The sequence below is a fragment of the Lunatimonas sp. genome (assembly GCF_020832325.1).
In the GTDB taxonomy this organism is placed as follows: domain Bacteria; phylum Bacteroidota; class Bacteroidia; order Cytophagales; family Cyclobacteriaceae; genus Lunatimonas.
In genome coordinates this window covers 57,672-173,014 of record NZ_JAFIEU010000045.1, presented here as the reverse complement: position 1 = coordinate 173,014, position 115,343 = coordinate 57,672, and the positions used below count along the sequence as shown (strand labels likewise).

Genomic DNA, 115,343 nt, shown 5'->3' with positions numbered 1-115,343 from the left:
GAGATGTTCTTATTAAGGGGGTCTCGGTGACCAATCATCCAAAGGTAGTCAGCCGCATGGTGGGGTATTTGCCTGAGCATAATCCGCTTTATTTGGATATGTTTGTCCCTGAATTTTTGAGGTTTGTGGCGGGGCTTTATGCCGTCGAAAAGAAGAACGTAGAGACTCGGGTACGTCATGTGATGGATCGGTGTGGTTTGCTACCAGAAAAAACCAAAAAAATAGGCCAATTATCTAAAGGCTATCGACAACGTGTGGGACTGGCAAAGGCGCTGGTTCATGATCCGGATATCATCATTCTCGACGAACCGACAACCGGTTTGGATCCAAACCAACTGGTTGAGATTAGAGGGTTGATTCGGGAAATCAGCGAGGAAAAAACCTTGGTGCTAAGTACACATATCATGCAGGAAGTGGAAGCCATCTGTGAAAAGGTCGTGATTATTCATAAAGGAAAAGTTGTGGCGCAGGATCTGCTACAAAATCTGACTGCCACGGATAAAGCAGATGGGCTGGTGTTGGAGACGGAGGAATTATTGGACCGGAGTTGGTTTCAGTATTTGCCTATACGGGAGGCAAGGGAATTGTCACCCAACCGCTTTTTGTTGCTGTCTTCATCGGGTGCTCAAGATTTGAGAAAGCAGGTTTTGGGCATGGTTGGAGAGCGGGGCCTTTCGTTGGTAGAAATTAAGCAGCAGTCCCGAAGTCTTGAAACCGTATTTCACCAACTAACCCAAACGCAATGAACAGTCTTTTTTGGAGGGAGATCAATGCCTTTTTCAATAACTTGAGCGGCTATATCGTGTTGGTCCTCTTTCTAGTGTCCATTGGGTTGATAGTTTGGGTATTTCCGGGAACCAGCGTGCTGGAGTATGGGTATGCGGATTTGGAATCCCTGTTTTCCTACACACCTTTGGTCATGGTTTTTTTGATTCCAGCCATTACCATGCGGCTGGTAGCCGAGGAGAAAAAGAGCGGAACCTGGGAAATTCTCCTGACCACTCCGCTGCCCAGCTACCAGATTGTACTTGCGAAATACCTGGCTTCCTTGGTACTCATTCTGCTGGCCTTACTGCCCACCCTGGTATACTATTACAGTGTATACCAACTGGGTGAACCTGTAGGGAATATCGATTCGGCCGCATTTTTTGGGTCTTACATCGGCTTGCTGTTGGTCAGTGCCTCCTTTGCTGCAGTTGGAATGTTTACATCGGCCCTCACCGATAATCAGATTATTGCCTTTGTGATCGGAGTTTTCCTTAGTTTTTTGCTCTACGTAGGGATTGCTTCGCTAGCGTCACTAGGCTCCGGTGATTGGGCGCTGTTTTGGGAGGAGGTTTCTCTGAGCTACCATTACGAAAGTATGAGTAGAGGGGTGATTGTCTCACAGAATGTCTATTATTTCCTTGGCCTGATTATCTCTCTTCTAGCGTTGACTTGGGGAGTGGTTGAAAGAAGATGATGCAAAAGATGAATGTTGTCGTTCGTGTATTACTGATAGTTGTAGGTTCATGGGTTTTGGCCTATGGGTTGGGGGAGACTGTACGGTTCCGTTGGGACTTGACGGAGGAGAAGCGTTTCTCTGTGAGTGCGGCTACACAGGATGTGCTTTCCGGGCTGGATGAACCTCTTGAGGTGGAGATATTGCTTACCGGAGAGTTGCCTGGTGGCATGCGACGCTTTCAGAAGGCGATTGAGGAAACGGTCAAAACCTTTAATGCGTTTAGTTCTGCACCCATTCGTTTTTTTTACCAGAATCCACTGGATTTACCAGCAGACATTCAGCAGGAATACATCTTGGTCCTGGCGGAGTATGGAATCACCCCAACCAACCTATTTGCCTCCCAGCAGGGAGGGCAAACATCCAGGTTGATTTTCCCAGGCATTGTGGTGCGAAACGAGGATTTTGAAGTGGGTACTTTGTTGCTGAAGGGAGAGCGGGGCATGTCTCCCGACGAAATTCTGAACCATTCGATCGAAAACCTTGAATTTGAGATAGGTCAGGCGATTAAGCGCTTGGTAGCCAACTATCAGCGGTCGGTAGGGTTGGTGATGGGACATGGAGAGATGGTGCTTGATGAGGGATACGGATTGGTGGAGGCCCTAAACGATGATTTTGAAGTGTATAAAGTGCCCTTGGAACAAGCTGGAAAAGTAGAGGACCTATTGGATTTTGAGGCACTGATCATCGCAGGACCCCGGGAGCCATTTGATGAGCGGGAAAAGTTCTTGTTGGATCAATACCTCATGTATGGTGGGAATTTGCTGTTTTTTATCGACCAAATGGCGGTCAACCTAGAAGATGCTGGAGGGGACGGTACCGTGGCCATGCCGTTTGACTCCGGACTGGATGATTTGTTGTTTCGATATGGAATACGTATCAATCGGGACCTGATACAGGACCTTAACTTTGGTTATCATCCGGTCGTGGCGGGTGATTTTGGCGACCAATCCCAAATTGTACCGCTACCTTGGCCATTTTATGTCATGGCGGGCCGTATGGCCAATCACCCCATCACCAAGGGGCTGGATCAGGTTCAGTTTCGATTTGTAAGCAGCCTGGATACGGTCAAGGCAGAAGGTGTGCAGAAAATCCCCTTGATTTTTTCCTCGGAGTATACCCGCCGCCTTCAGCCCCCTGTCCGAGTGGCCTTTGAAGATATGGTTCAGGAACCCGATGTAGAAGCATTCGGGCAATCTAGGCTGCCGCTTGCATACCTTTTGGAGGGATCGTTTACTTCCTACTTTAAAAACCGCCTATTGCCCGATGGATTTGAGCAGGAGGATTTTCGAGAAACAGGTGATGCGGGCAGGGTGTTGGTGGTTGGCGACGGCGGTTTTGTTAAGAGTATGTTGAATCCGATTACAGGGGAGCCACTTGCTCTAGGGGAGGATCCGTTTGGCGAGACGGCATTGGCAAACCGTGCCTTTTTGCAACATGCCCTGCAATACCTTTCAGAGCCAGAGGGAATTATCGCCTCCCGTACCAAGCAATATCAGATTCGGCCGTTAAATCGGATTAAATCCCGAAGTCAGCAGACATTCTGGCAGTTGATCAATGTGGCGTTTCCAGTTGCCTTGGTTGCCGCTGTCGGGTCTATCCGGTATTTTCTGCGAAAGCAACGCTACGAAAAGTTGTAAATTGGTAAGGCAAGTCTTGGTTTTTGCAAAAAAACTTTCGAAGGAATCGCTCCATAGGCAAGGCCCTTAATGATTTTATTTCTAAATTTACCCTGTTGTATGTCGAGGTAAAAAAAACACCAGTACCGTACTGGAAAAATCACAACGATTACTTTATTTTGCCAGCCAGAAATCAACGATTTTGCCCAGTTCTAACTGGTCAGCAATGACCAACAAATATAAATCAAGTCCAAATGAAATTTATTGTTTCTTCTTCTTCGCTTTTAAAGCATCTGTCTTCTATCAATGGTGTGGTGACCACGAATCCGGTAGTGCCCATTTTGGAGAATTTTCTTTTTGAAATCAAGGATAGCAAACTCACCGTAACAGCTTCTGATTTGCAGACATCCATGATCACGGATATAGAAGTAGAAGCCAAGGAAGACGGAAATATTGCGGTTCCCGCAAAGATTTTGATCGAGACGCTGAAGAATCTGCCAGAGCAGCCTGTGACATTCAGTATCGATAAAGAAACCTACAGCATCGAAATTAGCTCGGACAATGGCCGATATAAATTGGCAGGCGAAAACGCGACGGATTTCCCAAAGATCCCGGTTGTGAGTAATGCGACTACGGTGGATATGTCCACCGAAGTATTGAGCAGCGCTATCAACAATACTATCTTTGCCACGAGTGGAGATGAACTTAGGCCTGCCATGACAGGGGTTTTTGTAAACCTTAGTGACACGAACACAACTTTTGTAGCCACAGATGGTCACCGCTTAATTCGGTATAGAAGGGTGGATATTGTTTCTTCAGAGGCAGCGAGTATCATCATACCACGGAAGGCCCTCAACTTGCTAAAGGCTACGCTTCCCTCTGATAATGTGCCCGTAAGTGTAGAATTTAACAGTTCCAACGCATACTTTAAGTTTAACAATATCAAAATGATCTGTAGGCTTATCGACGAGCGTTTCCCCGATTATGAGAACGTTATTCCCTTGGACAACAACAACGACATGACCATTGATCGCTTGGAGTTTTTGGGTTCGCTTCGCCGCATTGCCATCTATGCCAATAAGACTACCCATCAAGTGAGGCTCAAACTGACGGGTAGTGAGCTTCAGATTTCTGCGGAAGATCTGGACTTTTCCAACGAGGCGAATGAACGCTTAAGCTGCGTACACGAGGGAGAGGATATCGAGATCGGGTTTAATGCTAAGTTTTTGGTGGAAATGCTGAACAATATCAATTCCAGGGAAATTACCCTGAAGTTCAGTGCGCCAAATCGTGCAGGACTGATCACCCCATCGGATATGAAAGACAACGAAGACATCCTGATGCTCGTGATGCCGGTTATGCTGAGCAATTACGTATAAAACCTATTTCGCCCGGCTGCCAGCCGATATCCCATTTTTCCTCCTCCAGGCGCTTGTTTGGGGGAGGTTTTTGTTTTGGTCATTTTTAAATTAAAAAATTAGGCGTATCTTGCTGTATGCGATTCCTATGGTTATCTATTTTTCTGACAATAGCGTGCGCCAAGCCTAGCGACCGGGAGCGTGTGGCAGAATTGCCTGTGGAATTGATGTTGGTTCCGGTAGATAGCATGGAAATTCCGTTTATAGGCAAGCCAGTTGTCCATGATATATATCCCGGAGCACGACGCATTCTATTTATGGACCATAGGGAATTTGGTGAGGAAATTTTTGTGGCCGATTTTGAGGGTAATATCTTGCATTCCTATACCAAGTTTGGAGATGTACCAGACAGATATGGGGCACTGATGGCACCGTTAACCTTCATGGACAACCATCATTTTTTAGCGTATGGATTTGTAGGTTTCAATACCTATGAGCTGTCGGGAAAGCTTGTTAGTTCGGTGAAGGAAGAGAAAATGGAGCCCCACGCTTTTGCACAACGGACTTTTGGTAGAAGTTTTGCCAAACATGGTAACCGCTTGTTATATTTCGACCAGGGGTCACGAACTAGGGAAAACGAGGGACCTACAAGCTACGAAGCAGTGCACTTACTTAAGTGGCTTGATCCATCAACTGGTAAAAAGGAGATTTTTGCCAACTTTCCAACGGGGAGCTTGTTCAAAAACGGCAAATACTTTCCGTCGGGATCTTGGTGGCCAGCTTTCTGTATTTCAGACGGATTCATTTATGTTGCCTACGGGATTGAGCCTGTGGTTTACCTATACGATGCAGATCCACCTCATGAGCTGATTTCTCAGTTTAAACCCTCGCTAAAGGACTATCATTACTTCCAAGGAAGTGAAAATGCCGAGGTAGGAACCGATATTGGACTGTTTTTATTGGGCGGAAAAATTGAAAGTATCGTCCGTTTTAACGAATTTCTCCTGATCTCGTATTTCCCGGGATATAGTCCTGCGGACGTAAGCGCGTTTCAGGAGAATATGGGTGTTGAGGAGCGCATTGTACTGAGAGAGCGCATGGACGAAAAATATAAACGACGCCTATGGATAGGTGACCTGGAGGGTAACACTTTGGGTGATTTTGTCCCCGAGGTTTTTCAAGCCAATAATATAGGTGTTCGTGAGGGGGAATTGTTTGCCATTGGAGCGGAAAATCCAGCTAGAGAGGAAGATTTATTCCGTATATACCGGCTAGATATCTCAGAGTCAACATTTCGGGATACTGAATAGTAAGCTTAGGCTCCTAGAGAAGTACGATATCATCCCTCCTGAATTTTTGAAATTTGGGTTGCTTTTCCTAGTTTCGGATCAAACTCACAGCTGATTATAACAACGTGCCCATGCCAACCGATATTCGTCTGATGACTGCCGCAGACCTAGACGCCGCCATGGAACTCAAAGATGCAGAGGGCTGGAACCAAACCCGGGATGATTGGGATCTATTTCTTCGTATGGCTCCTGCCAGTTGCTTGGTAGCCGTGGAGGATGACAAAGTGGTTGGGACCGTCGTGGGTATCAACTATGCAAATCGGGTTGCATGGATAGGCATGATGCTGGTGAACCGCTCCTATAGAGGTCAGGGTATTAGTAAAATGCTGATGAAAGCAGTGATCCAATCGCTCAACAGGGTAGCCTCAATTAAATTGGATGCCACACCGGCGGGGTTTCCTGTATACCGACAGCTTGGATTTGAAGAGGAATATACGCTTCTGAGAATGGTAGCTACTTCGCCTGAAGCGCCAGACGATTGGAAGGAGGGAGTCAGTATGCAGCGGGTGAAGAAACTGGATGTATCGCATATGAGCGACATTTACGACTTAGATAGGGAGGTATTTGGGGCAGACCGCACCGAGGTATTGTTGCACAACCTCCGAAGCTTGCCAGCACTGGCCTGCGGATTTGTGGACGCCGGCAAAGTCAGCGGCTACTTATTGGCCAGAAAAGGGACCCGTTATGTGCATCTCGGGCCTTTGGTTGCCAATGACGATGCCATTGCCAAGTTATTGCTTGCGCACTCCATGGAGAAATACAGGGACGTATCCTGGGTGATCGACGTTCCCAAGATAAAACAGGGCTGGGTCTCTTGGCTCGAATCTTGTGGGTTTCATGTGCAGCGGGAACTGTTTCGTATGTACCTAAAGGGGAAGGATCATCCGGGAGATACATCCCGTTTATTTGCCATCTGTGGGCCGGAATTGGGATAAGAATCAGATCAGTTTTTAAAAAAAAAATAGTTGTTTTGATCAGAATATACAAATTTATCTTTTGCTTTTTAGTGATTGTAATGGCCGCGGGTGAGACAGCGTATACCCAGATTTTAAACATAGAACGCCTACGCATGGAAAAGGATACGGCTAGGTATTTTCAGTTTAAAACGACCTTTGGCCTCAATGTATTTAACCGAAGTGCGGGGGTGGATGATCCTGTGAATCTCTTTGGATATAATCTGGACGTAAATGCCATCTATTTTCCCAAAGACCACGCCTATGTGTTTGTCTCAAACTTTGACTACCTCAGGATCAACGATGCGGACTTTTTAAATTTTGGCTTTGTGCATGGTCGGGTCAACTTTCTAAGGGAGAGAATGGTCAACTACGAGGTATATGGACAATATTCCTTCGATAATTTCAGGGGGCTTGATCCACGTCTGTTGGTAGGTGGATCGCTGCGGGTCAATATGGTAAAGAGTGACCGAGTCACGTTTACAGTAGCATTTGGGGGATTGCAAGAATGGGAGACTTGGCAGCATCCCTACAGGGAGGAAATTGTGGAGGTTAGCTTAGTGAAGAGTTCAAATTATTTTTCGTTACGGGCAACTTTAAACGAGTATGTGGACGTGAATCTTGTCAATTATTACCAAGTGGGTTACGATCGTTCCATCTCGGATTTTCGGCAGCGAATAAATAGCTCCACGATTATCAACACCAAGATTACCGACCGGTTTTCGCTCACCAATTCCTTTGACATTAGCTACGAAAACCGTCCGATTGTTCCGGTCACGAATGTTATTTTCGCCTTCAAAACCGGCTTGTCGCTGGATTTTTAATCCTCAAAGAATCAAAAGGGTAGGGCTCTTGGATGTTTAAATTCCAAAGGGCTAGTCGGTAGATTTCGATTAATTTTATAACTTGCGGTGATGGAAAATTTTGTAGTCTCTGCAAGGAAATACAGGCCTTCTGATTTTAAGAGTGTAGTGGGACAGCAACATATCACCACCACGCTGAAAAACGCCATTAAGAATGACCATTTGGCCCAGGCATTTCTATTCTGCGGACCAAGGGGGGTGGGTAAGACTACCTGTGCGCGTATCCTTGCCAAAACCATCAACTGCGAGAACCGAACCGCAGATTTTGAGGCCTGCGACCAATGCGATTCTTGCCTTTCCTTTAAAGCAAACAGCTCATTCAATGTACACGAGCTGGACGCAGCCTCAAACAATTCCGTAGACGATATTCGTAACCTGGTAGATCAGGTTCGCTATGCGCCCCAAAAGGGACGCTTTAAGGTGTATATTATCGATGAGGTTCACATGCTTTCCAATCAGGCATTTAATGCTTTTTTGAAGACTCTGGAGGAGCCTCCGAAGTATGCGATCTTTATATTGGCAACCACCGAAAAGCATAAAATTATTCCAACTATCCTTTCCCGCTGTCAGATTTTTGACTTCAATAGGATACAAATAAGTGATATTACAGAGCATCTTAAGTACATTGCAGAAAAAGAAGGTATCACGTACGAGGAGGAAGCGCTTCGGCTTATTGCTACCAAAGCCGATGGCGCGCTAAGAGACGCGCTTTCTATCTTTGACCTGATCGTTACTTTTTCGGATGGCAATAAACTCACCTATCAAGAGACGATCAACAACCTCCATATACTTGACTACGAGTATTATTTCAAGGTGACGGATGCGTTGTTGGACGAGAGTATCTCATCCTCCCTGTTGATCTTTGATGAAATTCTCAAAAAGGGTTTCGATGCACATAATTTTTTGGTTGGATTGTCGGAGCATTTTCGCGAGCTGATGGTTTGTAAGGATCCATCCACACTACATTTGTTGCAGGTGTCGGAGGGTGCAAAGCAGCGATACAAGGAGCAATCCGAAAAAACCTCTTTGTCATTCTTGCTCACTGCATTGAATATGGCAAATCAGGCGGACCTTTCCTATAAGAGTAGTAAGAATCAACGCCTTCACGTCGAGTTGCTTCTGATGAAATTGGCCAACCTTCCCAGTACCATATCTCTTGCGGCCCTGGCACAGGAAGAGTCAAAAAAAAAAGCTTAGCACCTGAGCTGAAACCGGCCTCTGCTACTACCCATCCTGTTTCGGGTTCGGCAGAGGCTCCCGTGGTAAAAAAGACGCTTTCCATTCCGTCCAACCTTCGACAAGCAACAAACCAGGTAAAGGAAAGACCCATTCCGGCTGTCGTACCACCCAAGGAGGATGTGAAAAAAGAACAGGAGGATGCTAGTCAAGTCGGTGCTCCTTTGGAAAAAGAATCGGTGACGGCCGTATTAGATGAAATCATCATTGATTACAAAGCGGCTCACAAGAATATGGAGGTAGCTGTGTTGAGGCAGCCATTCGAGATTCGGGAGGACGCCATTCACTTTTTGCTCGCAGGGGAGCTGCAAAGGGATATCTTTTTGAAATGTAAGCCGGAGTTGACGGGCTTGTTTCGGAAAAAACTGCTCCATGCCCGCGTGGATGTTACCTGCGAAATACAGGAAGAAGCACCCAATCAATCCAAAAATCTATACACTTCCAGTGACAAGTTAAGGTACCTGTTGGAAAAGTCTCCGGCACTTAAAGAGCTGAAAACCAGATTCGATTTAGAGACTGATTTTTAAGAAAAAATCGGAGTTTGACACTAAAAATCAATTCCTACCCCGAAATTAATCAGGTTTTGAAGTTGTATAGCCCGCTTTGAAGTACCGTCATCCTGTTGGATAAACACACGTTCGTCGTAGATCAATACTGTTTCAATGCGGGTGGTGATGTAGCGATTTACCTTCATGGTGACGATGGAGTTGAAATTCACCACCATGTTTCCCAACCGCTCGTAATTGGAGAAGAGGTTGAGATCTGCTTTCCATCGGATGTTTTCCATTACCTGTGTATCGATGGAGGAGGCGAGGGAAATACCTGCTTCGGCACGTACATTCTCGCCCGGTATCACCCCAAAGGCGCCCGCACGGCTCAGCGAATCGTCCATTACTACCGTAAAACGCCCCGTGAAGGGAGATATGATCGCAGAGAACTTGTTATTATTTTTGTACTCCTTCTGGTAGTTTAGACCTGTGGATGACTGAATATACCCGGGACTGAGCAAATCGGAAATTCGGGAACGGGCATCCTGCTCGGCACCGGCAGGTCTGAAGTACCGAAAGCCCCGCAACAGTTGCGTGCGGGCATCAATCTGGGTGGACAGATACATGCTCTTCGAAATTTCCCGGCCATATTTGCTGATGAAAATAAAGTTGTCGTTTGTCTTTCTGGTAGGAAAAGCCCTTCCTGTCTGTCGGTTTAGTCCGTAGTTCACCGTTAGCCTGGTATCCCAGATTTTGTCGTCCTTTTTGTAATTTGCAAATAACAATAGGCCGGTATTTAGCGCCGATGAACTGGCACCACCGGCGGACCAGTTGCTCAGTGCCACCTGTTGTATACTCAGGTTAAAGTTTCCACCTTTTTTCCAGTAGATTTCCTTTACAACCGGAGCAAAAATCAGGGAGTCGCCCAACATGATGAGGGTGTCTCCACTGATGATGACGGTGTCTGCCCTGCTTAGATTTCCCACGTCTTGGCCTTGGAGCTGACCTACCCGACCGCACAGCGACAAAAATAGGGCTATATAAAAAACGAACTTCATGCGGTATTTGTGATGCTGGTAGACAAAACGATTACTTTCGAATGACGATCTTTTGTCCCACTTTTAGGATGTTGTCTTCGCCAATTTGATTCCATTGCCGCAATTGGTCTACACTCACCTGGTGTTTACGCGAAATAGCGTACAGTGTATCTCCCGGTTCTACCACGTGTTCGATCACCTGTTGAGCGGCAGACGCAGCGGGAGCAGAGGGCGTTGGAGTACCCGAAGACTGCCATGGTACCGTCTGAATGGACGTGCCGGACGGTGTGGTTCTGGTAGCAGTGCCAGAATCTGCGGTATGAGTACTGGCTTGCGTCGGAGGAGCAATCCGTCGGGTAGGTGATACAATCTGAATCTCTTCACCTCTTTTGCGGTAGTCTTGCAGCTTCAGAACCATACCCGGTTTTAAATCACTGTCTTTGTATATCCGGTTCTTTGCCTTGAGGGAGTGTACCCTTATTCCGTGTAGTTGAGAAATCTTCCACAGGGTCTCTCCAGGCTGCACCACGTGTTCCTCTGCTTCTGCTTTCCCTTTTTTTCGTTTGGTGTAATAATATTGGCCTGCCACAACGGGATCAGACTTTCCAAGGTCATTGAGCCTTCGCAGTTTGCGCTCTTTCATGTCCACCTGGCTAGCAAGCTTTTCCACTGGACCACTATTTGCGGCCAAAACTGCTTTGATGCCGTTTACGCTGACCTGTCCTTTCTGTGTGGCTTTAGAGGTGTTTCCAGTGACCTTTGGGTATGCTGAAGCATTGCTGCTTTGCGCAAGTTCCTGTCCGGTACCGGCCGGGGGAAGATCCGTTTGAATAGCAGGCCTGACAGGTACGATGCCTTTTTGAATGTAGGTGACCACATAGGTTTTGTCTCCGGGAATGTTTCCGGTAGCCGCCCATTTGTTGTATTCTTTGAGGTGATTTTCACTTACGCCAAGTTGTTTGGCCAATTGGGCGAGCGTAGTCGGTCCTTTTACCGGATATTCGTGCAGGTAATCCCCGTTACTGACCAACTTGCCGGTCTGTCCTTCAAAGGCGATTTTATGGGCTAGGTATTTTTTGAGGTACCAATGGGAGTTTCGATCAATATCCATGGTACGCTTACCCTTGTATTGATCGCCAAAGTACCCCCTTGCGCCTCCCAGTCCCATCTGATAGGATACCAAGGCAGTAGCCCAGTTGTTGAGGTGACCTTGATGTTTTTTAAGGTAGAGTGCTGCTCCTCGTGTAGAGGAAACGATGTTTTTGCGTTCATCCACCTGATTGTCCACGCGCATAAAAACTTCCTCAGCGGTTCCTTTTTTAAATTGCCAGAACCCTACGGCGTTGGATGTGGATACGGCATCCGAAATCAGGCTGCTTTCCTGTATCACCAGGTATTTCATATCATCGGGTACTCCTTGTTCTCTCAAGACGCGCTCCACAATCGGCATGTAAAGATTTACCCTATCCAGTTTAATCTGAAAGTAATTTGGGTTTCGGTAAAGCGCATTTACATCTGCTTGAATCTCCCTTTTTGCCTGCTCGTTTAGGCGCAAGGTCATATCTGCAAAGTAAATCACGGAAGGAACCTCCGGCACCTGGGCCCAAGCGAGACTGGACCCTAAAAAAACAAGGAGGACATACAGGATTCTCAATTTTCTCATGCCTATGCAATTATCTTTTTCTAGCCATCATGATACCGTCTCGAATGGGTAAAATAACGTTTTCCACCCGGGGATCATGTTGCACTTTTTGGTTAAATTCCAAAATAGCGGCAGTGTCTTTGTCCAGCTTCTTACGCTTGGATTCCAAGACCTTACCTGACCATAAAATATTGTCGGCGAATATCATTCCGCCGGGATTTAGCCGGTCGATTACCAAATCGTAGTAACGGCTATAATTTATCTTATCTGCGTCGATAAATACCATATCAAAGTTACCGGAAATTTCCGGAATTAAATCAAGGGCATTCCCGATACGGTAATCGATTTTCTCATTTAGACCGGATTCCAGAAAAAATCCCCGTACCATTTCTTCCAGTTCTGCGTTGATATCCAACGTAATCAGCTTAGCGCCCGCTTCCAATCCCTTGGCCATGCATATGGCAGCATATCCGGTAAAAGTACCTATTTCCAGTACGCACTTTGGTCTTAACATTTTCACCTGCAGTTCCAAGAATTTCCCTTGAACCGGACCCGAAAGCATCCTAGGCTTCAATACCTTTAGGTTGGTTTGCCGGGTGATGTGAGTCAAGGTAGCATCTTCCTTTTCGGTATGGTCCAAGCAGTACTGAAATAGTGCGTCATCAATCATAGCGCATTATGCTTTTGGGAGGTAGGTAAGGAAACTAAACTGGTCCTCATCGTACACCTCTTGTGCTAAATCCTGCAACTCCTCCGCTGTGGCAGATTTAATTACCGCAAAGATATTTTCCAAGGGTTCTATGTAGCCTTTGTCCAAAAGAGTCTTGCCATAGACCAGCATGAGGCCCGGGTAGTTTTCCTCTGCCATGGCCATTTGCCCGATGGTCTGTTCCTTGGCCATATGGAGTTGCAACGTGCCCAGTTTTCTCTCTCGGATACGTGTTAGCTCGCGCATGACAATTTTACGGGCCTTGGCTGCAGCTGGTTCTTCGGTACCGTAAAAAATCCCAATAAAGCCCGCGTCTGTATAGGCTTGGTAGACGGATTCTATGCTGTAAGCCAGCCCGTGTTTTTCCCTCAAGGCCATGTTTAGCCTGGAATTCATGCTGGGACCGCCTAGAATATTATTGAGCAAGAATAGCTTGTACCGATTGGGATCTTGTATCCCTAGGGTAGGTTTTCCCAAAGCGCAGTGCGCCTGAGTGATCTCTTTGTAGGTGGTCGTGATTTTTGGAATGTACCCATTTACCGGCATCCTTCGATAATGACTGTGCTTAACGGGGATGGCAGTAAGAAAGGGCGTAACCGTTGCAAGCACTTTTTTGAAGCTGATATTGCCCACCACGGAAAAGATGATTTTGGAGGTATCCAACCTGTTTTGGATGAAATCCAGGAAATGTTGCTGCGTGAACTGCCTCACCGAATCTTCGGTGCCGAGAATATTGTTGCCTAGGCTGTGTCCAGGAAAGAGGATTTCGTCAAAGTCGTCCTGAATGGAATCGTCTGGCGAATCCCGATACATAGCCATTTCTTCCAATATCACCTGCCGTTCTTTTTCAATTTGTTTCGGCGGGAAGATGCTGTTAAAGGTGATATCACAAAGTAGTTCTCCAGCCTTGCCGAAATGCTCTTTTAGTACGCTGGCATAGAAGCAGAGTTTTTCTTTGGTGGTGTAAGCGTTGAGTTCCCCGCCCAGTGAATCCAGACGATTGATGATGTGAAAAGCTTTCCGCTTATGGGTTCCTTTGAAAGCCATGTGCTCCCAAAAATGTGCTAACCCTATTTGATCTTCCTCCTCATCCCTGCTTCCGATATCTAAAATAAATCCGCAATGCACCATCCTGGTATGGGTAACCTCTTGGTGAACAATCCGGATTCCGTTTGCTAATTCCCTGATTTGATACGACATTCCAAACTGATTCACTTCCAGAATGCAAAAATAGCAGCATTATTCGGTAATACCTGTGTGGAATCTCAGGAATGCGATAATTTCCTTTTTGGCGGCAATCCGGAGGTTTGTCTGTACAGTCTGATCCATGGGTTTGTATTGCGATCAACTGTAGGAATTGGGTAAAATTGTCTATTTTTGGGTGTAACTAAACCAGAGAGTGGGGCTCTAAGGTCCTTCTGATTATTATGCGCTATCAAACCCTAGATAAAAGTCTATACATCCGAAACCGAGCGAAGTTGATTAGTAGGCTTCCAAAGCATGCACTTGCCATTTTTCACGCCAACGACATCTTGCCTACCAATGCCGATGGGACTATGCGGTTCCGCCAAAACAACGACCTCTTCTACCTTACTGGAGTAGATCAAGAGGAGACAATCCTCGTGTTGTGTCCTGATTTTCCAAAGAAAGAGTATAGGGAGATGCTTTTCGTTCGTAAAACGGATGAACACATTGCTGTGTGGGAGGGCCACAAATTAACCAAAGAGGAGGCCGCTGAGTGCTCCGGGATCGGGCAGGTGGAATGGACCGACAGCTTTGAGGGGATATTGACTATGCTGATGGCACTGAGTGACGAGGTGTTTTTAAACACAAACGAGCACCTACGGGCCAGCGTGAAGGTGGAAACCCGGGATGCCCGTTTCATCAACTATTGTAAAGAGCGGTACCCCCTGCATACCTATCGGCGCGTAGCTCCTTTTATGCATCAGCTCAGGGCGGTGAAGGAGCCTGAGGAAATCGCTCAATTGCAGCGAGCCTGTGATATTACGGATGCTGGATTTCGCCGTATACTGAAGTTTGCTAAGCCGGGCGTAATGGAGTATGAGTTGGAGGCCGAGTTTTTACACGAGTTTGTAAGACGGGGTAGCAAAGGGTTTGCTTATGAACCCATCATTGCTTCAGGGCCCAATGCCTGTGTGCTTCACTACATAGACAACGATCAGGAGTGCCGGGACGGCGAACTGATTTTACTTGATGTAGGTGCGGAATATGGTAATTACAACGCAGACATGACGCGTACTATCCCGGTCAACGGCAAGTTTACCAAGCGTCAGCGAGAAGTGTATGATGCGGTATTACGAGTACAGCGAACGGCCTTCGGCATGCTAAGGCCTGGTGTGATCATACAGGACTACCATCAGGAAATTGGGTTGGTCATGCAGGCAGAGTTGATCAGCTTGGGATTGATTACGGCTCAAGATATCGAAGGCCAAGATCCTCAATGGCCGGCGTATAAAAAGTACTTTATGCATGGGACTTCCCATCATCTGGGGTTAGATGTTCACGACGTGGGTACGATGTATGAGCCTATCCAAGAGGGAATGGTTTTCACGGTGGAGCCGGGTATATATATTCCGGAGGAGGGCTTTGGTATTCGATTGGAAAACAATATTGTCATCCAGCGAGACGGCTATTTGGACCTGATGAAAAATATTCCCATCGAAGCAGAGGAAATTGAAGACTTGATGCAGGGAGGTAGTTGATCTATCCACTTCTCAGGTGGGTAGAGGGCCAAGCAGTCTACGGGAGGTACTTGATCTGCAAATCGATGAGCTCTTCAGTACTTAGCCATGCCCCCATTTCTGCCAAGTAGTTACTTGCGTAGGCATCTTGACCAATCCTGCGGCTAAACTTGACGAGCTCTAGCCACAGTAAGGGATCACGGTTGAAGCGCGTGGCGGTATGTAGCAGGTTATAGGCGTCGATCGGGTCCTCGGTATTCCTTACCTCACCCAATACTAGCGGCGTCCAGTAGGCATTGGCAACCCGACTTTTCGTTTTGTAGGGGAAAAACGGGTTCAATTTCTCATCTGGGAGGGGGTGATCGTGTTGAAAGAAGGCTAGCAGTGAGTGAACTTTTGCCAAATTTTCTGATTCTGAATAGGCGGATTCCAAGATGTCTCTGATTTCCTGAAAATCTGAATCCTCAAACCAATGGGATTTTCTAAGGAGTAGTTCGATCGCGTAAAATGCTTTGAGTGGGGTGGCTTGTATCTTTTCCAAAGGTTGCCATACGGATTTTTTCGTTCCAGCCAACAGGTCTGCGAGGCCTTTTGCCAGAGTGACCGTATCATTTTCCATTAACTTGCCTGCTTCGTCCCACTTCATCCAATTTGGAAAGGGAATGGCGTAATTTTCTGCCAATCGAATAGCTGCTTCCTGTTGGCCCCCAAAATACAGCAATGGAAGCATGTCCTGTTCGATCTTGGAAAAGCCGTTGATTTCAGCCGCAGTGATTACCTCGGCGGCTTTAGGCAAATCCATCTGTCCGGCGAGTACCTTTGCCTGCATGGACAGATAAAAGCCGGCACTTCCGGAGTAGTTTCTTGCGAGACTGCCCAACGTGGCGATTAAGTCGTTTAGCTGCCCTTCCCGGTAGTTTCGGATTACCTGTGTTTCCAGTAGCTCGGCGGCTAGCGACGGAGAGACCTCGTGGGCCAGTAGCGCATCCAGCAAATCTAAGTCGTTGTACAGTTCACTATGCGCTACATTACTCCATTGATTTCTGAGCGTGGCGCGGTTGATCAGCGAAGGTACACGAATGGAATCGGTAGGAAGTTCGAAGGGAGCTATTTCAGCGACCAGATTGTAGTTAGCCAACCGATTTATCTGCCCAGGAAGGTTGGGCGTTAGGTCCTGATCCTCCCAGTCCAATCCATGTATTGCATACAATGCCTGCAGGTTGGCGTCTCTGACTGGCGATTGGTCGTTCATGCTTTTTAATAGCTCCCGTGCTTCAATGGGTTGCTGGAGTTTGCTTTTCAGTATGGCCAGATTGTTTAGGAGGTACGGGTTTCCAGGGAAATATTTAAGCCCCTCCTGTAGGTAAAAGAGTGCTTCTGAACTTTTGGATGCATTGTGTAGGCGTGAGGTAAGCAATACGATGTTGTTTACTGTGGGCCTCTCGTCAAAGCTCCGCATAAGCACCTGCGTAGCCGGAGTAGGTTGCCGCTCCTCAAAATAGTAATGTGCCACAGCGTTGAGGTTTTTTGGATTATTGCGATAGCGGTCAAAACTGTATTCGTAAAGTATCGCGGCTTCTTGTTTCTTTCCTATAGTCTGATAGTAGTCTGCGGAGAGGTTTGTAGAGGCGGATCCTACCTGTACCGCTACGATGCCGTCGGAATAGATCGCCAACACCACTACACTAAGCAGGGCACCCATCCGCATGTGAAAATACGGAAAGAAGGGAGGTCGATACATGATTTTTTCGATGGCACTTCCCGTATTCATTATGCCGAGGAAATTGGCGATTAGGTAAAGGAAAAACAGGATTCCAAACCCCAGCTGCGCATATAATAGAATGTGCTGAAGAAAATCCGCCATGGGCGCATTCACTGTGAGATCGGCTTTTAGCCACACCAAGCTACTGATAGCAAACCCAATCAGGTACACTCCTTTGCCAATCAAGGGAAGGGTATAGGGTTGTGGGATCTGTCGGATCTTTCGGGTGGTCTCCCAAAACCCCAATGCTCCGGCAAGTATAAATACCCAAAAAACTGATGGCAGGGGAAAAGAAGCGCGTAATTCTCCCGTCAATTGCATATACAATAGTGCCACAAAGACGATGTAGGCAATAGATAACACCAGAAAGTGCCAGATGATTTTTATTCCTATACCTTGGTTGAGTTTGGCAAGTAGCACGTAGATGGAACTGACTACCGAGTGTCCGATATACACTAGAAAAATTGCCGAAATTACCATAGCGGTCAGGCTAATGTTTTCCGCCAAGAGCAAGGTAGGTGCAGGTACAGGGGAAAAATAAATCAGGGTAAACCAAGTAATTAGCGCCACAGGCAGGATGATCGGTGTCCGGGTTTCCAGTCCAGCATAAGGGAAAAACGTGTGAATTAGAATGGCAGGAAGCAACAGTCCACCGAGAGCAATCAATAAGCCGGAATTTTGACCGAGGGCAGTCAGACCTAGGTCATTGACCCCCGAGACAACCAGCAGAAATATAGCGGCAGCCATGCTCGCAATAAACGGATACCTGTTGAAACCGCTGATCAAGACAATTCCCAAGGAGAAAAGAATCCATACCAGGAGTCCCATTAATTGACTTTGTAGGGGGAAATCCATCGGTGGCACGGACTCAAATACCTGGTAAAGAAGGTAATTTTGCGTTTCCAGCGTCAGTTGCCCAAATCCCAAAGAAATGTAGCCCAGGGGGATATTTACCATTTCACCGGTCATTCCCGGAATAAGGGGAAGGGCTCCTTTGGGGAAAAACAGATGCAGTGCGATCAATCCCACGCAGCCGATTACCGCTATAGAAGCTGGCAGGAATACAAACAGGTATGAAAAAATTCGTTTCAGAATGGTGGACTTCATTACTCCAGTACCTTCGGAACCCTGAAGTAATCCGAGTCGCGCTGTGGTGCGTTCTTTAGCCCTTGTTCATGATCCAAGTGAGATCCGATGACATCTTCTCGCAGGACGTTTTCCTCTGATGACATGGTGGTTATGGGGGCCACGTTACTGGTATCTACCTCGTTGAGCTTTTCCACCCAGTCCAGAATTTGGGTCATATCGGCGGTCATTTTTTCGGCACTTTCTTCGTCAAATTCAAGTCTGGCAAGGTGGGCTATTTTCCGTAATGTACCTACGTCTATCTTCATTTGTTGTTTGTTTATGACGGATACGTCTGCGGTTTGCCAGGCAGGCGGTATCCCGTATTTTTTATAAGCTTTTCTCTACGTGGCGACTGCGTCAGGCACGCATTGTTGGGGTTACTATATTAAGCGGACAGTGCCTATATTCAGCTGTTCTCCACCCCTACCGATGAGAGTTCACCGATGCCCGCATTGTCTTTCAGGAGCTGCTCTTGGATGGTTTGGTAACAGCGATCTTTCAACACATTGAGCATTTTTGCGTCTGCACCCACCACGGGTATCGGAGGATGAATCACTACTTTGGCGGTTTTATGCCGTAGTAAAAACTTCCCGTCGTCGGGCAAAATTAAGTGATTATAGGATAATGTGATAGGAATTAGGGGAATTTGTTTGTCCAAAGCGATTTTAAACGCCCCGTCTTTAAACCGGGACAAAAGAGGGGGGTGGGGGCTGTTGATTCCGCCCTCTGGAAAGATGACGATACTGGCACCTTCATCGATTACTTCTTTCGCTTTGGCAATGGACGCTCCACGGCTTTTTAGGCTGTTTCGGTCCACCGCAATATGCAGGTTCTTAAACATATAGCCGAAGAGAGGTACGTTACCAAGCGATGCCTTTCCCACAAAAACCAAGTCAAAGGGTATGAGTCCTAACGCCGGTATATCGAGGTAGGAAAAATGGTTGGAGACAATTACGTATTGGTGGTTTGCTTTCAGGTGGTGCAAATTTTCAAATTTGACACGTATCAGCAGACAACTGAAGAATACCTTGGACCAAAGTCGGTTTAGTTTTCTACCGTATTTACGCAAACGGGGTACTTCGATCGTCAGCACAAAAATTGGCAGTAAGATCAAGAAGGTACCGAAAAACACGATTGTACCGTAGATCGAATATATTCTCTGCAGTAGAGGCATGGGCTATAAAAAGATTACTGATTCTCCCGTTTTTAGGATTAATTTACGAATCTCCACCGGTAGGGTTGGATCTATCACGCTTCCGGGTCGACCTTTTTCACCCGCAAGGAAGTACCCTCGGAGCTGATGATTTTGATAGGGTCTCCTTTATCTATAAACTCTCCGCGTGAATATGCATCGTAAATTTCATCGTCAATGCGTACCTTTCCACTGGGAAGCAGCCTGGTGTGTGCCACTCCTTCCCTGCCTACCAGGTCATTTGAATACATCGTCGACGTGTATCCGTCAGTACGCTGTTGAGTAGTGGCTAGGGATATGCTGCTGAAAGCTTTCCACTCATTTACCTTTGGCATGAGGGTGAATAGTAATACGGTAGCAATGATAGCGGCAAGCAGCACTGTCAACAATGCGGTGAAAAGCTTGCCGGATGCTACGAAAGTAAAGTCGAACAGATCATTGGGCAGCATGCCCAAGGTGAGGCCTGTTAGGATTCCCAGGATTCCCAGTATCCCGAATACACCAAACCCCGGCAGGACAAATATTTCAATCAATAAGAATACTACCCCGACGATAAAAACGGCAATTTCCCAATTGGCGGCAAGTCCTGTCAGGTAGTAGGGGATGAAATAAAGGATGATTGCAATCACACTGGCCAACAGCGGAAAGCCAATACCAGGGGTTTGCAGCTCAAAGTAGATCCCAGCAAATATGATCAAGATCAAAAAGCCACTGACCACCGGGTTTAGAAACAGAGCAATTATATCCTCGATCGAAGAGGGTTCGTAATACACGATTTCGCGGTTTTCCCATCCTATGTGGTCTAATAGATCCGGGATGGAGGATACCTGCGCTTCACAAAAGTTATTGGCAATAGCCTCCGAAACCGTGAAGGTGATTACTTCGCCGGCTTTGGATATACCTTCAATTTCCAGTTTTTCGTCCACCATTCCTTCTGCTATTCGTGGATCCCGGCCCCGTGCTTCAGCCGTGCTGCGCATCATAGAACGCATGTAGGATTGGTATTTGTCTGGAGCAGCCTCACCGGACCCTCCCATTACCACCGTGGCAGCACCGATGCTGGCCCCCGGAGCCATATAGATGCTATCGCAGGCGATCGAGATCAAAGCACCTGCTGAAGCAGCATCCTTGTCAATAAACGAATAAACGGGGATGGTTGATTCCAAGATCATGGTCCGGATGTCATCCGCGTCATTCACAGCACCACCATAGGTGTCCATATGGATGATGATCAGATCAGCTTCCTGATTTTTTGCTTCTTCCATCGCCAGTCGCACTTTTCGGTTGCTTCTGGGGTCTATGTCACTTTTTAGCTCAAAGACAAAAACTTTTTTGGTATCCCTTTCGTCGTCATTCTCGTTAGCATAAGCAAGGTAGGTTGCCATGAGGCCAAAAATGAACGCTATCAGTAGGGAGAGGTGTATTTTCATTGGTGTCGGTATTTGAGGTTCAATATACAGATAAAATCCCTTAATGGCCTAATTGGGTTCCTGTCCGGTTGCAATTGAAAAAATAAAGTTGAAATTTGCACAAGGATAATAGTAGGCATGCGAAAAACCAACGTGTTGACATGAAAAGGTATTTAGTAGTTACCGTGTTTTGGATTTTATCGGTTTCGTCCTGGGCAGGCGAGCGGGTCCTTTTAGACTCTATTGGGGTAGAAAAGATTGGAGAGAAGACCTTCATCGTGCATCAGGTGGCGCCGCAGGAAACCATTTTCGGTATATCCCGTCGGTACAATACGCCTGTGAGTGAGATTGTTCAAAATAACGAAGCTTTAAAGGATGGGCTAAAGATTGGTCAGCGAATCCTCGTCCCGTACATTCAAAAGGAGGAAATACCTGAGGGAGCGATCCTCTACAGTGTTCAGCCAGGAGAAACACTTTTTGCAATTTCCAGAAAGCACCAGGTAGGTGTGCAGCAAATTCAGGAATGGAATAACCTACAGGGTACCGATTTAAGTGTTGGGCAGTCTCTTATAATCAAAAATGTGGCTTTGCCCGAGCCCAAACCGGTTCAGCAAATTCAGGAAACCGTAGCCGTAGTTGATCAAAAGGTAGCCGTGGCGGAATCTACAGGCAGAGAACGGAGCCGGGCAGAGCCCAAACCGAAACCTGAAGCAGCTGAAAAGGCCTCGTCCACAGTAGAAAGGGCAACTGGAGGGTCAGAGCGATCTGCTACTGCGGCTACCTCAACACCTGCACCCAGTTTGGCTACATCGTCTATAGGTGGATGGAAATCCCATACCGTTGCCCAAGGTGAGACACTCTTCTCAATCGCCCAAACCTACCAAGCCAAAGTAGAGGACCTGATTACATGGAATGCCCTCTCCTCGAATAACTTGTCTATCGGACAGACTCTGAAGGTTGGGAGAGAAACCGGGGCAAGTATACCTGTAACCCGGTATCCGACTCCAGAATCCAGTGAATCCAATGCCACAACAAGTGCAGCTGCTGCATCGGTAAGGCCTACTGAAACAGCAGTCCCAACTACCAACAACACAGATTCTTCTACGGCCTATAAAAACATCAAGGAAACTGGTCAGGCAGAGGTCATAGAAGGTACTGGAAACCATAAGAAATACCTCGTTCTGCACAGGGATGCACCCGTCGGTACGATCATGAGAATTCGAAATGAGGAAAACGACGTGACCATTTTCGCAAGGGTAGTGGGTACACTTCCCAATACAGGAGATAACTCCCGTCTCATCGTGAAAGTTTCCAAGGCGGCGTTTGATCAACTGAGAGCGGTGAACCCTCGCTTTCCCGTGGAGATTTCTTATTGATAGTGGAGGATAGATGTGTTTCATGGAATGGTAATAGTCGTTAAAAAAACGGCCTTTTTTGGTTATTTACTGATTATCAATTATTTTTGAGTATTGAATACCTACTAATGAACAAATTTCAGTTACTGTTCCATAACGTCTTCAAGTTTATATGGAACGCCCTCTTTATCATCTCCTACCCTGTTTTAGCTACCTTTGGTGTTTTGTTTATCACAGTTACCATGGTTTTTTCTTGGGTGTCACGCCAATTGAGCAAGTTGAGTAATTCTCAGGTAAAGGAGGTGGATAGCAGTGAATGGGAAAGGATTTCCGATGATTCAGATCTTTTGGAAGGTAGGCTGTATAAGCAGATTATTTTCGGACCCAATTGCTACCATTTTCGTCGCCGGGACGGGATTCCCTCTGTGATCGAAGATTTTATTTTTGGGAAGAAAGTTAAGGTCTTGGAAGAGGGGTTGATTGTAGAAAAGTGGAACACCACGGATATTAAAGAAATCCCAGACTTTGACATTTGTCTATACAAGCCAGATGACGATAAATTGACCAAGCTTACAAACGTCAAGTGTTTTGATTGGCACTTGGCCTCCAAGCAGGATGATTTCTTGTATTTCAAATGGTTTGACGGAATACAAGGCGGAGAGGTAAAAGTCTCCATCACTGGATGATTGGGGATCGGTTACGCGACTTTTTGGATGCCAAAGAGCGGGAATTTAACCGCCCGGATTTTATTCCCTTGGACCCCATATCCGTACCTCACCGATACCATAAGAAGCAAGATATTGAGATAGCGGGTTTTTTTGCGGCCACGCTCGCTTGGGGTCAGCGCAAGACGATCGTGCAAAAAAGTCTTGATCTTCTGGAGCGTATGGATAACAGTCCCCATGAGTTCATGCTGCACCATCAAGAACGCGATTTGATTGCTTTTTTGTCTTTCAAGCACCGCACTTTCAATGACGTGGATACCTTGTATTTTATTGCATTTCTATCCCATGTGTATCGAAATCATGAGAGCCTAGAGGAGGCCTTTACCATGGCGTGGTCGGAAGAAGTAGATGTGATGGAAAGGCTTCTGACCGATTTTCATCAGTACTTTTTCAGTTTGGAATCCGCACCTACTAGAACAAGAAAGCATGTGGCTACCCCGCTCCGTAAATCCGCCTGTAAGCGGATGAATATGTTTCTTCGGTGGATGGTCCGGCAGGATGCCAAAGGGGTTGATTTTGGAATTTGGCAAAAAATAAAACCCTACCAGCTTGTATGTCCCTGTGATCTGCACGTCGATCGAGTGGCGCGCAAATTGGGATTGATTACCCGAAAACAAACAGATTGGCTGACAGCAATGGAACTGACAGCCAACCTACGTTTATTGGATGAAAATGATCCGGTAAAGTATGATTTTGCGCTTTTCGGTCTTGGAATTATTGAGAAATTTTAGGACTGAAGCCGTCTTGTTAAGGTTTCCAGCTTCCCGGATCGAGTCGCCACTGTTGTAATGTAGCGAGATCTTCCTCCGATACGTAAGCATCCCTTACAGCCTGTGGCAGCATATGTTCGTAGTCGCTGAGGCAGATTAGCTTCACTTTCGCCTGTTCAAAATTCGCCTTTGCCACCTCAAATCCATAGGTGAAAATACTGATCATTCCTAGCACGTCAAATCCGGCACCGCGAAGGTCTTCCACGGCTTTGAGCGAACTGCCACCAGTAGAAACCAGGTCCTCGATGACCACCACCTTTTGTTCGGGAGTGATTTTACCCTCAATCATGTTTTCCATTCCGTGCCCTTTGGGCTTTGAGCGTACGTATAGGAACGGAAGCTGCATCGCGTCTGCGACAAGGGCCCCCTGTGGAATTCCTGCAGTGGCTACGCCTGCAATGGCTTCGACGGTTCCGAAGTGTTTATGGATGGCTTCGGCTATCTGCTCTTTTATGTAGGTGCGGATGGGCGGATAGGAAAGGGCAAGGCGGTTGTCGCAGTAAATAGGCGATTTCCAGCCTGATGCCCAGGTAAATGGGTCTTGTGGCTTGAGCCGAATAGCTTTGATTTCCAACAAATGTTGGGCGATTTTCGTAGCGGTGTTCTCATTTTGAATTTCCATGGGATAAAATTATGGGATAAATTTTTATGCAAGGTTGTAGGGGGTAAAAAAAAAGTGCATTTTTGAAAAAACTTGCTTGGGCAATGAAGATTTTTATCAACGACAAGCCTCTGGAGCTTTGTTCCCCTTCCGAACTGCCATCCAACCGTACCTTTGAGGTAGTCTACGACAACCCCGAAGATTTGCCGCATTTTACGGGATTGTATGATGATGTATTGATTGTGAATCCCTCTAGGGAGATCATCGTAAAGCTATTGTATTTACTTAGGACGCGCAAGCTGAAGAAGTTGGACAGTATCACCGTGGTAAGCGGGATCAAGGAGGAGATGCAGCGATTTGTCAAAAGCAGATTTTATATCGTAAAGGCTGCCGGCGGTGTCGTTACCAAGGAAGACAAGGTACTCTTCATTTATCGATTGGGGAAGTGGGATTTTCCAAAAGGAAAGTTCGAAAAAAAGGAAACACCTGAAGCCTGCGCTGTGCGGGAGGTGGAAGAGGAGTGTGGCTTGAAAGTAAAATTGAAGGCACCTATCTGCAAGACTTGGCACACGTACACCCAAAACCGCAAAAATATCCTCAAAAAAACGTATTGGTATGCCATGGAGTGCGTAAAAGATTCAGATATGCAGCCCCAACTGGAAGAAGGCATTGAGGAGTTACGTTGGATGAACCACCAAGAAGCAAAAATTGCCTTGGTGAACTCTTACCCGTCTATGCGGTATTTGTACAAGCGTTTTTTAAAATCTGCCCCCACAGTGCCTCAAATTTCATAGGGGAGAAACTCCCGAACGTCGCCACCATATCGGTGTACCTCCCGAATGATTGTAGAGGAGATGGCGGCGAATTGAGGTGAAGTGATCAAGAACACGGTTTCTAAGTCTTCGTTTAGGTACCTGTTCATCTGGCTGATGGTGTTTTCGTATTCGAAGTCCGTGGTATTGCGAAGACCTCGTAGCAAGTAATTTGCATCGTGTTTTTTGGCCAAAGAGGACGTGAGTTCGTTGTATAACATCACTGTTACATTGGGGGTACTTTGATACAAAGATTCGATTTTTTCGATCATCAGCTCAATGTCGAAATACCGGTTTTTTTTCGTGGTATTGTGACCTATGGAGATGATGATTTCGTCGAAAAGGTTCAGTCCACGCAGTACGATATCGTGATGTCCTTTGGTAAAGGGGTCAAAGGAACCGGGAAATAAGGCAATTTTTTTCATAATCGGAGGTTAGAGCATCCAATAAGCCTCTAGCAGGCCGGCCTTTTGAAAGTTTTCCGCACCTGCTCGGAAGGAAAGCTTTTCGATGGGTGCAAGTTGTTCAATGTGCTTAAAAAATGGTATGAGTTGGTCGATTGAGCTGAAAACGTGGATCAGATCCCCGACCACTGAAAGGTGCAAACTTCGCTGATCGAATCCCAGTTGTTTGACCACGGCGAAGAGGAATTTCATCAGGTCATTTTCAGTATGGATTTCAAAATAGTTAAACAAAACCAGTTCGCTATCCTTGAACGCTCCTACATAAAGTGCCCCCGGGCCGGGCAGAAGAAAGATGTGCTCCTCATGGGAGGACGCAAAGGTGTCCAATAAATAGGACAGGTGGAATGCCGCTCCTGAAGATACTTCTAAGTCCGGAAGTGCTGAGTCCAGGAAAGAAAGCAGCTCTTTTTCTGCACACCCAACTACCTGTAGCGTATTGGAGTGTATACCCAGGTGAAAAACTTCTGTAGTGGCAGTCTGTACTTCGGTGTGGAAGTTCAGGTAGACTTCGCACTGTGTTGGGTCAAATACCGGCTGGGGTACCAAAACAAACTGGGCGTTGTGGATAAATAGCCTTCCGAACGTGTTGGCAGAATGGATAAGCGGATCTTCCTCAAAGATCATTGACAAGTCACTGAACTCTTGAAACGAGTAGAGATTTACCGCGCAGACTTCACCAGTATCATCCTGCGCTAAGACGATCAAAGACGTTCTATACAAGAAAAGCGATAAACTGGATACCTCGTCTGTATCCAATTTATCGCCATGAAATTTACTTAGGATATATGTTCCTTTGCTATCCAACGTTTATTCCCAGTTACCTGAGGTAGAGGCATCTACTCTGGAACCAACGCGAAGAGCCTTCTCGTTGTTGTTTTTCCTTCTATTAGGATTGATAGGAGCCGGGTCACGAATCTCAAATACGGAAATTTCCCTACCACTACGCTCAATTTTGTCTGTGAAGAACTCAAACTGCTTACCACCAGATCCAGGCACTACGTTCATAGTTTCCAAATTGAACTCAGGATACTTGCGTTCGTTGAACAAGGAGTCTATTACGTTTACAGATCCCAAGGTATCAAATTCCACAGTGGTTTCTTCCTTGCCGTAATCAAGAAGTTTGGTCGTTTCTGTTCGCTGTATGATGAAAATCTCTCCGTCCACAATAAACTCGCGTAGGTCTTCCCAACTTCCCGCATATTCACCTTTGTTGGCTCTGTACGCAATCTGTGCGTCTCGGAGCATTTGTAGCTTTTCGATGATTCTGGCTTCTGTTCGTGCTAGTCTTTTCTCTTCTTCTACTACTTCGTCTACTCCTAGGTATAATTTATAGCCTAGGCCCAATGCTCCTAGAAGAAAGACGACGGATAAAATTCTGGTCAGATTCATTTTTGGTTGATTTTAACGTCAGTTAATGTGTTTTGAAGAATTGAAGGTTTTTATTAGGATGCTAGTTTATGCATTTATTTCCAAAATTAAAATATCCTTTCCATATTCTTACATCATCGGTCGATTTTATTCCCCAAAACATGGCGTGTTTTTCTTCTTGTCGGATATTTTGGATTTCCTCTACACCCAGGAACCGTATATCGGTGATTAGTTGATTTGGCGTGTCGAGTTCAGGATCTTCCCCGATTTCCAATCTCCCGCCGATAGCTTCCACTGCAAAATAGAGTTCGATAGCATGCAGCGGGGGTTCGAGAAACTCGTGTACGAACAAGTAGTCATTCACCTGAATATGTAGGCCGGTTTCTTCCTTAAATTCCCGTATCAGGTTTTCCGGCGCACTGCTTCCGTATTTCATCCCGCCTCCGGGAACGTTCCAAAAGAAGCGCCCTTCCCCCATACGGTGTTTGATCATTAGGATTTTTTCTCCTTGCAGTAGGATGCCATTTACTCTCGTTCGCAGACGATTGCCAAACTTCTCCTCGATTTCTTTTTTTATGTTAGGCATATTCCCCTTAGATTCGTGTCTTTCCTGTAAAGATAACTGCCTTGATGAAGCCTTCGGTTCCTATTCGGAAAAAATTTCCGCACCAGCCTACTAGTGGACAAGAGCGCTTTTTTAGTCGCATGGATACTTTTTTGGCGCCGGATGTTTCCCCCATGTCAACATTTATATTACGGGGCTATGCAGGGACCGGAAAAACTTCGGTAGTGGCGGCCCTTGTAAAGGCGTTACCTTCCCTCAACCTGCGTGCCCTCATGTTGGCACCAACAGGTAGGGCAGCGAAGGTGATGAGTGGCTATGCTGGTAAAACCGGTTTTACCATTCACAAGATTATCTACAGACCTAAGGACTCCGATAGGAGCTCGGGGATCGGCTTTGATCTGCAAAAGAACTACTATCAGCACACGGTTTTTATCGTGGACGAAGCGTCTATGCTTGCCGATGAGAGTGGGGGCTCAGGCAGTTTGCTGAGGGATTTGATCAGCTTTGTGTTTCAACATACCTCGAACAGGCTGCTGCTTATAGGGGACGGGGCCCAACTACCGCCTATTGGCAGTGAAAGCAGCCCGGCACTGGATAAGCTTTACCTGGCACGACACTTTAGGTTACAGGTAGAGGAGGTGGAGTTCACAGAGGTCACAAGGCAGCAACTGGATTCGGGAATACTGTACAATGCCACCAGGCTTCGGAGTGAGCTTTCCAAGAAGGAGCCTACTATTGGGTTTTACTCGAAGTCCTTTAAAGATTTTTATCGGATGAATGGAGATCGGTTGGAAGAAGGCCTTCGGTATGCGTACGACACCTACGGGGTAGATAATACCATCATCGTGACTCGGTCCAACAAGACCGCTGTCCAATACAATCAGTATATCCGCCGGGTGATTCATTTTTACGAAGACGAAATTAGTGCGGGGGATCGGTTAATGATTGTTAAAAATAACTACACCTATATGGCCGATTCGGAAAGGATCAGCTTTTTGGCCAACGGTGATTTTGTGGAAATTTTAAAAATTCGTTCCTTTGAAGAGCTATATGGCTTAAGGTTTGCTACGGTGGAGCTTAGGCTGATAGACTATCCGGAGGAACCGTACTTCGAGGCGAAGATAGTCTTAGATACGCTTTACACTGCGTCGCCTGCCTTGTCGCAGGAGGACTATAACAGGCTTTACCACGAGGTGTTGGCGGATTACCAAGATGTGGCCAGTAAGAAGGAGCTACGGGAATCTTTGAAAAAGGACCCCTACCTCAATGCGCTACAGGTGAAGTTTGCCTATGCGTTGACCTGCCATAAATCCCAAGGTGGGCAGTGGGATGCGGTGTTTGTTGACCAGGGATATCTAACGGACGAGCAGCTAGATCGGCAGTACATTCGGTGGCTCTACACGGCGATGACCCGGGCAAAAGAAGTATTGTTTATGGTGAACTTTCACGGGAAATTTTACCTTAAAGAGTTAAAAGAATGAGTATGGAATCCGATAGGTAGTTAAAAGCAGTCGGGAAGAGGAAGAGAAGTAGTGAAAGTCGCGAAAAATGCGTAACTAAAAAAGATTCAATTTGACTTCAGTAAACTAAAAAATAGACAAATGAGAAAGTTAGTGTATTTGTTGGTATTTGGAATGTTGGCTTCGTTTGCTGCCCAAGCGCAGGAGCGCTCTGCAGCGTCTCCGGTTATTACCTTCGAGGAATCGTCCATCGATTTTGGAAACATCACACAGGGTGACAAGGTGCAACATGTTTTCAAGTTCGAGAACACCGGTAAAACTCCCCTAGTGATTTCCAACGTGGCAGCAACGTGTGGGTGTACCGTTCCGGCATGGCCCAAAGAGCCTATAGCGCCAGGGCAGGGAGGGGAGATCAAGGTTTCTTTCAACTCAGCAGGGAAGATGGGAAAGCAGAACTCTGTAGTAAGGATTTATTCCAATGCCTCGGAACCCATTGAAAAGGTTTCCTTGATATCCAATGTGCTACCAAAAGGCACTAGGTGATTATCCAAAAGGCACTTAGGAAAAAGGCCATCTCACATCGAGACGGCCTTTTTCATTATTTTCCAAAGGTTTTTTTTACGGCACTGTACAACAAATCGGCCCACTTGGCATACATCTCCCCGCTGGGGTGTAGCTGGTCAATTGTTAGGTTTTCGGGAAGGTGCCCTTCTAGCTGATAGCCGGATGAGATGTCCACGTAGGGACAGTTTAGGAAATCTGCTACTCGGTGGTTTGTTTCATTAAAAAGCCGGATTTCCTCGGTAATCTGTTTGGACGGTCGTCGGTCGTTTTTGGCAAAGGGTGTTACTCCCCAATTCGGGATGGAGAGTACAAACACTCGGTTGGAGTTTCCATCCACTAGGTGAATGGCCTGCCTCAGTAGCTCCCCAAATTCCAAGCGGTATTCTTCTAGGGGAAGTCCCCGGTATTGGTTATTTACCCCTACCAAAACTGATACCAAGTCAAAAACCTGTTGATGTATCTGTTCTGCCTCCATTGCCTCCAGTAGTTCCTTGCTGGTCCAACCGGTTTTTGCAATAATTTTAGGGCTAGAGACGAGAATCCCGTTTTCTTGCAATTTTTGGGCCATTTGGTTTGGAAACCGTTCCCGTTCGGTGACCCCTTCGCCGATGGTGTAGGAGTCACCCAGCGCCAAATAACGAATGGTATTCATGGAGATTTATAGGTTAATCAAGATCGAAATACTGGTTCCAATAAGTTGAAAACGCCCTTATCCGCGTTCATGCTTACCCGGGCGCCCATTGGCAAAATGAACTGCTTCGGCACATGCCCTATCATTGCGCCACGGTATGCGGGGATATCTAATGGTAGAATGTAGTCATCGAAGATCTGGTCTAAGTTCAGGTTTCCATATCCGGTAGAGGGATCACAGTCTGTACACTGTCCAAATATAAATCCCCGAATCTGATCCAGTGCCCCCATTAATTTTAGCGTACTCATCATCCGGTCTACGCGATAGGGTTCCTCTCCGATATCTTCCAAAAAGAGAATCTTATTCTTAAAGTCCGCCAAATAAGGAGAGCCGGCGAGGGCGGTCAGAACGGTGAGATTGCCTCCAAAGAGGATTCCCTCGGCTTCCCCCCCACAGATGGTTTGGGTTCTGTTTTGCTTGATCACCAAGTCATCTACTTCTACGAGTTCGTTTTCATAGGTCACGAGCTCTCTGTCAAAAAACACCTTCTCAAACTGCCTGACGTTAAAACTATTCCAGCTTCCAGTTCCGTTTGGGCCGTGAAAGGTGATCAGACCGGTTTTTGCGTAGATGGCATGATGTAGTGCGGTGATGTCGCTGTATCCCAATACAGGTTTGGGGTTTTTCCGAATCGTTTCGTAATCAATTAACGGTAAGATACGAGCCGCCCCGGATCCTCCCCGGATACAGATGACGGCTTTTACTTCCGGGTCGGCAAACATCGCGTTGAGGTCCGCGGCTCTCTCGGCATCTGTTCCGGCTAAATGACCTCTGCGATTGAAAAGGTTTGCGCCTTCTTTGACCTGAAATCCAAGCCCTTCTAAGGCTTCCTTCGCAAAGGTGATCAGCATTTTTTCCGAGGTGGCAGCGGAAGGGCTTATCAGACCTACGAGATCCCCCTTGTTCAGTGAGTTGGGCAGTAGTGGGGTGGATGCCGGTGCTTTAGACTGATAGGCTCTCATACCCATAAAAGGGAGTGTCGCCCCAGTCAGCACCAGGCTTTTCAGGAAATTTCTTTTGTTCATGGCGGTGGTTTTCAACGTTTGGTTGAAGTTAAAAATTATCCCGGATATACAGCAATACTTTCTCTATTTCCCTTCGGACAATGGTGGCTTTATACGGGTAATTGTTGTTCATCAGCGCGAACGCATACAGTTTGTTGTTTCGGGTCCTTATAAAACCAGCCAGGCTATGGTTGTTACTGATGGTACCAGTCTTGGCTATCACATAGGGTGTAGGTGCATAGTAGTTGTTTTTCAGGGTGCCGGTACGACCGCCCACCGGAAACAACTGGTAGATTTCTTCATCGGGAATTATCCGATAGATTTTTTCCAATACGGCAATCAGTGAACGAGGCGTAATCAAGTTGTGGCGGGACAATCCGGATCCATCAACCCACTGAGGCTTATCGGGCAGGTCGAAAAGGTAGGTTTTCTGGATATATTCAATTGTTTTCTCCGTATTCAATTCCTTAAATACCTCGTCGGATACCTGAAGAAGCAATTGTTCTGCGATGAAATTGTCGCTCTCCAGCATCATTTCCTTGTATAAGGTGCGAGTGGGTACCCCCCGGAAAATAAAATGCTCTGTGGGGAGGGGGTCTTTAGAGGGATGGACTGTTTTGCGCCACTCGAGACTTGCCAGCGTGACAAACGTTTTTTGCGAAGTGATAAAGGGTACCTGTGCCCGCATGCCGTTGTAGGTTTTTGGATTGAAGAAAAAATCATTTGAATGCCATTCCCTGGTTACGTTACGAACATTTTTATCACTCTGGTAGATGGAAAATATGGATGGCGTCAACGTCGGGCGATTGTTCACGTTTACGGCGGTCACCAGATTTCCGAATAAAGGAAGAGGTGATTTTTCTGCTGAATAGGCGTAGTTATAGTCGTCCCATTGCCAGCCGTATCCAAAAGCCTCGTCTTTCCAGTTATGATCTGAAAAGTAGACTTCTTGGTATTTGGAGAGGAAGGAGTCGATTTTTGGTTTGGGGATGCCAGCGGCTGGATAGTACAGTGAGGGATCACCGGTACCCCAGATCAATACATCCTGACCTTTGGGCATGTATCGAAGCAGGGTAGTGCTATCCCCTAAGACCAAAAGGGAAGAAAAAAAGGTCAGTAATTTCGTGGTGGAGGCAGGGATAAAATAAAGATGGCTGTTTTTTTCAAACGCTACGGTTTGGCTGTCCAAATCGTAAAGCATAAACCCGGTCAAGTGATTGTCGAAGAAGGTGTTTTTGCCGATCAGCCCATCCAGACCCACAAGCCTTTCCCGTGGGGATTGTGCAAATACGGAACAGAATAGAAAAATGAGGCTAGCTGAAAAAAGCGCTTTCGCTTTGATTCCCATACGAATGAAACTGTTTAGTAAAGGTGTAGATTAACCGTTTAACTTGGATGCCCCGCGGGCCATCCATCCCCATCCCATAAGGAAGGCTAACCCTCCTAACGGAGTAATGGCCCCGAGCCAGGTGACTCCGGTAAGGGATAGTACGTAAAGTGAGCCGGAAAAAACAATGATTCCAACTAAAAAAAGTCTTGCTGCCCACTTCCAGTCGCTTCGTCCAGGATATTGATGGGAGAGTATCGCACAGCCCAGGATAGCCAACCCATGGTAAAACTGGTATTTCACTGCGGTTTCAAAGGTTTCAGTGCGACCGGTGCTTTCCAGTATGTCGGCTAGACCATGTGCACCGAAGGCGCCTATACCCACGCTCATAGCTCCCAGGGTTGCTGCGAGTTGAATCATCGTTTTTGTTTGCATGTCTCAGTGATAATTTCGTTCTCCAAAGATTGCACTTCCAATGCGTACCATGGTACTGCCTTCCTGCTGTGCAATGAGGTAATCTCCGCTCATGCCCATGCTTAATTCTTTTAAGGAGACATTTTCTGGAAGGCTTTCTTTGCTCAGATCATCCCTGAGGGTTCGCAGCCCAGCAAACTCTGATCGGATGATTTCCTCATTGTCTGTCAGGGTTGCCATACCCATTAGTCCTTCGATTTTTATGTTTTCCAGCTTCGGCAGGTCCGGACCCAATAATATTTCCTTCAGTTCATTCATATCCAGTCCAAATTTGGTCTCTTCCCGTGCGATATGTACTTGTAGCAGGCAGGAGATAACCCGCTGATTTTTTTGAGCTTCCTTGTTTATTTGCGTCAGCAGTTTTAAGGAGTCGACCCCATGGATTAGGTGGACAAAGGGAGCAATATACTTTACCTTGTTTCGCTGCAGGTGGCCGATCATATGCCAGCGTATATCATCGGGTAGCTGAGGGGCCTTGTCAGCCATTTCCTGCACCTTGTTTTCACCAAAGTCCCGTATGCCTGCATCGTAGGCTTCCTGTATGGCATTCACCGGTTTGGTCTTACTAACGGCTACCAATAGACAATGTTTGGACACAAATGATTGTTTCAGGTGACTTAGATTTTCCCTTATACTCATGAATAGCGGCTTCTTTTGTGTGTAAACGCAACGGCGATTTTTACCTTGATGCAAAGATATAAGTATATCCAAACTGATTCCTAAAGTTCGTCTATTTGATTACGACCGGCAGGAGGGCATAGTTACTGTCCAGTTTTCGTAGGGGGAGGTTCCGCCCGTTTTCTTTATAAACGAATCGACGATTTGATGGTGAGAATTTATATCTGTATTTCCGTTCATCAAAAAAATGAATGACAAAAAACATGAAAAAAAATCAAATTTAGCCTTTCATTTTACCTTAAATAATTCTAACTTTCAACGATAATCAAGATAAGTCTGTGTGTTAATTGTTGGTATGTAGAATAATATTTGGAAATAAGTTATTTGTTCTTGGAGGAGTGTTTTTAATTTATCCAAATGATTCAATAGTCAGTTTATTCTATTGTTCCGTTAGTGTAAAAGTTGACCAAATGTTCCGCAGGTGCGGATTCACATAGGGTAGTAGTAAAAAATTTAATCCAAAATGATCCATTATGAAAAAACGCTTACTCCTGATTTGCCTGGGCGTACTGATCTCCTTTGGAGCAGTGCTTCAGGCACAAACCGTAACCGGTAGGGTAACAGATCAGTCTGATAACAGCCCGTTGCCCGGTGTGTCGGTATTAATTAAAGGAACTTCGACGGGTACCGCCACGGATGTGGATGGTAGGTACAGTCTGAGTGTTCCTGGTGGAGAGACCGTCCTGGTATTCTCTTATTTGGGTTTTCAGACCGTAGAGCAAACGGTCGGTAACCGTACTACCATTAACTTGGTGATGCAGGAAGATGCTTCAGAGCTTTCCGAAGTGGTAGTTACTGCTTTAGGTATCGAGCGAAATGTGAAAGCCCTTCAATATTCGATTACCCAAGTGGGCGGTGAGGAGTTTACCCAAGCGAGGGAAAACAACTTGGCCAATCAATTGGCTGGTCGTGTCGCGGGTGTGAACGTGACCAACGTGGCGTCTGGTCCGGCAGGTTCTTCCCGGGTTATTATACGTGGAAACACGTCCTTGCAGGGGAATAACCAGCCGCTCTACGTCATTGACGGCGTGCCGATGGATAATACGAATTTTGGGCAAGCAACCCTTTGGGGAGGTGCAGATGGCGGTGACGGTATGACCAGTGTAAACCCAGATGATATTGAGTCCATGTCGGTACTAAAAGGTGCCAGTGCGGCAGCACTCTACGGATCCCGTGCGGCTAATGGCGTTATTTTGATTACCACCAAAAAGGGTACTTCCCGCAAGGGCATTGGTATTGAATTCAACTCCAATGCGGTTTTTGAGCGGATCAATGATCAAACTGACCTTCAGACGACGTTTGGTTCAGGGCGGTTTCAAGGTGATCAGCAGACTGGAGCTTCCGTCCGGCCAACCACAGTTAGGCAAGCGTATGACTGGGGGACTCAAGCATGGGGCGAACGATTGGGTTCCGGTAACGCCATGTATTTTGATGGCATTGAGAGACCGTATGTTCATGCGGGCGACAACTGGAAAAGATTTTACGAGACGGGTCAGGCCTTTACTAATAGCTTGTCGCTTGCCGGAGGTAGCGATACCCAAACTTTCCGGTTTAATGTTACTGACCTTCGTAGTAATTCAGTTGTGCCAAATGCCGGTTTTGACCGCATCAACATGACGCTTAGTACTTCGGGTAAATTTGGAAAAAGGCTGACATTTGATGCGAAGGTGATGTATTCCAATGAAAACACGAGAAACAGACCTCGGCTTTCCGACTCTCCTGGCAACGCATTTCAATCCATTTTTGCACTTCCGCCGAATGTAAATGTAGAGTGGGGTAAAGGTAATCCGAATCGTTTGGGTACAATCGCACCAGGAACCGACCCTGCTTTATTGAACGTATGGGGGTTTGCCGAGCAGGAAGAATACCTCATGACCAACAATCCATGGGGACAAAATCCGTATTTCTCTACTCATCAGCTATCCGTGAATGACAAACGGGATAGAATCATCACATCTGGATCCATGAGGTACAATATCACCGATCACTTATACATTTCTGGCCGAGCAGGTATGGACTGGTTTGTACGAAGGTTTTCCAGCCTGACACCTCAGGGAACCGGATACGATCGCGGTGGAAATATTTCCGAAGGTAACCGAACAGTGAGTGAGATAAACTTGGAATCTATACTCGGATACAGCCGCGAGTTCGGGAAGTTTGGCGTAAATGCCTTCGTAGGTTCTAACTGGATGCGAAGAAAGGACGAGACTATCTCTGCCAACGGGCAGCGATTTAATGTTCCGTTTTTTCATGCCATAAATAACGCAGTTGTTCGAAATTACGGTTATGGTTTTTCCGAATGGGGAATCAACTCCGTATTCGGGTCAGCAGAGTTTAGTTATAACGGTTTCTTGTTTATCACCGCAACCGCGCGACAGGACTGGTTTTCCACACTTAATCCGGCTTCCAACAGCGTGCTATACCCATCGATCGGTGGCTCTTTTGTGTTCTCCGATGCGCTGACTGAATTACCTAATTGGCTGAGTTTTGGAAAGATCCGTACCTCCTGGGCAAGGGTGGGTAACTCCACCGTAGGCCCTTATCAGACGTTGAATGTGTACTCTTTGCTAGGTGCACCAGCCGTGAACTTTGCGGGTCAGAACGTTCCCATGGCTTCGTTTGCAACTGCCCAAGGAAACGCAGGCACGATCCCTAACCCCTTCCTGGTACCGCTTCTTTCCACAGAAACGGAAATTGGATTTGATGTTCGTTTTCTCCGAAATCGTTTGGGCCTAGACTTTACCTATTACAGTCAGATGAGTACCGAAGACCAGTTGAATGCGCAGATATCGCGTACCTCAGGCTTTGGATCCACCTTGGTGAATCTGGGTCAAATGAGAAACAGAGGTGTAGAGCTGTTACTAACTGGTACTCCGATACAGAATTCCAAGTTGACTTGGGATGTTTCCCTAAACATTGCCAGAAACAGAAACCGGGTTTTATCACTGATCGAAGGCACGGAGATTCTGAATGTGGAGGAACCACGCACCCGTACTGTATTTGTCCAGCATCGGGTGGATCAACCTTTCGGCGTGCTTGCCGGATGGGTACAAAAGAGAACACCAGATGGGCAGCCGATTTTTGAACCTAACGGGGCACCCGTTCAGTCAGACCAAATGGAGGTTATAGGTAATGGGATTGCAGATTTTACGGGCGGGTTGAATAATAGTATCACGTTTAAGGGCTTTAATCTTTCGGCTTTGGTCGACTTTCGAATCGGTGGTGATATTTACTCGGGTACCAATGTGCGACTAACCCAATGGGGCCTGCATAAGCAAACCTTAGCAGGTCGTGTAGGGGAGGATCCATTGACCGTAACAGGTGTTGTTCAGGAAGGTACTAATGCTGCCGGTGAACCTGTCTACGTTCCTTTCAGTAAAACACTTACTCCTGGAGAGGCTGTCAATTACTGGCAGCGAACAGGGGACCGCGTTCAGGATTTCTTTATCTACGATGGATCTTTTGCTAAACTTAGGCAGATAACTTTCGGGTATAATTTCCCTAGAAGGATTACCGAAAAAACACCGTTCAATTCACTGGGACTTTCCTTCGTAGGACGAAATCTCTCCATTCTTTGGAAGAACATTGACAATGTGGACCCAGAGTCGGCTTATTCTTCCGGCAATGGCCAAGGCTTGGATTACTTCGGTATGCCGCAGGCCAGAACCTATGGATTTAACTTAAGAGCTACCTTCTAATTCAAACGTAAAAGATTATGAAACTAATCAATAGATTTTTCGGGTATGTTCTGTTGGCATCTATGCCTTTGGTTGGATGCGATACGCAAAACCTACACGATCTGAATATTAACCCACAAGCGGTTACTCAAATAGACTTGAACTTTATTTTCACAGCTGCTGAATTGGGCACTGCTTCTGGAGGTTCTGCGGGGGATAACCGGTACATCGACTGGAGGACCAATATCGGCATGGGGGCCTATCTCATTCAACAGCTGGCCAATGCAGGCGGTGGTATAGCTCCTGGTGACAAGTATACAGAGAATTTCGAATCAAGCAACGCTCCGTTTGAATTCTTCTATGGAGACGCTTTAAAGAACCTATCTGAAGTGCTGAGGCAAACCGGTCCTGGCGGATACGACGAGGGAAATAAAGTCAATATGCGCAATGCTGCACGGATTTTACGGGTGTTTAACTTTCATAGACTGACAGATTTTTACGGAAATATTCCGTATTTCGAGGCGCTTCAGGGAATGGACGGTGTTTTCTTTCCGAAGTATGACAAGCAATCAGATATTTATCCTGCATTGTTGAAAGAACTTGAGGAAGCCTCCGCTGCATTAAGTACCTCTAATCCCAATGAGGGTTTTTCCAATGCGGACATCATCTTTAATGGGGACATTGCCAAGTGGAAGAAATTTGGCTATTCTTTGATGCTGCGCCTTGCGATGAGGGCCTCCAATGTGGCGCCTCAATTGGCCGCAGAGTATGTGACCAAAGCTGTAGCAGGGGGAGTGATGATGACCAACTCGGACAATGCGTGGGTGCCGATGTCGGAGGGTCCTAGCGTTTGGATAAACCAAAATGGGATTTCCAGAGCATTCTATCCCGGCGATGGTGGACAGCCAAGCTTCTTGAGCAAAACACTTGTGGATTGGTTGAAAGCAGGTGCTACCACAGCAGATCAAGTAGATCCCAGGTTGATGATTTTGAGTGGCGGCATTGCTCAGTGGTCAGCCAATGCATGGACTCCTACCAATACCAATCCGCTGGAGCAAAAAGGCATGCCAAATGGTTTTGATGCTGCCGGTCTCGATGAATTAGAGGGACGTGACGTGGATCAGACCGCTACCTACTCCCGCATTAATTTTTTGATGCTTCAAAGAGACGATCCGTATATGTTGATGAATGCTGCTGAATCCCATTTCTTAATGGCGGAGGCCCTGGAACGAGGAATTGGCTCGGGTATTCCCGGTACTGCGAGAGGACATTATGAAGCAGGTGTTAAAGAGGCGATGCAGATGTATACACCGTTTGACGAATCCTTGGTAGTTACCGATGCCCAAGTGGCAACGTATTTGCAACGTCACCCCTATGGTGTCGCAAAACCGGCCTTGGAAATGATCGGAGAACAGCTTTGGGTCAGCAAATTTTTTAACTGGTGGGAAGCTTGGTCTGACTGGAGAAGAACTGGCTATCCCGTACTTACCCCTACTAATCACCCGGCAAGTGTGACAGATGGAGTGATTATGCGTAAGCTTCGATACCCAGCCTATGAAGTGGCTGCTAATGCCAACTTCCAACAGGGCGCGACATTACCCGACCTATTTACCACACGTGTGTGGTGGGATGGAGGAAATTGATTTATTAATTGACCTAATAATACTAAAAGCCCCGGGTTTCTCGGGGCTTTTTTAATGAACACATTTAGAGATTTGGCCGGAATATTCCGTCACCCTTTTTCCCCATGTATGATCCCCATACAGGCTTATGTCTGATCCTTATGGGAAGGTCTATTCGCTTCATCCGCATACCCAAAAAGGAAAGTAAGTCCGAATGACTGAAGTACTGACAGTGTACCAGATCCAAAAAACCATCTCCATCCATGTCACCCAACCAGGGTGTGGAAAAGATGTTTTTCATACCCTCGGTCTGGTCTAGGGTGAAGGTTTCCTGTGTGTTAAAATCAATACCGATTAACCGGTTTGTAATAGCAAAGGCGCTCTGATCGCCGATAAAGCGATTGCAGTCAAATTCATTTACACTGAGAATGACTTCTTCACGCCCGTCCCTGTTTAGGTCAATGGCTACCGGTGAGGAGAATCCGGTGCACCCTATCGACGATTTGTACGAAATGTCACCATTTTTACCATCCAACATTATCTGTATGGACCCGGTGTTTTCCGGCCAAATGCCTTCGCTCACAAAGGTGAAGAAGTCAGGCACATCGTCATCTGTAAAGTAACCTACTGCAAAGCTATTGCTACACTCGGTATGGGAAATGTGTTGTGTCCAGATCGTTTCTCGGCTTTTGCCGTCTATCGCAAATACACGGCTTCCATGTGAAATAGCGATGATATCCATAAAGCCATCTTGGTTTACGTCGGCGATTGCAGGTGGCGCGATAAACCCGTGTCCTGTATCAGTAGCAATTCGTTCAGCGTTAGAAAGATTATTTTCCATCAGGTCAGATAGGGACACTAAGAACAGCGATCCGTCCAAGGTTTCCCCGCCGGTTCCAAACACGACAGTCGGATTGGACTCCCATGGCTGTTGAAATGCCAGGGGAGTCATGTAAGATTCCTGCCCGTCCGGTACGGTATCTGCCGCCAAGACTTCTCCGGTCTTGGAATCAAGCACCATAATCACCGCTGGGAAGCGGTTCTCAGTCATGTAGGGTAATGCTTCGTAGTTGCCGCCATTAGAAAGGAGTAATTCCGGGTATCCATTGCCATTTTGATCGGCGATTTGCACCGAATGGTTGAAATTAAAACGGGCATATCGAAGAATCGGGTGGTTAATGTCGGTATTTTCGTATTTCCAGATCAGCTTGCCTGTCTTTCCATCAATGGCCCGAAACTGGCAGGATCTACCTCCGATAAAAACGTCGGGAATACCATCGTCGGTAATGTCATAAAACGTGGCAGAACCATAGATCTGATCTGCCGCGGCATGCGACCATATCAGGGAACCGTCTTGCCCATTGATAGCCAATACCCCTTGCTCGGTTTCTTGGAATTCGTTTCTGCCTGCTCCAATCACAATATCTAATACACCATCTTGGGTTAGATCTACCGCCCGTGGGGATGACTGGGACCCGATGAGATGGAAATTGGCCTCCCAGAGCAGTTCACTTTGTTTTTTGCTCTGGCAGGAAATCCCAATCAACGTACAAAGAAATACGGTTAGTATTCTGATCCAGGATTGGGGATGGATGGTGTAGCTCATTGGTTTTGACATGTCAATTTGAATTGGCGAAATGGAGCACCTGGGAGTAAACGGCACGATGAAGTTACTTTTTTTAGAACTATTTTACGAAATAAATCGGTTTATTTATGGTGGGTGTTTTTGGATTTTTCCTACACGTGATTTTTAGTCGTACAGACGGGTATTTCGGTTGCGATATAGGCATTATTCCCTTAGATTTACTACGGACAGGGTTGCCATGAATAGAAAAAAGCTGGTTGGAAGTGGGGTTTTTGACGATTACAAAGGGAAAAAGCCCATAACCATGCTTCCAGATAGGAATGTAGTAGGGTAAGTAACACGCTGTTTATTAAATTGAAAGAAATCTATGAGAGTGGATAAATTACGTTGGCTGATTGGATGCATGGGGTGCTTTTTATCACTCCTTGCAAGCGGTCAGCAGCTATTTGAAAGTCAAGCGCCTCGAAGGACCGGCGTTCGATTTCAGAACAATCTGACCGAGGATAGAAAGACCAACATACTTACTTATGAGTATATGTACAATGGGGGCGGCGTGGCTGTGGGAGATGTCAACAACGACGGGTTGGATGATATTTACTTCACCGGAAACATGGTTCCCAACAAGCTGTATTTGAATCAGGGGAATTTTAAGTTTAAGGATATCACCAAAGATGCCGGCGTGGAAGGCAAGAGTGCGTGGACCACAGGAGTCACCATGGTGGATGTAAATGGAGATGGATGGTTGGATATCTACGTGTGCTATTCCGGAAAGGGAGATCCTGAGCTTCGTAGAAACCAATTATTTATCAATCAAGGAGATGGAACATTTAAAGACGAAGCCAAATCCTTTGGGTTAGACGATGTAGGCAATAGTATTCAGGCGTTGTTTTTTGACTATGACCTAGACGGAGATTTGGACATGTATCTTCTAAATCACAATACGGGAGTAATTAATGAAATAGAGTTCGATGCGAAGCGGCGTGACCGGAACCGATTTGCAGGGGATAAGTTGTTTAGAAACGATGGGGGCCGTTTTGTAGATGTCAGTCAAGAGGCCGGAATCAAGGGTAATTCCATGGGTTTTGGTCTAGGTATCGCAGTATCTGACATCACTGGAAATGGGTACCCGGATTTATATGTATCCAACGATTATCAAGAGCCAGATTACCTGTACGTAAACAACGGAGACGGAACGTTCACCGAAAGTTTGACCCTTTACCTACAGCACATTTCCTATTTTTCAATGGGATCTGATATCAGTGACATCAACAACGACGGGCTTCCGGATATTTTTACATTGGACATGCTCCCAGAGGAAAATAAGCGGCAGAAGTTATTATATGGTCCGGAAAATTACGAGCAGTATGCACTAATGGTGATGAAGGATTTTTACCACCAAAATATGCGAAATATGTTGCACCTGAATCAAGGAGGTGGTTTTTTTGCCGAAATAGGCCAATTAGCGGGCATTTCCAATACAGATTGGAGTTGGGCATCCTTGTTTGCAGACTTCGATAACGATGGCTGGAAAGATCTCTTTGTGTCAAACGGTTATTACCGGGACTATACCAATCGGGACTTTTTGAAGTACAAAGGCGATTATTATTTTGCCCAAGCTAGGGCCAAGGAACCTGCGGACACCCTACACCTGGTAACCTCAATGACTTCTACGCCTGTTTCAAATTACCTTTTTAGAAATAACGGCGATCTCACCTTTGAGAACAGGACAAAAGCTTGGGGACTTCAAGAGCCGGGGTTTTCGAATGGCGCTGCTTTTGCGGACCTAGATAACGACGGGGCCTTGGATCTGGTGGTCAATCACCTGAACGGCACAGCGGGAATCTATCGAAACCGGAACCAGGAAGTCGGACTACATAAAAATTTTCTACAATTACACCTGGAGGGAGTGGGTGGCAATCGTTTTGGTTTGGGATCCAAAATTTTTGTTTACGCGGGTGGACAAATGCAATTTTACGAGCAGCAACTTACCAGAGGATTCCAGTCTTCGGTAACCCCAAGGGTTCATTTCGGTTTGGGGGATCGCGATCGGGTGGACTCGGTGAAAGTTGTCTGGCCTAGCGGCAAGATTCAGTGGTTGCGCGATGTGCAAGCAGGGCAAGTGATATCTGTGCGGGAGAACGATGCAGCGACCTATTTGGCGGAGGACAAGACCCGTGAAGATCCGGTATTTACGCCCATTGTGCCACCGTTAAGTTATGAACACGTCGAGCCCGGGTACAACGATTTTAAGCGGCAGCCGCTACTCAACTATATGTTGTCACCGGTGGGTCCGGTTATCTCGGTGGGTGATGTAAATCGGAACGGTTTTAACGATGTCTACGTAGGAGGTGTGCAGAATACACCCGGGAGGTTGTTCTTTCAGGTTTCTACAGGGCAGTTCATCCAGTCCCAAGGCTTGGATTTGTCTGCCGACGTAGGTTCTTCGGATGCTGATGCGGTTTTTTTTGATGCCAATGGAGACGGCTGGCAGGACCTTTACGTGGTTTCTGGAGGGTACCACGATTATGAACCGGACGATCCGCGACTTCAGGATCGTTTGTATATTAATCAGGGAGGGGGCAACTACCAAAAAGCAGAGGGAGCTTTGCCGGCAATGACCACAAGTGGAAGCTGTGTGAGACCGGTGGATTTAGATGGTGACGGCCATATGGATCTCTTTGTAGGTGGAAGAGTTATTCCGGGTGAGTTCCCGGTTGCGCCCCGTTCGTATTTGTTAAAAAATGATGGGAATGGAAGGTTTCAGGATGTGACCGAAACGTATAACAAAGAGCTTGCTACGATCGGGATGGTAACTGACGCCCAATGGATCGATCTCAACGGGGATGGTTTCGAGGATTTGGTAGTGGTGGGAGAGTTTATGCCTATTCAGGTTTTTATTAATGAGCGAGGAGAAAGGCTAGAGTTAGCTACAGACCAATTTTTTGACGAGCCCATCAACGGGCTTTGGTCCAGTCTTCGGGTCGGTGATTTTGACAACGACGGAGATTTAGATCTGATAGTTGGCAACTTTGGCTTGAATTCCCAGCTAAAGGCCAGCAAGCAGGAACCGGTAAGGCTTGTTTTTGATGACTTCGATAAAAACGGTTCTATTGATCCTATTTTAACGACCTATATTCATGGGACTGCTTATCCGTTCTTGAGTAGGGATGAGCTTTTGGACCAAATGTATGGGCTTAGGAGTAAGTTTACCGATTACGAGTCGTTTTCTACAGCGAAATTATCCGATATTTTCTCTAAGGAGCAGCTGGCAAATGCCCAAACGTTGGAGGTGATCGAGTTACGTAGCATGTACTTGGAAAACCGAGAGGGGCGCTTTGTTTCCCGTCCGCTGCCACAAGAGGCACAGTTTGCTCCGGTCCATGCTATTCAAGTATTGGATTTTAACGGCGACGGTAACTTGGACCTGCTACTGGGAGGGAACCAAAATTCTATTAGGTTAAGGTACGGAGTGATTGATGCAAACTTTGGACAGCTTTTTCAAGGAGATGGCAGGGGAAATTTTCAATTCGTAGCTCAAGAAAAGGCCGGCCTGGGTTTTTTTGGAGATGTAAAATCTCTACAATTCATTAAGTTAGGCAAGCTGGATGTGCTGTTGGTTGGGATAAACAATCAAGCAGTGGAAGCATATTTGTTAAACAAACCTTGATTTCCATGAAAAAGCACTAATTTCAAGATAGAATAAGATAAACCTAGAAACATACCGCAAACTTTATGAACACACGAAAAATTTTGTTGGAGGAAAGCGAAATTCCTGAAAACTGGTACAATATCATAGCGGACATGCCGAATAAGCCGCTTCCGCCCTTACATCCGGGAACCTTGCAGCCCATTGGTCCAGATGCGTTGGCACCGCTGTTTCCAGAGGCGCTTATCAAGCAAGAGGTGACTGCCGATAAATGGGTGGCCATTCCCGACGAAGTCCGCCAAATGTACAGTATTTGGCGACCTACCCCATTGTACCGAGCCTATGGCTTGGAAAAAGCCTTGGATACACCGGCAAAAATTTATTACAAATACGAAGGTGTAAGCCCGTCGGGGTCTCACAAACCGAATACTGCGATTCCGCAGGCATATTACAATAAGCAGGAAGGCATCAAGCGGATTACTACAGAGACTGGTGCCGGTCAATGGGGAAGTGCCTTGAGTTTTGCCTGTCAGCATTTCGGGATCAAATGTGAGGTGTACATGGTCAAGCTGTCCTATCAAGATAAGCCGTACCGAAAAATGATGATGAACACCTGGGGCGCAGATGTATATCCTTCTCCTTCAGACCGAACCCAGGCCGGCAGAAATATCTTGGCAGCAAATCCAGATTCACCCGGTTCATTGGGGATAGCTATTTCGGAAGCTGTAGAGATGGCCGCTACCCGGGATGATACGAAATACGCATTGGGGTCGGTGCTGAATCATGTGAAGCTTCATCAGACCATCATTGGGCTGGAAGCCATCAAGCAGATGGAGAAGGCTGGGGATATGCCCGATATCGTCATTGCGCCGTTTGGTGGGGGCTCTAATTTTGCCGGGTTAGCCTTTCCATTCTTGCGATTAAACATGGAGGAAGGTAAAAATATTCGGTGCATCGCCAGTGAACCCGCTTCCTGTCCAAAGTTGACGCGAGGTGTTTTCCGCTATGATTTTGGAGACACCGCAGGAATGACGCCGTTGTTGCCCATGTATACGCTGGGTCATGATTTTATTCCTGCCCCTATTCATGCGGGAGGGCTCCGTTATCACGGTGCTGGTGTCATAGTCAGTCAATTGCTTAAGGATAAGCTAATTGAGGCAAAGGCCCATGATAATCTGGAGATTTTTGAAGCGGGGGTGCAATTTGCCCGTGCCGAGGGTATCATTCCAGCTCCAGAGGCCAACCACGGAATTGCTACCGCGATTGCCGAAGCTAAAAAGTGCCGGGAGGAAGGGACTTCCAAGACCATCCTGTTTAACCTGTGTGGGCATGGTAATTTTGATATGAAAGCATACGATGACTACTTTGCCGGGAAAATAAAGCAGCACGAGCTGACCCAAGCGGAGATTGATACGTCGATTGCCCGATTAAACACCCCATTGATTCCGGCTTAAAGCTGTTTCAGCCTTGGACTGATAAAAGGGTCCAAGGCTTTTTTCTATCACAGATGAACAGAAGAGATTTTCTAACAAGCGTTTCAATAATGGGTGCAGGCATGACGGCTGTATCCGGTATTCCGGCTTGGTCAAAGGTTATTGAGAACAGGATTCCTATCGTTGATACACACCTGCATTTGTGGGACAGGTCTGCAATGGATTATCCTTGGTTAAGCGGGGTGTTGGATCGTGATTTTTTTCCAAAGGATTTCCAAGAAGCCTCGAAGTCACTGCCGGTTTCCAAAATGGTGTTTGTAGAATGTGGACGCCGTCCGGAGCAATACCTCACAGAGGTGGACTGGGTAATTTCCCAGGCAAAGCAGGATCCTCGGATTCGAGGAATGGTTGCGTATTTTCCACTTGAAAGAGGTTTGGAGGCTGAAAAGGAGATGGAGCAGCTGGTTAGTCGGGGCATTGTAAAAGGTATCCGCAGAGGCGTCTCTGAGGAATTGCTAGAGAGTACGGATTTTTTGCAGGGAGTGAAATTAATGGGTATCCATGGCCTTAGCTACGACTTGAATATCACTCCCCCGCTGATGGGGCCAGCCTTGGATTTCGTCCGTCGGTTTCCACAACTCACTTTTGTGCTCAATCACATCGCAAACCCGGATATAAAGGGTGGGGCACAGTTTGACCACTGGAAGCGCTATATGTCTCACTTTGGGAAATTGGATCACGTAGTATGTAAGGTATCGGGGTTGATTACGAAAGCTGACCCTCAGAGTTGGACCTCAGAGGATCTTAAGCCGTATATGGAGCAGGTGTTTGCTGCATTTGATGCTGAAAGATTGGTTTTTGGTGGAGATTGGCCGGTCGTGCTTCGTGCAGGGTCCTATATGCAGTGGGCGGAGGTGTTTTTTGAGTATACCGATCAATTAAGCGATGAAGAAAAAGCAGATATATTTCACCGCAATGCTGAGAGGATCTACCGAATTTGAGGTAGCTAGGATTCTCTAATTTTAGAAAAATGCCTTATATTCGAGCGTAAGGTAAGAGCAATGTAGAAGGAATGGCCTAAGATAAAAAAATACACCAATGAAAAGCCCCCAAAAGAACAACAAACAACCCTCTGAAAGACGCGATTTTATTAAAAAGGCGGCAGTTGCTGCTACTGGATTTTACATTGTACCTCGATTTGTACTTGGAGGCAGTGGATATACTGCGCCCAGTGACAAGGTGAACATCGGTATCATCGGTGCAGGGGGCAAGGGTCGCCAAAATGCGGAGGACCTGATGAAGTTGGACGATGTTCAGCTTACAGCCATCGCTGACCCGGGAAATTACTGGGATTTGGCAGATTTTTACTACCGTTCTATCGCGGGCAGGGGGCCTGTGAAAAGGCGAATAGAGCAATTTTACGAAGACAAGACGACAAATTACCACGTGGCCGAGTACCTGGATTTTCGACGCATGTTGGAGCGGGAGTCTGGATTAGACGCCGTATGTTGTTCCACTCCTGACAATACCCACGCATACATCACCTACCTGTCTATGAAAGCCAATAAACATGTGTATTGTGAAAAGCCCCTAACCCACAATATTTGGGAGGCACGTATGATCAAAAAGCTAACCGAGGAGACTGGCTTGGCTACACAAATGGGCAATGTGGGGCACAGCACCGATGGCATTCGAGAGACCGTGGAGTTTATTCGGGCAGGGGTGATCGGAGAGGTACGGGATGTACACGCTTGGGTGCCGGCTACCCGCTGGATTCCCGAAGTTAAGGGGATGCCAACCACCAGTACCCGCAAGCCTGATGGTTTCGATTGGGACCTCTGGCTAGGACCTACCCCGCATAAGGCATTTCACCATTGGTATTCACCGGTGACATGGAGGGATTTCTGGGACTTTGGATGTGGAGCGTTGGGGGATTTTGGTTGCCACGACATGGACGCCGCTACCTGGGCACTGGAATTGGGTTACCCCGAAACCGTGGAGGTGTTTCCGGCTGGCTTCAGCAACGAAGATATTACGCCCTATGGGGAGATAGGTTATTATTCCTTTGGAGCCAAAGGCAAGAGGTCACCTGTGAAGCTTACGTGGTATTCCGGTGGTGTGCGACCGCCATTGCACCCGGCACTGCCGGCGGGCTATCAGTGGACCTCTAGGGGCACTCTCTTTATCGGAGATAAGGGAATCATTGTAAACGAGGGAGGCAACCGGGCGCCAAAAGTTTTCCCGGAGACGTTGGCCAAGTCAATAAAGGTTCCAGCTCAAACCATCCCTCGTTCGAACGGCCACTTCAGAGATTGGGTAGATGCCATCAAGGGTGGTCCGAAGGCCAGTGCCAATTTCGAATACGGAGCGCATTTGACTGAAATAACGCTATTGGGAGTCCTTTCCCTTCGTATGAAAGGAGAAAAAATCTACTGGGATGCGGAAAACCTAAAAGCAAAGGGTCTTCCCGATGCCGATAAATATATCCAAGAACCAGTACGCTCAGGTTGGGAAATGGGATCCTAACGTACTACTCCCTTATCTCTTCCAGAAGGCTTTGTTCATTTCGGCGATATGGCTGATAGAGATGCTTTGCGGACATTCCACTTCGCAGGCCCCTGTGTTGGAGCATGCGCCGAATCCCAGTTCGTCCATTTTTTCAACCATCCTGTTGGTCCTCTCCCGGTGTTCGGGTTGCCCTTGGGGGAGTTTGCCCAAATGCACGATTTTTGCGGCAGTAAATAAGGCTGCGGACGCGTTTTTACAACTGGCCACACATGCACCGCAACCTATGCATGCAGCTGCATCAAATGCTTCCTCTACTGTTTCGCTAGGTATCAGCATGCTGTTTGCTTCTGGAGCCTGTCCGGTACGAACCGAGATATAGCCTCCCGCTTGTATGATTTTGTCAAATGCCGACCGATCCACGCGGAGGTCTTTTTTTATAGGGAAACTGCTGGCCCTAAACGGTTCGACAAAGATGGTGTCACCGTGTTTGAATGAACGCATGTGAAGTGTGCAGGTGGTTGTATTGGATAGTGGTCCATGCGCCCTTCCGTTTATGACAAAACCACAATGTCCGCATATACCCTCCCGGCAATCGTGATCAAAAGCCACCGGATCCTCACCCTTAATAATCAGTGCTTCATTCAGTTGATCCAGCATTTCTAGAAATGAAGTATCCGGAGAAATTTCGTAAACCAAATAGTCCACAAAGCGCCCCGATGCTTCGGGGGACTCTTGTCTCCATATTTTCAATAGAAAATCCATTATTTATAACTTCTTTCGGTAGGTTTCACAAATTCAAAATGCAGAGGCTCTTTTAATAAGATGGAATCCACACCTGCATGTTGCCAACAGGATATGAAACTGTAATCAGCATCGTTCCGCATAGCTTCTCCTTCCGATGTTTGGAACTCTTCTCGGAAGTGTGCACCGCAGGATTCATCCCTCGTGAGCGCATCCTTACACATTTGAATCCCTATTTCGAAATAGTCGGCTACCCGTCCTGCTTTTTCCAGTTCGTCGTTCATTCTGCCCGGTGTCCCCGGAATTTTCACCTCCCTATAGAAAGACTCTTTCAATTCGGTAATTTTGGAAATGGCATCCCGGAGTCCTTCTGCGGTCCGACTCAACCCACATCGGTCGTATAGTATTTTACCGAGTTGTCGGTGAAAATGGTCAACCGTTTTATTTCCGTTTACAGCACAAAGTTGTTCCAGATGGGTGGAAACCTCATTGGCTGCATCTTGGAATGCGGGATGTGAAATGTCCGTTCTAGCGGTACGGTCTAATCCTGCCAAGTAGTTTGGTAGAGTATAGGGTAGGATGTAGTATCCGTCTACGCATGCCTGCAAAAGTGAATTGGCCCCCAGTCTATTTGCTCCGTGGTCTGAAAAATTGGCTTCTCCGATGGCATAAAGCCCAGGGATGCTCGTGCTGAGTTCGTAGTCCACCCATAGTCCGCCCATAGAAAAATGAGCAGCAGGAGAGATGAGCATGGGTTCTGTATAGGCATTTACACCGGTAATTTTTTCGTACATGTCAAAGAGGTTACCGTATTTTTTTCGGATGGCCTCTATGCCCTGTTGTTTGATGGCGTCCTTGAAATCGAGGTATACAGCATTTTTCATAGGGCCTACTCCGTGGCCTGCATCGATCTGCTCCTTAGCGGCCCGCGATGAGATATCTCTAGGAGCCAAGTTACCAAACGAGGGGTATTTTCGTTCCAAATAATAGTCCCGTTCTTCTTCTGGGATATCGATTGCTTTCCGTTTGTCATTTTTGCCTTTGGGAACCCAAATTCTACCATCATTTCGCAGCGATTCGGACATGAGTGTGAGCTTGGATTGGTGATCTCCCGACTGGGGTAAGCAGGTGGGGTGTATCTGGGTCCAACTGGGGCACGCGGTAAGAGCTCCTTTTTTATGTGCCCGCCAGATTGCAGATCCGTTACAACCCATGGCTAGGGTGGACAGGTAAAAAATCTTGCCAAATCCGCCGGTAGCCAGAACGACCGCATCTGCTGCATGTTGGGTGACTTGACCGGTGTCCATGTTTCTCGCAATAATGCCTTTAGCGATTCCCTCTATGACAACCAAATCCAGCATTTCGTGACGGGTATGGCTAGTTACTTTTCCCAAAGACACCTGACGCATAAGTGCTTGATAGGCGCCCAACAAAAGCTGCTGGCCTGTTTGCCCGCGGGCATAAAAGGTCCTGTTAACCTGCACGCCTCCAAAGGAGCGGTTGTTCAGATATCCTCCGTATTCACGCGCAAAAGGCACACCCTGTGCAACGGCTTGGTCGATAAGATGGGCAGAGCATTCGGCTAAACGGTACACATTGGCTTCTCTTGATCGAAAATCACCACCCTTCAGGGTGTCATAAAACATGCGGTATACACTGTCTCCGTCGTTTTGATAGTTTTTTGCAGCATTGACGCCACCTTGGGCAGCCACGGAGTGGGCACGCCTTGGTGAGTCATGGAAACAGAAAGTGGTCACCTTGAACCCCATCTCTGCTAGGGAAGCTGCTGCGGAAGACCCGGCTAACCCGGTGCCTACCACAATGACATGGTATTTAGAGCGGTTGTTTGGGCTTACCAGCTTGGCGCTTTGTTTGAAATTGGACCATTTTTTGTCCAAGGGGCCTGCGGGTATTTTTGCGTCTGGAACCTGACTTATGAGCATCGGAAATTTATATTACTAGAAGGCCTAATGAGTTAAGGAACTTTTTCTGCCATAGGTTAATTATTTACTGAAATAAATACGTCGTTCATCCAGTGTAACGTAAGTATAGGGAAAAAGGCGCATTGTTTCAACCCATACCTAATAAAATTGGCGCCAATCGGGTTGAATTGTGTACAGGAGACCAAGCAGCGTAAACCGTCACCTGACGGGCGTAAAAAACAATCAATAAGGATTTGGCAGACATCAATAAATATTTGGCAGACATCAATAAATATTTGGAAATCGCCGGAAATGCCTATTATGGCTATGCCGATTACCTTCTCAGCGAGATCATGTACCCCTCTTGGAAAAATTACTTTTGGTGGCTCGTGGGGTTGTCGTTGTTGGTTTGGTTGGCCGAGATAATTTTTCCATGGCGACAGGGACAGGCCCGAATCCGAAAGGATTTCTGGCTGGATGTGTTTTACATGTTTTTTAATTTCTTTCTTTTTTCGCTCATTGTCTACAATGCGGTTTCCAATGTGGCAGTCGAGGCATTTAATGATTTGTTGGCCTGGTTTGGTGTGGAAAATTTGGTTGCTATCGAAATTGGAAGCTGGCCCAGATGGGCACAGATGATGGTGTTATTCGTGGTAGCCGATTTTATTCAGTGGAATGTGCACCGCATGCTGCACAGAATTCCGGCCTTATGGGAATACCACAAGTTGCATCATTCGGTGGAAGAGATGGGATTTGCGGCCCACCTTCGATTCCATTGGATGGAAACCATTATCTATAAGAGTGTTCAATATATTCCCTTGGCGATGATCGGCTTTGGACTGGACGATTTTTTTCTGGTGTATTTATTTACCATCGCCATCGGACATCTAAATCATGCCAATCTAAAAATTACGTATGGGCCTCTGAAGTATATCCTTAATACGCCTACCATGCATATCTGGCATCACGCAAAGCATCTGCCAGAGGGAAAATTTGGCGTGAATTATGGCCTTACCCTAAGTGTGTGGGATTATCTGTTTGGGACAGCCTATATTCCGAAGGAGGGAAGGGATGAGCCATTGGGGTTTGAAGGAATGGAATCCTACCCTAAAAATTTTTGGAGACAGATAAGTTACCCTTTTTCTGGCAGAAAAAAGGATTAGTCCATTCTCGTCACTCAGAGGTGTTTTTTATTGGCTGCGGTATGTGATAAAAATTACTTTTTTTGGCTAGTGCACCCGCTACTTTTGTGCTATCAATAAAACAAAAAAGCTATGTTTAGTTTATTCGGAAGCAGAACAAAAAAGTATCAAGATATAGGAGCGGAAGCGTTTAAGAAAGGAATGTCTTCACCAAACGCAGTGCTGATCGATGTGAGAAGTCCTGGAGAGTTTGCCGCAGAGAAAATTAAGGGAGCGAGAAATATCGATTTGTTTTCGCCCTCCTTTCAGCAGCAGGTGGCCAACCTGCCAAAGGACAAGGAATACTACCTATACTGTAGGAGTGGAAACCGCAGTGGTCAGGCATGCGGCGTGATGGCAAATATGGGATTCGAGAAATTATACAACCTCGAGGGAGGAATTATCAGCTGGCCTTACTAATTTATCTCTGTCAGGATTTGGCTATGTGATATAAGTCATTTAAAAATTTACTGACAACTCCTAACATTGAAAAAGAATTTTAACATTTAATCATTAACCCCTTACGTGATAACCATGAGGATAGAGCAGATTTATACCGGATGTTTGGCCCAAGGTGCCTACTATATTGAATCAAACGGAGAAGCCGCAATTGTTGATCCTTTGCGTGAAGTACAACCCTACATTGACAGGGCTAAGCAGGATGGAGCGAAAATAAAATACATTTTTGAGACCCACTTTCACGCCGATTTCGTATCAGGGCACAAAGATTTGGCAGCCAAGACCGGTGCACAGATTGTGTTTGGTCCTACCTCCATGCCCCTAGGCTTTGACGCAGTCGTAGGCGAAGATGGGCAAGAATTTGAAGTAGGAAACATAAAGGTCAGGCTAATTCATACACCAGGTCATACGATGGAAAGCTCTGTGTTTCTGTTGATTGATGAGGAAGGTAAGGAACAAGCATTGTTTACCGGGGATACCTTGTTTATCGGAGATGTGGGTAGACCGGATTTGGCGCAGAAAGTAATTGCTGATCTGACACAGGATAAGTTAGCCGGACATCTATACGAATCACTCAGAAATAAGATCATGCCACTTTCAGATCACCTGATCGTATACCCGGCACATGGTGCGGGTAGTGCTTGTGGTAAAAATATGAGTAAGGAAACGACCGATACCCTGGGCAATCAAAAGAAGACCAACTACGCGCTTCAGGAGATGACCAAAGAGGAATTTATTAAGGAGGTAACAACAGGCCTTACCCCTCCACCAGCCTATTTTCCTCAAAATGTCATGATGAATATCCAAGGCTATGACAGCATCGATGAGGTATTGGATAGGGGGCAGCGTGCATTGACTCCCAGAGAGTTTGAAGCTGCGGCCAACGAAACCGGCGCGGTAATACTAGATACCAGAAAGCCGGAGGATTTTGCGGCTGCATTTATACCAAATTCTATTAATATAGGGATCGACGGAAATTTTGCTCCTTGGGTGGGCACTCTCATTCCAGATGTTCGTCAGGAAATTTTGGTGGTAGCGGAAGCAGGAAAGGAAGAGGAAGTAATCACCAGGCTAGCCCGGGTGGGTTATGACCATGCATTAGGATTTCTAAAAGGAGGGATTACTGCTTGGCAGTCAGATGGATTTGAAGTGGATACGATTCATACTGTTACCGTGGAAGAACTAGCCGGTTTGATGTCCCAAGGAGAGGTAGCACTATTGGATGTCCGAAAAAATAGTGAGCACCTTAGTGAACACGTGATTGGCGCAGAAAATATACCATTGGATTATATCAATCAGCACATGTCAGAAGTGAAGCAAGACAAAACGTACTATGTACACTGTGCAGGTGGGTACCGTTCGATGATCTTTAACTCTATTTTGAGGGCCAGGGGCTATGATAATCTGGTGGATGTTCAAGGTGGATTTGACGCCCTGAAGGCATCCGGTAAGTTCAACGTGAGCGACTACGTTTGTCCCACCACGCTATTGTGATTTAGGTTAGGTTGATTGGTGTTGTTAAAGGTGGCAGAACTAGGTTTTCTGCCACTTTTGCTATAAACGCCGATGGGTTGTGACGAAAGTCACTGTTAGAGACTAAGATCATGTATAACTTTGAAATTGGCTGGCGTTTCGTTATTTGGATTTGGATTGGGTTATTGCCAGTAGGCCTGATCGCACAAGAGCAACATCCGGAAATTGACAGTACCCTGGTGGATTCCTCGACTTCGCTGGCGGACAAGATTAGATCCGGTGAGGTGGAGTTTCACCTTCGATCCTTTTACATGGGTACGACCAACCGGGGTGAACTGCTGGACTACCATTCTCTTGCGATAGGTGCGGGGATTGGGTATTTCAGTCCGTCCTTCAGAGGTTTTCATGTAGGGTTTAGCGGTTTCTTTGTGTTTCAGGTCTTTGAACACAATCTTCGTATTCCGGATCCGACCACTGGAAATGTGAATCGCTACGAGATTTTGCTTTACGATATGAACGATTTCGAAAACAGTCGGGATCTAGATCGTTTGGAACACCTGTACTTATCCTATAAACGGAGTGGATTTCAGGCGGTGCTTGGTAGGCAGAAATTTAACACCCCCTTTCTAAACGAGCAGGATAATCGGATGCGTCCCAATATTTTCAGTGGGCTTAAGTTGGCTTATGAGAATACACATTGGCAGACTACGTTAGCCTGGTTTAATCAGGTAACCATGCGAGGAACGGTTGATTGGTACTCGGTTGAGGAGTCATTTGGAGTATATCCTTTTGGACGGAATGTGTTTGGGACCAGTTCTGGATACAAAGGAAACGTGCGTAGCCGGGGCATTGGTGTAGGTGGTTTTGTCTACCGAGGTGATCATGGCGAAACGTTCCAATATTGGTCCTACCTGGCGGAAAATGTCTTTCAGATGCAGTTTGCCCAACTCGAAAAGCGAACAGATATTGGACGCATGAACCTACTGCTGGGGTTGCAGGGGTTTTACCAGTCAGCGCTCAATGATGGTGGTAATATGGATTCAGCGAAGGCCTATATCATGAAGGGAGAAAGTTCTATGGGCTACGGCGCAAAGGTCGGTTTTAGACAAAGGGCCCATGAAGTTTCGATGAACCTCCTTTCTATTTCAAATCAGGGACGGTTTCTATTCCCAAGGGAGTGGGGCAGGGAGGTTTTTTTCGCCAGCCTACCCCGAGAACGGTTTGAAGGAAACGGTGGAATTCGCGCAATTGCGCTGAAATACGATTACCAGTTTAATACATACACAAAAGGGCTTGTCGGTGTCAGCACCGTAAAGCACCCAGATATCAATGAATTCACGCTCAATAAATACGGGGTGCCTTCCTATTACCATTTTGTGGGGTCATTAGATCACTCCTTTGATGGATATTTGGATGGACTGAAGTTGAAAATGTTGGTCGTCAATAAAACCGCGAAAAAACCAGGGGAAATCCCCGATTCAAATCGCATAAATAGAGTTGATTTATGGAATTTCAATCTGGTATTAGATTATAAATTTTAAATCAAAAAAACAAAACAAGTAAATAACGTAATAATGGAACAATTTATTGATTGGATTAGTCAGCCTTGGCCTTGGTATGTAGCCGGGCCGTTAATTGGACTTACTGTACCCGTATTGTTGATCATAGGCAACAAGTCGTTCGGTATATCCTCTTCGCTGAGGCACGTATGTGCCGCCTGTATGCCTGCAAACATTCCTTTCTTTACCTATAATTGGAAAAAGGAAATGTGGAACCTAATGTTCGTTTTGGGTGTCTTGATTGGCGGATTTATTGCAGGTGCATTGCTTTCTAACCCAGAGACGATCGTGATAGCGGAAAGTACCCAACAAGATTTAGCTCAATTAGGCATCACAGACTTTAGATCTCTGTTACCCGCAGACATCTTCTCTTGGTCCAACCTATTTACGCTGAAAGGCTTGTTCTTCTTCGTTATCGGTGGATTCTTGGTGGGTTTTGGTACCCGCTATGCAGGAGGATGTACGTCAGGTCACGCGATTATGGGTATCAGCAGCTTGCAGTGGCCTTCGCTGGTAGCGACTATCTTCTTCATGTTGGGAGGATTTGTCATGACCCACCTCCTGCTGCCTCACATCATGGCATTTGCAGGTTTTTAATTCAGTTTTCTAGTCAACTTACAACTAGAACCAGCTCAAACCTGATATATGTTGCGCTTTCCGCATTGGATGGATGTGTCATTCAACGAGCTTTGAACCGGAATACAAATAGTGCACGCTATTCAGACCATTGGGACGGGTTCTTACCCTAACGAATACCTATTCAGATGAACGTAAAAGAAAAAGATAATAGTAGAGTGAGTGCTCCAGTAGAATGTGAGGCACCAAACATGCAGCATCAAACATCCAAAGATGGACTTTTGAAGTACTTGATAGTAGGAGTCATCTTCGGAATCGTTTTTGTCAAAGCAGAGATCGTTTCCTGGTTTCGCATTCAGGAGATGTTCCGATTGCAGTCCTTGTTTATGTACCTGGTGATCGGGTCAGCAATTGCAGTAGGAATGATTTCCATTCAACTGATCAAGAAGTTCAAGATCAAATCCCTAGCCGGAGAACCAATAAAGATTGCAAACAAAGAATTTAGAAAGGGCCAAATTATCGGCGGGTTTATCTTTGGTCTGGGCTGGGCCATCACTGGGGCTTGTCCAGGTCCTTTGTTTGCGCAGATTGGAAGCGGGTTTACCGTTATATTCATCACTCTCTTGAGTGCTATTGCGGGTACTTGGGTATATGGTCGCTTTGCCGACAAATTACCAAATTGAGAATTGTTGAGTTTTGTAGTGATCGAAAAAAGGCTAGCCCTAGTTGGGTTAGCCTTTTTTAGTTTTTGGTGAGTAGGTTGCTACAGCTAGGATTAGTGTCATCCAGCAGAATTGCCTACTCCATATCGTCTACGAGTTCTCTCAGATCCACCGGAACCACCCTAGACACTCCTGCCTCTATCATGGTGATACCATAAATGATATCTGTGCTGGCCATGGTTCGCTTATTGTGGGTCACAATAATAAATTGGGACTCATTCGAGAATTTCTGAATGATTTGATTGAACTTGTCTATGTTTGCATCATCTAGGGGTGCATCTACCTCGTCAAAAATGCAAAACGGAGCTGGTTTCAGCAGGTAAATTGAAAACAATAGGGAGGTAGCGGTGAGGGTTTTCTCTCCTCCAGATAATTGATTGATAGAGAGGGGCCTTTTTCCTTTTGGTTTGGCGATGATTTCTATTGCACTTTCCAATGGATTTTCCGGGTCGAGGAGTTTGAGGTCGCAATCGTCTTCAGCTGTGAAAAGAGATCGGAATACCTTGACAAAATTTTCCTTGATTTTCCCGAAGGCTTCCAGAAACGTTTCCCTCGCTACTTCATCGATTTCTTGAATGGTTTCCAGCAGGGAGTTTTTCGCCTTGACCAAGTCATCCCGCTGCTCGGTAATGAAAGAATGCCGTTCTTTGATTTCGTCATACGCTTCCATCGCCATCGGGTTGATTGGACCGATTTTTTCGAGCCGTTCTTTGGCTTTTTTTACTTCCTCTCGAATCGTATCTTCTGTTTTTTCACGGTATTCGGGATCCACCTCGGGGTCTTCCTCCATCAGTTTCTCGAGATCCAGTTCAAATTCAATGCTTAGCCTTTCCTTCAGTCCGTTAAGTTTTAGCTTCACGTCGTTTAAAGCCTGCTGTAACTCCATGATTACCGTGTCAATGCTGGCTAGCTGCCGTTGACTGTCCCGTATACTTTTGTCTATGTCGTCAATTAGCGCCCGATGGGCATAGTATTCTTTTTCAGCCTCGTTTACCCCCACCTCTATCCGATCCTTTTCTCCATAAAGTTCTATCAGTTCATCGTCCTGTAGCTCGTTGTTGTCAATAAGGTTACGTACCTCTTGGTCGATATGTGCCAGCTCCTGTTGTCCCTTTTCTATGCGCTCACTACTGCTTTCGTAGGTGCTCTGTTTGAATGTAATCTCCTGCTCCAGGGCATTGGATTTATTCATGTGCTGGTGGAAGAGGATGTTTTCTTCGTTGTATAATTGAGAGTGGCGGGTTAATTCTTCGGATGCTTCCTGAGCTGCATCGTTAACGTCCAAAAGCTCGGTTTCCCATTCCGAAAAGGCGTTTCGTTCTTCATTTAACTCCGGCGATAGTTGCGCAAGCTCGTCTCCTAGGGTTTCGATTCGTGCGAGGATATCCTCCCGTTTCGTAGCATTTGAAGAAAGTAGGTCACCTAGTTGCTCTTTTTTGGTTTTGACAGAGATGTACTCTTGGTTGATTTCGTTGATCTCCTGCTGCAGTGATTCAATTTGGTGTTTGAAACTAATTTCCTTTAGCTTGAGAAGTTCTGAAATCTTTTGATCTAGGTTTGACCGTATGCCGGAAATCTTTCGGTTTAGGTCTTTGATATCTTTTTCCAGTTTTTCCAGGTTTTTGGCTCGGCCAATGCGTTTGCCTTCAAACAGCCCTACCGAACCGCCGGAAAGGCTGAACGTTCGCTTGATGTATTTTGCGTTTTCAGAAATGAAGACCGCGTCTTCTTCGTTAGGTATATCCTGGATGCCCCCTCTGACGATGTATACATCGTCGAGTATAAACGAAATCAATCGAGCATATTTTTCGTCGTATTCGATGATTTCCGTGGCAGGGAGTGTATTGGGGTAGATCTTGCTGTGAGAGGGTTTGAATCGGTTAAGCTGCTCCAATACGAAGAAGTTGGCCTTTCCTTTGGCCGCATCGCTTAATAGGTTAATGGCTGTTACCGCTTCTTGGTAGGTGTCTACCACATAGTAGTTCATGTAATTTTCCAGGTAGTTTTCGATCGTGACCCGGTATTTTTCTTCCGTAGTAAGTATATCAGAAAGCAGTGGAATATGCTTGCCCCAGTTGGAGTTCTTTTTTAAAAATTTGATTGCTTCTGGAAAGCCCTCGAGGTTTTCTACCAGGGACTTTGTGAGGTTAAATTCGTTTTGTTTAGCATCGAGCTTTCGGCTTAGCTGGGTGAGTTCATCTTTGATGATTTCGACGGTGTGATTGGCCTCTTCGAGTTTTTGCAGATGCTCTTCCTCTTGGTTTTTTAGTTTTACCAGTTTGGACATCTTCTCATCCAAATTGTCTTTGATCTCTAAGAGCCGATCCGCGAATTCGGACAGGGTTTCTTCCTGATTGCTATCGTCAGAGGTGGTTTTTTCCAGTTCCTGCTTTAGGGTTGAAAGCTGTATTTGCTTGATTTCCTGAGACTTTGAAAGCTGATAGATGCGATCTTTTTTGATTGATACCTGGCTATTGAGTTGCTTTTGGCGTTCTTGTACCACGTTTAGCTGCCGCCTTTTTTCCTCGTAGACCTCCCGTAGAGCAGTGACCTGAACTTCTTTTTCGGCAAGTAATTTTTCTGCTACCGCTTTTTCCTGCTCCAGGGAGCGTATCGAAAAGGCAGCTCGATCGTTACTTTTTTTGTCTTGGGTGATTTGTTCACGAAGTGACTGTGCTCTGTTTTCCAAAAACCGTAAACGTTCGTTTTTTATTTTTTTATCGCTCTCAAACTGACGGATTTTGTTCACCTGTTCGTTCAGTGCTTTTTGCCGGGAGGATAGCATTTTCTCCCGTTGGATCAATGCGGCTTTTTGGCTTTCCAAATAGGCTTCTTTCTCGGCAAGTTGCGTCTGTAGGCTTAGTTTTTGGTCGTTTTCAGTCTGTATTTGTCGGTGTAGATCAAAGAGATTTTCACGTTGTTGGACCACTCCTTTTTTTGACAGGGCGATACTTGCCTGTTTGTATTCTTTTTTGATTTCAAAATACCTTGCGGTTTGACGCGCCTGCTTTTCCAGGGATTTCAGGTTTTTCTCGATTTCATAGAGCAAGTCTTCCACCCGGGCCAGATCTGCATCGGTACCCTCCAGTTTCCGAAGAGTTTCTTTCTTTCGTGTTTTGAACTTCGAGATCCCAGCCGCCTCTTCAAATAGCTCCCTTCTAGAGTTGTTTTTGTCATTTAATAGCTCATCGATCATTTTCAGTTCAATGATAGCGTAGCTATTTGAATTAATACCGGTATCCATGAAGAGATTCGTGATATCCTTCAGCCGGCAGGTGATCCCATTGAGTAGGTATTCGCTTTCCCCTGATCTGTAATACCGGCGGGTGATGGTCACTTGAGTGTATTCGGTGGGGAGTAGGTTTTTGGTGTTGTCAAAAGTAAGGGAAACCTCGGCCATATTCAGAGGCTTCCGGGTTTTCGTGCCGTTGAAGATCACGTTTTCCATTTTATCCGAGCGCAGCATGCGGGTTTTTTGTTCGCCAAGGACCCAGCGGATCGCATCCACCACGTTGGATTTGCCGCAACCGTTTGGACCCACGATCCCCGTAATGCCCTTGTCGAAGTGAATTACGACCCGGTCACCGAAGCTTTTGAATCCCCGGACCTCTAGTTTTGAAAGCTGCATGGAAAAAACGATTGATCAAGACAAAAATAAGCAGATAAGGGAGATTAACAATACGCTGAGATAGGTTCCCTGAGTCGTCGACATCAAAGTGGCGATCAGGTCCGGAAAATGTGGGATAGTCTAACAGGTTCTGCTAAATGACAGGATGGAAATTTGACTTGAAGTAGGTTTGCTTTTTTTTGGGGAAATATTTTCAGCTTTTTCACGAGTATCCGTAGGGGAAATTTATAGGAGAGACCTGGATATAGTTGGTTTTGAGATGATTTTTGTCATGGTTTGACGAAATAGTGTCGTTAATAGACACAAAATTACTTTTTATACGTTATATTTAGTATATAGAATAAGAAATCAATCGGTGGTGTTATAAATTCTAGAAATAATGAGACAATATGAGAATCAACATATGGTATGGGTAAACAAGGCGATACCGAGTATCCCTGTGAAAACCCACTTCGGAAACACGTTTTTGAATAAGTTATTCACTAACCAGTGGTTACTGATCTACAGCAACCCCTACGATTTGATTCCGAAGAATGCAGACGAGAGAAAGGATCTCGAGGATTTTCTGACAAGTTTGCGTAAAATGAACTGTCAGTTGGTGGGATTTAGCAGCAGGTCCTTTAAAGAGCATTTGGAGTGCACGAATTGGATCAATTCCTTTCTGTCAGACGAGGATTTGTTCCCTGTCTTTTATCAAAGTGAAAATCTAATGGCTACATTGGAAAATGGTGAAGGAAAGAAAGGAGATAGTAAAGTCTTGAACCCGATTTATTTGGTGGATGGTGCAGGAGTGGCGAAAATCCGATTCGAAAGCCGAGTAATGGATTCGGAACATTTCAGAAGTATCCTTGGAAAAGTTGGAGAGCTGGTCCTTAACGGCCAGCTTTCCAACTTACGGAAATTTGATAGCTAGGAAAAATAATTTCCCTGCTACCCTCGATTGAAAATCTGACGTGTCAGACGCTATGCCATATGTAGAATCAAAAGGCCCTAAATCCATTCAAACTTGGATTTAGGGCCTTTTGGGATTTCAGAGCGAGATGATCCAGTAACCCAGCAGCTTTAAATGGCGGGCCTCAACTTTTCGTAACAATGAGGTTGTCGTCAAATAGAGAAAGTACTTCTTTCAAGGTGTTGATAGCAAGTGGTTTTTCGATAAAACCAATCACTTCTTTGAAGCTTTTAGATCTATCTTTGTCTTGTTTTGCTGTAGAAGATGTTACTATGATTACCAAAGCTTTATCTTTGAAAGGCTTTGATCCGAGTGCAGCTAAAAAGTCCCAACCGTTCATAACAGGCATATTGATATCTAGCAGCACTAGGCATTTATCATATGCACTATGAAGGGATTCCAGCTTTTCAAGCGCTTCCTTGCCATTTTCTGCAGTATGAAACATGCCAGGTATTTGCAATTCCTGTGCAGTTCTCATAATGTAGTGCAAGGCTAGTTTGTCGTCGTCGACAATCAATGTCGTTAGGCTATTTTTCATGATAAAGTTGGGGTTGGTGATTTGAATTCTGTCTCCTGACAAACCTATATCAGATTACAGGTTGCTTCTAGTGCAAAGTAAGTGTAAAATATCAAAAAAGAATATTTCTATGGTTTATTTTTTCTTAAAACAAAATCTAATTTGAATTTTTTTGTTAAAAAAATTAAACAAAAAATAGTAAATAATTGATTTTTCAGCTTTTGTAGTTACTCATGTGTCATTCGTATTGAAATATAAGCCGTTTGTTTTTCTAATGGTCAGGTTATCAAGGAGGTGATAAGTAGCTCAGTTCAATGGATTGTGCGTTTAATATACCAAAAAATGAATTTAATTGATTTTTGCCTTTTATTCTGGAATAAAAGATTCTGGAATAAGTCTAATTTATTGGGCTTCAATTTTTTTTAGATAACACCCCCGTTTCTGTTACAGGTAACTCATTGTTATAAGCAATTTTTCTTCGATTATAGACTCCTATTTGCTGTATAAAATTTTATTTTGCGAATGACTGAAAATATGGTTTACTTCGGCTATTATAGCTGGATAAATATGGTTTCCAGTCTTTTTTTGGCTAGCAGAAAATTTCTTATCCCCTAAAATTAAAGTGAAATGTGGAATAGTAGCAAACGTTCGGAGAATACAAATAATGGGATGGTTATCACCTCTTTTTTTGCCGAAGGATTTAAGATGATCGGTGATCTGGAGTCCACTTGCGACATCCGGGTTGAAGGAGTCATCGAAGGCAATATTTCAACTACGAAAAAGATAGTGGTGGGTAAAACGGGTCAGGTGATTGGTAATGTAAAGGCAGCGAACCTGTGCATACTGGGAGAGTTTGTCGGAGATGCTTTTGTAGGTGAACTGGCGAAAATCGAATCCTCCGGCTGCGTCACCGGTAATCTTCAGTCCGTCAGCTTCCACATAGAGCCAGGTGCGTCCGTGGAAGCCACCTTGAAAAAGATTTCTTCTGAGCGATGGGAAGACATTAGCCTTGAGCACCTTCCCTATGAAGTGGATAAACGTAGCAACAGTAATCTACATCTGTCGGTTGGCTGAAGGGTTACATGAGACCATTATGCCACCTTCCTGCGGGTAGGTGGTTTTTTTGTCAAAAGTTTTTTTACACCATCCTTGCGAATCCGCTTTGCTTTTAATTCAGCGGTTCCTTTCAATTATTCCCACTTTTGATTAATTTCATGCCTATGGATTCAGGTACTATATTTTATATCATCGCGGTTGTTATATATTTCATCTATTCGGCGCTACAGCAGAAGAAAGGTCAGCCCAAGGATGGAGAAGTACCGGGAGAAAGCCAAGATACTCCCCGTGATATTCCCAAGAATGGGACGTTTGAAGATTTATTACGAGAGATCCGAAGGGAACAGGGAGAAAGAGAAGAAGAATTGGTGATTACCAGTAGGCCGGCTACGACAGAAACCCACGAGCCAATAGGTAGAAATCCCAAAGTGGACAGGGAAGAGGTGGTTACTTCGTCTACAGCCAGTAGAATGGCCGATGCCTACGGAAAATATCAAAGTAAGCAGCCCCTAGTTAAGTTAGATGATCAAGTGGATATTCATGACGATAAGAAAATATTGGGCAAAGTGGAATCTGTTACTGTTAAGAACAACAAAAATCCATATGCTCAACTTTTGAAAAGTCCCAACACGCTACGGGATGCTGTGGTAGTCTCTGAGATCTTAAATCGCAGGCATTTTTAATACTCAAGTCGAGGTAATGTCTAATCGGTGGGTTGAATCAACAGGGTTGTTGTCTCGACTTAGTCAATCAAGAAGTTATTAAAAAACGTATTTTTGAGCAGAAGCCAAACGAAGAAAAAAGCCATCCCCCACATAAGATATACCCGGTAAAAGTCTATCGTTTCCTTATATCGGGACTCGGTGATTTCCGCTTTTTCCAATTCATCGATTTCGTCAAAAATACCCTCCAGCGCATCTCCATCTGCGGCTCGGTAGAATTTTCCTTTTCCAATTCGGGCAATGTCCCGAAGGGTGGTTTCGTTCAGGTAGCTTTCCACCATCTGGGGTCTACCAAAGAAATCCGTGCCATAGGGCACCATGCCGTCTTTTCCTACCGCAATGGTGTAGATTTTTATATCCATTGCCTCCGCTAATTGCGCTGCAAAGATAGGATCCACGTTTCCGGCGTTGTTGTCCCCATCACTTAGGAGGACCATTACTTTTGAATTTGTTTCGGATTCCCGCATTCGGTTGGTTGCAACGGCGAGCGCACTACCTATCGCGGTGCCTTTGGCGTCCATCATATTAAACGAAATATCACCGATCAAATCTTTAAGGAGATCGTAGTCTGTAGTCAAAGGTGCTAGTGAAAACGCCTCTCCGGAGAAAATTACCACTCCAATTCGGTCACCAAATCTTCCCTCGATAAACTCAATGGCTGTTTCTTTGGCAGCCTCCAGCCGGTTAGGGGTAAAGTCCTGTAAGTCCATAGACTCGGAAATATCCAACACCAACATGATATCAATACCCTCCGTAAACTGTTCTACTTTTTCGTTGGTGCGTTGCGGTCGGGCCAATGAGACGATAACCATCCACATACATAGCGTGAAAAAGGCCATGGGAACAAGTCGGAGATAGGTCCATGGATTGGTTCGGGGAGCCATCTTGGGTATAGATAGTTCTAGCCGAGGGTTCTTTAGGATCTTCGTAAACTTGCGTACCAGCAAAATAAGGGGAATTACCCAGAGCAAGTGCAATGCCCAAAGGTTTTCCCATTCATAGGATCGGAACGTTTCTGGCGTAAACCAAGTCCACGAAAAATAGCTGCTAGTTTCATTCATGGCCGTGGAGATTTTTGATTTTTTTTCGGTATTCCTCCTCTGTAAGCAAGGACAGCCGATCGCAGGCCTGTCGGATGCCCTCAGTTACCCGATTTGCGTAGATCACGACTTCAATTTCCCGCAGGTCTTTCACCAATTCAGGTTGTTCAAGGTTATGGGCTATTTCGGTAGAGGTCCACTCTCGGAAGGGAAAGCCAGTCATCGATTCCATATAACCTCTCCATACGCCAAGGAGTTCGTCAGCAGCATCCAAATCTTTTTTTGCAAAAAATGCTGCTTGCGCGCTTTCCCAGCGCGTAACGAACCGTTGTCTACGTTTCTTCTCTAGATAAACAAGCCACAGACGCTTCAATCGGCCACCAAAGAAGTAATAGACGGAACCTAAGATAACCAACACAACCAGGAAACCCAGCATGATGGCTGGGTAGTTAAGTCCTTGTTGGATTTTTTGGTATGCATTGGTTTCTTGAAACGCCAAAGCATCCGGTAGTTCGTCGATGATGAGTTTTAGCGCTAAGGAGGCGTCTGCGGGCTGGTGAGTGATGCTATCATAGCGCAAGATCTCAAATACTGGAAGGTTATACTGCTTAATCGGTTCCAGCGAAAAGTTTGCGAGGAAATAGAGAGCACTGTCTGTAGTGAGTGTGTCAACGGTAACCGAACGAAAAGTTTGTTTCCCTAGGTATTCCATGCTGCCGAAATTATACAGGGAATCCGGGAACAGCATATCCATGGTGGATGGGTAGGTTGCTTTTAGTACATAGGTTACCCGCTCCCCTAATTTGGCCGAATCTTGCATAAAATACCCGTGTACCTTTACTTCCTGTGCCGGCAGCTGGGATTGGGCGATCAACAAAAATATAAGTAGGGAGATATAGCCTGTCTTAGCCACGCTTCATGCTTCGGTTTCTGATTTTGAATAGTTCCATCAAAGGTAAGACAATGTCTTGCCTTGTGTCAATCTGAAGGTAATTGATTTGATTTTTTTTGCACAAATCTCTTAGCGACTCCCGGTCTTGGTGGAAGGACTGGAAAATCTTCTTGGCAAACCCCCCAAAAGCGGTATTCACCCAGGTCGTTTTTTCCATTTCTTTGTCATATACCGGGATAATTCCCAAGGACGGCAGCGCCGATTCGAGGGGGTCGGTTACCTGGATGACAATCACATCGTGTTTGGTGGCCAAGGACTTCAACGGTTGTTGATAGTCTTCATCAATGAAATCTGAGATTACGATGATGATGCTTCTTTTCTTGATGAGGTTTAGACAAAACGAAAACATGCCCCGAAGGTCTGTCTTCAATGATTTGTTCGCATGCTTAAAGATTCCTTGGATGACTTTTACAGCTTGCCGGGGACCTTTTCCAGGGACAATAATTTTTTCTTTTTGATCAGAATAGCTGATCAGCCCTACTTGGCTGCCCTCGTGGATTGCAGCCAAGGTAAGTACGCCCGCAACTTCCTTGCTAGTGTCAATTTTTTTGTGCTCTTTGCTGCCTATGTCCTGGGATCCGCTGATGTCTAAGAGGAAATAAACCGATTGGTCTTTGTCTTCTTTGAAAGTTTTCACAAAGGTACCGTGGCCCTTTGCGGATACCTTCCATTCGACCGTGCGGATATCGTCTCCGTACTGATAAGGCCTCAAATCATCAAATTCCAACCCTGCTCCTTTAAATATGGACTGGTAGTCGCCCTGAAGATGGTTGTTGGCAATCTTCCGGAGCATAATCTCATATCTTCGGAGTTTTTTAATTAGTTGGTTCATGTAAGCTCTCTATAAGAGGCCTAATTTAAGGCTCTCGGTTGAATAATAAAACGACTATGTGGATACATATTGTCAAATTTGTGAAGAATTGGGTAATTTTGACCTGTGAAGTATTCTATCTGGTTATTGGCGGCGTGCTGCTTTTGCTTTTCTTGCAGTTCGGACAGCAAACCTCCCGGGTTGCTTTCGGAAGACGAAATGGTATCTATTATCGTGGATATCCACCTGACGGAGGGTTTTGTGCAATCACTGCCCATTCCGTATGATTCCTCCAAAAAAGTGTACCCCATTTTGGAAAAAGAAATTTTTGAGAAACATCGTGTCGCCGATACGGTTTATATGGCTAGCTTACAATATTACCTCAGGTATCCAGCCTTTATGGAGCGGGTCTATGCCCGAGCGATAGATTCGTTAACAGTATTTGAAAAAAGAGCTGAAAGTGCCAAATGAAGATATATCCCTCAAACCTAGAACAAAAAATAAATTTCGATAAAATCAGGGATTTGATTAGGGACGAGTGTAGCAGTAGCCTAGGAGCTGATTTCGTCCAGAAGATTGCTTTTTCCAGAGATGCCTCCCTGATACAGCGGCTTTTGGAGCAGACAGAAGAGTTTAAGCGTCTACTGTTGTCCGGCGAGTCTTTCCCCTCTTCGAATTTTGTAAATATCCACCCCTACCTCGACAAGGCCCGGTTGGAGGGTACCTTTCTCTACGAAGAAGAGTTTCATGAGATAAAGCTTGGGTTGGTAACATTATCTACATGCGTGGATTTTTTCAACTATTACGAGCTGGAATACCCGCAACTCTTTCAGCTTTTAGGAATGGTGAATGATGACCGGACCTTGATCCGCTCGATCGAGCGAGTGCTGGATGAAAGAGGCAAAATTAAAAACAATGCTACCCAAGAACTGGCCTTAGTCAGAGGCCAGTTGCTTTACGAGGAAAGCCGGCTTCGAAAAGTGCTGGATACTATTTTCCGTCAAGCAAAATCGCAAGGATTGACCCCGGAAGATGCTTCAATTACCATACGAGGTGGCAGAATGGTGATGCCTGTGCTGGCCGAGTACAAGCGCCGTATCAAAGGATTTATCCATGACGAGTCTGCTACTGGACAAACGGTGTACATGGAGCCTACCGAAGTATTGGATATTAATAATGAAATACGGGACCTTGAATACATGGAACGTCGCGAGGTCCAGAAGATCCTCACGCACCTGACGGATATCCTTCGCGGGTATATCCCGGACCTGCGCAAGGCATTTCATTTTTTAGGCCTGGTGGATTTTATTCGTGCAAAGGCAAAATTCGCGATCAAGGTGGAAGGCAATAAACCTGAACTGGAGAAAAGCAAGCAGATACGCTGGCAGAAAGCTAGGCATCCCCTGCTCGAGCTCAGCTTAAAGCTGCAAAAAAAGCAAATCGTCCCAATTGATGTTTCTTTGGATCCCAATCGCAGAATCCTGGTTATTTCAGGACCCAACGCAGGTGGCAAGTCCGTCACGCTAAAGACCATTGCCCTGTTGCAATACATGTTTCAGTGCGGGATTCTAATTCCCGTTGAGCCGGAATCGAAGTGTGGGGTGTTCGATCAGTTTTTCATAGATATAGGGGATGAACAGAACCTGGAAAATGACCTGAGTACCTACAGTTCACACCTGATGAACATGAAAAACTTCACCCGCTTTGCCAATAAGCGAACCCTGTTTTTTATCGATGAATTTGGTACGGGTACTGAGCCTCAGTTTGGAGGGGCCATTGCCGAAGGCATTTTGATTGCATTGAATAAAACGGGAGCTTTTGGTGTGGTCACCACCCACTATGGCAACCTGAAACAGTTGGCCTCCAAAGGTCAGGGCCTGATCAATGGCGCAATGCGGTATGATGTGGAGCATCTGGAACCCTTGTATCAACTCGAATTGGGTAAACCGGGAAGTTCGTTTGCGTTTGAGATCGCCCGGAAAATTGGCATTGACGAGGAAATCATTCTTCATGCCAAAGCGCAGGTGGGCGAAACCCGGGTAAATTATGATCGGATGCTGCTAAAGTTGGAAGCTGAGAAGAACCGCTACGAGCAGATACTCCTGGAAAATGAACGGAAGGAAAAGCTACTCAATAAGCGATTAGAGGAATACAGCGAGCTTAAGGCGACCTTGGAAACCAGCAAAAAGGCGATTTTGAACGAAGCGAAAATACAGGCGAAGGCTCTCTTGGATGATACCAATAAGCGAATTGAAAATACCATTCGGGAGATAAAGGAAAGCAAGGCGGACAAGGAGCAAACGAAGCGGATCAGGAAGTCATTGGAGGTCCACAAAGAGTCGATCAAGCCGGAAAAGAGTAAGCTACCTCAGCCTGCTCAGGAGCTAAAAGTACTCGAAGGAGAAGTCAAAGTGGGAGATCAAGTGCGGGTTAAAGACAATGGTGCCATAGCCGAAGTCATTGCCATTCAGCAGCGGACAGCTGAAATCAGTATCGGAGATCTTAAGTCAAAGGTTAATCTTAATCGATTGGAGCGGATTTCCAACACAGCCATCAAGAAGGAAAAGAAGTCATTGGCTCGCAGCTCGGGATTTAATACCCATGCCCGTATGCTGGAATTTTCGACCAATCTAGATCTTCGCGGAAAGAGAGGAGAGGAAGTGTTGCCCTTGCTGCAAAATTTTATCGACGACGGATATATGTTAGGGCAGTCGGAGCTCCGTGTGGTGCACGGCAAAGGGGATGGAATCCTGCGGGACCTCTGCCGGAATATGCTTCGGCACATGCCTGCGGTAAGTAGGTTTGAGGATGAGCACGTGGAGCGAGGTGGGGCAGGGGTCACCTTAGTGTATTTAAAAGAAAATTAACGAGTTCCCCGAAGAAAGCGAAGGTGCCTGGAAGAGTTTCAAATTAGTGTATAAAAGAAAAAGGCTACTATACGCAGATGGTAGCCTTTTTTGATATGTTCAGAGAATAAAGAAGCAAATTGCGTATTTAGCGCTTAAATGCCTGCCTTGCGAGCAGCTTCCAGTCTTTTCCCTCTTTTTGCCAGACAAGAAGAATTCCCAAGTTGATGGATGCGGGATCAGCACCTTTATTGTGGGTAGTTCCGGTCAGGTTGTGTCTTACAAGTGCGATTTTGCCCAATATCTCCACAGTTTGGTCCGACAGGGTGATCTCTGTAAAGTTGTTATTGCCACTAGCCAACGCTTCTACGAAGGCTGCTTGGTCTTCGATGGTTCCATTGGAATGTCCATAGGTAATGTTTTTGGACGAAATGGCCGTGAGGGATGCAGCGTCACCGCTAAGCATGGCTGCGCGCAGGTCTAATACAGCTTTTTCTACTGCGGCAACCTCTTTGTTTTGAGCGATGGTTTGGGTCGTAACAGCCGTCAAAACAAGAAGTGAAAGTACGAAGGATTTAAGCATAGGTTATGGTTTTGGTTTTAATGTAAAGACATAAAATCCAACAAGTGCTTCCACTCTCGCGGAAGCTGAGGATGGGTTTGGTACAGTGAACTCCAGCCGAAGGTCGCCTCCCTGTTTGCTATATGTAATGTCACGGTTTGCTACGGGTTGAATGCCCGAAAGGCGTAACCGGTTGTAGTTTTCGCCCTCAAGCGACCAAGATCCCGAGGGGTCAAACAGTCCACCACTGCCTGTGGTTTCGTAGTTGAGTCCCGCAGAGCCACGATTTCTGAATCTAATTTCAAAATCCGCATAATTGTTGGTAAGCGAAGTGCCGTCCCGGGATACCGATCCGCCGCCACTGATCGTCCAAGTTTGTTCAGATGTACCGGCCAGTGCTTCGATGGCGATCTCTTCGGCGGTCTTTTGAGGTCCGTCGTCATCGTTTGAACAGGACAAAAAAACGAATGGAATCAATCCCAGTAAGAAGAATATTTTGGCAAGATGCTTCATAACATTAGAAATAAGGATTGTAAAATTAAGCATTTTAGTATCAAAACAAAGTCACTTGAAATTTTCAATAGAAAGCTGTTCTGAACAGAAAGTGAATTCTCTAGGATCATTGGATCCTACCACAATGGTTTTATTGCCACCGTAGGTTTCTACCAGCTCGTGATACCAGCTTACGCCCCGTTCGTCGAGGTTGGATGTCGGTTCATCCAGCAAAAGAAAGGGACTGCTGGAAAAGAAGCAAATACCGAGTTTTAATCGCTGCTTCATGCCAGATGAAAAATTCCGAATAGCTTTGTCCATGGATTTTTCCAAGTACATGATTCTCACAGCCTCGCGGATTGTCATACCGGGTGAGAGGGTTTTGAACCTGAAGTGAAATTGCAGAAATTCCGCGAGCGTAAACTCTTCCGGAAGCTCTAGGTAAGGCGCAGATAGGGTAATATGTTGGTAAATTTCAGCGGATGAAACAGGGGTGCCTCCAACAAGGTAATGAATGGCTCCGGTGGATAAGGGCATTTGGCCTGCCAGGCATTTGATGAGGGTTGATTTGCCAGACCCGTTACTACCTGTGACGGCCAGTTTCTGACCTGGGGTAAGGGTAACAGTCAGGTTTTTGAAAATCCATTCATACTGAAACCGTTTCCCTGCTTGCTCCAGTTTCAATTCCAGCATCTTATTGGATGTATCCTTTCATTACCCCCCGTTCCGATGACCGGATAAAATTGACAATCTCATCCCGTTCTTTGGTGGCGGGAAGGTTTACTTCGATCTCTTCGAGTGCTCTGCTGTTATTTAGGCTGTTGAGAAAGAGGTACCGATAGACCTCTTGGATCTGATTGATGGTTTCACCAGAAAACCCCCTGCGCCTCAGCCCCAGAGAGTTGACACCCGCATAACTGAGCGGTTCACGGGCAGCTTTGGTATAAGGAGGTACATCTTTTCGCACCAAGGAGCCACCGGAAATCATGCTGTGTGTGCCGATCTTTACAAACTGGTGAATGGCGCTACTGCCTCCGACAAAGGCCCAGTCGTCTATGGTGACATGACCGGCCACCTGTACGGTATTGGCGATGATGACGTGGTTGTTAATGATGCAGTCATGGGCAATATGTACGTAGGCCATTACGAGGCAGGAGTGCCCAATTTTTGTGGTTTTTTTATCCAGTGTACCGCGGTTGATCGTCACACATTCCCGAATGGTGGTATCGTCACCAATTTCGGCTAGGGAAGACTCTCCTTGAAATTTTAAATCTTGGGGAATAGCCGAGATAACTGCTCCCGGGAATATTTTGCAGTTTTTACCTATCCGCGCACCGGGGTAGATGGTCACGTTTGAGCCGATCCAAGTCCCCTCACCGATTTCAACATTTTCATGAATGGTGGTAAACGGTTCTACCGTGATATTTTCACCAAGTATGGCATCGGGGTTTATGTGGGATAGTTTGCTTATCATGCTTCTTTTCTTACTATACTTGCGGTCATAACTGCCTCACAAACAAGTGTATTGCCTACAAAGGCCTCACCTTTCATCTTTGCAATGCCTCTCCGTATGGGGTTCAAAAGTTCACATTTGAAGATAAGGGTGTCCCCGGGGAGTACCATCTTCCGAAACTTACAGTTTTCAATACTTAGGAAGTAAGTCCAGTAGTTTTCGGGGTCGTCTACTGTACTCAAAACGAGGATTCCACCGGTCTGGGCCATGGCTTCTACTTGAAGTACGCCCGGCATCACTGGATTGTTTGGAAAATGCCCCATGAAAAAGGGTTCATTTATGGTCACATTCTTCACCCCTGCCACTACTGTTTGGTCCAAGTAAATGATTTTGTCCAGTAATTGAAACGGGTATCTGTGGGGCAGGATGTTACTGATTTGGTTGATATCAAGTACCGGTGGTAGTTTCGGGTCGTAATACGGGATGTGCATGGGCCCGGCCTTCTCCATGGCACGTTTGATTTTTTTTGCAAACGCGACATTGGCAGCATGTCCCGGGCGTGCTGCCATGATCTGCGCTTTTAAGGGCCTACCTACCAATGCCAAATCACCGATCACATCCAATAGCTTGTGCCTCGCAGGTTCATTTTTGTACCTGAGCTCCACGTTGTTCAGGATTCCCTCCTTGCGAACTTCCACCTTTGGTTTGTTGAACATTTTGGCTAAATGGCTGAGTTCGTCTTCCTGTACGGCGCGATCTACAACCACGATGGCATTGTTCAGGTCCCCTCCTTTGATCAGGTTTTGATTGTACAGCATCTCCAATTCGTGGAGAAAACAAAAGGTTCTACAGGAAGCGATTTCATTTTTGAATTGGCTGATATCCGTAATGGAGGCGTGTTGACTACCCAAAACAGGTGAATTGTAATCCACCATTACCGTTACCCGGAAGTCGTCCAAAGGCAATGCAGCCATTTCCACTTCTCGAGCAGCATCTTTGTAGTGAATACTTTCCGGGATTTCGAAAAATCTGCGTAGCGCATTTTGTTCTTCCAATCCAGCTTCTTCCAGAATTTGGATGAAGGGCAGACTGCTGCCATCCATGATGGGAGGCTCTGGCCCGTTGAGCTGAATCAATACATTGTCTATTTCCAATCCAACCAATGCAGCAAGGACATGTTCTACTGTAAACACTCTGGCACCGCTTTGTTCTAGCGTAGTGCCTCTCGAAACATCCACCACATTGTCCACGTCTGCATCCACTATCGGGTACCCTTCCAAATCCATACGCTGAAACTTGTATCCGTGGTTGGGGGGAGCTGGAAGGAAGGTCATCGTCGCTACTACGCCGGTATGTAATCCTATACCTGTGAGGGTCACTTGCTTCCCAATCGTGTGCTGCTTTACTTTCATTAAAATTCTTTATGAAGCCTTTACGGTCATTGTTAAGGATACAAATTTATTGTTTTTTTTCCAGTTCTTTTAATTTGTTCTGCAAATCGGGTAACTTTTTGAAAACAGCGTATGATTTGAGGAAGTCCTTGATGTCCATGCCTATGTAACCAAGCAATGTTTCTCCTGGCGTGGAAATAGACTTCATGATGGCAGTGTTTCCTCCCACGGTTGTATTGTCGGCGATTTTGAGGTGACCTACAATACTGGATTTTCCGGCGAGTATACAGTTTTTGCCGATTTCCGCAGACCCGGAAACACCTGATTGTGAAGCAATAACGGTATTTTCTCCGATGCGTACATTGTGGGCTATTTGAACGAGATTGTCGATTTTCACACCTTTTCCGATGTGGGTGGATCCCATCGTTGCGCAGTCTATGGTTGTATTGGCACCTACGGAAACATGGTCTTCCAGCCATACATTACCCAATTGTGGGATGTTCTTATACTGACCGTCAGGCTGCGGAGCAAATCCGAAGCCGTCACTTCCAATGACCGCTCCGGGATGGATTTCGCAGTGGTTTCCTATACGACTGCGGCGCATGATTTTTACTCCGGCGTGGATGATACAGTCATTGCCAATGCTCACGCCTTCTCCCAAGTAGGCATGTGGGTGTATCTGTACCCTATCTCCAATCTGGCAGTTTTTGTCGATGTAAGAGAATGCACCCCGGTACCCGTCAATGCCCATGCGGCTACTTTCATGCATGTAAGCAGGTGATTCAACACCTCGATACTGGGGTTTGGAAAGTTTCTCTACCGATTCCAATAACTGGGTAAAACCTAGATAGGCATCATCCACACGTATCAGTGTCGAAATTAAAGGTTTGCTAGGTTTAAAGTCCTGAGAGACAATGACCGCCGAACACTGGGTTGTGTACAGGTAGGGTTCATACTTCAGGTTGGACAAAAAACTGATTCCACCGGGTTTACCTTCCTGGATTTTGTCCAGTCGGCTGATTTTATGGGAACCATCGCCTTCTACCCGTCCATTTAAAAGCTGAGCGATCTGGTTTATGGTAAACTCCATCTACGATTAACTTAAAATTCAGTGTAAAGGTAAATCTTTCGCCCGACAAGCGTAATGTTTTTTTACGATTTTGCTCATGGCTTTGATGTTTGGGAGGTCTGCAGCTTGTGCCACATCCACTACCTGTCCCTTTTTTGTCAGCACAAATATGCTTTCTTTCGCAGCATATGCGTGGTTGCTGATGCTCCCATGTGTGAAGAAATACGGCAACTCTTCGTCAGACAGGTTTAACTTTGCCTTGGTTTTACCCATCATTTGGCGAAGCTCGTCTTCCGAAAACGCGTCGTTACTAAGCGTGATCTTAAATAATTTCCTGGAAAGAAACATGGCTGCGATATTACCCAACACCCGGTCGCGACTTTTTTGCCAGATCTTCAGCGCTCCCCATACGTCAAAATCATCCAACTCTGCGTAATAGGCCAATACTTCACTATTGTCCGCGAAATCTTGAAGGGTGAGGCTATTATCGAGAAAGTAAAGAAGTGCTTCCGAGCCGGGGAGTTTTTCGCCGGATTTCCGGAGGTGTTTTGCCCGTAGGATAAGATTGATGAGCATTTTTTCCGCGCTGACGGTGGTTTTGTGCAGGTACACCTGCCAGTACATCAATCTTCGTGCGCTCAGGAAGTTTTCTATGCTGTAAATGCCTTTTTCTTCAATCACAAGCCGATCGTCCTTGATGGTCATCATTTTGATGATTCGGTCTGCACCAATGGTTCCTTCAGACACGCCAGTAAAGAAGCAATCCCGTTGCAGGTAGTCCAATCGATCAATGTCCAGTTGGCTACTTACGAGTTGGTGAAAAAATCTTCTTTCATAATTTCCGTTAAAAATTTTCACAGCGAGGTCCAGTTGGCTGTGAAATTGCTTGTTTAGGTCTAAAAGAAAAAGCTGTGACAGCTTTTCATGTGGGATATTTTGTAAAAGACTGAATTCAAGTGCGTGCGAAAAAGGGCCGTGTCCAATATCGTGCAGTAGAATTGCTATCAATGCAGCCTCGTACTCCCGGTCGTCGATTTCCACTCCTTTGTTTCGAAGATGGTCCAACGTGATGCTCATCAGGTGCATGGCACCAATGGCATGGTGAAACCTAGTGTGTAAGGCACCTGGGTACACGTAATCGGTCAAACCTAACTGTTTGATTCTTCGTAATCTTTGGAAACATGGATGGTCTATGATTGCAAAAATCAGTTCACTAGGTATATTTATAAATCCATAGACTGGATCATTAATTATTTTGTGGCTTTTCAATGACCTGCTGTTTACAGTAAGAAATCAAAAGTAAGTATTATCTATAAAAGAACTAACTAATAGGAGATGCAAAAATTCAATATATTATGGGCGGATGATGAAATTGATTTGTTAAAACCGCATATTTTGTTTCTAGAGCAGAAGGGGTATGACATTGTGACAGTAAATAGTGGTCTGGATGCGGTCGAAAAGGTAGAGGAGCAAAACTTCGATATCATTTTTCTGGATGAGATGATGCCCGGCATGACGGGACTGGAAACCCTCCAACAGATCAAAATCCTTAAACCTCAGGTTCCTGTGGTCATGATCACCAAAAGTGAAGAGGAGCATATCATGGACGATGCCATTGGCGGAAAGATCGCAGATTATCTCATTAAGCCAATCAATCCCAACCAGATTTTTCTTTCGGTAAAGAAAATTCTTCAAAACAAGCAGTTGATCAGTGAAAAGACAAACCTATCCTATCAGCAGGATTTTAGGAATATCAGCATGGCCTATAACGATGCCATCGACCACCAAGAGTGGACAGAGATATATAAAAAATTGATTTATTGGGAAATAGAGATTGACGAGACGGAGAACAAGAGTATGCAGGAGGTGCTGGAAACCCAAAAAACCGAGGCAAATGCAAATTTCGCCAAATTCATCAAGGAAAATTACTTAGACTGGCTGAATGACCCCAAGGTTTCCAAACCGGTGCTTTCCCATCAGGTGATGAAAAAACACGTCTTTCCCAAGGTAAAAGAAGGCAAACCACTGTTTTTTGTCGTGATTGATAATCTCAGGCTGGATCAGTGGGAGGTCATAGAACCATTACTCAGTGAATACTTTGTGGCGACAGCAGATGACTCTTACTACAGCATACTTCCCACTACCACTGCATACGCGAGAAACGCGTTATTTAGTGGTATGATGCCTTCGGACATGGCTAGATTTCACCCGGACTTGTGGGAGGGAGAGGATACCGATGAGGGAAAAAATAATCGGGAGGAGGATTTTCTTCGGGTGAATCTAAAGCGTAATAACCTCAATATTAAGGCGTCGTATCAAAAGATCCTACAGGTTTCCCAAGGCAAGGCAGTATTGGAACAGTTCAATAACATGCTCAAAAACGACTTGAATGTTTTGGTCTATAACTTTGTGGACATGATGTCGCATGCCCGCACGGATATGAAGATGATCCGGGAACTTGCTCCGGATGAATCGGCGTATCGATCGCTCACGCTGAGTTGGTTTACCCACTCCTCGCTTTTTGAGTTGTTTAAGAAGATCGCAGATGCAGGTGCAGAGGTCATCATCACGACGGATCATGGCACCAAACGGGTGAACAAACCCTACAAAATAATCGGTGACAGAAATGTTACAACAAATTTGAGGTACAAACAGGGGAAAAATCTTAATTTTGAGTCTGGAAAAGTATTTGAGATTGCAAAACCCGAGCAGGCGAAACTTCCGAAATTCAATATTTCGACCAGTTACGTGTTTGCTGTGGAAGACTATTTCTTTGCCTATCCTAATAACTACAACTACTACGTGAATTATTACAAGGACACCTTTCAACATGGAGGTGTATCACTGGAAGAAGTGATCGTGCCGATCATTCACATGAGTCCTAAAAAATAGCCTTTGAAGCGATTTGTCTGTGCCCGTCTCCAAGACATTGATTTCTGTGCCAAGGAAATCATCGAATCCTGTAGAGGAAAAAATGTGTGGGTATTTAAAGGCCCAATGGGGGCAGGGAAGACGACTATCATTAGGGCAATTGCTTCACAAATGGGTATAGTGGACAACGTCAGCAGTCCCACGTTTGGCTTGGTAAACGAGTATGGAGATACGGAGGGAAATGTCTTTTACCATTTCGACTTTTACCGGATAGAAGATCAGTCGGAAGCTGTGGACATGGGTGTAGACGAGTACTTTGGCAGTGGTAGTTTATGCTGGGTGGAATGGGGGGAGCGGATCCCGGATCTCATCCCTTCCGATGCGGCGGTCATTGCAATACATTCCTTGGACGAATACAGTAGGGAAATAACAATTTGGTAGCATGGCATCGCAAATGGAACTCGCCGAGATAGCGGCACAAACGGGAGCTATTCCCAAAGAGTCATTGGAGCGCACAGGCAAGGCGAAAAAGAAGGTGATTATTGGTATTCCGAAGGAGAACGCCGAACATGAGAAGCGTGTCCTACTGACTCCCGAAGCCGTAGGTCTCCTTGTTAATAACGGGCAAGAGGTAATCATTGAGTCAAATGCTGGTTTTGCGGCAAAGTTTCCCGACAAGGCCTATATGGATGCTGGTGCGCGGGTGGTTTTTTCCAAGAAAGAAGCATACGACGCCGAGGTAGTGCTTCGGGTCGATCCGCCCACAGTGGAGGAAATCGGATTCATGAGACAGGGTGCCTGCTTATTGTCTTCTCTGCAGATTGGAAATCAATCCGCAGATTTTATCCACGCACTCAATCAGAAGAAGATTACTGCCGCCGCATTCGAATATTTGGAAGACAAAGTTGGTGGAATGCCTGTGGTAAGGGCCATGAGTGAGATTGCAGGAAGCACGGTGATGCTTGTTGCTGCAGAGTACCTGAGTAGTGTAAATGGAGGAAAAGGGCTTATTCTAGGAGGAATTACCGGTGTGCCTCCTACGCAGGTGGTGATTATCGGTGCGGGAACGGTGGCAGAGTATGCCGCAAGAACCGCACTTGGATTGGGTGCCAGTATCAAGATTTTTGATAATCAGCTCTACAAGTTGAGAAGGATCAAACAACTACTAGGGCAGCAGGTTTTCACTTCTACCATTGATAATTTTACCTTGTGCCAGGCTTTGCGGGAGGCGGATGTGGTAATAGGTGCGTTGAGGGCAGAGCGCGGCAGGGCCAAGATGGTAGTATCCGAGGATATGGTATCGCAAATGATGGAAGGCTCCATTATCATCGATGTGAGCATCGATCAGGGAGGCTGTATTGAGACGGCTGAGCCTACCACCCATGAGGACCCTGTCTACTACAAGCATGGAGTAACTCATTATTGTGTGCCTAATATTGCATCGAGGGTGGCGCGGACGGCCTCGTTTTCCTTTAGCAATATTTTTACGCCAATGCTGCTTCAGATGGCAGATCTAGGAGGTGCTGAGGAAATGATTTTTAATTATAAGTGGTTTATGAAGGGCGTCTATGCCTACAGGGGTAGTTTGACAAATGCTCATTTGGCCAGAAAATTTGGTATGGCACACAAAGAGCTACAGCTATTACTAGCCGCCAGGTATTAGCTCGAAGTCAGGAAAGTAGGTTTTGCCGAAGGAGAAACTCTAGCTGATCGTTTGCCTTGATCAAGCTGTCTGTTAGCTGTTTGTTTTCTTTTCTCAGGGAATACACTTCGTAGGCATTTTTTACCACGGTGCGGAGGTAATCTTCCTCCCACGGCTTGGTTAGGTAATGGTAAACCTTTCCTTTGTTGATGGCATCAATCACCGCCTGTACATCCGTATAACCCGTCAATAGTATTCGCATAGGTTCCGGATGCAAGGGTATAATAGATTTTAAAAAATCCACTCCGTTTTCTTCCGGCATGCGTTGATCGGTGATAATGATGTCAATTTCTTCATTTAAAAGGATTTGACGGCCGTCATTAGCGGATTCAGCTAAAAAAATTTTGTAATCCCTTCGAAAGGTAGCCTTAAAGGCTTGTAGGTTATTTACCTCGTCATCTACATACAAGACCCTGATCTTCTCTCTCTCCATGTGCTAAATATCGTTATAAGCCATCAAATAGTAAAGCAATAGCCTTTTAAATACAAATGCCTTAACATATTTTTTTGTATTTTGAATTTCAGTGAAGAGGTAGGTAATGGGTTCGTTTATACTTGAGCGTAAACGTTCATTTCGGTAAATCTATTAAGTTTGGTCAAAAAAAGCGAGCTTTTTTTTGAATCAAGGTCTATTTATGATTACAAACCTATAACTTTACTCCTGTTATCACCCTATTAACACACATTACATCATATGAATGAATCGGAGAAAGCAGGGGAGTCGGCCTGTGGTTATAAGCCACAGATTTTTTCGCCTCGGTCGCCGCTAGATAAAGAGAAGATCGAAAATTTTTTACAGAAAAAAGGAATAATAGTCGTGGATGAGATCGAGCGGCAGCTTGACGAACTCATCAAGATCGACCATCCTTCTAAACTACTTGTAGAGGGAGACTACAGGGCTTATCGGAGGGACTACCTAAAAGGTTTCCGTTTAGAGGACTTTGGAAACTGGGTTTGGTATCCATGGCGTAATACGATGGTACATATACTGGCAGAGCCGGAGTTTGTTCGAATGCGTACATCAAGAAATCAGTTTAAGATCACACCGGAAGAACAAGAGATATTGTCTCAAAAGAAGATTGGTATAATCGGCCTTTCAGTCGGACAAAGTGTTGCGCTGAGCTTAGCTATGGAGCGCAGCTTCGGAGAGTTAAGAATAGCAGATTTTGATACATTAGATTTGAGTAACCTAAATAGGATTCGAACAGGTTTATTTAATTTGGGACTCAAAAAAACGTATATTGTCGCCAGAGAAATAGCAGAAATTGATCCGTATTTAAAAATCACCCTATATAATGACGGAATAAATGAACAAAATATGCGTGATTTTTTTACCTTGGGGGGAGAATTAGACATTCTCGTCGAGGAGTGTGACAGCCTACCCGTTAAGATCAGCAGCAGGATGATGGCCAAGTCCCTACGGATTCCGGTTTTAATGGACACAAGTGATAGGGGAATGATGGATGTGGAGCGGTTTGATCTAGAATCTGACAGAGCCATTTTTCATGGACTGTTGCGTGAATTTGGTGAAGAAAGCAAACTATCCTGTCAATTGACGGAGAATGGCAAGGCGATCATGATGGGATTATTGGAGTTTGAGAATCTTTCAGAAAGGGCAAAATACAGCTTTACCCAAATAGGCAAGACAATAACCACCTGGCCACAGTTGGCCTCTTCCGTCATTATGGGGGGGGCAGCATGTAGCCAATTATGTAGGATGATACTGTTAGATCAAAAAGTTACATCAGGAAGGTATTATTTAGACTTGGAGTCATTATTCAATTCCCATGAAGGTAAGAGTTAGGATAGTCAGGGCCATTGATGATGTGGAAGCAACAGAAAAGTATATCTATGGTCATCATAAGGTACTGGAATCCTATGGAATTACGAAAGTGACATCTGCCGATCGGTCGTGGGCGCTGAATCCCCATGTATACCTGATTTTATTTGAATCAATGGAGGATTTCAGAGTATTGGGCGGTGGCCGAATTCAGCTTCGAACAGAGCATTTTCCCCTGCCCTTTGAAACGGCAATACAGGATATTGACCCTAAAGTAGTTGACTACCTGTCTGAATACAAAGATCTCGAGGTAGCTGAGTATTGTGGACTTTGGAATAGTCGGGAGGTGGCTGGTTATGGGATCGGAAGCATTTACCTGGTCAGAGTAGGTATCGCCATTCTCCCACAGTTGAGACTGAAGAAATTATTTGGTCTTAGTTCGCCTGTTACTCTCAGTATATCAAAAAGCGTTGGATACGAGGTAATTTCGTCTTTGGGGGACAACGGGTCGTTCTATTATCCCAAGGAGGGTCTAATCGCGACGGCATTGGAAATTGTCGATATCGATCATCTCCCTCATGCGAACGAAGTCGAGAAGGAGTACATCTTTGATTTGAGAAAAAAAATGAGCTTTAACACGGTGGAGACGGGACCAAGAGGAAAGATGGAGTTACAGTTTGAATTACAGATACCTAAACCAAATCAATGAAAAAAAAGTATTCCAATTTCCTAAACACCGGTTTGACGCTCGTGTTGATTCTCTTGGTGATCGTTCCCACATTTTATCTATTGGGGGTTTTTGGTAGTGGGGAAGGCATGACATTCCAGCAGTACAACTATTTTTTCGGTCGTGTTAACGAGTCAGGCAAGTTTGATGCGGGGGATTTTGACCGGCAATTGGATAGTAAAGTTTCGCTGGGAGTCATCCAAGGCCCGCTTTCCGTTTTGGTGGATTTAGGTGAATTAGATGGTCTTAAAGGAGACTCCGAGTATTTTATTGAATTCAGCAACAGTGATATACGGCAGGCCACCATGTATTTTGTTGATACGGATGGAAACTACCGATTCGCTGGTAGGTCTGGTACCCTACTGCCAGAAGAAAATGATTTACGGTCACCGAATTTATATTTTCGACTCCATACTGGCTTTGAGCAATCGGATTATTTGGTCTTTGAAATCCACTCTGTTATGCCGGTGGAATTTTCGATCAATGTGTACGAGAACCGGGTGTTTTTAGAGAATAACTCCAAACGGACCGTAATTATCAGTGTGTATGCGGGAATTATGGTAGCGTTATTTCTCTACAATTTAATCCTATTTTTTTCAATCTTAGATAAGGTATATTTATTCTACTGTTTCTATATCCTGTTTATTGGCTTGGCACAGTTGTCTCTGTCCGGCTATTCTTTCTTCATCCTCGGACACAATGCCTACCTTTACGAGGTCAGCATGGTCGGGTTTACGGCACTTTCCAGCATTTTTGTGATACCATTTTTCCAGTTATTTCTGAAAACTTCGCTCTACGTCCCAAAGATTGGAAAATACCTATACGTCATCGTTGTATTTTATTTTGTAGCGTTTTTTCTGAGGTTGTTGGGGCTGGTGGAGGTAAGTTATTCCATTGTGGATGTGAGCGGACTATTGTTAGTGGTAGCTTTCTTTTCCATTGGAGGGTATGTGGCCAGTAAGGGAGATCGATCGGCCTATTTCTTTCTGTTGGCATGGACTTTTTTGCTGGTTGGATTGGCCTTGTTGATCCTGAACAATCAGGGAGTCATTGACTTGGGAGCCTATGCAAACCTTCCGATGCTATCGGGAACCGCCATTGAAGCACTCTTACTTTCCTTTGCGTTGGCAGATAAAATTAACATCCTGAAAAAGGAAAAGGAAAAGGAACAGCACGACAAATTGGAAGCACTAAAGGAAAACGAGCGACTGATTAAAGAGCAAAATGTGTATTTGGAGGACATGGTTAAATCCAGGACGAAGGAACTGGAGCAAACACTGAAGAACTTGAAGGATACACAAACACAGTTGGTCAATCAGGAAAAAATGGCTTCTTTGGGTCAATTGACTGCTGGCATCGCACATGAGATCAATAACCCGATAAATTTCGTGAGCTCGAATATATCCCCATTAAAGCGGGATATAAAGGATATTTTGGAGCTGATGGATCTGTATCGCGAAAAGGGAGAATTGGAATTCTCAGAGTCCAGCAAATCGGAAGTGAAAGATCTGGAAGAGGATTTGGAGTTAGACTATCTGCTCGATGAGGTAAATCAGCTGTTGGCGGGTATGGAAGATGGAGCCAAGAGAACCGTGGAAATAGTGAGGGGTTTGAAGCTGTTCTCTCGAATAGACGAGCAGGATGTCAAAGAAGTGGATATTCATGATGGACTCGAAAGCACCTTGATCCTGCTTAACAGCTCAATGGCCGGAAGGATAGCGATCAAAAAGGAATACAGCGAGCTACCTCAAGTAGAATGCCTTGCCGGCAAGATAAACCAGGTGTTTATGAATATTATCAGCAACGCAATCCATGCGATGTTGGATCATCCGATGGAGGGGAAGTCACCTCAGCTTACGCTTAAGACGTCGCACGTCAGTGACCAAGTAGTCATAGAAATTGGAGATAATGGTCCCGGCATGCCAGAACACGTTCGTGAGAAGATATTTGAGCCATTTTTCACCACAAAGCCGGTAGGAAAGGGCACTGGGTTGGGATTGTCAATAGTATATACTATTATTGAAAATCACAAGGGGTCTATAGTGGTAGAGTCATCGCCAGATAGGGGGACTAATTTTATCATTACCCTGCCTATTAAACAAAATTAGCGGATAGATGGAGCGGAAGATAAACGTGCTGTATATTGACGATGAGGATAACAACTTGAGTTCGTTTAAGGCTAGTTTACGCCGCGATTTTAAGATTTATACTGCAAGTGATGCGGAAGAGGGGCTTCGGGTTGCAACCGAGCAGGAGTTTGAGGTAGTCATTGCAGACCAACGTATGCCTGGGATGACCGGGGTTGAGTTTTTTGAAAAACTGGTTTCTGTGAATCCTTTACCCACCCGGATACTACTTACAGGCTATTCAGACATTGCCAGTGTAATCGATGCCATCAACAAGGGGGAGGTTTATCGCTTTATCGACAAACCTTGGAACCTGGAACAGATAAAGAACGCCATCATCAATGCAGCTGAGATTTATGAGGCCAAAAAGGAGCTAAGGGAGAAGAACGAACGGCTACAAAAGCTGCACTCTGAGATGAACCAATTCGTGTACAGCCTGTCTCACGAGCTGCGTGGCCCCTTGATGAGTATTTCCGGTATTTCGAAGCTCGCGAAGATGGAGACCTCTGACGAGGGAATTCTGGAGTATTTTGATATGATCGACTCTGCCACGCTTAAGCTGGATGACTTCATCTACAAGATGCTCGATTTCTACCGTTCCACTAAGATGGAGAACAAGGTAGAATCCGTGGATTTTAGAGAGGTATTTGAGCAGCAACTCCACGACTACCGTGCAAAGTGGAATATCGACGATGTGGATATCCATGTGGAGATAAACCAAGACTTTACCTTCCATTCTGATGTGGCCAAAATCCGCGTGATACTGAATAATCTCATCAGCAATGCCTACAAATTTCAGAAGGAAAGTGGCACAAGGAGAATTGGAATCAAAATTTCGGTTGCCAAAGCCCAGGCAGTACTGATCGTCTCGGATAATGGAATAGGTATCGAAGAGCGGCATCAGAAGGATGTCTTCAATCTGTTTCATCGTGCCACCCAACGCAATGTGGGATCTGGGCTTGGGTTGTACATGGTCAAGGAGTCGGTAGAACAAATGAAAGGCACCGTGGACCTGAAATCCATTCAGGGCAGTGGAACCACCGTTACTGTGGTACTGCCAGATTTGGTGCCTGATTCCTGATTCCTACAGTATACTGGAATTAGGTCAATTTCAAGCTGTATTTTTTTTGTAAACAACCAAATAGAAGGTAATTTGCAACCGCAAATGAAAACCTACTAATTCTTTTTTATGATCAATCCTTGGCATGATGTAAGTATAGGAGACGGTGCTCCTGAATATGTGACCGGTGTAATCGAAATTCCCAAAGGAAGTAAGGGCAAGTACGAGCTGGATAAAAAGTCAGGCATGCTGTTATTGGATAGGGTGCTGTTTTCTTCAGTCCATTACCCCGCAAATTACGGTTTTATTCCTCAGACCTTCTGCGAGGATCATGACCCCTTGGATATCCTGATTATTTCCCAGATTGACATCCCCTCCATGACCTTGGTAAAGGCAAAGGTTATCGGTGTCATGCGGATGATCGACGGTGGAGAGGCCGACGATAAGATCATAGCGGTAGCTGCCGATGATCAGTCAGTAAACTATATCGAAGATATCGACGAGTTGCCGCCCTATTTGATGAAGGAAACCAGACGGTTTTTTGAAGATTACAAAAAGCTGGAAAATAAAGAAGTTAAAGTGGAGGATTTCCTCGGCAAAGAAGATGCCCAAAAAATCATCATCGATTCCATCAAGTTATACGACAGGACCTTTCGGACGGTGAAGTAACATCAGCAGGAACCCAGCCCAAACCGGCTGGGTTTTGTTTATTGTGCATAACTCATGGCTATCAAACGGATTAGTTTCTTGCTGTTGGCGTTTTGGCCCCTAGTTGGTTACGGCCAGGACGATCCGCCTACATGGACCTTTGCAGGGTATATAGAGAGCTACTATCTGTATGATTTTGGACGGCCTGAGAATCACGAGCGTCCGGATTTTTTGTACAACTTCAAACGCCACAACGAGTTTTCGGTGAATTTGGCCCTGTTGGGGGTTACCTACCAAGCCGATACATACCGGGCAAACGTCAAATTAATGTCGGGGAATTATGCCCAATACAACCTAGCGGAGGAACCCACCTGGGCACAGTTTATATACGAAGCTTCTGCGGGGGTAAGGCTGTACGACAAGGTATGGCTGGATATGGGAGTTATGCCATCCCATATTGGGTTTGAAAGTGCGATCGGCGCGGATTGTTGGCACCTTTCCCGGTCGCTTTTGGCGGAGAACTCGCCCTATTTTTTGACCGGCGTACGGGTTACCTATGAGGCCCTCTCCGATTTGGATGCTACGCTTTGGTTGACAAATGGTTGGCAAAATGTGCAACGTACCAACCGAAACCAATCCTTGGGAATTGGGATTGGACTGAATTACCATCCCAGTGATCGATTGGAGATAAACTACGCAAATTACCTGGGAAACGAGTATCCGCAACCGCTGACTCGCTACCGCTTTTTTCAAAACTTCTATTTACAACGTACCGGAGATTTTCTGGACGTCACCATAGGGTTTGACCACGGAACAGAACAAAAACTTGCCGCAAACCGGTTTAATCGGTGGTTTGGCGTGACTGCCTCGATGCGTACATCACTGACCGACCAAATTCAGGGCGCCATTCGGGCGGAGTATTATGCAGATCCTGCGGGTGTTATCCTATCAGACGGACTGAAGGTTTCTGGTTTTTCCCTTAATTTAGATTACCACATTACGCAAAAGGCAATGATCAGGGTAGAGGGACGGCGTTTTATCAGTCCTGAGCCCATCTTTAATCGCCCTCTTGGATTGGTCAATCGCGGTAATTCGGCTATAGCAACTTCTTTAGCCATACGAATTGACTAGGAGGAGACTACGGTGTTTTTTCAAGGAGGTAGGTGATGGAGTGCGCATCCTTTTCTGAACCAAAAAGGATGCGCGGTGACCTATCGCTTTATCCCAGCTTGGAAAGAGACTCTTCCAACGCCTTTATTTTTGATTCGGCATCGGCTTGTTTTTTCTTTTCGTTTTCTACCACCGCTGCGGGTGCACCAGCCACAAAACGCTCGTTGGAGAGTTTCTTTTTCACAGACATTAGGAAGCCCTTGCTGTACTCCAGCTCTTTCATCAGGTTTTCTTTTTCCTTGGCCAAATCAATTTGCTCCCCAAGTGGAATGTAGCACTCGTCTCCCTTAACGACGAAGCTCACCGCATTATCTACGGTATCTGCGAAGTGAATAGCGGCCAAGTTAGCCAGCTTTTTCAGCACGCTCTCGAATACCATATAGACTTCGGGTGACTCGGTTTTCACGGTGAGCTCAAAGGTTTCCTTGGGAGACAGACCTTTCGATGCACGAATATTCCGGATTTGGGAGACTGTTTCGAAAATGTGTTGGGCCTCATCGATGATGGCGGTGTCGAAAGATTTCTTTTCAGGCCAAGCTGTAACGATGAGTGCATGCTTTGGTTCTCGGGGCTTAAGCTGCTGCCAGATTTCCTCTGTAATAAAGGGCATAAAGGGATGCAGCAGCTTGAGGATATCTTCCAAAAACACGATGGTTTGTTCGTAGGTACGTTGGTCTATGGGTGCTTGATAGGGTGGTTTGATCATCTCCAGGTACCAAGAGCAGAAATCGTCCCATACCAGCTTGTAAGTACTTAGTAAGGCATCGGAAATACGGTATTTGCTGAAGTGGTCTTCAATTTCCAGCAATGCTTGTTCAAACCTGCTTTCAAACCAGCGAATAGCCGCGTCATTCTCCTTATTGATGGTTTGACTTTCTACTTCCCATCCTTTGATCAGCCGGAAAGCATTCCATATCTTGTTGGAAAAGTTTCTGCCCTGCTCGACCAATTTTTCATCAAAGGGAAGATCATTGCCTGCTGGCGAGCTAAACAGCATGCCGGTTCTTACCCCATCGGCACCATAGTTCTGAATAAGCTCCAGAGGATCTGGGGAATTGCCCAAGGATTTGGACATCTTTCTTCCCAGCTTATCCCGGACAATACCCGTCAGGTAAACGTTTTTAAAGGGTTTTTCGCCCAAGTATTCATATCCGGCGATAATCATTCGGGCAACCCAGAAAAATAGGATCTCGGGGGCGGTGACCAAGTCGTTGGTAGGGTAATAGTAGGTTAGGTCGGCGTTCTTTTCTCCCGTCCGGAAGAAATCAGGATCAAACACCGAGATGGGCCAAAGCCAAGAAGAAAACCAGGTGTCCAGTACATCTTCGTCCTGACGTAGATCCTCCAGCGTATAGATTCTATCTCCCCGTTTGTTAGCTTGCTCGAGGGCTTCGGAGGCGGATTGTGCTACGATAAACTCTCCGTTTGGTAGGTAGAATGCCGGAATGCGGTGCCCCCACCATAGTTGTCGGGAGATGCACCAGTCCCGTACATTTTCCATCCAACTGCGGTACATGTTCTTGAACTTTGGAGGGAAAAGCTTCACTTGGTCCTCCATCACCGCGGCCAATGCCGGCTTGGTGATTTCGCTCATTTGCAAGAACCACTGCATGGAAAGTCTGGGCTCGATTACGGCGTCTGTGCGCTCCGAGTGACCTATGTTAGACGTATAATCTTCTACTTGGACCAATTGACCGGCTTCCTGAAGCATTTTGGCAATCTTCTTCCGTGCAATAAACCGATCCTCTCCGACAAGTATCTGAGCTTTTTCGTTCAGTGTGCCATCATCATGGAGGATGTCTATCACCTCCAATTGGTGTCGCATGCCGATTTCGTAGTCGTTGATGTCGTGGGCAGGGGTGATTTTCAGACATCCCGTGCCAAACTCCCGGTCCACGTACTCGTCTTGGATGATGGGAATAGGTCGATTGATCAAAGGAATAAGCGCATTTTTACCTTTTAGGTGCTGAAAACGCTCGTCTTCAGGATGCACACATATCGCGACATCTGCCATGATCGTCTCTGGTCGGGTGGTGGCAATGGTAAGCTTTTCATCGCTCCCCTCTAGTTGGTATGCTATGTAATAAAGCTTAGAAGGAACTTCCTTAAAAATTACCTCGTCATCCGAAAGAGCGGTTTTTCCTTTAGGATCCCAGTTGACCATCCGTATTCCCCGGTATATTTTCCCTTTTTTATAGAGGTCCACAAATACATGAATTACGGACTCGCTCAGGTCATCGTCCATCGTAAATCTGGTCCGATCCCAATCGCAGGAGGCCCCAAGCTTTTTGAGTTGCTCTAGGATTATACCTCCGTATTTCTCTTTCCATTCCCATGCATGGGTAAGAAATTCCTCTCGTGACAGGCTTTTTTTGTCGATTCCCTGATCTTTCAGCATAGCGACTACTTTGGCCTCGGTAGCAATAGAGGCGTGGTCGGTGCCAGGGACCCAACATGCATTTTTACCCTCCATTCGAGCCTTTCGAATCAAAATGTCTTGAATGGTATTATTTAGCATATGCCCCATATGCAGTACTCCCGTGACATTTGGCGGAGGAATGACGATAGAAAAAGGTTCTTTGTTGTAATCAACCTGTGAGGAGAAATGCCTGTTTTCCATCCAATAGTGATACCATTTGGATTCCGCAGAACGGGGATCGTACTTCGTAGATAAAGACATGCGAGCTTGTTTTTTAGAGGGGCAAAATTAATACAAATATGGGTTTTATGGCAACCGGAACCCTATTTTGTCCCAATAACAACTGGAGGCACATCTAGCCAGCCAAATCTCTGATTGGCACAGTGCGGAAAAGTATTCGGTAATAGTTTGGTTGGAGAGGAGAAAAGTGATCTCTTCTTCTTTATCCTGCTGATTTCATCGAGACACTTTCTTTCAGGTCGTCCGGCGAAGCGGGGTTGTGGATGCTGTTGATGGTAGGTAAACCTGGCTTGGTGTCATAAAAATCTCCGGTAAGGATGTAGGGAAGGCCTTCCTTATTGATCTGTCGGATTTTCTCTAGGATTAGTTTCTTTTCATCCGCCGCCGTATTTGGAATAGACTGCACATTGAATACATAAAACAACCGATCATCCTCTAGGTTTTTAAACTTTCCCCAATCACATGTTCGCGTGTTCACGTGGTTTCCTTTTTCAGCTGATTTGGCACGATGGGTAATGGTGAAGGAGTCGTGATCCAACAATTGAAACTTATCTGGATTGTAAAATACAGCCTGTGCTTTATCTGCATCACCTGATTCCATAGATGGGAATTTTGTGGTGTTGACATGCTGGTCCGTTTCGCTGTCAGTTTCGCTGAAGATGCCCTTCATTGGACCGATGATATCCAGCTCGTGAAATTCGAGCAATTGCATGAGGTGCGGGGATTTATCGTTCCCGGAATTTGACTTTTCGTAGCAAATGGAATAGGTAGGCAAGCTGGGAGAAGATGTTTGCCCGTGGGCGGCCTTATGTATGCTAAACGAAGTCAATACAAACGACGAAACACATAAAAAACGATACAAAGGACGCTGAACTTTCATGGTACTTGATGCTAAAACTCAGACCAAAGGTAGTTTATTTTGCGGAATTTTCTACAACATCTGTCAATTTTTTGGAATTAAGTTTGGTTTGAAGCCGATCTGTTCGGGAATCAACGTATTTCAAGGAAATAGGGCATTCTTGCAACGGGTCCTTCCATTTTTTTAAGTCGTTCCCATTGGTTCCATATTTCTACTGGGACTCCAAGCTTGTAGCTATGGTAAGCACTCTGTACGTCTCGGCTGAGGTCACTCAAAAGTTGCTCTATCCAGCTTTTTTGTTCCGGATAGTATACTACCCGAAAATCGTCCGCGATACCGGCTTCCTTAGTAGCCCAACCAACGGCATCCTCCAATGTCCCTAGTTGATCTACCAAACCGTTTGAATGGGCTTGTTGGCCGCTCCATACCCGACCCGACGCTATATTCATCACTTCTGATTTTGGCATTTCCCTACCGTCAGCCACACGGGTCACAAAGGTATCGTAGCCATCTTCCACGATCTGCTGATAAATCGCAGCTTCTTCTGGGCGCATGGATCGGAAAAGGCTCGGAAAGTCAGAGAGCTCGCCTGTTTTGACTACATCGGTGGTGATGCCCATTTTTTGGTTCAAGAGTTCCTTGGCATTGAACCACACACCATAAATCCCTATGGATCCGGTTAGCGTATTGGGCTGTGCAAATATCTCATCCGCTGCGGCGGCAATGTAATAACCTCCTGAGGCTGCTAGGTCAGACATAGAAGCTACCAGTGTCTTCTCCTCCTTGAGCTCCATAAGTTCCCTCCAGATCACTTCGGAGGCTAGGGCAGATCCTCCAGGCGAATTGATACGCAGTACCACCGCCTTGATGTCCTTATTTTTTTTCAGTTTTCGGATTTCCTGTAGAAAATGCTCCGAGCTGATTTGGCGCTCGTCCCGTCCTCCGACGATTTCACCCTCGGCGAACAGTACTGCTACGCGGTTTTTCGAAAGTCGGTTTTTCGAAGGAGTAGCCTGATTCAAATTTGTGACATTGATCGTTTTGATCTTAACGTCTTCTTTGAGTTCAAGTTTTTCGCGGAGCAAATCCATTACTTGATCGTCGTACCATAGCCCATCCACAAGTTTAAGATCCAGCGCATCTTTTGCTACCTTAACCAACATTTTATTGCTGATATCCATGACCGTTTCCATCTCCATGTTTCTGGAGGTGGCGACACTTTCGACGATTACCCGGTTCATTTCATTCAAATAAGCCTGCGTTTGCAACCGGCTTTCTTCGCTCATTTTGTCAAGCAAAAACGGCTCAACGGCACTCTTAAAATCTCCTACACGAAAGATTTGGGGTTCCACACCGATTTTTTCAAAGAGTCCCTTTAAGAAAATTCCCTCACTCGCCAGTCCGTTGAGTTCCAACATTCCCTGGGGGTTTAAGTACACTTCACTGGCAACTGAGCTGAGGTAGTAGCCACCTTCTGAGTAATATTCGCCGTAAGCGACGATGAATTTTCCGCTTTGTTTAAATTTTTCCAATGACTCCCGTAATTCTCTTAACGTGGCTTGGCCCGATACAGGGAACCCAGCCCTGAGGTAAATGCCCTTGATTTTATCATTTTCGGCGGCGGAGGCGATGGCTCTTTTCAGCTGGACCAAGCCGACAGAAGGTGGAGGTCCAAACCCGGGAAAGGCGGAAAAATCCAGATCATCCTCGGCGGTCCGCTCGACGATGTTTTTACCTTCCAGATTAAGGAATAGCAGGCTGTTTTCCTCTACCGAAACCTTGTCTCCGGAAGCAGCTATTGCGATCAGGCCGGCGATGAAGAAAAACCCCAGTACACTAAAGACGAACAAGCCTACGACGACGGAAAGGACATTACTCAAAAATTTCATATGTTTACCAGGTAGTTTAGTAAAAGCAAATTTATGCTATTTTATCTTAATAAAGGGCACTATGCCGATAGAACACCTAAATGCATAAAGTAGTTTTGTTGATAGGAGGTAATTTGGGTGACAGGTACGTGAATATCTGCCGTGCAGAGGAGTATTTGTCGGCCGAGTTGCAGGGAGTTGCCAAGTCCAGCATCTATGAGACGGCTGCGTGGGGTGGGAATTCCCAGGGTGATTTTTTGAATAGAGTGTTGCTTTTTGAGACGAGCAAAACACCTATGGAAGTCTTGAGATTTTGCCAATCAGTAGAGCAAACGTTGGGGAGGCTTCGCGATCTGAAATGGGGGAACCGAACTATGGACATCGATATCCTATATTATGACGACGAGGTTCTGGAGTTGCCGGATTTGATTATTCCGCATCCGTTTATACGTCAGAGGAGATTTGCGTTGGTTCCTTTAGCTGAATTGATGCCAGGGTTTCGTCATCCGGTTTTACAGCGTACGCAGGCGGAGTTGTTGCAAGACACAGCGGATAAAACGGAGGTAAGCAAGTGGCACTTACCTCCTGAGTAGCTTCTTGATTCTGCCGGATAGTTATAGTCCGGATACCTCAGCGCTTCGGTGAATTTTTTTGACCAATCCTTGTAGGACCTTTCCCGGCCCACACTCCACAAAATGGGTAGCGCCATCTTTCACCATTTGTTCTACGGATTGGGTCCACTTAACGGGGGCCGTCAATTGTGCTATGAGGTTTGCTTTGATGGCTTCCACGTCTGTAACACCGGTGGTACTTACGTTCTGGTACACCGGGCAGGAAGGGGATGTGAATGGGGTGTTTTCGATGGCCTTTTGTAGTTTTACCCTAGCAGGTTCCATTAATGGAGAGTGAAATGCGCCGCCTACGGGAAGCAGTACTGCCCGTTTTGCCCCAGCTTCCAGCATTTTATTGCAGGCGAGATCCACTCCTTGTTTTGTGCCGGATATCACCAGTTGGCCCGGACAATTGTAGTTTGCAGGAACTACGATGTCTGTGGTAATGGAGGCACAGATTTCCTCTACTACATCGTCGGCAAGGCCCAAAATAGCGGCCATGGTGGATGGATTAATCTCGCAGGCCTCTTGCATGGCAAGGGCACGTTGGTGTACCAAACGGAGTCCATCTTCAAACGAAAGAACTGCATTGGCCACTAACGCCGAAAACTCTCCCAGTGAATGGCCGGCAACCATATCCGGCTGAAACTCCTCTGCTGTTTTGGCCAGAATCACCGAATGAATGAAAATCGCGGGCTGGGTTACATTTGTCTGCTTAAGGGCTTCGTCGCTTCCTTCAAATAGGATGTCTGTTATTTTGAATCCCAAAATTTCATTGGCCTGCTCAAACAGCTCTTTGGCTTTCGGATTTTGTGCATAGAGGTCTTTACCCATGCCGGGAAATTGGGCTCCTTGGCCCGGAAAAACAAATGCTTTCATACTGGATGGTTTGTTTGGAAAATAAGCCGACAAATTTACTGAAAAAAGCAGTAAACGGGACCTTTTTAAGGTGAAACTACCGATTTTGATAGACAGTCACAGGAATATCTAATCTTCAAAGAAGTCTACCAAGCCGGTTTCTACGTCATAGACGCCGCCAGTGATCATGATTTTGCCTTCTCGTTCCATCCCTGCAATAATCTCACTTCGCTCGCGGATTTCCTCGATGGCATGCAGGACGTTAAGTGTGGCTACTTTTTCCACAAAAGCACTGTTTTTTCCATCCCTATCTTCCTTTATACTCGTTTCTTTATCGATTGCCGGTTTTATTTTGTGCATTAGGGCCGTGATGTTCCCATCTTTCACTTTGCTGCAAGCGGCGGTTACCGCACCACATTTGGTGTGTCCCAATACGACGACCAATTTTGAGCCAGCATATTTTACGGCATACTCCATGCTTCCGAGAACATCTTCGTTTACCACATTGCCCGCTACTCTCACGCTGAATACGTCACCCAATCCTTGATCAAAAATTAACTCAGTAGCTGTTCGTGAATCGATACAACTCAGTATTACCGCAAAAGGCCACTGTCCGTCAGAGGTTTCATTGACCATCTGTAGTAGGTTTCGATTCGCCCGGAGGTTATTGATGAATCGGTTATTACCTTCTTTTAGGTAGTCGAGGGCGTCCTGTGGGGTTAGGCTAGATTGGCTTTTCTTGTCGTGTGCTTTCATAAAATAGCAAGAGTTTTAATGAGTATGCAAATGATGATAAGTAGTAAGATATGGTGAAGATAACTAAAAGTGCGGAATTGACCGAAGAATATGATCTGAACGGAAATAGCTCTAAAAATTGGTGTATGACTAAAAGGTTGCTTCTCAGAAGGTAATGGTAAAACGGGCGGAAGATTAACCTTCCGCCCGCTTACCTATTTCATCAGTTGAATGGTACCCTTCAGCTTTCTTTCTCGCTGGGCAGGGTCAAGTACGTTAAACAATACCGTGCCGGAGTAGAAGTAGGTGCCTGAAGGAAGGTCCCTCCCATCACTGTCTTTTCCGTCCCAGTTTATGTAGATGTTATTTTCGGTAGATGAAAGGCTATTGTAGGAATGTACAAGGACCCCCCATCGGTTGTAGATTTTTATTTCCACGGCATCTACAAATCGCGGACACCTTGGGAATGGATTATCAAACGCTTGGAATGTGTCGTTGATATTGTCTCCGTTGGGAGTAAACACGTTCGGTAGCTCGTAATTGGGGCAATTGTCGATGCAGACGATGTTGGAAGGATCACTTTCATTGCCAGACCGATCAACGGCTGTGATATAGTAACACCCTTTAAGATCCATCAATCCAGATATCCGGGTACTATTTTCTACCACCGCCAACGTTCGTATCAAGGTGAAGGTTCCTTCATCCCCGGAGGGTGAGAAATACAGCCGGTATCCATTCAGCTCGGTGTCACAGTTGCCCGAAAAATCAGGGACCCAACTAAGGTCATGATAGAAATCATTGAAATTGCAGGGTTTGTCTGAAAGGAATTCTTGGCACTCTGGACCTTCATAGGTGAGTACGGGTGGGCAGGGCAGCCTGTCGTCATCCGGTCTCGCACACACAATCTGCGACTTGTTCATGAGTGGGTACTCCAGAATGTCCAAATTGTACGCACCGTTGGTGACTATGTAATAACAGTATTCTTTTTCTGTGTCTAGGGTGACGCCGTTGTGGCTGCCATCATCCAGAAAAACAAACCCCGATGAGGTTACATCCACCTCTCCGATCAGCGAAAAATTTTCGGTGTCATTCGCGTCTAGGTCGGTGCGGTTCCGATAGATTAGGTGCGGGAATTCGGAAATTTCGTTGTTCCATGGAACGGTGAAGTTCCAGGTCAATTCAATGGCTTCGTTGATGATGGTAGGTTCTACTCGAACAGAGGAAGCCATGCTGGATTGATCAACCTCTTCCCCCTGCGAAATAAGCACTACTTGATAATTGTGTACCAAATTCTCCGTGTTCAAACCGGTATCTACAAATACCGTGTCGGAGGTAGTCGTCACACTTACGGAGTTTTGCATACCCATAAACCCTTGGTTTCGGATGAGACGGTATTGATACGGTCCGGGAAACTGTTCTTGGTCAATATCGTAGGGGGGGGTCCAACGTACCAATATTTCTCCATCGTCTGAGTCGGTATTTTCCACACTTACATTGGTGATGATGGGCACATCTACATCGATGGTGATACATATTTCTTCAGAAACGATACTCAACCCTCCACGGGGTGATGGGTAGCTCGCCACCAGTCGGTAACAGTACGTGTTCCCTGGACTCAAGCCCATCGCATCGTTGGTATCTTGAAAGTTGAAGGTTCCCATGTCCGTGGTTCCCACTAGATCGTAACCAGGACGAATTCCCACTTCACAGGAGTCTGGTTCATAGGGGTCGCTGTTGATGCGCCTCCATACTTGCATGGTCTGTGCCGAAGACCCACAACTGTAGGGGTCCCAAGAGAGGCTGGCAGACCTGCCTTCTCCTTGCGTGATGTCATCTACTATCGGGGGCGGCCCGACGATGGTGATGTTCCAAGTTTTGATATCGACCAATGAGGGTCCCGACGAGGGCTGATCCGATATTCTTACCCGCACTTGGTATTGCCTGGCTCTAACGTGGTTGCACACCGTTTGCCATTGGAAATTAATAATGCCCGGTGAAGGCTGGAATACAGAAACTGGTGCGTAGCTTGCCGGAGACGAGGTGATCTCTATCGGGTCTCCAAAAATCTCGATCTTTATAGGGTCCCCATCCGGGTCAAATCCCTGAATAATTTCTGTGATGTTGGTGCCGGCTTCCACACAGATATCATCTGGCATGATGAGCTCTGGCCGTTGGTTGTCGGTGTTCTCGATGATGATCTGCATGTCCCTTAGCACGTATCCAATACGCACCCACTCACCAGCCACCAAACGCCATTCCTCGATACGGAATGCAATATTGTACTGACCGGCAATCCCCGGCGCGTCCCATATCAGGTCTCCGGTGACGGGATCCAGCTCCAATACCGGTGGTGTGGAACCGTCCTGACGGGTAAAAGAAAACTCGCCAGAAGCGGGGCTTCGGTAGTTGTTTACCGGGCGCTGAAATGCCTGCTTTGGGATGTCCATTACGTATACAAGCGAGTCTCCATCTGGATCATACGCACCGGGATTGTGAATGTACGTTTGGTTTACTGCGCCATTATCCACTGGGGCAATGGTGAGTACCGGCGAATTGTTTACTCCTAAAAATGGATCGATACGGATCAATGTTTCCAAATAGAAAGGCGTATCTACCGATTGGTCCATATTGAGTGTACCCGCATTTCGGTTAAACTCCAAAAAACGAATGGTATAATTTCCCGGCCCTTGATAGGTATGCGTGATGACAAATACGTTTTTTTGGATATTGTCACCCAGCGTCTCTGTCTGCACAAAATCGCTTTCGGTATTAAGCCGCTCTTCCCTGCCGTCACCGAAATTTATTACACCGGGACCGAATTCGACCGACGATCGGGTATCCGTATATCCAACCACGGTGATCCGATACGTGAGAGTTTGTACAGAAACTCGCTCGGCTATGATTTCTCCTGCCCGAATGTGGGTGGCGAACGAATTTGTATATGCCAAGCTCAGGATCAGGGTAATACCCAAAAGTAAGTAGTTATACCTCATTTGATTATGTAAGTTCAACGAGACGGACAAATCCATATCCGAAATTGGTAAGGCTTTCTATTTTTGCTTCTAGCGTATGCCGGTGCTCCTATTCGAACCGACTCGACCCTTAGAAACGTTTTTAAAATTGCTATGGTTACTCTAAGTTAAGAGATTGTCTGCCATTATATCAAATTAAAGTCAATAATAACAGTTTTTTTTCCCTCCTCCTGTTAAACACTCGGCGCATTTTCGGTAACGAATGCAACAAATCCCGGAATCAAATTAAATCGCTCAGGATGATTTATATTTAAAGGATTCATATTTAGTTGGTTATCGAGGTTTTTTTGCCCACCTAGGTGGTATTCTCTCTATACTCTTTGATTCAAACAATAAAACGGATTGATTGGTTATGGAAGTATGCGTAGGGATACGATGAAAGTTTGTTTTAATATCTATTTAGAATGTTTTAAAATAAGAAGGTGCGTTTTGTTATTGATTGTTTGGTACCGAATCCAAACGTAAATTTGGCGTTTGAGTAAAAAACCATCAAAACTAGACAATAGAAACCATATGAGTTGGGTAACAAAAACCTTAAACAGTACGTTGGGCAGAAAATTGATCATGGCCCTGACCGGATTATTTCTTATCTTATTTTTAGTGGTGCACCTTGCAGGGAACCTGCAGCTCTTGGCCAATGACGGGGGACGTCTATTTAACATGTATGCGGAAAGCATGGCCACGAATCCACTCATCAGAGTGGTGTCCATATTTAATTTTGTATTCATCGCGCTCCATGTGGCTTATTCGGTTGCGCTTACCCGGCACAATAAGGCGGCCCGCCCTGTGGGTTACGCAGTATCCGACGCGTCGGCAAACTCCTCGTGGGCTTCCCGGAACATGGGGTTACTGGGTACCATCCTTTTGATATTTTTGTTGGTTCATTTAAGGGGTTTTTGGTATGAGTTCAAGTTTGGTGCATTACCTACCGCCACCTACGAGGAGGGCACCTTTAAGGATGTATATTCCATTGTGTCAGCCGCCTACTCTAACATTATCTACGTAGTGTTCTATGTGGTTAGTATGGGGTTTTTGGCGTTTCACCTGTCTCACGGCTTTGCAAGTGCCTTTCAAACCTTGGGATTAAATCACAAAAAATATTCGCCACTTATCAAAAATGTAGGCATCGGGTTTTCTATCCTGATCCCCTTGCTATTTGCCCTGATTCCGGTGGTGATGTTTATACAGGGCAGTTAAGAAGAATCTAAATTGATTACGAAAATAAATCAGAAAATCAATGATACTGGATGCTAAAATACCCTCCGGCCCGTTGGCGGAAAAGTGGACTAAACATAAATTTAATGTGAAGCTGGTAAACCCGGCAAACAAGCGGAAGTATGACGTGATCGTCGTGGGAACTGGTCTGGCAGGCGCTTCTGCAGCTGCTTCCCTAGCCGAATTGGGATACAATGTAAAAGCCTTTTGCTTTCAGGATAGCCCCAGACGGGCACATTCTATTGCTGCACAGGGTGGAATCAATGCCGCAAAGAACTATCAAAATGATGGAGATTCGGTCTTCCGGCTATTTTATGATACGATCAAGGGTGGTGACTACCGTTCTCGCGAGGCAAACGTATACCGGCTGGCGGAAGTTTCTGTAAATATCATCGATCAGTGTGTGGCACAGGGCGTTCCTTTTGCCCGGGAGTATGGTGGATTACTGGCAAACCGTTCGTTTGGTGGTGCGCAGGTATCCAGAACCTTTTATGCGAGAGGTCAAACCGGTCAGCAGCTTTTATTGGGGGCCTATTCGGCGCTCAGCCGACAGGTGGCTAATGGAAAGGTAAAGTTGTTTCCACGTACAGAAATGATGGATGTAGTGAAGGTGGATGGCAAAGCGCGGGGAATCGTAACCCGGAACTTAATTACCGGAGCCATAGAGTCTCACAGCGCCCATGCAGTGCTTCTATGTACTGGAGGTTACGGAAACGTTTTTTTCCTGTCCACCAACGCGATGGGTTCCAACGTGACCGCGGCATGGAGAGCGCACAAAAAAGGCGCCTATTTCAGCAATCCCTGCTACACCCAAATTCACCCAACCTGTATCCCGGTATCGGGAGACCATCAGTCCAAACTGACGCTGATGTCCGAATCGCTTAGAAATGACGGCAGGGTATGGGTTCCCAAGACAGTTGAGACCGCAGAGAAATTACGTAAGAAGCAAATCAAGCCTCAGGATATCAAAGACGAAGACAGGGACTATTATCTAGAGACCAAGTACCCATCTTTCGGTAACTTGGTGCCTCGTGATGTGGCCTCCAGAAATGCCAAATACGTATGTGACGAGGGCAGGGGAGTAAATGAGACCGGCGAAGCCGTATTCCTTGATTTTCGGGACGCAATCCTACGGGATGGAGAAGACTTGGTGAGAAGCAAATACGGTAACCTGTTTGACATGTACCAGCAGATCACCGGAGAGAACCCTTACAAGACACCGATGATGATCTATCCGGCGGTACATTATACCATGGGTGGACTATGGGTAGACTACAACTTGATGACGACCGTGCCAGGGCTTTATGCATTGGGAGAAGCAAACTTCTCAGATCACGGAGCAAACCGATTGGGTGCTTCTGCATTGATGCAGGGACTGGCCGATGGGTATTTTGTGGTGCCCTACACCATTGGTGACTACTTAGCGGGTATGTCGTACGAGAAAGTACCTGTAGACCATCCGGCATTCAGAGAAGCCGAAGCAGATGTAAAAGGCAGGATACAGCAGCTGTTAGCTATCAAAGGGTCCAAGACAGTAGATTATTACCATAAGAAGCTGGGCAAGATCATGTGGAACTACTGCGGTATGGCCCGGTCTGCGGACGGCCTAACCAAGGCAAAGGCGATGATTAAGGAGTTGAAGGCGGAATTTTGGACAAACGTAAACGTGTTGGGTACCGGTGAAGAGCTAAACCAATCCTTGGAGAAAGCACATCGGGTCGCAGATTTTCTGGAGCTTGGCGAGTTGATGATTGACGATGCGCTGAACCGTGACGAAAGCTGCGGAGGCCACTTTAGAGAAGAATTCCAAACGCCAGAGGGCGAAGCGCTTCGGGACGACGAAAACTTTGCCTATGTAGCGGCTTGGGAATATCAGGGAGAGGGCAAAGAGGAACAGTTGCACAAGGAGCCACTGGTATTCGAGAATGTCAAGCTTACCCAGCGAAGCTACAAGTAAAACCAAACCACAAAAGAAAACGACGGTATGAATCTTACACTAAAAATATGGAGACAAAAAAACCACAGTGACAAGGGTGGTTTTAAAGATTATAAAATTGCCAATATCTCCGAGGACATGTCATTTTTGGAGATGTTGGATGTATTGAACGAGGAGCTTTCCGAAAAAGGAGAAGACCCGGTGCATTTTGACCACGACTGTAGAGAGGGTATCTGCGGGATGTGTTCTCTTTATATCAATGGAAGGCCACACGGGCCCCAGCAAACGACAACCTGTCAGCTACACATGAGGTCCTTTAAGGACGGTGATACGATCACTATTGAGCCTTGGAGAGCAAAAGCCTTTCCGATTATGAAGGACTTGGTGGTTGACCGAGGAGCGTTTGATAGAATTATTCAGGCTGGTGGATACGTTTCGGTAAACACTGGGGGGGTTCCTGATGCCAATGAAATCCCTATTCCCAAGGTGATTGCAGACGAGGCTTTTGATGCAGCTACCTGTATTGGTTGTGGTGCCTGCGTAGCAGCTTGTAAGAATGCGTCGGCCATGTTATTTGTCTCCGCTAAGGTTTCCCAGTTAGCCTTGTTGCCACAAGGGCAGGTGGAGCGAAGGGATCGGGCCGAAAAAATGATCGCACAGATGGATGCAGAGGGATTCGGTGCTTGCACCAATACCGGTGCCTGCGCGGCAGAGTGTCCGAAGGAAATTAAATTGAGTAATATAGCTAGGTTAAACCGGGAGTTTTATACAGCGTCCGTGACCACGGAGAATGTATAGATCGGTCGAAACGATATCGCAACCAACAAAGAGGCCCCAGGAAACTGGGGCCTCTTTCGTTTGGTACAATTCGAGTGTAGAATGCGAAAATCTGACTAGATCTGTCCCGTTTGCATGTATAATCGAGAGCTATAAAACACGGAATTGGCTAATTAGGAAGGAGGAATCGTGGCAATAATTGATTTGTTTATTTTTCTTGTTTATATGGTAGCCATGTTGGGAGTAGGGGTCTACTTCATGAAGAACAATAAGGGGCAAGATGATTATTATGTTGGGGGAAGAAATATAGGCAGTTGGCACATCGGACTTTCAGTTGTTGCCACTGATGTAGGGGGTGGATTTTCGGTGGGGCTAGGAGGATTGGGTTTCGCCATGGGATTATCCGGCAGCTGGATGTTGTTTACAGGTCTTCTTGGAGCCTGGCTTGCGGCAGTTTACCTGATTCCCGTCGTGAGGTCTACTCCGCAGTTTAAGCATTTCTACACATTGCCTCAAATAGTCACGTACCTTTATGATCGAAAAGTTGGTCTCGCGGCCGCTTTTATCTGCTTTGTGGGATATTTGGGATTTACTTCTTCGCAGTTACTTGCCGGAGCAAAACTGGCTTCCGGTACCTTTCCTGAATTGGATCTACAAGTTGCCTTGGTGATCATGGGTGTAATAGCGGTGGTCTACACGGTCATGGGAGGGTTAAAGGCGGTAATCTATACCGATACCATACAGTGGATTATTTTGTTGATGGGGTTTATCTTTATTGGCTTGCCGGTGTCCTATTTCCACGTAGGAGGCTGGTCGGTCATCAGAGATACCTTACCCGCCGAGTTCTTTTCTCTCCGTAACCTGAGATGGCAGGACCTAGCAAACTGGGGAATTACGATATTGCCCATTTGGTTTGTAGGTATGACCCTTTATCAGCGGATTTTCGCCAGCAGAGATGTGGCTTCCGCAAAGAAAGCCTGGTATATTGCTGGTTTCTTCGAATGGCCCATTATGGCTTTTATGGGCGTTTCATTGGGGCTTTTGGCCCGAGTGGCCTTCGAACAGGGGATGATTGCTGTAGATTCGGAAATTTTGGATCCTGAAATGGGTCTTCCGATCTTACTCAGTACGGTACTTCCGGCGGGTATTATGGGATTAATGATGTCGGCCTATTTTTCGGCGGTATTGTCTACGGCTGACTCCTGCCTGATGGCTGCATCTGGAAATTTGACCACCGATATATTTGGACGGTGGATGAAAACTATGTCAGATAAGGCGGTGATGCGTCTGAGTCAGGTCTTTACACTTGCAATCGGGGTGTTGGCACTGGCCATTGCGCTTCAGATGACCAATGTCTTGGAGTTGATGCTTTACTCCTATGCGTTTATGGTGTCAGGGCTTTTGGTGCCAATCGTCGCTGGATTGTTTTGGAATATGAGATCTCCCAATGCCGCTTTGTCCGCAATGGTACTGGGAGGAGGTGTGACCGCAGGTTTGTCTGTAGCAAATGTGAAACTGCCTTTTCAGTTAGATCCAAATTTTTTCGGTGTTTTGGTTTCTTTAGCAGCGTTTTTGCTTGTATATGGTATAGAAAAGTATAAGAATCAGAATAAATAACAAAAATCATTTAAATAATGACAGTATTTCAGACAATTACGGCTATCGATAACGCGACCTATTTGCAGAAGAAAGAAATTGCAGATTTTCTTTTTCAGCATTTGGACCAATACGGAGATCCACACGAACATATCATGCGCTGTCTAGACTACGCGTTGGATCAAGCTGTGGACAAGGGCGGATTCGCGGTTCTGGCACGTGAAGAGAACCTAGTGGTAGGAACTGTTGTCGTGAATAAAACGGGCATGTCTGGGTATATACCCGAAAATATCTTGGTTTATATAGCTGTGGATGCATCGCAACGGGGTAAGGGGCTCGGTAAACGCCTGATGCAAATGGCTATAAATATGGCGCAAGGCAGTATCGCACTGCATGTGGAGCCTGACAATCCGGCCAGGAACCTCTATGAGAAGTTGGGCTTTACAAACAAATACTTGGAAATGAGACTTACGAAATGACATGGCATTCCTAAACCTTTACAAAGAAAAACTTCAAGACAACTTCGAATTCTTGAAAAACCATTTCAACATCCACGGCGTAGCTTGGGGGGTGGTATCGAAGATGCTGTGTGGAAACAGGCGGTATTTGAAGGAACTGATTGACTTGGGCGTAGATGAAGTGCACGACTCACGGATTAGTAATCTTCGAAAAATCAAGGAAATTAACCCCAACGTGCAGACGGTGTATATCAAACCGCCCTCTAAAAGAAACCTTGCGGACATGGTCCGCTATGCCGATGTGAGCCTTAACAGTGAATTGAATACCATCCGATGGATCAGCGACGAGGCGGTGAAGCAGGGTAAAATGCACAAAATCATCATCATGGTGGAAACGGGAGACCTTAGGGAAGGGGTAATGGGGGACCATTTGGTGGAGTTTTACGAAAAAGTATTCGACCTGCCCAATCTGGAGATCATCGGCTTAGGGACCAACCTCAACTGCCTAAACGGGGTATTGCCTTCAGCTGACAAGCTTATTCAGCTTTCCCTCTACAAGCAGATCATAGAGTTGAAATTCTCGAAGGAAATTCCCTGGGTATCTGCGGGGACATCGGTAACCATTCCACTCATGCTTCACAAACAGCTGCCCAAGGGAATTAATCATTTCCGCGTGGGCGAAACGCTCTATTTTGGCATCGATCTATTTGAAGATACAGTGATCGAGGGCATGCACGGGGACGTATTTGAGTTGTTTGTAGAAATCATCGAGATGCAGGAAAAACCCCTGCTACCAAGCGGTGTTCTGGCGGCGAACCCTCAAGGGGAAGTGATGGAAGTAGACGAATCTCTATACGGAAAGACCAGTTACCGGGCGATTATTGACATTGGTCTGCTTGATGTGGACCCCAAATACTTGATACCTGTAGATGATGATTTTGAGATTATAGGAGGTAGTTCCGATATGTTGATCCTTAATCTTCAGCAAAACCCCAATGGGTATAAGGTTGGGGATTTAATTGCCTTCAAGCTAAAATATATGGGGGCTTTGGCTGTGTTAAATTCTAGCTACATTGAAAAGCGTGTGGTATAAGAGTTTTTTATCTCTTTTATTGTCAGGATGTTGTGTCTGGGCTGCTATCGGCGACGATAGTTTGGCATAGTATTAGAATATCGTGGTAGCTGAACCAATTAGATTAGTTACCATGAAAAAATTGTCTTTATTAGTTTTGGTGTTTATGGGAGCGGGAATTATTGCCGCCCATGCGCAGATGAGAAGCCCGGCAGAGGAGCAGAAAGCAAGCTTTGGAATCCGGGGTTGTGCGAATTTCTTCAACTGGGGAGGATCGGATGTAAGCAGCAACGATTACACCAACCGGGTCGGGTTTCACGCAGGTATTTTTGCTAACATGTTCGTAGTGGACAGATTTGCCATTGAGCCGGGTGTTTACTATTCGGTTAAAGGTACGCAAAATGATGATTTTGCCGATTCCAGGGCTATTTTGAATTACCTGGACGTGCCGATCTTGTTTAGGTTTTACGCCGGTGAAGGGTTTAATTTCTTCGCAGGGCCGCAGGGGTCTATCCTGATGGGCTCCAAGTTTGAGGCCAATGTGTTGGGAAGTACACTGGGATGGAATACCGATGCAATCAACGACATCGATGCAGGCTTAGTGGTTGGATTGGGATATAATCTACCCGTCGGGTTGAACTTACAAGCTAGTTATGACCTAGGGCTAACTCCTGTTTTTAAGGATTCCCAAGCGGAGGTGTACAATCGTGGATTCAAGGTTTCCGTAGGGATAAGTTTCTAATCCCGCTGAAAACTTCTAGAAATATTTTTAAAGGCCTTCTATTCGGAGGCCTTTTTTTTAGTTTTTCCGGAGGGCCTCAACATCTGCTATGGCGTATGTGGGAGTGCCGCCTTCCATGGTGGCCACCAAAGCACCCAAGGCACAGGCGTAATCCAGCGTTTGTTCAGGTGATTGGTGGTCCAAATACTTGGTAATAAACCCGGCCAAAAAGGCATCGCCAGAACCCACTGTGTCTGCAACCTCCACGGGGTAACCCGGGTGAGAAACAATTTCCCCGTCCTGAAAAAGCAGGGCGCCTTTAGCACCCAATGTAACACAGATTAGGTCCAAGTCAAACTGCTCCGATAATCTTTCCAGCGCCGTGCTGGTTTTGGAAGGTAAATCCTGGAAGGAGGCAATTTTGGAAAGTTCCTCCTCATTGATTTTTAGAATATGGCAGGACTTTAGGAGCTCTTCTATCAGCTCAGCTGTATAAAACGGAGGCCGCAGATTCATATCCAACACCTTAAGGCTATCGGTGTTTTTCAGAAGTGAAAAGAGCGTCTCTCGGCTTGTTGGTTCTCTGGCTGCTAGGCTGCCGTATACAAAGACATCTGCCGTACGGACTGCCCGCTGCATTGTTTCATTCCAGGTAACCCGGTCCCAGGCTGCAGGTTTTACGATGTCGTATTGGATGTTTTCCGGGTCTGTATCGTTCACATGGACGGTCCCTGTGGGAAGCTCTCCGTCTTCTTGGATCAACGAGGTATCCAGTCCGTAGCGTTCCACAAAGCGGAAGAGTTCCCTGCCCAATTTGTCTTTTCCGACCCGGGAAATCATGGAAGTGTCCAAGCCCAAGTGTTGCAGGTGCAGGGCCACATTCATGGGAGCACCACCGGCAATTTTTTTCTTCGGAAACACATCCCAAAGCATTTCCCCAAAACAGATCGCTTTTTTAGGCATGGCTTTTCTTTAGGTCTTGTTGGATTTCTTCCAAAGAGCGGCCTTTGGTTTCGGGCATCCGCAGGGCTACCCAGAGAAGCTGGACAACCATCATCAATGCAAAGAAACCAAAAATCGGCACCGGACCGAATTGGTTGGCAAAGAAAGGAAATACATTGGCGATTAATGCAGCTAGTATCCAGTGGGTGAAGCAACCGATGGATTGTCCATATGCGCGTAGTTCATTGGGAAACACCTCGGAGATGAATACCCAAATTACGGCGCCCTGCCCTACGGCGTGGGAAGCGATAAACATAAAGACAAATATCGGGAGCAGGCTTACGCTCAACTGCCCCCCGGAGAATGAGTATGCGATGAGCGAGAGGGATATAATATATCCAATGGAGCCGATGTACATCAGCTTTTTTCGACCAATCCGATCGATAAGGTACAGACCAATCATGGTCGCTAGTAAGTTGACGACACCGATGCCTACGGTGGATAGCAACGCGCTCTCGGCACTGATGCCTGCCATCTCAAATACTCTGGGGGCGAAATAGATGATGGCGTTGATACCAGAGAGCTGATTGAACATCGCAATCACAACGGCCAAGAGCGTGATGTGTAGGTATTGGTTTTTGAAGAGCGCCATAAAGCCCACCTTCAACTTGTTAAGCTCTTTTTCTTCTAGCGCCAGTCGAATGGCTTCCTTTACCCCGGTTGGATCGGTTTTGGATAAGATGCGTTCTGCTTCCTCGAAATTTCCGTGTTTTGCGATCAACCAACGCGGACTTTGCGGTACCTTAAATACCAAAACGGTGTAAATCAATGCAGGTATGGCCTCCATTCCAAGCATCCAGCGCCAACTTTCGTTTTCGATGGCGGTGTCTATAAGGTAATTGCTAAAATAGGCCACTAGTATCCCAAACACCAGGTTAAACTGAAACAGTGCAACCAATTGTCCGCGGTTTTTGGCAGGGGAGATTTCGCTGATATACATGGGAGCCACTACTGAAGACGCCCCTACGCCCAAGCCACCGATAAAACGGAATGCCATAAACGAAATCACCTCTGGAGCGACGGCAGAGCCCAGCGCCGACACGAAATAGAGGATACCAATCCAAATCAGGGACTTTTTACGACCGTATTTATCAGCAGGAATCCCTCCAAACAGCGCTCCAATGACGGTGCCGTACAATGCAATCGCCACAGCCAGCCCATGGCTCCAATCGCTCAGACCCCAGGCCTGCTGTATGTACCGTTCGGCACCGGAAATCACCGCGGTGTCAAATCCAAAAAGAAATCCGCCCAGTGCAGCTACCACCGAAAGGAATAACACGTATTTGTTTATTTGCATAAGTTGGTTGGGTTCATGGTTATGATCAAAGAATAAAACTAAAAAGTTTAGCAAGATAATAAAACCCTACAGCGAAAATAAATCGTAGTATACGATTACTTCCAAATGGAGGCGAGAGAAAATACGCGTGTTTTGGTCATTCCTCCGGTTAGCTCCAGGGTGCGGTATGGTTCTGTTGGAAAGAGGATAGCTGTCATCACCAATTCACCTGAATTTATAAATACCTCTATCGAGCTGCTGTCCAAAAAAATCTGCACCGATGTGACCGATACTCCATCGAGGGGAGCGGTGTGAACGTTGGCGAAATCGGCGTGAAAATCACTCAATCCTGACTGGGTCCGATCCAGTTCCAGCTTCCCGTCTGCGAACCGCAGAATGACCTGCTCTCCGGAGTCATTTTGGACCAGGATGCTTTCCAAATCCCCATCTGGAATCTCCACAATAATTTCCGAAGTCGCACTGGGCAGATCAAACCGCTTCTCATCTAAAAAGACAGTCTCATCTCTCCGAAGCCCCTGTAGCTCGTCAATGGGTTGGGAGTGAAGTAGGTGTTTGCCATGTATTCCCTTCAGGCTAAGGGACCGCGGGATGGTCTTGGCGCTACGCCAAGTCACGGTGGGCACGGCGCCTGCATAAAGCCAGTTGCTCATCCAGCCAATAAAAAGCCTTCTGCCGTCGGTATCTGGGATATTGGACCATGTGACTCCGGCGTAATTATCGGGACCGTAGTCGATCCAACGAATGACTGTGTCTAGAGGGGTAAATTGCTTACCGTCAAAGTTCCCGATAAAATACTGCGTGGCTGATCCGAGATTGGGACCGCCGGGGTTAATGCTCACCAGCATCACCCATTTTTCGGATCCGTTGGGGTCATTCATGGGAAATAGATCCGGGCATTCCCATACGCCACCTTTTGCTCCAATACCTTCACCGAATTCACTGGCAAATGTCCAATCCAACAGGTTTTCAGACGTGTACAGGTGGATGACCTTTTCTACAGCCAATGCCATAACCCACCTGGAAGTAGGCCCATGCCAAAAGACCTTAGGGTCTCTGAAATCCCGGATACCGGGGTTGTCCAATACGGGGTTTTTGGCATATTTGGTCCAGGACCGTCCTTTATCTAGGCTATAGGCAATACTTTGCACCTGAAAATCCACGTCACCTGCTTGCTCCTTCTCTGCGTGGTGGTTTGTGTATATAGCAACCATGGGAGGATTGTCGTCACTACCCAGTCCGCTGGTATTCTGATGATCAATTACAGCTGATCCCGAAAAAATAGTACCCAGTTCATCGGGATAAAGGGCAATTGGTAGGTTTTCCCAATGTACGAGATCTTTTGAAACGGCATGTCCCCAGTGCATAGGACCCCATACGGTACTTTCCGGGTGATATTGGTAAAAAAGATGGTATTCGCCTTGGTAAAAAACCATGCCGTTGGGATCATTCATCCATTGGCTAGGGGGTGAAAAGTGAAACTGGGGCCGAAAGGTCTCTGTATACATGTCCCCGTTGGATTCCGTTTGGGTGGTTTCCGAACCGTGCCCACACTGCATCCACAGCAGGGCAATGATGGCGATGGGCAAATTTCTCATTGGTGTAGCGTATGATGTTATACCTTGACTGTATCCGCATCAGGTAGACCCAAAACGGCAAAACCCACTATTTCCCTATGGGAATGCGGTAGTAGAGCTGCAATTGAGCGGCAACATCGGGCTTGATAGACTTCTGCTGCTGATCGTTTCCCTCCATCTGGCCAAATATAGCCATCATTAATGTGGATTCCAGCCCAATCTCTCCGTTGATTTTCTCAAGCTCCATGTAAATTCCCATACGAAAAGGGATGTAAATTCCTGAATTGGAGGCATCGTACGTTTCCTCCACGAAACCACCGAGATCATTGTTTATCCTTCTGGTATCCTGTCTACTGGAATGAAAAAAGCCCAGTCCAAGCCCTGTATAGCCTTTTATTAACGATGGGAGATAGCCGCTCTTATTTGGGTTTATTTGATAAATTGGCATGATATCCGCAAACATCAATGACCCGGTAAATGCGTGGGGGAGACTGGCTTCTGCTATTTTATTGATTTCGTTAAGATTATAAAAATCACCACTTTGGATTGATTGGATACCAGCAGTTACCTTGGCATCAAACATTTCATGTATCTTTTTGCTGAAATCTAGTGTTAGGGCTGGGAGTACCTTGAACTTGAACTCGCTATGGATCCCCGTGTTGTCCCCATAAAGCTTGGATGGGCCAAGACCGACCCCTATGCGGTCTCTACGATCATCCTGACCTAGGAGGAGATGAGAAGAAGCTAAAACAATGGTGATTAAAAGCAATAAATTTTTCATGCCAAGGATCGAATTTGGCTGCAATATAATAAAAGATGTATTTTAAAGTAAGTTATTTGCTTTTTATGGTTGAACTAGCTGAAGGCTGGCTTCGTTAAGAGGGGTTTACTTCATTCAGGGGTTTGAGGTTCTCGGGGATCGGAGGGTTGAGATCGTCGTCTTTTTCATAGGGGAATACCTCCACGATGGGGCTTTCCACTACCTCAGGGACATTAAAAGTCACCAGCATATTGTTCAGGCTTTCGTAAATTCGTTCGTAGGCTTCCTTCACGTGATGCGCAGTCACTAGCATAAATTGGGTGACTTTTTTTTCTTTACCACTATCCGCATCGGCAACGATGTAGGTGATCTTGCATTTGTGCCAAATATCGATGTCCTCGAAAAAAAAGACGTCTACAATATTACTTTTGCTGATATTGGTGACCTGAAAATCGCCGCGAATGACCGAGCCCAGCATATCGTAAATCCTTGCTTCGGCTTCTGTAAAGGATACCGCGTCTACCAAATATTGTTCAGACACGTTCTTCAGCAGTCCCTGCTCGTTTTCCTTGGCATATTTTACTTTGCACAAAAACCAAACTCTCATGTTTTTCCCTATTCGTTTTCGACACGAAGGTACGGGTTAATCGCCAAAAGGAAAAAACCTTTTGAAATTTGATCCGGCAATTCCATGTGGTGTTCTTGTGAAAACCTAGTTTTTTGTGCCGATATGTACTTTATAAAGTTTCACGAAATCTTCTTCCTGCTCTTTGTTGAACCTCGACAAAAACCACAATTCGCCGTTCCTATAGAGAAGTTGTCGGTAGTCCAGCTGATTGGGGATTTCCAGGTCAGCCAAGCGTTTTCCTTCCAGGTTCATGATAAGCAACCTATCGGTATATTTGCCTTCCATTTCCGCCATGAATTCGCCGTAATTCCCCTCTAGGTTTTGATACCGCTCCCTGTCCAACGGATCAAACCCCGGATGGTAACAGGCCAATAGGAGGGTGTCCACCAGGGTAAGCGATCGGGTTCTTCCGGCAGACGCATCCACCGCTATCCCTTTTACATCTGCCTCGGCCGGTGCTTTTCCCTGACCGGGGAAAAACAAGGTATGTTCCATTTCATGGACAGCAATCGGTGCGGAGGTGTCGTCTAGGTGGTATAGGTATAGGTTGGGATCGGTGCCCACGGTTACATAAAGTGAATCTCCTCGTAGGGCAAATGAAGGCATCATCTCGGGGGCGTCGTAAGCCTGACCATTTCTAAAGTGGCTTTCATTCGCTAGGTGTAGAAAACGGTGCAACTTACCGGAGTCGGGGTTAAGGGTAGCCAACAACTGGAAGTTTTCATAGTATTCTGGCTCTGCTTTGGTGTATTCGCCTCGAGGGGTGATCCCCCTGAAAAGATAGTCTTCTCCGATCTTTGCAACCGGATTGTCTGCGGCGGCTCTGCCGGAGAAGCTGGGAATATCTTTTGCGGATACTGGTGTGCTCCGAATTAATCGCCCATCCGGCCCAAATTCCTGGTAGCCTTTAAACCCAAGGAGGAAAAAATGACCGTTTTCCATAAATTGGGCTGGTGTCCAGGGGAACATGCCGTAGTTATCCCTGTTATCGCCCCGTTTTTCCATGGTCTCCAGATGGGTGCCTGAAAAATCGGTCAATAGGATAATCCCCCGCTGTGGGTCGTGTAGAAGGATTCTCTTGCGGGTTGGGTCTATGTCCATCAGGTCCAGCAGGCCTTCGTAGTTGACCTGGATGGAGTCCTCCAGGCTAAGTTCGATGGAGATGGGCATTTCGTTATCCGATGGTCGGTTGCAGGCGAGGATTACTCCGATAGAACAGACTAGGAAAAAGGAAAAAAGAGTTCTGTTCATAGACTGAAAGGTAAGTTTCAGGTTGTAAGATAGTTCATTAAAACTAAAAAAATAAGAATTCGGGTTCTTTTTTTGTTAGTACTCCAGCAAGGCCCTTTTAGCCAAAGGACATTTCAGACGAGCTGCCGGGCGGCGATCTGTATGGGATCCCATATGCCCGAAAAGGGCGGCGCATAGGCCAAGTCCAAGTATACCAGGTCTTGGGCGGTCAGATTGCCCTGGATTGCCGCTACCACGGTATCTATCCGCTTGGCAGCTCCCTGAGATCCGATTATCTGGGCACCCAGTAGGAGTCCGGAATCTGCCCTACAAATCAATTTGACGGCAATTTTTCCACTGCCCGGAAAATACCGGGCGATGGTGCTGCTTTCGATAGTGGCTTTTTGGTATGGAATGGCCAATGCGGCAGCTTCCGTTTCGGAGAGTCCTGTACGGGCGATTTCCATCGCCTTAAATTTGGTGATGGCTGTACCGAATACGCCTGGGAAGGACGCATCTCCACCTGCGATAACCGTTCCAGCAACCAAACCGTGTTTGTTGGCGACCGTTCCCAAGGATATAAAGATATCTTTGTTTTTGAGCAAATGACGAGAAGAGGCGCAATCCCCAGCTGCCCATATATCCTTTTGAGAAGTTTCCATTCGGCCATTCACTGCGATTGCGCCCGAGTCACAGAGTTGGATGCCTGCATCTGCGGCCAATTCGGCGTTTGGCTTCACACCAATGCCCAGGATCACTAGGTCGGCGTCCAGGGTACGTTTGTCTGTTTCCACCATCCTGACCTTTTGGTCGGTATCGGTGTGGATGGCGATCAAACTTTCTTCCAAGTACAGTTGTACCCCCTGATCCTGTAAGTAGTCTGATACCCGTGTAGCCATGTCTTTGTCCAGCGTACCCATGACCTGTTCGTTTCGGTCGATCAGGGAAACTGACATATCACGTTCCAGCAGCGCTTCGGCCATTTCCAGTCCAATGTATCCTCCTCCAACGATCACCGCGTGCTTAGGTTGGTAGGTTTTAACGTAGTTTTTGGCCAAAATTCCGCTTTGCAGCGTGGACAGGGAAAACACGCCTTGGGCCTGTATCCCTGGCAGATCGGGATGAATAGGAGATGCTCCGGTAGCGATAAGCAAGTAGTCGTAGGTTTCCCAGCTTATCCGATGGGTAGACAGGTCCTTTACCTTTACCCGTTTGTTTTCGGGGTCAATTTTCGCTACTTCGTGACGGATCAGGGCCTTTATTTGATGCTTTTCCAAGAACGTTTCAGGCGTGCGGGCTATAAGGGAGGATTCATCCTCAACGATGTCACCGATGAAATAGGGAATGCCACAGGCTGAGTAAGACGTGTGGGGACTACGTTCGTACACCACAATTTCCCAATCAGGCTGAGACCTTCTCACCTTCGAGGCGGCACTCATCCCGGCCGCATCGCCTCCTATAACTACCAATTTCTTTCTATCCATCCCTTAAAAGTACCTATTCAAACTTTGCCAAGCTTTAACTTTCCGACTAAAAATCTTTTTTTGGTGCGCTGGGCTTTGGATCGGTGTATGATTTCTTTCAGGTATTGGATCACGGTGACCGTGTGTGGGCCCTTGTTGATCATTACGCATTCGGCCAAAGCAGCCTGCGCGGCATCGGTGATTTCCGAACGAGTGGCAATTCCCGTCTTGTGGAGGTTTTCGAGTACTTGGGTAGCCCATACCACCGGTACCTGTGCTGCTTCACAGAGCCACATAATGTCGTCTTGAATTTCTGCCAGCTTCTGAAAGCCTGTTTCCACGGCCAGATCCCCACGTGCGATCATCACACCGGATAAGGGGTCCTTCATACTTTCCAGCAGAAGTTCGGGGAGATTCTTTACAGAAAGGGCTGTTTCAATTTTTAGGATGATGGGTGGAGGGACATCTGTGAGCTCAGCTAGGAGCGTTCTGAGGTATTGCAGGTCCTCGGCGGTATTGACAAAGGAATAACCGATTAGGTCCGTATGGGACAGTACAAATGGAAGCGCTTCACGGTCGTGGGATGTTAGTGCCGGAATTTTAATTTTGCTGTCAGGAAAATTAATTCCTTTGTCTACCTTGATACGTTCCCGTTTGGCAAAGTATTTCCGTATCCGCACCCCGACACCGCGATCGTCTTTCATTTCAATGGTTCCGAATACTTTACCGTCATCAAAGAATACCCGCTGTTCTGGCTTTAGGTAAGGGATTACTTCCGGCACGGTAGGACTGATCACTATGTCTTTCTTCCCGTAGCCTTTTCGGGAGGTTGCGAGGTAAATCAAGCTTCCTTCGGGGATTGCCAGGGATTTCTTTTTGCGGTCATCTCCCAGGAACTGGGTTCGTATTTTTGGGCCGGCGAGATCCATGTAGATTTTACAAGGAAAGCCAGTCATTTGTGTGACGTTCCGGACTGCATTCACCATCTGTTTCCATATAACCTGGTCACCGTGTGCGCAATTGATGCGTGCTACATTCATGCCTTCCCGCAGCATTTCCAACAATTTATCCTGTTCGCCGATGATTTCCGGATCCAAGGTAACCATGATATAGGGTTGCTGGCTTCCGTTGCCACGGCCAAACAGGTCGTTCGCTTTTTGTGCAAGGCGTTCTTTGGTTTCGGGGTAGCTATGTGGAAATAGCTGATCCGGCGCATACCGATGGCCCAGCCGCTGCCTTACCGCCTGCACTTGGGCAAGGATATGACTTTCCGCATTGGAGAGCGCAGATAGTCCTAGCCGGTGTAGCGCCAGTTGCAGCTTGGTTCGGTCTTCGCTTCTGAATGCGAGGTAATGCAGCAGGTTTTTTGCCGCCGTTTGGTTGTCGGGGTGGACTTCTTCAATGAGATGCGGATGATCAGCACACGCTTGAATCATTTCCGATTCCATCTTTGATAACTGCTGATCAATGTTTTTCGAATCTATTACCATAGGATAAAACCGAGGCGGCTGTGCGGTATGTGGAAAAGCTTTTTAGGTATGTATCCGGTTAAGGGGATGGCTTCCTTAAAAACGGTTGCGAACAAGAATAGATTCAATTGGCACGCTGATTTTCATTGAAGTCTGTATGGTTCGTTGTTTTGAGGGATTTGTAATCTTTAGGTTAAGATTGGTTGATCAATTTGTTTAGTTTTGACCATAAAGGTTACCTTTTAGGCTTCGTACGGAAAGTAATTTGCAATATTTGTACTAAATTCATTATTTCAGCTTTAAATCAGGTAGGTGTGATTTTGAAATAGCACTAGTATGTTGGATCGGAAAAGTGAAAAGTCTGACCTTATTGGGACGGAATGCAAGGTAATTGACACGACGATAGATCGCCAGTTATGGAATGAATTTCGTGATGGGAAGGAGTCTGCGTTTATTCAGATTTACGAGCGTCATTTTGACCAATTATACCGTTATGGTTGCCGAATGGTTGCTGATACTGCCTTGGTGGAGGATTCCATACAAGATTTGTTTATTTATCTTCGGGCTTCACGGACAGGGCTTGGGAAAACCAACAATATTAAGTTCTATTTGTTTAAGTGTTTAAAGAGGAGGTTGCTGACAGAAATGAACAAATGGCAGGAAAAGCGTGATGACTTTCCCCCTCCTTCTTATTTTGAGTTTTCTGTTTCTCATGAGCAGGTTTTGATAGATCGTCAATTGGATAAGGAAAAACTTGAAAAACTAAACGCCGCAATCAAGCAGATGAGTCCGCGGAAACGGGAAATCATCTATTATAGTTTTTACGAAGGGATGGATTATCGGCAAATCCAGGAACTGATGGGGCTAGACAGTTTAAAGACTACCCGTAACCTCATGTATAAAGCGTTAGGATTTCTCCGGGAGGCCTTTGAATAGTTTTATTGCATGTTGTACTGCGCACCTATTTGCCGGAAAGATTTTTTTCTGTATTTCATTGGATTTCAACAATTTACCATTTTAATTTATTGTCTTCCACCT

Annotated in this window: 99 protein-coding genes (1 of these 99 only partly in view); 51 read left to right on the top strand and 48 right to left on the bottom strand. The window is 46.0% G+C overall.

What is annotated here, in order from left to right; genetic code table 11:
* From gldA to JJU34_RS17420, 9 genes are all read left to right on the top strand, one after another.
* On the top strand, nt 1-746 hold the 3' portion of the coding sequence (gene gldA, locus JJU34_RS17460; RefSeq protein ID WP_228693696.1) for a gliding motility-associated ABC transporter ATP-binding subunit GldA. 169 nt of this gene lie to the left of the window's left edge; the window shows 746 of its 915 coding nt (coding positions 170-915); its start codon lies off the left edge, out of view; its stop codon occupies nt 744-746.
* Nucleotides 743-1,462, top strand: a complete 720-nt coding sequence (gldF, locus tag JJU34_RS17455) for a gliding motility-associated ABC transporter permease subunit GldF (RefSeq protein ID WP_228693695.1) — start codon at nt 743-745, stop codon at nt 1,460-1,462. The genes gldA and gldF overlap by 4 nt, the downstream gene beginning before the upstream one ends.
* Nucleotides 1,463-1,470: 8 nt before the next feature.
* The gene (gldG, locus tag JJU34_RS17450) at nt 1,471-3,141 is read left to right on the top strand and encodes a gliding motility-associated ABC transporter substrate-binding protein GldG (RefSeq protein WP_228693694.1); all 1,671 of its coding nucleotides are present in this window, start codon (nt 1,471-1,473) and stop codon (nt 3,139-3,141) included.
* A gap of 233 nt (nt 3,142-3,374) precedes the next feature.
* Nucleotides 3,375-4,499, top strand: a complete 1,125-nt coding sequence (gene dnaN / locus JJU34_RS17445; RefSeq protein ID WP_228693693.1) for a DNA polymerase III subunit beta — start codon at nt 3,375-3,377, stop codon at nt 4,497-4,499.
* Between the two features lie 116 nt (nt 4,500-4,615).
* On the top strand, nt 4,616-5,788 hold the full coding sequence (locus JJU34_RS17440) for a hypothetical protein (protein ID WP_228693692.1): 1,173 nt from the start codon (nt 4,616-4,618) through the stop codon (nt 5,786-5,788).
* Nucleotides 5,789-5,898: 110 nt separating this feature from the next.
* Nucleotides 5,899-6,762, top strand: a complete 864-nt coding sequence (locus JJU34_RS17435) for a GNAT family N-acetyltransferase (protein WP_228693691.1) — start codon at nt 5,899-5,901, stop codon at nt 6,760-6,762.
* 134 nt (nt 6,763-6,896) lie between these two features.
* Nucleotides 6,897-7,604 carry a DUF481 domain-containing protein gene (locus tag JJU34_RS17430; RefSeq protein ID WP_228693690.1) on the top strand — a complete coding sequence of 236 codons (708 nt, stop codon included), beginning with the start codon at nt 6,897-6,899 and terminating at the stop codon, nt 7,602-7,604.
* Nucleotides 7,605-7,694: 90 nt separating this feature from the next.
* Nucleotides 7,695-8,840, top strand: coding sequence for a DNA polymerase III subunit gamma/tau (locus JJU34_RS17425; protein WP_228693689.1), 1,146 nt, complete (start codon nt 7,695-7,697; stop codon nt 8,838-8,840).
* Nucleotides 8,841-8,902: 62 nt separating this feature from the next.
* Nucleotides 8,903-9,406 (top strand): DNA polymerase III subunit gamma/tau, encoded by a 504-nt coding sequence (locus JJU34_RS17420; protein WP_228693688.1) that lies wholly within the window; start codon nt 8,903-8,905, stop codon nt 9,404-9,406.
* Nucleotides 9,407-9,426: 20 nt separating this feature from the next.
* On the opposite strand, the gene JJU34_RS17415 is transcribed toward JJU34_RS17420, so the two are convergent.
* Genes JJU34_RS17415 through JJU34_RS17400 form a run of 4 tightly spaced genes read right to left on the bottom strand, consistent with a single transcriptional unit; the run spans nt 9,427 to nt 13,955 of the window.
* Nucleotides 9,427-10,425, bottom strand: coding sequence for a DUF3078 domain-containing protein (locus JJU34_RS17415; protein ID WP_228693687.1), 999 nt, complete (start codon nt 10,423-10,425; stop codon nt 9,427-9,429).
* Nucleotides 10,426-10,456: 31 nt separating this feature from the next.
* Nucleotides 10,457-12,067, bottom strand: coding sequence for a LysM peptidoglycan-binding domain-containing protein (locus JJU34_RS17410; protein ID WP_228693686.1), 1,611 nt, complete (start codon nt 12,065-12,067; stop codon nt 10,457-10,459).
* A 10-nt stretch (nt 12,068-12,077) separates the two neighbouring features.
* A complete protein-coding gene (locus JJU34_RS17405) occupies nt 12,078-12,716 on the bottom strand; it encodes an O-methyltransferase (RefSeq protein ID WP_228693685.1) in 639 nt (212 codons plus the stop codon).
* Between the two features lie 6 nt (nt 12,717-12,722).
* On the bottom strand, nt 12,723-13,955 hold the full coding sequence (locus JJU34_RS17400; RefSeq protein WP_228693684.1) for a pitrilysin family protein: 1,233 nt from the start codon (nt 13,953-13,955) through the stop codon (nt 12,723-12,725).
* Between the two features lie 227 nt (nt 13,956-14,182).
* Here JJU34_RS17400 and JJU34_RS17395 point away from each other — a divergent pair, with 227 nt between their 5' ends.
* Nucleotides 14,183-15,478 (top strand): aminopeptidase P family protein, encoded by a 1,296-nt coding sequence (locus tag JJU34_RS17395; protein ID WP_228693683.1) that lies wholly within the window; start codon nt 14,183-14,185, stop codon nt 15,476-15,478.
* Nucleotides 15,479-15,515: 37 nt separating this feature from the next.
* Here the strand turns inward: JJU34_RS17395 and JJU34_RS17390 are convergent, their stop codons facing one another.
* The 4 genes from JJU34_RS17390 to JJU34_RS17375 form a co-directional block, all read right to left on the bottom strand.
* Entirely contained in the window at nt 15,516-18,326 is a 2,811-nt protein-coding gene (locus tag JJU34_RS17390) for a tetratricopeptide repeat protein (RefSeq protein WP_228693682.1), read from the bottom strand.
* Nucleotides 18,326-18,613: an Asp-tRNA(Asn)/Glu-tRNA(Gln) amidotransferase subunit GatC gene (gene gatC, locus JJU34_RS17385; protein WP_228693681.1), complete on the bottom strand. Its 288-nt coding sequence runs from the start codon at nt 18,611-18,613 to the stop codon at nt 18,326-18,328. Before gatC ends, JJU34_RS17390 begins: the two co-directional genes overlap by 1 nt.
* Nucleotides 18,614-18,753: 140 nt before the next feature.
* On the bottom strand, nt 18,754-19,521 hold the full coding sequence (locus tag JJU34_RS17380) for a lysophospholipid acyltransferase family protein (RefSeq protein ID WP_228693680.1): 768 nt from the start codon (nt 19,519-19,521) through the stop codon (nt 18,754-18,756).
* Nucleotides 19,522-19,595: 74 nt separating this feature from the next.
* Entirely contained in the window at nt 19,596-20,924 is a 1,329-nt protein-coding gene (locus JJU34_RS17375; RefSeq protein ID WP_228693756.1) for an NfeD family protein, read from the bottom strand.
* Nucleotides 20,925-21,109: 185 nt separating this feature from the next.
* Between JJU34_RS17375 and JJU34_RS17370 the strand changes: the two genes are divergently transcribed.
* The 3 genes from JJU34_RS17370 to JJU34_RS17360 all read left to right on the top strand — a co-directional run bounded on the left by JJU34_RS17370 (nt 21,110) and on the right by JJU34_RS17360 (nt 23,759).
* Nucleotides 21,110-22,324, top strand: a complete 1,215-nt coding sequence (locus JJU34_RS17370; RefSeq protein WP_228693679.1) for a LysM peptidoglycan-binding domain-containing protein — start codon at nt 21,110-21,112, stop codon at nt 22,322-22,324.
* Nucleotides 22,325-22,431: 107 nt separating this feature from the next.
* Entirely contained in the window at nt 22,432-22,989 is a 558-nt protein-coding gene (locus JJU34_RS17365; RefSeq protein WP_228693678.1) for a hypothetical protein, read from the top strand.
* Nucleotides 22,986-23,759 carry a TIGR02757 family protein gene (locus JJU34_RS17360; protein WP_228693677.1) on the top strand — a complete coding sequence of 258 codons (774 nt, stop codon included), beginning with the start codon at nt 22,986-22,988 and terminating at the stop codon, nt 23,757-23,759. Before JJU34_RS17365 ends, JJU34_RS17360 begins: the two co-directional genes overlap by 4 nt.
* Before the next feature lie 16 nt (nt 23,760-23,775).
* Here JJU34_RS17360 and pyrE read toward each other — a convergent pair whose 3' ends face one another.
* Complete coding sequence (pyrE, locus tag JJU34_RS17355; RefSeq protein WP_228693676.1) at nt 23,776-24,420, bottom strand: orotate phosphoribosyltransferase; 645 nt, start codon at nt 24,418-24,420, stop codon at nt 23,776-23,778.
* A gap of 83 nt (nt 24,421-24,503) precedes the next feature.
* Here pyrE and JJU34_RS17350 point away from each other — a divergent pair, with 83 nt between their 5' ends.
* Entirely contained in the window at nt 24,504-25,193 is a 690-nt protein-coding gene (locus JJU34_RS17350; RefSeq protein ID WP_228693675.1) for an NUDIX hydrolase, read from the top strand.
* On the opposite strand, the gene coaD is transcribed toward JJU34_RS17350, so the two are convergent.
* The 4 genes from coaD to JJU34_RS17330 form a co-directional block, all read right to left on the bottom strand.
* Nucleotides 25,181-25,636 (bottom strand): pantetheine-phosphate adenylyltransferase, encoded by a 456-nt coding sequence (coaD, locus tag JJU34_RS17345; protein ID WP_228693674.1) that lies wholly within the window; start codon nt 25,634-25,636, stop codon nt 25,181-25,183. The two genes, JJU34_RS17350 and coaD, sit on opposite strands and share 13 nt — an antisense overlap.
* Nucleotides 25,637-25,645: 9 nt before the next feature.
* Nucleotides 25,646-26,479, bottom strand: coding sequence for a DUF3822 family protein (locus tag JJU34_RS17340; RefSeq protein WP_228693673.1), 834 nt, complete (start codon nt 26,477-26,479; stop codon nt 25,646-25,648).
* Between the two features lie 3 nt (nt 26,480-26,482).
* Nucleotides 26,483-27,064, bottom strand: a complete 582-nt coding sequence (locus tag JJU34_RS17335; protein WP_228693672.1) for a hypothetical protein — start codon at nt 27,062-27,064, stop codon at nt 26,483-26,485.
* Nucleotides 27,065-27,125: 61 nt separating this feature from the next.
* A complete protein-coding gene (locus tag JJU34_RS17330) occupies nt 27,126-27,629 on the bottom strand; it encodes an NUDIX hydrolase (protein ID WP_228693671.1) in 504 nt (167 codons plus the stop codon).
* A 44-nt stretch (nt 27,630-27,673) separates the two neighbouring features.
* Here JJU34_RS17330 and JJU34_RS17325 point away from each other — a divergent pair, with 44 nt between their 5' ends.
* Entirely contained in the window at nt 27,674-29,089 is a 1,416-nt protein-coding gene (locus JJU34_RS17325) for an AAA family ATPase (RefSeq protein ID WP_228693670.1), read from the top strand.
* A 120-nt stretch (nt 29,090-29,209) separates the two neighbouring features.
* Entirely contained in the window at nt 29,210-29,611 is a 402-nt protein-coding gene (locus tag JJU34_RS17320; RefSeq protein WP_228693669.1) for a DUF1573 domain-containing protein, read from the top strand.
* Between the two features lie 55 nt (nt 29,612-29,666).
* Here JJU34_RS17320 and JJU34_RS17315 read toward each other — a convergent pair whose 3' ends face one another.
* The 5 genes from JJU34_RS17315 to JJU34_RS17295 are packed head-to-tail and all read right to left on the bottom strand — an operon-like array spanning nt 29,667 to nt 33,767.
* Nucleotides 29,667-30,284, bottom strand: a complete 618-nt coding sequence (locus JJU34_RS17315; protein WP_228693668.1) for an SGNH/GDSL hydrolase family protein — start codon at nt 30,282-30,284, stop codon at nt 29,667-29,669.
* A gap of 17 nt (nt 30,285-30,301) precedes the next feature.
* Nucleotides 30,302-31,348 carry an LD-carboxypeptidase gene (locus tag JJU34_RS17310; protein ID WP_228693667.1) on the bottom strand — a complete coding sequence of 349 codons (1,047 nt, stop codon included), beginning with the start codon at nt 31,346-31,348 and terminating at the stop codon, nt 30,302-30,304.
* A 28-nt stretch (nt 31,349-31,376) separates the two neighbouring features.
* Entirely contained in the window at nt 31,377-32,675 is a 1,299-nt protein-coding gene (locus JJU34_RS17305) for a D-alanyl-D-alanine carboxypeptidase (protein WP_228693666.1), read from the bottom strand.
* A gap of 30 nt (nt 32,676-32,705) precedes the next feature.
* The gene (locus JJU34_RS17300) at nt 32,706-33,089 is read right to left on the bottom strand and encodes a DUF423 domain-containing protein (protein ID WP_228693665.1); all 384 of its coding nucleotides are present in this window, start codon (nt 33,087-33,089) and stop codon (nt 32,706-32,708) included.
* A 3-nt stretch (nt 33,090-33,092) separates the two neighbouring features.
* Nucleotides 33,093-33,767, bottom strand: a complete 675-nt coding sequence (locus JJU34_RS17295) for a YggS family pyridoxal phosphate-dependent enzyme (protein WP_228693664.1) — start codon at nt 33,765-33,767, stop codon at nt 33,093-33,095.
* Nucleotides 33,768-34,279: 512 nt separating this feature from the next.
* Here JJU34_RS17295 and JJU34_RS17290 point away from each other — a divergent pair.
* Both JJU34_RS17290 and JJU34_RS17285 read left to right on the top strand, forming a co-directional pair.
* Nucleotides 34,280-37,504 carry a SusC/RagA family TonB-linked outer membrane protein gene (locus tag JJU34_RS17290; protein ID WP_228693663.1) on the top strand — a complete coding sequence of 1,075 codons (3,225 nt, stop codon included), beginning with the start codon at nt 34,280-34,282 and terminating at the stop codon, nt 37,502-37,504.
* Nucleotides 37,505-37,521: 17 nt separating this feature from the next.
* Nucleotides 37,522-39,126 carry a SusD/RagB family nutrient-binding outer membrane lipoprotein gene (locus JJU34_RS17285; protein WP_228693662.1) on the top strand — a complete coding sequence of 535 codons (1,605 nt, stop codon included), beginning with the start codon at nt 37,522-37,524 and terminating at the stop codon, nt 39,124-39,126.
* Between the two features lie 64 nt (nt 39,127-39,190).
* Here JJU34_RS17285 and JJU34_RS17280 read toward each other — a convergent pair whose 3' ends face one another.
* The gene (locus JJU34_RS17280) at nt 39,191-40,711 is read right to left on the bottom strand and encodes a PQQ-like beta-propeller repeat protein (RefSeq protein WP_228693661.1); all 1,521 of its coding nucleotides are present in this window, start codon (nt 40,709-40,711) and stop codon (nt 39,191-39,193) included.
* Nucleotides 40,712-41,057: 346 nt separating this feature from the next.
* On the opposite strand from JJU34_RS17280, the gene JJU34_RS17275 reads away from it, so the two are divergent.
* From JJU34_RS17275 to JJU34_RS17260, 4 genes are all read left to right on the top strand, one after another.
* Nucleotides 41,058-44,357, top strand: coding sequence for a VCBS repeat-containing protein (locus JJU34_RS17275; RefSeq protein ID WP_228693660.1), 3,300 nt, complete (start codon nt 41,058-41,060; stop codon nt 44,355-44,357).
* Between the two features lie 65 nt (nt 44,358-44,422).
* Nucleotides 44,423-45,790, top strand: coding sequence for a TrpB-like pyridoxal phosphate-dependent enzyme (locus tag JJU34_RS17270; protein ID WP_228693659.1), 1,368 nt, complete (start codon nt 44,423-44,425; stop codon nt 45,788-45,790).
* Between the two features lie 53 nt (nt 45,791-45,843).
* On the top strand, nt 45,844-46,770 hold the full coding sequence (locus JJU34_RS17265; RefSeq protein WP_228693658.1) for an amidohydrolase family protein: 927 nt from the start codon (nt 45,844-45,846) through the stop codon (nt 46,768-46,770).
* Nucleotides 46,771-46,867: 97 nt separating this feature from the next.
* Entirely contained in the window at nt 46,868-48,295 is a 1,428-nt protein-coding gene (locus JJU34_RS17260) for a Gfo/Idh/MocA family oxidoreductase (RefSeq protein WP_228693657.1), read from the top strand.
* Between the two features lie 12 nt (nt 48,296-48,307).
* Here the strand turns inward: JJU34_RS17260 and JJU34_RS17255 are convergent, their stop codons facing one another.
* Together JJU34_RS17255 and JJU34_RS17250 are read right to left on the bottom strand one after the other, a co-directional pair.
* Nucleotides 48,308-49,039, bottom strand: coding sequence for a succinate dehydrogenase/fumarate reductase iron-sulfur subunit (locus JJU34_RS17255; RefSeq protein WP_228693656.1), 732 nt, complete (start codon nt 49,037-49,039; stop codon nt 48,308-48,310).
* On the bottom strand, nt 49,039-50,961 hold the full coding sequence (locus JJU34_RS17250; protein ID WP_228693655.1) for a fumarate reductase/succinate dehydrogenase flavoprotein subunit: 1,923 nt from the start codon (nt 50,959-50,961) through the stop codon (nt 49,039-49,041). The genes JJU34_RS17255 and JJU34_RS17250 overlap by 1 nt, the downstream gene beginning before the upstream one ends.
* Before the next feature lie 263 nt (nt 50,962-51,224).
* On the opposite strand from JJU34_RS17250, the gene JJU34_RS17245 reads away from it, so the two are divergent.
* The 6 genes from JJU34_RS17245 to JJU34_RS17220 all read left to right on the top strand — a co-directional run bounded on the left by JJU34_RS17245 (nt 51,225) and on the right by JJU34_RS17220 (nt 56,871).
* Nucleotides 51,225-52,103, top strand: coding sequence for a sterol desaturase family protein (locus JJU34_RS17245; RefSeq protein ID WP_228693755.1), 879 nt, complete (start codon nt 51,225-51,227; stop codon nt 52,101-52,103).
* A gap of 111 nt (nt 52,104-52,214) precedes the next feature.
* Nucleotides 52,215-52,541 (top strand): rhodanese-like domain-containing protein, encoded by a 327-nt coding sequence (locus tag JJU34_RS17240; protein WP_228693654.1) that lies wholly within the window; start codon nt 52,215-52,217, stop codon nt 52,539-52,541.
* Nucleotides 52,542-52,655: 114 nt separating this feature from the next.
* A complete protein-coding gene (locus JJU34_RS17235; protein ID WP_228693653.1) occupies nt 52,656-54,074 on the top strand; it encodes an MBL fold metallo-hydrolase in 1,419 nt (472 codons plus the stop codon).
* Between the two features lie 110 nt (nt 54,075-54,184).
* Nucleotides 54,185-55,594 (top strand): OprD family outer membrane porin, encoded by a 1,410-nt coding sequence (locus JJU34_RS17230; RefSeq protein ID WP_228693652.1) that lies wholly within the window; start codon nt 54,185-54,187, stop codon nt 55,592-55,594.
* A 33-nt stretch (nt 55,595-55,627) separates the two neighbouring features.
* Nucleotides 55,628-56,209 carry a YeeE/YedE thiosulfate transporter family protein gene (locus JJU34_RS17225; RefSeq protein WP_228693651.1) on the top strand — a complete coding sequence of 194 codons (582 nt, stop codon included), beginning with the start codon at nt 55,628-55,630 and terminating at the stop codon, nt 56,207-56,209.
* 167 nt (nt 56,210-56,376) lie between these two features.
* A complete protein-coding gene (locus JJU34_RS17220; RefSeq protein WP_228693650.1) occupies nt 56,377-56,871 on the top strand; it encodes a DUF6691 family protein in 495 nt (164 codons plus the stop codon).
* Between the two features lie 115 nt (nt 56,872-56,986).
* Here the strand turns inward: JJU34_RS17220 and smc are convergent, their stop codons facing one another.
* Nucleotides 56,987-60,538: a chromosome segregation protein SMC gene (gene smc, locus JJU34_RS17215; protein ID WP_228693649.1), complete on the bottom strand. Its 3,552-nt coding sequence runs from the start codon at nt 60,536-60,538 to the stop codon at nt 56,987-56,989.
* Between the two features lie 379 nt (nt 60,539-60,917).
* On the opposite strand from smc, the gene JJU34_RS17210 reads away from it, so the two are divergent.
* Complete coding sequence (locus JJU34_RS17210) at nt 60,918-61,451, top strand: hypothetical protein (protein WP_228693648.1); 534 nt, start codon at nt 60,918-60,920, stop codon at nt 61,449-61,451.
* Between the two features lie 163 nt (nt 61,452-61,614).
* Here JJU34_RS17210 and JJU34_RS17205 read toward each other — a convergent pair whose 3' ends face one another.
* Entirely contained in the window at nt 61,615-62,028 is a 414-nt protein-coding gene (locus JJU34_RS17205) for a response regulator (RefSeq protein WP_228693647.1), read from the bottom strand.
* Nucleotides 62,029-62,634: 606 nt separating this feature from the next.
* On the opposite strand from JJU34_RS17205, the gene JJU34_RS17200 reads away from it, so the two are divergent.
* Both JJU34_RS17200 and JJU34_RS17195 read left to right on the top strand, forming a co-directional pair.
* Entirely contained in the window at nt 62,635-63,081 is a 447-nt protein-coding gene (locus tag JJU34_RS17200) for a polymer-forming cytoskeletal protein (protein ID WP_228693646.1), read from the top strand.
* 146 nt (nt 63,082-63,227) lie between these two features.
* A complete protein-coding gene (locus JJU34_RS17195) occupies nt 63,228-63,746 on the top strand; it encodes a hypothetical protein (protein ID WP_228693645.1) in 519 nt (172 codons plus the stop codon).
* Between the two features lie 59 nt (nt 63,747-63,805).
* Here JJU34_RS17195 and JJU34_RS17190 read toward each other — a convergent pair whose 3' ends face one another.
* The 3 genes from JJU34_RS17190 to JJU34_RS17180 are packed head-to-tail and all read right to left on the bottom strand — an operon-like array spanning nt 63,806 to nt 66,609.
* A complete protein-coding gene (locus JJU34_RS17190; protein ID WP_228693644.1) occupies nt 63,806-64,846 on the bottom strand; it encodes a VWA domain-containing protein in 1,041 nt (346 codons plus the stop codon).
* Nucleotides 64,839-65,738: a hypothetical protein gene (locus JJU34_RS17185; RefSeq protein WP_228693643.1), complete on the bottom strand. Its 900-nt coding sequence runs from the start codon at nt 65,736-65,738 to the stop codon at nt 64,839-64,841. The genes JJU34_RS17190 and JJU34_RS17185 overlap by 8 nt, the downstream gene beginning before the upstream one ends.
* Nucleotides 65,731-66,609, bottom strand: a complete 879-nt coding sequence (locus JJU34_RS17180; protein ID WP_228693642.1) for a DUF58 domain-containing protein — start codon at nt 66,607-66,609, stop codon at nt 65,731-65,733. Before JJU34_RS17180 ends, JJU34_RS17185 begins: the two co-directional genes overlap by 8 nt.
* 105 nt (nt 66,610-66,714) lie before the next feature.
* Here JJU34_RS17180 and JJU34_RS17175 point away from each other — a divergent pair, with 105 nt between their 5' ends.
* Nucleotides 66,715-67,059, top strand: coding sequence for a DUF4296 domain-containing protein (locus JJU34_RS17175; RefSeq protein WP_228693641.1), 345 nt, complete (start codon nt 66,715-66,717; stop codon nt 67,057-67,059).
* A complete protein-coding gene (locus tag JJU34_RS17170; RefSeq protein ID WP_228693640.1) occupies nt 67,056-69,455 on the top strand; it encodes an endonuclease MutS2 in 2,400 nt (799 codons plus the stop codon). The genes JJU34_RS17175 and JJU34_RS17170 overlap by 4 nt, the downstream gene beginning before the upstream one ends.
* A 127-nt stretch (nt 69,456-69,582) precedes the next feature.
* On the opposite strand, the gene JJU34_RS17165 is transcribed toward JJU34_RS17170, so the two are convergent.
* From JJU34_RS17165 to JJU34_RS17135, 7 genes are read right to left on the bottom strand one after another with little or no spacing between them, the layout of a single operon-like run.
* On the bottom strand, nt 69,583-70,017 hold the full coding sequence (locus tag JJU34_RS17165) for a nuclear transport factor 2 family protein (protein WP_228693639.1): 435 nt from the start codon (nt 70,015-70,017) through the stop codon (nt 69,583-69,585).
* 3 nt (nt 70,018-70,020) lie between these two features.
* Entirely contained in the window at nt 70,021-70,509 is a 489-nt protein-coding gene (locus JJU34_RS17160) for a hypothetical protein (protein WP_228693638.1), read from the bottom strand.
* A 51-nt stretch (nt 70,510-70,560) separates the two neighbouring features.
* Nucleotides 70,561-71,181 carry an ATP-binding cassette domain-containing protein gene (locus JJU34_RS17155; protein WP_228693637.1) on the bottom strand — a complete coding sequence of 207 codons (621 nt, stop codon included), beginning with the start codon at nt 71,179-71,181 and terminating at the stop codon, nt 70,561-70,563.
* Nucleotide 71,182: 1 nt separating this feature from the next.
* Complete coding sequence (gene lpxA / locus JJU34_RS17150) at nt 71,183-71,962, bottom strand: acyl-ACP--UDP-N-acetylglucosamine O-acyltransferase (RefSeq protein ID WP_228693636.1); 780 nt, start codon at nt 71,960-71,962, stop codon at nt 71,183-71,185.
* Nucleotides 71,959-73,353, bottom strand: a complete 1,395-nt coding sequence (locus JJU34_RS17145) for a bifunctional UDP-3-O-[3-hydroxymyristoyl] N-acetylglucosamine deacetylase/3-hydroxyacyl-ACP dehydratase (protein WP_228693635.1) — start codon at nt 73,351-73,353, stop codon at nt 71,959-71,961. Before JJU34_RS17145 ends, lpxA begins: the two co-directional genes overlap by 4 nt.
* Before the next feature lie 46 nt (nt 73,354-73,399).
* The gene (gene lpxD / locus JJU34_RS17140; RefSeq protein ID WP_228693634.1) at nt 73,400-74,422 is read right to left on the bottom strand and encodes a UDP-3-O-(3-hydroxymyristoyl)glucosamine N-acyltransferase; all 1,023 of its coding nucleotides are present in this window, start codon (nt 74,420-74,422) and stop codon (nt 73,400-73,402) included.
* 18 nt (nt 74,423-74,440) lie between these two features.
* Nucleotides 74,441-75,670, bottom strand: coding sequence for an HD domain-containing protein (locus JJU34_RS17135; protein ID WP_228693633.1), 1,230 nt, complete (start codon nt 75,668-75,670; stop codon nt 74,441-74,443).
* A 66-nt stretch (nt 75,671-75,736) separates the two neighbouring features.
* On the opposite strand from JJU34_RS17135, the gene JJU34_RS17130 reads away from it, so the two are divergent.
* From JJU34_RS17130 to JJU34_RS17120, 3 genes are read left to right on the top strand one after another with little or no spacing between them, the layout of a single operon-like run.
* Nucleotides 75,737-77,293 (top strand): PglZ domain-containing protein, encoded by a 1,557-nt coding sequence (locus JJU34_RS17130; RefSeq protein WP_228693632.1) that lies wholly within the window; start codon nt 75,737-75,739, stop codon nt 77,291-77,293.
* 3 nt (nt 77,294-77,296) lie between these two features.
* On the top strand, nt 77,297-77,713 hold the full coding sequence (gene tsaE, locus JJU34_RS17125) for a tRNA (adenosine(37)-N6)-threonylcarbamoyltransferase complex ATPase subunit type 1 TsaE (protein WP_228693631.1): 417 nt from the start codon (nt 77,297-77,299) through the stop codon (nt 77,711-77,713).
* Nucleotide 77,714: 1 nt separating this feature from the next.
* Nucleotides 77,715-78,935, top strand: coding sequence for an alanine dehydrogenase (locus JJU34_RS17120; protein WP_228693630.1), 1,221 nt, complete (start codon nt 77,715-77,717; stop codon nt 78,933-78,935).
* 7 nt (nt 78,936-78,942) lie between these two features.
* Here the strand turns inward: JJU34_RS17120 and JJU34_RS17115 are convergent, their stop codons facing one another.
* Entirely contained in the window at nt 78,943-79,407 is a 465-nt protein-coding gene (locus JJU34_RS17115; protein ID WP_228693629.1) for a response regulator, read from the bottom strand.
* Nucleotides 79,408-79,668: 261 nt separating this feature from the next.
* Between JJU34_RS17115 and JJU34_RS17110 the strand changes: the two genes are divergently transcribed.
* The 6 genes from JJU34_RS17110 to JJU34_RS17085 all read left to right on the top strand — a co-directional run bounded on the left by JJU34_RS17110 (nt 79,669) and on the right by JJU34_RS17085 (nt 86,446).
* Nucleotides 79,669-80,778: a ThiF family adenylyltransferase gene (locus JJU34_RS17110; protein WP_228693628.1), complete on the top strand. Its 1,110-nt coding sequence runs from the start codon at nt 79,669-79,671 to the stop codon at nt 80,776-80,778.
* A complete protein-coding gene (locus JJU34_RS17105) occupies nt 80,762-81,463 on the top strand; it encodes a hypothetical protein (protein ID WP_228693627.1) in 702 nt (233 codons plus the stop codon). The genes JJU34_RS17110 and JJU34_RS17105 overlap by 17 nt, the downstream gene beginning before the upstream one ends.
* Nucleotides 81,460-83,589 (top strand): 7TM diverse intracellular signaling domain-containing protein, encoded by a 2,130-nt coding sequence (locus JJU34_RS17100; RefSeq protein ID WP_228693626.1) that lies wholly within the window; start codon nt 81,460-81,462, stop codon nt 83,587-83,589. Before JJU34_RS17105 ends, JJU34_RS17100 begins: the two co-directional genes overlap by 4 nt.
* Before the next feature lie 7 nt (nt 83,590-83,596).
* Entirely contained in the window at nt 83,597-84,688 is a 1,092-nt protein-coding gene (locus JJU34_RS17095) for a hybrid sensor histidine kinase/response regulator (protein ID WP_228693625.1), read from the top strand.
* Nucleotides 84,689-84,796: 108 nt separating this feature from the next.
* Nucleotides 84,797-85,336, top strand: a complete 540-nt coding sequence (locus tag JJU34_RS17090) for an inorganic diphosphatase (RefSeq protein WP_228693624.1) — start codon at nt 84,797-84,799, stop codon at nt 85,334-85,336.
* Between the two features lie 54 nt (nt 85,337-85,390).
* Nucleotides 85,391-86,446 (top strand): outer membrane beta-barrel protein, encoded by a 1,056-nt coding sequence (locus tag JJU34_RS17085; protein WP_228693623.1) that lies wholly within the window; start codon nt 85,391-85,393, stop codon nt 86,444-86,446.
* An 88-nt stretch (nt 86,447-86,534) separates the two neighbouring features.
* Here the strand turns inward: JJU34_RS17085 and JJU34_RS17080 are convergent, their stop codons facing one another.
* From JJU34_RS17080 to sppA, 3 genes are all read right to left on the bottom strand, one after another.
* Entirely contained in the window at nt 86,535-89,165 is a 2,631-nt protein-coding gene (locus JJU34_RS17080; RefSeq protein ID WP_228693622.1) for a valine--tRNA ligase, read from the bottom strand.
* A gap of 181 nt (nt 89,166-89,346) precedes the next feature.
* A complete protein-coding gene (locus JJU34_RS17075; protein ID WP_228693621.1) occupies nt 89,347-89,856 on the bottom strand; it encodes a hypothetical protein in 510 nt (169 codons plus the stop codon).
* 278 nt (nt 89,857-90,134) lie between these two features.
* Nucleotides 90,135-91,892, bottom strand: coding sequence for a signal peptide peptidase SppA (gene sppA / locus JJU34_RS17070; protein ID WP_228693620.1), 1,758 nt, complete (start codon nt 91,890-91,892; stop codon nt 90,135-90,137).
* Between the two features lie 80 nt (nt 91,893-91,972).
* On the opposite strand from sppA, the gene folK reads away from it, so the two are divergent.
* Nucleotides 91,973-92,464, top strand: a complete 492-nt coding sequence (gene folK / locus JJU34_RS17065) for a 2-amino-4-hydroxy-6-hydroxymethyldihydropteridine diphosphokinase (protein ID WP_228693619.1) — start codon at nt 91,973-91,975, stop codon at nt 92,462-92,464.
* A 21-nt stretch (nt 92,465-92,485) separates the two neighbouring features.
* Here folK and fabD read toward each other — a convergent pair whose 3' ends face one another.
* From fabD to JJU34_RS17050, 3 genes are all read right to left on the bottom strand, one after another.
* On the bottom strand, nt 92,486-93,361 hold the full coding sequence (gene fabD / locus JJU34_RS17060; RefSeq protein WP_228693618.1) for an ACP S-malonyltransferase: 876 nt from the start codon (nt 93,359-93,361) through the stop codon (nt 92,486-92,488).
* A 108-nt stretch (nt 93,362-93,469) separates the two neighbouring features.
* Entirely contained in the window at nt 93,470-94,096 is a 627-nt protein-coding gene (locus JJU34_RS17055) for a carbonic anhydrase family protein (RefSeq protein ID WP_228693617.1), read from the bottom strand.
* Nucleotides 94,097-94,290: 194 nt separating this feature from the next.
* The gene (locus JJU34_RS17050) at nt 94,291-97,068 is read right to left on the bottom strand and encodes a gliding motility-associated C-terminal domain-containing protein (protein ID WP_228693616.1); all 2,778 of its coding nucleotides are present in this window, start codon (nt 97,066-97,068) and stop codon (nt 94,291-94,293) included.
* A gap of 552 nt (nt 97,069-97,620) precedes the next feature.
* Between JJU34_RS17050 and JJU34_RS17045 the strand changes: the two genes are divergently transcribed.
* From JJU34_RS17045 to JJU34_RS17015, 7 genes are all read left to right on the top strand, one after another.
* Nucleotides 97,621-98,304, top strand: a complete 684-nt coding sequence (locus JJU34_RS17045) for a succinate dehydrogenase cytochrome b subunit (RefSeq protein WP_228693615.1) — start codon at nt 97,621-97,623, stop codon at nt 98,302-98,304.
* A 40-nt stretch (nt 98,305-98,344) separates the two neighbouring features.
* Nucleotides 98,345-100,279 carry a fumarate reductase/succinate dehydrogenase flavoprotein subunit gene (locus tag JJU34_RS17040; protein WP_228693614.1) on the top strand — a complete coding sequence of 645 codons (1,935 nt, stop codon included), beginning with the start codon at nt 98,345-98,347 and terminating at the stop codon, nt 100,277-100,279.
* A 27-nt stretch (nt 100,280-100,306) separates the two neighbouring features.
* On the top strand, nt 100,307-101,056 hold the full coding sequence (locus tag JJU34_RS17035; protein WP_228693613.1) for a succinate dehydrogenase/fumarate reductase iron-sulfur subunit: 750 nt from the start codon (nt 100,307-100,309) through the stop codon (nt 101,054-101,056).
* 168 nt (nt 101,057-101,224) lie between these two features.
* Nucleotides 101,225-102,652, top strand: a complete 1,428-nt coding sequence (locus JJU34_RS17030; protein WP_228693612.1) for a sodium:solute symporter family protein — start codon at nt 101,225-101,227, stop codon at nt 102,650-102,652.
* A gap of 17 nt (nt 102,653-102,669) precedes the next feature.
* The gene (locus JJU34_RS17025) at nt 102,670-103,110 is read left to right on the top strand and encodes a GNAT family N-acetyltransferase (RefSeq protein WP_228693611.1); all 441 of its coding nucleotides are present in this window, start codon (nt 102,670-102,672) and stop codon (nt 103,108-103,110) included.
* A 1-nt stretch (nt 103,111) separates the two neighbouring features.
* Nucleotides 103,112-104,182 carry an alanine/ornithine racemase family PLP-dependent enzyme gene (locus tag JJU34_RS17020; protein ID WP_228693610.1) on the top strand — a complete coding sequence of 357 codons (1,071 nt, stop codon included), beginning with the start codon at nt 103,112-103,114 and terminating at the stop codon, nt 104,180-104,182.
* A 112-nt stretch (nt 104,183-104,294) separates the two neighbouring features.
* Nucleotides 104,295-104,903: a porin family protein gene (locus JJU34_RS17015; RefSeq protein ID WP_228693609.1), complete on the top strand. Its 609-nt coding sequence runs from the start codon at nt 104,295-104,297 to the stop codon at nt 104,901-104,903.
* A gap of 57 nt (nt 104,904-104,960) precedes the next feature.
* Here JJU34_RS17015 and JJU34_RS17010 read toward each other — a convergent pair whose 3' ends face one another.
* The 8 genes from JJU34_RS17010 to JJU34_RS16975 all read right to left on the bottom strand — a co-directional run bounded on the left by JJU34_RS17010 (nt 104,961) and on the right by JJU34_RS16975 (nt 114,326).
* The gene (locus tag JJU34_RS17010; RefSeq protein ID WP_228693608.1) at nt 104,961-105,845 is read right to left on the bottom strand and encodes a carbohydrate kinase; all 885 of its coding nucleotides are present in this window, start codon (nt 105,843-105,845) and stop codon (nt 104,961-104,963) included.
* Complete coding sequence (locus tag JJU34_RS17005; protein WP_228693607.1) at nt 105,838-107,181, bottom strand: sugar porter family MFS transporter; 1,344 nt, start codon at nt 107,179-107,181, stop codon at nt 105,838-105,840. Before JJU34_RS17005 ends, JJU34_RS17010 begins: the two co-directional genes overlap by 8 nt.
* 95 nt (nt 107,182-107,276) lie before the next feature.
* Nucleotides 107,277-108,776: a glycoside hydrolase family 32 protein gene (locus JJU34_RS17000; protein WP_228693606.1), complete on the bottom strand. Its 1,500-nt coding sequence runs from the start codon at nt 108,774-108,776 to the stop codon at nt 107,277-107,279.
* A gap of 67 nt (nt 108,777-108,843) precedes the next feature.
* A complete protein-coding gene (locus tag JJU34_RS16995) occupies nt 108,844-109,536 on the bottom strand; it encodes a hypothetical protein (protein ID WP_228693605.1) in 693 nt (230 codons plus the stop codon).
* 94 nt (nt 109,537-109,630) lie between these two features.
* Nucleotides 109,631-110,122 carry a DUF4494 domain-containing protein gene (locus JJU34_RS16990; protein WP_228693604.1) on the bottom strand — a complete coding sequence of 164 codons (492 nt, stop codon included), beginning with the start codon at nt 110,120-110,122 and terminating at the stop codon, nt 109,631-109,633.
* A gap of 105 nt (nt 110,123-110,227) precedes the next feature.
* The gene (locus JJU34_RS16985) at nt 110,228-111,394 is read right to left on the bottom strand and encodes a hypothetical protein (protein ID WP_228693603.1); all 1,167 of its coding nucleotides are present in this window, start codon (nt 111,392-111,394) and stop codon (nt 110,228-110,230) included.
* Between the two features lie 113 nt (nt 111,395-111,507).
* Nucleotides 111,508-112,857, bottom strand: a complete 1,350-nt coding sequence (locus JJU34_RS16980; protein ID WP_228693602.1) for an FAD-dependent oxidoreductase — start codon at nt 112,855-112,857, stop codon at nt 111,508-111,510.
* Between the two features lie 17 nt (nt 112,858-112,874).
* Nucleotides 112,875-114,326 (bottom strand): pyruvate kinase, encoded by a 1,452-nt coding sequence (locus JJU34_RS16975; RefSeq protein ID WP_228693601.1) that lies wholly within the window; start codon nt 114,324-114,326, stop codon nt 112,875-112,877.
* A gap of 315 nt (nt 114,327-114,641) precedes the next feature.
* On the opposite strand from JJU34_RS16975, the gene JJU34_RS16970 reads away from it, so the two are divergent.
* On the top strand, nt 114,642-115,241 hold the full coding sequence (locus JJU34_RS16970) for a sigma-70 family RNA polymerase sigma factor (protein ID WP_228693600.1): 600 nt from the start codon (nt 114,642-114,644) through the stop codon (nt 115,239-115,241).
* Nucleotides 115,242-115,343: the final 102 nt, after the last annotated feature.

Bases quoted from the DNA above. Each gene is read 5' to 3' on its own strand.
- gldF (WP_228693695.1), top strand. From the start codon at position 743: ATGAACAGTCTTTTTTGGAGGGAGATCAATGCCTTTTTCAATAACTTG.
- gldG (WP_228693694.1), top strand. From the start codon at position 1,471: ATGAATGTTGTCGTTCGTGTATTACTGATAGTTGTAGGTTCATGGGTT.
- dnaN (WP_228693693.1), top strand. From the start codon at position 3,375: ATGAAATTTATTGTTTCTTCTTCTTCGCTTTTAAAGCATCTGTCTTCT.
- JJU34_RS17440 (WP_228693692.1), top strand. From the start codon at position 4,616: ATGCGATTCCTATGGTTATCTATTTTTCTGACAATAGCGTGCGCCAAG.
- JJU34_RS17435 (WP_228693691.1), top strand. From the start codon at position 5,899: ATGCCAACCGATATTCGTCTGATGACTGCCGCAGACCTAGACGCCGCC.
- JJU34_RS17430 (WP_228693690.1), top strand. From the start codon at position 6,897: ATGGAAAAGGATACGGCTAGGTATTTTCAGTTTAAAACGACCTTTGGC.
- JJU34_RS17425 (WP_228693689.1), top strand. From the start codon at position 7,695: ATGGAAAATTTTGTAGTCTCTGCAAGGAAATACAGGCCTTCTGATTTT.
- JJU34_RS17415 (WP_228693687.1), bottom strand. From the start codon at position 10,425: ATGAAGTTCGTTTTTTATATAGCCCTATTTTTGTCGCTGTGCGGTCGG.
- JJU34_RS17410 (WP_228693686.1), bottom strand. From the start codon at position 12,067: ATGAGAAAATTGAGAATCCTGTATGTCCTCCTTGTTTTTTTAGGGTCC.
- JJU34_RS17405 (WP_228693685.1), bottom strand. From the start codon at position 12,716: ATGATTGATGACGCACTATTTCAGTACTGCTTGGACCATACCGAAAAG.
- JJU34_RS17400 (WP_228693684.1), bottom strand. From the start codon at position 13,955: ATGTCGTATCAAATCAGGGAATTAGCAAACGGAATCCGGATTGTTCAC.
- JJU34_RS17395 (WP_228693683.1), top strand. From the start codon at position 14,183: ATGCGCTATCAAACCCTAGATAAAAGTCTATACATCCGAAACCGAGCG.
- JJU34_RS17390 (WP_228693682.1), bottom strand. From the start codon at position 18,326: ATGAAGTCCACCATTCTGAAACGAATTTTTTCATACCTGTTTGTATTC.
- gatC (WP_228693681.1), bottom strand. From the start codon at position 18,613: ATGAAGATAGACGTAGGTACATTACGGAAAATAGCCCACCTTGCCAGA.
- JJU34_RS17380 (WP_228693680.1), bottom strand. From the start codon at position 19,521: ATGCCTCTACTGCAGAGAATATATTCGATCTACGGTACAATCGTGTTT.
- JJU34_RS17375 (WP_228693756.1), bottom strand. From the start codon at position 20,924: ATGGCAACCTACCTTGCTTATGCTAACGAGAATGACGACGAAAGGGAT.
- JJU34_RS17370 (WP_228693679.1), top strand. From the start codon at position 21,110: ATGAAAAGGTATTTAGTAGTTACCGTGTTTTGGATTTTATCGGTTTCG.
- JJU34_RS17365 (WP_228693678.1), top strand. From the start codon at position 22,432: ATGAACAAATTTCAGTTACTGTTCCATAACGTCTTCAAGTTTATATGG.
- JJU34_RS17360 (WP_228693677.1), top strand. From the start codon at position 22,986: ATGATTGGGGATCGGTTACGCGACTTTTTGGATGCCAAAGAGCGGGAA.
- pyrE (WP_228693676.1), bottom strand. From the start codon at position 24,420: ATGGAAATTCAAAATGAGAACACCGCTACGAAAATCGCCCAACATTTG.
- JJU34_RS17350 (WP_228693675.1), top strand. From the start codon at position 24,504: ATGAAGATTTTTATCAACGACAAGCCTCTGGAGCTTTGTTCCCCTTCC.
- coaD (WP_228693674.1), bottom strand. From the start codon at position 25,636: ATGAAAAAAATTGCCTTATTTCCCGGTTCCTTTGACCCCTTTACCAAA.
- JJU34_RS17335 (WP_228693672.1), bottom strand. From the start codon at position 27,064: ATGAATCTGACCAGAATTTTATCCGTCGTCTTTCTTCTAGGAGCATTG.
- JJU34_RS17330 (WP_228693671.1), bottom strand. From the start codon at position 27,629: ATGCCTAACATAAAAAAAGAAATCGAGGAGAAGTTTGGCAATCGTCTG.
- JJU34_RS17325 (WP_228693670.1), top strand. From the start codon at position 27,674: ATGAAGCCTTCGGTTCCTATTCGGAAAAAATTTCCGCACCAGCCTACT.
- JJU34_RS17320 (WP_228693669.1), top strand. From the start codon at position 29,210: ATGAGAAAGTTAGTGTATTTGTTGGTATTTGGAATGTTGGCTTCGTTT.
- JJU34_RS17315 (WP_228693668.1), bottom strand. From the start codon at position 30,284: ATGAATACCATTCGTTATTTGGCGCTGGGTGACTCCTACACCATCGGC.
- JJU34_RS17310 (WP_228693667.1), bottom strand. From the start codon at position 31,348: ATGAACAAAAGAAATTTCCTGAAAAGCCTGGTGCTGACTGGGGCGACA.
- JJU34_RS17305 (WP_228693666.1), bottom strand. From the start codon at position 32,675: ATGGGAATCAAAGCGAAAGCGCTTTTTTCAGCTAGCCTCATTTTTCTA.
- JJU34_RS17300 (WP_228693665.1), bottom strand. From the start codon at position 33,089: ATGCAAACAAAAACGATGATTCAACTCGCAGCAACCCTGGGAGCTATG.
- JJU34_RS17295 (WP_228693664.1), bottom strand. From the start codon at position 33,767: ATGAGTATAAGGGAAAATCTAAGTCACCTGAAACAATCATTTGTGTCC.
- JJU34_RS17290 (WP_228693663.1), top strand. From the start codon at position 34,280: ATGAAAAAACGCTTACTCCTGATTTGCCTGGGCGTACTGATCTCCTTT.
- JJU34_RS17285 (WP_228693662.1), top strand. From the start codon at position 37,522: ATGAAACTAATCAATAGATTTTTCGGGTATGTTCTGTTGGCATCTATG.
- JJU34_RS17280 (WP_228693661.1), bottom strand. From the start codon at position 40,711: ATGAGCTACACCATCCATCCCCAATCCTGGATCAGAATACTAACCGTA.
- JJU34_RS17275 (WP_228693660.1), top strand. From the start codon at position 41,058: ATGAGAGTGGATAAATTACGTTGGCTGATTGGATGCATGGGGTGCTTT.
- JJU34_RS17270 (WP_228693659.1), top strand. From the start codon at position 44,423: ATGAACACACGAAAAATTTTGTTGGAGGAAAGCGAAATTCCTGAAAAC.
- JJU34_RS17265 (WP_228693658.1), top strand. From the start codon at position 45,844: ATGAACAGAAGAGATTTTCTAACAAGCGTTTCAATAATGGGTGCAGGC.
- JJU34_RS17260 (WP_228693657.1), top strand. From the start codon at position 46,868: ATGAAAAGCCCCCAAAAGAACAACAAACAACCCTCTGAAAGACGCGAT.
- JJU34_RS17255 (WP_228693656.1), bottom strand. From the start codon at position 49,039: ATGGATTTTCTATTGAAAATATGGAGACAAGAGTCCCCCGAAGCATCG.
- JJU34_RS17250 (WP_228693655.1), bottom strand. From the start codon at position 50,961: ATGCTCATAAGTCAGGTTCCAGACGCAAAAATACCCGCAGGCCCCTTG.
- JJU34_RS17240 (WP_228693654.1), top strand. From the start codon at position 52,215: ATGTTTAGTTTATTCGGAAGCAGAACAAAAAAGTATCAAGATATAGGA.
- JJU34_RS17235 (WP_228693653.1), top strand. From the start codon at position 52,656: ATGAGGATAGAGCAGATTTATACCGGATGTTTGGCCCAAGGTGCCTAC.
- JJU34_RS17230 (WP_228693652.1), top strand. From the start codon at position 54,185: ATGTATAACTTTGAAATTGGCTGGCGTTTCGTTATTTGGATTTGGATT.
- JJU34_RS17225 (WP_228693651.1), top strand. From the start codon at position 55,628: ATGGAACAATTTATTGATTGGATTAGTCAGCCTTGGCCTTGGTATGTA.
- JJU34_RS17220 (WP_228693650.1), top strand. From the start codon at position 56,377: ATGAACGTAAAAGAAAAAGATAATAGTAGAGTGAGTGCTCCAGTAGAA.
- smc (WP_228693649.1), bottom strand. From the start codon at position 60,538: ATGCAGCTTTCAAAACTAGAGGTCCGGGGATTCAAAAGCTTCGGTGAC.
- JJU34_RS17210 (WP_228693648.1), top strand. From the start codon at position 60,918: ATGAGACAATATGAGAATCAACATATGGTATGGGTAAACAAGGCGATA.
- JJU34_RS17205 (WP_228693647.1), bottom strand. From the start codon at position 62,028: ATGAAAAATAGCCTAACGACATTGATTGTCGACGACGACAAACTAGCC.
- JJU34_RS17200 (WP_228693646.1), top strand. From the start codon at position 62,635: ATGTGGAATAGTAGCAAACGTTCGGAGAATACAAATAATGGGATGGTT.
- JJU34_RS17195 (WP_228693645.1), top strand. From the start codon at position 63,228: ATGGATTCAGGTACTATATTTTATATCATCGCGGTTGTTATATATTTC.
- JJU34_RS17190 (WP_228693644.1), bottom strand. From the start codon at position 64,846: ATGAATGAAACTAGCAGCTATTTTTCGTGGACTTGGTTTACGCCAGAA.
- JJU34_RS17180 (WP_228693642.1), bottom strand. From the start codon at position 66,609: ATGAACCAACTAATTAAAAAACTCCGAAGATATGAGATTATGCTCCGG.
- JJU34_RS17170 (WP_228693640.1), top strand. From the start codon at position 67,056: ATGAAGATATATCCCTCAAACCTAGAACAAAAAATAAATTTCGATAAA.
- JJU34_RS17165 (WP_228693639.1), bottom strand. From the start codon at position 70,017: ATGCTTAAATCCTTCGTACTTTCACTTCTTGTTTTGACGGCTGTTACG.
- JJU34_RS17160 (WP_228693638.1), bottom strand. From the start codon at position 70,509: ATGAAGCATCTTGCCAAAATATTCTTCTTACTGGGATTGATTCCATTC.
- JJU34_RS17155 (WP_228693637.1), bottom strand. From the start codon at position 71,181: ATGCTGGAATTGAAACTGGAGCAAGCAGGGAAACGGTTTCAGTATGAA.
- lpxA (WP_228693636.1), bottom strand. From the start codon at position 71,962: ATGATAAGCAAACTATCCCACATAAACCCCGATGCCATACTTGGTGAA.
- JJU34_RS17145 (WP_228693635.1), bottom strand. From the start codon at position 73,353: ATGAAAGTAAAGCAGCACACGATTGGGAAGCAAGTGACCCTCACAGGT.
- lpxD (WP_228693634.1), bottom strand. From the start codon at position 74,422: ATGGAGTTTACCATAAACCAGATCGCTCAGCTTTTAAATGGACGGGTA.
- JJU34_RS17130 (WP_228693632.1), top strand. From the start codon at position 75,737: ATGCAAAAATTCAATATATTATGGGCGGATGATGAAATTGATTTGTTA.
- JJU34_RS17120 (WP_228693630.1), top strand. From the start codon at position 77,715: ATGGCATCGCAAATGGAACTCGCCGAGATAGCGGCACAAACGGGAGCT.
- JJU34_RS17115 (WP_228693629.1), bottom strand. From the start codon at position 79,407: ATGGAGAGAGAGAAGATCAGGGTCTTGTATGTAGATGACGAGGTAAAT.
- JJU34_RS17110 (WP_228693628.1), top strand. From the start codon at position 79,669: ATGAATGAATCGGAGAAAGCAGGGGAGTCGGCCTGTGGTTATAAGCCA.
- JJU34_RS17105 (WP_228693627.1), top strand. From the start codon at position 80,762: ATGAAGGTAAGAGTTAGGATAGTCAGGGCCATTGATGATGTGGAAGCA.
- JJU34_RS17100 (WP_228693626.1), top strand. From the start codon at position 81,460: ATGAAAAAAAAGTATTCCAATTTCCTAAACACCGGTTTGACGCTCGTG.
- JJU34_RS17095 (WP_228693625.1), top strand. From the start codon at position 83,597: ATGGAGCGGAAGATAAACGTGCTGTATATTGACGATGAGGATAACAAC.
- JJU34_RS17090 (WP_228693624.1), top strand. From the start codon at position 84,797: ATGATCAATCCTTGGCATGATGTAAGTATAGGAGACGGTGCTCCTGAA.
- JJU34_RS17085 (WP_228693623.1), top strand. From the start codon at position 85,391: ATGGCTATCAAACGGATTAGTTTCTTGCTGTTGGCGTTTTGGCCCCTA.
- JJU34_RS17080 (WP_228693622.1), bottom strand. From the start codon at position 89,165: ATGTCTTTATCTACGAAGTACGATCCCCGTTCTGCGGAATCCAAATGG.
- JJU34_RS17075 (WP_228693621.1), bottom strand. From the start codon at position 89,856: ATGCAATTGCTCGAATTTCACGAGCTGGATATCATCGGTCCAATGAAG.
- sppA (WP_228693620.1), bottom strand. From the start codon at position 91,892: ATGAAATTTTTGAGTAATGTCCTTTCCGTCGTCGTAGGCTTGTTCGTC.
- folK (WP_228693619.1), top strand. From the start codon at position 91,973: ATGCATAAAGTAGTTTTGTTGATAGGAGGTAATTTGGGTGACAGGTAC.
- fabD (WP_228693618.1), bottom strand. From the start codon at position 93,361: ATGAAAGCATTTGTTTTTCCGGGCCAAGGAGCCCAATTTCCCGGCATG.
- JJU34_RS17055 (WP_228693617.1), bottom strand. From the start codon at position 94,096: ATGAAAGCACACGACAAGAAAAGCCAATCTAGCCTAACCCCACAGGAC.
- JJU34_RS17050 (WP_228693616.1), bottom strand. From the start codon at position 97,068: ATGAGGTATAACTACTTACTTTTGGGTATTACCCTGATCCTGAGCTTG.
- JJU34_RS17045 (WP_228693615.1), top strand. From the start codon at position 97,621: ATGAGTTGGGTAACAAAAACCTTAAACAGTACGTTGGGCAGAAAATTG.
- JJU34_RS17040 (WP_228693614.1), top strand. From the start codon at position 98,345: ATGATACTGGATGCTAAAATACCCTCCGGCCCGTTGGCGGAAAAGTGG.
- JJU34_RS17035 (WP_228693613.1), top strand. From the start codon at position 100,307: ATGAATCTTACACTAAAAATATGGAGACAAAAAAACCACAGTGACAAG.
- JJU34_RS17025 (WP_228693611.1), top strand. From the start codon at position 102,670: ATGACAGTATTTCAGACAATTACGGCTATCGATAACGCGACCTATTTG.
- JJU34_RS17020 (WP_228693610.1), top strand. From the start codon at position 103,112: ATGGCATTCCTAAACCTTTACAAAGAAAAACTTCAAGACAACTTCGAA.
- JJU34_RS17015 (WP_228693609.1), top strand. From the start codon at position 104,295: ATGAAAAAATTGTCTTTATTAGTTTTGGTGTTTATGGGAGCGGGAATT.
- JJU34_RS17010 (WP_228693608.1), bottom strand. From the start codon at position 105,845: ATGCCTAAAAAAGCGATCTGTTTTGGGGAAATGCTTTGGGATGTGTTT.
- JJU34_RS17005 (WP_228693607.1), bottom strand. From the start codon at position 107,181: ATGCAAATAAACAAATACGTGTTATTCCTTTCGGTGGTAGCTGCACTG.
- JJU34_RS17000 (WP_228693606.1), bottom strand. From the start codon at position 108,776: ATGAGAAATTTGCCCATCGCCATCATTGCCCTGCTGTGGATGCAGTGT.
- JJU34_RS16995 (WP_228693605.1), bottom strand. From the start codon at position 109,536: ATGAAAAATTTATTGCTTTTAATCACCATTGTTTTAGCTTCTTCTCAT.
- JJU34_RS16990 (WP_228693604.1), bottom strand. From the start codon at position 110,122: ATGAGAGTTTGGTTTTTGTGCAAAGTAAAATATGCCAAGGAAAACGAG.
- JJU34_RS16985 (WP_228693603.1), bottom strand. From the start codon at position 111,394: ATGAACAGAACTCTTTTTTCCTTTTTCCTAGTCTGTTCTATCGGAGTA.
- JJU34_RS16980 (WP_228693602.1), bottom strand. From the start codon at position 112,857: ATGGATAGAAAGAAATTGGTAGTTATAGGAGGCGATGCGGCCGGGATG.
- JJU34_RS16975 (WP_228693601.1), bottom strand. From the start codon at position 114,326: ATGGTAATAGATTCGAAAAACATTGATCAGCAGTTATCAAAGATGGAA.
- JJU34_RS16970 (WP_228693600.1), top strand. From the start codon at position 114,642: ATGTTGGATCGGAAAAGTGAAAAGTCTGACCTTATTGGGACGGAATGC.